Annotated in this window: 106 protein-coding genes, 6 tRNA genes and 2 pseudogenes (2 of these 114 running past the window's edge); 30 read left to right on the forward strand and 84 right to left on the reverse strand. The window is 36.9% G+C overall.

Features of this window, described 5'->3' with window-relative positions; genetic code table 11:
- Positions 1 to 115: the start of a hypothetical protein gene (locus ATCC51562_RS02220; RefSeq protein ID WP_021090464.1), read on the reverse strand. 632 nt of this gene lie to the left of the window's left edge; only the first 115 of its 747 coding nucleotides appear in the window; it begins with the start codon at positions 113 to 115; its stop codon lies beyond the left edge, outside the window.
- Between the two features lie 175 nt (positions 116 to 290).
- Here ATCC51562_RS02220 and rpmB point away from each other — a divergent pair, with 175 nt between their 5' ends.
- The 3 genes from rpmB to ATCC51562_RS02235 all read left to right on the forward strand — a co-directional run bounded on the left by rpmB (position 291) and on the right by ATCC51562_RS02235 (position 1,952).
- Positions 291 to 482 (forward strand): 50S ribosomal protein L28, encoded by a 192-nt coding sequence (gene rpmB, locus ATCC51562_RS02225; protein WP_021090707.1) that lies wholly within the window; start codon positions 291 to 293, stop codon positions 480 to 482.
- 23 nt (positions 483 to 505) lie between these two features.
- Positions 506 to 1,636: a potassium channel family protein gene (locus ATCC51562_RS02230; RefSeq protein WP_021090478.1), complete on the forward strand. Its 1,131-nt coding sequence runs from the start codon at positions 506 to 508 to the stop codon at positions 1,634 to 1,636.
- 115 nt (positions 1,637 to 1,751) lie between these two features.
- On the forward strand, positions 1,752 to 1,952 hold the full coding sequence (locus tag ATCC51562_RS02235; RefSeq protein ID WP_021091004.1) for a YdcH family protein: 201 nt from the start codon (positions 1,752 to 1,754) through the stop codon (positions 1,950 to 1,952).
- A 25-nt stretch (positions 1,953 to 1,977) separates the two neighbouring features.
- On the opposite strand, the gene epsC is transcribed toward ATCC51562_RS02235, so the two are convergent.
- The 13 genes from epsC to yajC all read right to left on the reverse strand — a co-directional run bounded on the left by epsC (position 1,978) and on the right by yajC (position 16,855).
- A complete protein-coding gene (gene epsC / locus ATCC51562_RS02240) occupies positions 1,978 to 2,529 on the reverse strand; it encodes a serine O-acetyltransferase EpsC (protein ID WP_021090453.1) in 552 nt (183 codons plus the stop codon).
- A 4-nt stretch (positions 2,530 to 2,533) separates the two neighbouring features.
- The gene (gene cysK / locus ATCC51562_RS02245) at positions 2,534 to 3,439 is read right to left on the reverse strand and encodes a cysteine synthase A (protein WP_021090878.1); all 906 of its coding nucleotides are present in this window, start codon (positions 3,437 to 3,439) and stop codon (positions 2,534 to 2,536) included.
- Between the two features lie 118 nt (positions 3,440 to 3,557).
- Positions 3,558 to 4,226, reverse strand: coding sequence for an endonuclease III domain-containing protein (locus ATCC51562_RS02250; protein ID WP_021091070.1), 669 nt, complete (start codon positions 4,224 to 4,226; stop codon positions 3,558 to 3,560).
- Positions 4,223 to 4,987 carry an ATP-binding protein gene (locus tag ATCC51562_RS02255; RefSeq protein WP_021090480.1) on the reverse strand — a complete coding sequence of 255 codons (765 nt, stop codon included), beginning with the start codon at positions 4,985 to 4,987 and terminating at the stop codon, positions 4,223 to 4,225. Before ATCC51562_RS02255 ends, ATCC51562_RS02250 begins: the two co-directional genes overlap by 4 nt.
- Positions 4,984 to 7,929 (reverse strand): transcription-repair coupling factor, encoded by a 2,946-nt coding sequence (gene mfd / locus ATCC51562_RS02260; RefSeq protein WP_021090907.1) that lies wholly within the window; start codon positions 7,927 to 7,929, stop codon positions 4,984 to 4,986. Before mfd ends, ATCC51562_RS02255 begins: the two co-directional genes overlap by 4 nt.
- The gene (locus ATCC51562_RS02265; protein ID WP_021090701.1) at positions 7,910 to 9,112 is read right to left on the reverse strand and encodes a Mur ligase family protein; all 1,203 of its coding nucleotides are present in this window, start codon (positions 9,110 to 9,112) and stop codon (positions 7,910 to 7,912) included. Before ATCC51562_RS02265 ends, mfd begins: the two co-directional genes overlap by 20 nt.
- Positions 9,109 to 10,683: a GGDEF domain-containing protein gene (locus tag ATCC51562_RS02270; RefSeq protein WP_021090996.1), complete on the reverse strand. Its 1,575-nt coding sequence runs from the start codon at positions 10,681 to 10,683 to the stop codon at positions 9,109 to 9,111. Before ATCC51562_RS02270 ends, ATCC51562_RS02265 begins: the two co-directional genes overlap by 4 nt.
- Complete coding sequence (lptE, locus tag ATCC51562_RS02275; protein ID WP_021090545.1) at positions 10,664 to 11,203, reverse strand: LPS assembly lipoprotein LptE; 540 nt, start codon at positions 11,201 to 11,203, stop codon at positions 10,664 to 10,666. The genes ATCC51562_RS02270 and lptE overlap by 20 nt, the downstream gene beginning before the upstream one ends.
- A gap of 3 nt (positions 11,204 to 11,206) precedes the next feature.
- A complete protein-coding gene (gene leuS, locus ATCC51562_RS02280) occupies positions 11,207 to 13,672 on the reverse strand; it encodes a leucine--tRNA ligase (protein WP_021090706.1) in 2,466 nt (821 codons plus the stop codon).
- Positions 13,673 to 13,680: 8 nt separating this feature from the next.
- On the reverse strand, positions 13,681 to 14,019 hold the full coding sequence (locus tag ATCC51562_RS02285; RefSeq protein WP_021090699.1) for a DUF6394 family protein: 339 nt from the start codon (positions 14,017 to 14,019) through the stop codon (positions 13,681 to 13,683).
- 9 nt (positions 14,020 to 14,028) lie between these two features.
- The gene (gene secF / locus ATCC51562_RS02290) at positions 14,029 to 15,000 is read right to left on the reverse strand and encodes a protein translocase subunit SecF (RefSeq protein ID WP_021090900.1); all 972 of its coding nucleotides are present in this window, start codon (positions 14,998 to 15,000) and stop codon (positions 14,029 to 14,031) included.
- Positions 15,001 to 15,002: 2 nt separating this feature from the next.
- A complete protein-coding gene (secD, locus tag ATCC51562_RS02295; RefSeq protein WP_021090931.1) occupies positions 15,003 to 16,583 on the reverse strand; it encodes a protein translocase subunit SecD in 1,581 nt (526 codons plus the stop codon).
- On the reverse strand, positions 16,583 to 16,855 hold the full coding sequence (gene yajC / locus ATCC51562_RS02300) for a preprotein translocase subunit YajC (protein WP_021090619.1): 273 nt from the start codon (positions 16,853 to 16,855) through the stop codon (positions 16,583 to 16,585). The genes secD and yajC overlap by 1 nt, the downstream gene beginning before the upstream one ends.
- Here yajC and ATCC51562_RS02305 point away from each other — a divergent pair.
- Entirely contained in the window at positions 16,831 to 18,123 is a 1,293-nt protein-coding gene (locus ATCC51562_RS02305; RefSeq protein ID WP_035167192.1) for an apolipoprotein N-acyltransferase, read from the forward strand. The two genes, yajC and ATCC51562_RS02305, sit on opposite strands and share 25 nt — an antisense overlap.
- 45 nt (positions 18,124 to 18,168) lie before the next feature.
- Here the strand turns inward: ATCC51562_RS02305 and metK are convergent, their stop codons facing one another.
- Positions 18,169 to 19,374, reverse strand: a complete 1,206-nt coding sequence (metK, locus tag ATCC51562_RS02310) for a methionine adenosyltransferase (protein WP_021090477.1) — start codon at positions 19,372 to 19,374, stop codon at positions 18,169 to 18,171.
- A 138-nt stretch (positions 19,375 to 19,512) separates the two neighbouring features.
- Here metK and sstT point away from each other — a divergent pair, with 138 nt between their 5' ends.
- The 13 genes from sstT to ATCC51562_RS02375 all read left to right on the forward strand — a co-directional run bounded on the left by sstT (position 19,513) and on the right by ATCC51562_RS02375 (position 31,255).
- Entirely contained in the window at positions 19,513 to 20,880 is a 1,368-nt protein-coding gene (gene sstT, locus ATCC51562_RS02315; RefSeq protein ID WP_021090611.1) for a serine/threonine transporter SstT, read from the forward strand.
- Positions 20,881 to 20,967: 87 nt separating this feature from the next.
- Entirely contained in the window at positions 20,968 to 22,689 is a 1,722-nt protein-coding gene (locus tag ATCC51562_RS02320; RefSeq protein ID WP_021090998.1) for a M3 family oligoendopeptidase, read from the forward strand.
- 1 nt (position 22,690) lies between these two features.
- Positions 22,691 to 23,140, forward strand: coding sequence for a hypothetical protein (locus ATCC51562_RS02325; RefSeq protein ID WP_021090587.1), 450 nt, complete (start codon positions 22,691 to 22,693; stop codon positions 23,138 to 23,140).
- A gap of 51 nt (positions 23,141 to 23,191) precedes the next feature.
- Complete coding sequence (locus ATCC51562_RS02330) at positions 23,192 to 25,261, forward strand: ATP-dependent helicase (protein WP_035167309.1); 2,070 nt, start codon at positions 23,192 to 23,194, stop codon at positions 25,259 to 25,261.
- A complete protein-coding gene (gene truB, locus ATCC51562_RS02335; RefSeq protein ID WP_021090849.1) occupies positions 25,258 to 26,079 on the forward strand; it encodes a tRNA pseudouridine(55) synthase TruB in 822 nt (273 codons plus the stop codon). The genes ATCC51562_RS02330 and truB overlap by 4 nt, the downstream gene beginning before the upstream one ends.
- Complete coding sequence (csrA, locus tag ATCC51562_RS02340; protein ID WP_021090864.1) at positions 26,073 to 26,303, forward strand: carbon storage regulator CsrA; 231 nt, start codon at positions 26,073 to 26,075, stop codon at positions 26,301 to 26,303. The genes truB and csrA overlap by 7 nt, the downstream gene beginning before the upstream one ends.
- Entirely contained in the window at positions 26,300 to 27,043 is a 744-nt protein-coding gene (locus tag ATCC51562_RS02345; RefSeq protein WP_021090490.1) for a 4-(cytidine 5'-diphospho)-2-C-methyl-D-erythritol kinase, read from the forward strand. Before csrA ends, ATCC51562_RS02345 begins: the two co-directional genes overlap by 4 nt.
- 14 nt (positions 27,044 to 27,057) lie before the next feature.
- On the forward strand, positions 27,058 to 27,510 hold the full coding sequence (gene smpB, locus ATCC51562_RS02350; protein WP_035167311.1) for an SsrA-binding protein SmpB: 453 nt from the start codon (positions 27,058 to 27,060) through the stop codon (positions 27,508 to 27,510).
- Between the two features lie 9 nt (positions 27,511 to 27,519).
- On the forward strand, positions 27,520 to 28,116 hold the full coding sequence (locus ATCC51562_RS02355) for a thioredoxin (protein WP_021090722.1): 597 nt from the start codon (positions 27,520 to 27,522) through the stop codon (positions 28,114 to 28,116).
- Between the two features lie 62 nt (positions 28,117 to 28,178).
- Entirely contained in the window at positions 28,179 to 28,613 is a 435-nt protein-coding gene (gene flgB, locus ATCC51562_RS02360) for a flagellar basal body rod protein FlgB (RefSeq protein WP_021090807.1), read from the forward strand.
- A gap of 8 nt (positions 28,614 to 28,621) precedes the next feature.
- Entirely contained in the window at positions 28,622 to 29,122 is a 501-nt protein-coding gene (gene flgC / locus ATCC51562_RS02365; protein ID WP_021090964.1) for a flagellar basal body rod protein FlgC, read from the forward strand.
- A complete protein-coding gene (fliE, locus tag ATCC51562_RS02370; protein WP_021090507.1) occupies positions 29,122 to 29,415 on the forward strand; it encodes a flagellar hook-basal body complex protein FliE in 294 nt (97 codons plus the stop codon). The genes flgC and fliE overlap by 1 nt, the downstream gene beginning before the upstream one ends.
- 7 nt (positions 29,416 to 29,422) lie before the next feature.
- A complete protein-coding gene (locus ATCC51562_RS02375; protein WP_021090774.1) occupies positions 29,423 to 31,255 on the forward strand; it encodes a peptidoglycan D,D-transpeptidase FtsI family protein in 1,833 nt (610 codons plus the stop codon).
- A 114-nt stretch (positions 31,256 to 31,369) separates the two neighbouring features.
- Here the strand turns inward: ATCC51562_RS02375 and ATCC51562_RS02380 are convergent, their stop codons facing one another.
- From ATCC51562_RS02380 to ATCC51562_RS02520, 29 genes are all read right to left on the reverse strand, one after another.
- Positions 31,370 to 31,870 carry a hypothetical protein gene (locus ATCC51562_RS02380; protein WP_021090649.1) on the reverse strand — a complete coding sequence of 167 codons (501 nt, stop codon included), beginning with the start codon at positions 31,868 to 31,870 and terminating at the stop codon, positions 31,370 to 31,372.
- 53 nt (positions 31,871 to 31,923) lie between these two features.
- Positions 31,924 to 32,355 carry a hypothetical protein gene (locus ATCC51562_RS02385; RefSeq protein ID WP_021090883.1) on the reverse strand — a complete coding sequence of 144 codons (432 nt, stop codon included), beginning with the start codon at positions 32,353 to 32,355 and terminating at the stop codon, positions 31,924 to 31,926.
- Positions 32,356 to 35,451, reverse strand: a complete 3,096-nt coding sequence (ccsA, locus tag ATCC51562_RS02390; RefSeq protein WP_021090522.1) for a cytochrome c biogenesis protein CcsA — start codon at positions 35,449 to 35,451, stop codon at positions 32,356 to 32,358.
- A 45-nt stretch (positions 35,452 to 35,496) separates the two neighbouring features.
- Positions 35,497 to 36,054, reverse strand: coding sequence for a c-type cytochrome (locus ATCC51562_RS02395; protein WP_021090538.1), 558 nt, complete (start codon positions 36,052 to 36,054; stop codon positions 35,497 to 35,499).
- 93 nt (positions 36,055 to 36,147) lie between these two features.
- Positions 36,148 to 37,437, reverse strand: coding sequence for an OprD family outer membrane porin (locus tag ATCC51562_RS02400; protein WP_021090830.1), 1,290 nt, complete (start codon positions 37,435 to 37,437; stop codon positions 36,148 to 36,150).
- A 255-nt stretch (positions 37,438 to 37,692) separates the two neighbouring features.
- Positions 37,693 to 38,130 (reverse strand): hypothetical protein, encoded by a 438-nt coding sequence (locus ATCC51562_RS02405; protein WP_021090479.1) that lies wholly within the window; start codon positions 38,128 to 38,130, stop codon positions 37,693 to 37,695.
- 133 nt (positions 38,131 to 38,263) lie between these two features.
- Complete coding sequence (locus tag ATCC51562_RS02410) at positions 38,264 to 38,851, reverse strand: hypothetical protein (RefSeq protein WP_021090452.1); 588 nt, start codon at positions 38,849 to 38,851, stop codon at positions 38,264 to 38,266.
- 82 nt (positions 38,852 to 38,933) lie between these two features.
- Complete coding sequence (locus tag ATCC51562_RS02415; protein ID WP_021090517.1) at positions 38,934 to 39,368, reverse strand: Dps family protein; 435 nt, start codon at positions 39,366 to 39,368, stop codon at positions 38,934 to 38,936.
- 150 nt (positions 39,369 to 39,518) lie between these two features.
- On the reverse strand, positions 39,519 to 39,896 hold the full coding sequence (locus tag ATCC51562_RS02420) for a rhodanese-like domain-containing protein (protein ID WP_021090898.1): 378 nt from the start codon (positions 39,894 to 39,896) through the stop codon (positions 39,519 to 39,521).
- A 372-nt stretch (positions 39,897 to 40,268) separates the two neighbouring features.
- Positions 40,269 to 40,345, reverse strand: a tRNA-Arg gene (locus ATCC51562_RS02425).
- Between the two features lie 78 nt (positions 40,346 to 40,423).
- The gene (gene fusA, locus ATCC51562_RS02430; RefSeq protein ID WP_021090828.1) at positions 40,424 to 42,502 is read right to left on the reverse strand and encodes an elongation factor G; all 2,079 of its coding nucleotides are present in this window, start codon (positions 42,500 to 42,502) and stop codon (positions 40,424 to 40,426) included.
- A gap of 12 nt (positions 42,503 to 42,514) precedes the next feature.
- On the reverse strand, positions 42,515 to 42,985 hold the full coding sequence (gene rpsG, locus ATCC51562_RS02435; protein WP_021090980.1) for a 30S ribosomal protein S7: 471 nt from the start codon (positions 42,983 to 42,985) through the stop codon (positions 42,515 to 42,517).
- Positions 42,986 to 43,063: 78 nt separating this feature from the next.
- Complete coding sequence (gene rpsL, locus ATCC51562_RS02440) at positions 43,064 to 43,462, reverse strand: 30S ribosomal protein S12 (protein WP_021090705.1); 399 nt, start codon at positions 43,460 to 43,462, stop codon at positions 43,064 to 43,066.
- 131 nt (positions 43,463 to 43,593) lie between these two features.
- On the reverse strand, positions 43,594 to 43,983 hold the full coding sequence (locus ATCC51562_RS02445; protein WP_021090500.1) for a DoxX family protein: 390 nt from the start codon (positions 43,981 to 43,983) through the stop codon (positions 43,594 to 43,596).
- Between the two features lie 121 nt (positions 43,984 to 44,104).
- Complete coding sequence (gene rpoC, locus ATCC51562_RS02450) at positions 44,105 to 48,619, reverse strand: DNA-directed RNA polymerase subunit beta' (protein WP_021091033.1); 4,515 nt, start codon at positions 48,617 to 48,619, stop codon at positions 44,105 to 44,107.
- Positions 48,606 to 52,751, reverse strand: a complete 4,146-nt coding sequence (rpoB, locus tag ATCC51562_RS02455) for a DNA-directed RNA polymerase subunit beta (protein WP_021090984.1) — start codon at positions 52,749 to 52,751, stop codon at positions 48,606 to 48,608. Before rpoB ends, rpoC begins: the two co-directional genes overlap by 14 nt.
- 118 nt (positions 52,752 to 52,869) lie before the next feature.
- Positions 52,870 to 53,250, reverse strand: a complete 381-nt coding sequence (rplL, locus tag ATCC51562_RS02460) for a 50S ribosomal protein L7/L12 (RefSeq protein WP_021090592.1) — start codon at positions 53,248 to 53,250, stop codon at positions 52,870 to 52,872.
- Between the two features lie 29 nt (positions 53,251 to 53,279).
- A complete protein-coding gene (gene rplJ / locus ATCC51562_RS02465; RefSeq protein ID WP_021090459.1) occupies positions 53,280 to 53,765 on the reverse strand; it encodes a 50S ribosomal protein L10 in 486 nt (161 codons plus the stop codon).
- 105 nt (positions 53,766 to 53,870) lie between these two features.
- A complete protein-coding gene (rplA, locus tag ATCC51562_RS02470) occupies positions 53,871 to 54,572 on the reverse strand; it encodes a 50S ribosomal protein L1 (RefSeq protein WP_021091006.1) in 702 nt (233 codons plus the stop codon).
- 59 nt (positions 54,573 to 54,631) lie between these two features.
- Positions 54,632 to 55,057, reverse strand: a complete 426-nt coding sequence (gene rplK, locus ATCC51562_RS02475; protein WP_021091067.1) for a 50S ribosomal protein L11 — start codon at positions 55,055 to 55,057, stop codon at positions 54,632 to 54,634.
- A gap of 10 nt (positions 55,058 to 55,067) precedes the next feature.
- A complete protein-coding gene (gene nusG, locus ATCC51562_RS02480; protein ID WP_021090793.1) occupies positions 55,068 to 55,598 on the reverse strand; it encodes a transcription termination/antitermination protein NusG in 531 nt (176 codons plus the stop codon).
- Between the two features lie 16 nt (positions 55,599 to 55,614).
- On the reverse strand, positions 55,615 to 55,794 hold the full coding sequence (gene secE, locus ATCC51562_RS02485; protein WP_035167317.1) for a preprotein translocase subunit SecE: 180 nt from the start codon (positions 55,792 to 55,794) through the stop codon (positions 55,615 to 55,617).
- A 17-nt stretch (positions 55,795 to 55,811) separates the two neighbouring features.
- Positions 55,812 to 55,887: transfer RNA gene (locus ATCC51562_RS02490), tRNA-Trp, on the reverse strand.
- A 13-nt stretch (positions 55,888 to 55,900) separates the two neighbouring features.
- Positions 55,901 to 56,059, reverse strand: a complete 159-nt coding sequence (gene rpmG, locus ATCC51562_RS02495) for a 50S ribosomal protein L33 (protein ID WP_035167196.1) — start codon at positions 56,057 to 56,059, stop codon at positions 55,901 to 55,903.
- 56 nt (positions 56,060 to 56,115) lie between these two features.
- Positions 56,116 to 57,315, reverse strand: a complete 1,200-nt coding sequence (gene tuf, locus ATCC51562_RS02500; RefSeq protein WP_021090663.1) for an elongation factor Tu — start codon at positions 57,313 to 57,315, stop codon at positions 56,116 to 56,118.
- 73 nt (positions 57,316 to 57,388) lie between these two features.
- Positions 57,389 to 57,463: transfer RNA gene (locus ATCC51562_RS02505), tRNA-Thr, on the reverse strand.
- Between the two features lie 126 nt (positions 57,464 to 57,589).
- Positions 57,590 to 57,666, reverse strand: a tRNA-Gly gene (locus ATCC51562_RS02510).
- Between the two features lie 7 nt (positions 57,667 to 57,673).
- Positions 57,674 to 57,758 (reverse strand) — tRNA-Tyr (locus ATCC51562_RS02515).
- 53 nt (positions 57,759 to 57,811) lie between these two features.
- Positions 57,812 to 57,887: transfer RNA gene (locus ATCC51562_RS02520), tRNA-Thr, on the reverse strand.
- Positions 57,888 to 58,124: 237 nt separating this feature from the next.
- On the opposite strand from ATCC51562_RS02520, the gene ATCC51562_RS02525 reads away from it, so the two are divergent.
- Positions 58,125 to 58,373 (forward strand): hypothetical protein, encoded by a 249-nt coding sequence (locus ATCC51562_RS02525; RefSeq protein WP_021090800.1) that lies wholly within the window; start codon positions 58,125 to 58,127, stop codon positions 58,371 to 58,373.
- Positions 58,374 to 58,580: 207 nt separating this feature from the next.
- Here the strand turns inward: ATCC51562_RS02525 and ATCC51562_RS02530 are convergent, their stop codons facing one another.
- The 11 genes from ATCC51562_RS02530 to hemB all read right to left on the reverse strand — a co-directional run bounded on the left by ATCC51562_RS02530 (position 58,581) and on the right by hemB (position 71,476).
- Positions 58,581 to 59,219, reverse strand: coding sequence for a response regulator transcription factor (locus ATCC51562_RS02530; RefSeq protein WP_021090841.1), 639 nt, complete (start codon positions 59,217 to 59,219; stop codon positions 58,581 to 58,583).
- An 18-nt stretch (positions 59,220 to 59,237) separates the two neighbouring features.
- Positions 59,238 to 59,729 carry a DUF5416 family protein gene (locus ATCC51562_RS02535; protein ID WP_021091023.1) on the reverse strand — a complete coding sequence of 164 codons (492 nt, stop codon included), beginning with the start codon at positions 59,727 to 59,729 and terminating at the stop codon, positions 59,238 to 59,240.
- Positions 59,729 to 61,195: an HlyD family type I secretion periplasmic adaptor subunit gene (locus ATCC51562_RS02540; protein WP_021090674.1), complete on the reverse strand. Its 1,467-nt coding sequence runs from the start codon at positions 61,193 to 61,195 to the stop codon at positions 59,729 to 59,731. Before ATCC51562_RS02540 ends, ATCC51562_RS02535 begins: the two co-directional genes overlap by 1 nt.
- Before the next feature lie 2 nt (positions 61,196 to 61,197).
- Complete coding sequence (locus ATCC51562_RS02545) at positions 61,198 to 63,336, reverse strand: type I secretion system permease/ATPase (RefSeq protein WP_021090643.1); 2,139 nt, start codon at positions 63,334 to 63,336, stop codon at positions 61,198 to 61,200.
- 3 nt (positions 63,337 to 63,339) lie between these two features.
- Positions 63,340 to 65,289, reverse strand: coding sequence for a LapD/MoxY N-terminal periplasmic domain-containing protein (locus tag ATCC51562_RS02550; RefSeq protein ID WP_021091069.1), 1,950 nt, complete (start codon positions 65,287 to 65,289; stop codon positions 63,340 to 63,342).
- Positions 65,286 to 65,942 (reverse strand): transglutaminase-like cysteine peptidase, encoded by a 657-nt coding sequence (locus tag ATCC51562_RS02555; protein WP_021090757.1) that lies wholly within the window; start codon positions 65,940 to 65,942, stop codon positions 65,286 to 65,288. The genes ATCC51562_RS02550 and ATCC51562_RS02555 overlap by 4 nt, the downstream gene beginning before the upstream one ends.
- 20 nt (positions 65,943 to 65,962) lie before the next feature.
- Positions 65,963 to 67,633 carry a TolC family outer membrane protein gene (locus ATCC51562_RS02560; protein ID WP_021090646.1) on the reverse strand — a complete coding sequence of 557 codons (1,671 nt, stop codon included), beginning with the start codon at positions 67,631 to 67,633 and terminating at the stop codon, positions 65,963 to 65,965.
- A gap of 116 nt (positions 67,634 to 67,749) precedes the next feature.
- Positions 67,750 to 69,111, reverse strand: coding sequence for an oxygen-independent coproporphyrinogen III oxidase (gene hemN, locus ATCC51562_RS02565; protein WP_021090639.1), 1,362 nt, complete (start codon positions 69,109 to 69,111; stop codon positions 67,750 to 67,752).
- Positions 69,104 to 69,589 carry a DUF2603 domain-containing protein gene (locus tag ATCC51562_RS02570; protein ID WP_021090862.1) on the reverse strand — a complete coding sequence of 162 codons (486 nt, stop codon included), beginning with the start codon at positions 69,587 to 69,589 and terminating at the stop codon, positions 69,104 to 69,106. The genes hemN and ATCC51562_RS02570 overlap by 8 nt, the downstream gene beginning before the upstream one ends.
- Positions 69,586 to 70,503, reverse strand: coding sequence for an ornithine carbamoyltransferase (gene argF, locus ATCC51562_RS02575; protein ID WP_021090647.1), 918 nt, complete (start codon positions 70,501 to 70,503; stop codon positions 69,586 to 69,588). The genes ATCC51562_RS02570 and argF overlap by 4 nt, the downstream gene beginning before the upstream one ends.
- A 1-nt stretch (position 70,504) precedes the next feature.
- Positions 70,505 to 71,476, reverse strand: a complete 972-nt coding sequence (gene hemB / locus ATCC51562_RS02580) for a porphobilinogen synthase (protein WP_021090677.1) — start codon at positions 71,474 to 71,476, stop codon at positions 70,505 to 70,507.
- Between the two features lie 68 nt (positions 71,477 to 71,544).
- Here hemB and ribA point away from each other — a divergent pair, with 68 nt between their 5' ends.
- Genes ribA through htpX form a run of 5 tightly spaced genes read left to right on the forward strand, consistent with a single transcriptional unit; the run spans position 71,545 to position 74,105 of the window.
- Positions 71,545 to 72,108 carry a GTP cyclohydrolase II gene (gene ribA / locus ATCC51562_RS02585; protein WP_021090465.1) on the forward strand — a complete coding sequence of 188 codons (564 nt, stop codon included), beginning with the start codon at positions 71,545 to 71,547 and terminating at the stop codon, positions 72,106 to 72,108.
- Positions 72,108 to 72,674 carry a 16S rRNA (guanine(527)-N(7))-methyltransferase RsmG gene (rsmG, locus tag ATCC51562_RS02590; protein ID WP_021090571.1) on the forward strand — a complete coding sequence of 189 codons (567 nt, stop codon included), beginning with the start codon at positions 72,108 to 72,110 and terminating at the stop codon, positions 72,672 to 72,674. The genes ribA and rsmG overlap by 1 nt, the downstream gene beginning before the upstream one ends.
- Entirely contained in the window at positions 72,671 to 72,865 is a 195-nt protein-coding gene (locus ATCC51562_RS02595) for a hypothetical protein (RefSeq protein WP_021090700.1), read from the forward strand. The genes rsmG and ATCC51562_RS02595 overlap by 4 nt, the downstream gene beginning before the upstream one ends.
- Entirely contained in the window at positions 72,862 to 73,227 is a 366-nt protein-coding gene (locus ATCC51562_RS02600) for a hypothetical protein (RefSeq protein ID WP_021090633.1), read from the forward strand. Before ATCC51562_RS02595 ends, ATCC51562_RS02600 begins: the two co-directional genes overlap by 4 nt.
- A gap of 8 nt (positions 73,228 to 73,235) precedes the next feature.
- Positions 73,236 to 74,105 (forward strand): zinc metalloprotease HtpX, encoded by an 870-nt coding sequence (gene htpX / locus ATCC51562_RS02605; protein ID WP_021090508.1) that lies wholly within the window; start codon positions 73,236 to 73,238, stop codon positions 74,103 to 74,105.
- A 237-nt stretch (positions 74,106 to 74,342) separates the two neighbouring features.
- On the opposite strand, the gene ATCC51562_RS02610 is transcribed toward htpX, so the two are convergent.
- Genes ATCC51562_RS02610 through ATCC51562_RS02630 form a run of 5 tightly spaced genes read right to left on the reverse strand, consistent with a single transcriptional unit; the run spans position 74,343 to position 77,389 of the window.
- Positions 74,343 to 74,744, reverse strand: coding sequence for a hypothetical protein (locus ATCC51562_RS02610; RefSeq protein WP_021090523.1), 402 nt, complete (start codon positions 74,742 to 74,744; stop codon positions 74,343 to 74,345).
- The gene (locus ATCC51562_RS02615) at positions 74,735 to 75,166 is read right to left on the reverse strand and encodes a hypothetical protein (protein WP_021090743.1); all 432 of its coding nucleotides are present in this window, start codon (positions 75,164 to 75,166) and stop codon (positions 74,735 to 74,737) included. Before ATCC51562_RS02615 ends, ATCC51562_RS02610 begins: the two co-directional genes overlap by 10 nt.
- A gap of 9 nt (positions 75,167 to 75,175) precedes the next feature.
- Positions 75,176 to 76,189, reverse strand: a complete 1,014-nt coding sequence (locus ATCC51562_RS02620) for an alanine racemase (RefSeq protein ID WP_021090618.1) — start codon at positions 76,187 to 76,189, stop codon at positions 75,176 to 75,178.
- Positions 76,182 to 76,421, reverse strand: a complete 240-nt coding sequence (cmeU, locus tag ATCC51562_RS02625) for a CmeU family protein (protein ID WP_021091016.1) — start codon at positions 76,419 to 76,421, stop codon at positions 76,182 to 76,184. Before cmeU ends, ATCC51562_RS02620 begins: the two co-directional genes overlap by 8 nt.
- Positions 76,422 to 76,423: 2 nt before the next feature.
- The gene (locus tag ATCC51562_RS02630; RefSeq protein WP_021090919.1) at positions 76,424 to 77,389 is read right to left on the reverse strand and encodes a L,D-transpeptidase family protein; all 966 of its coding nucleotides are present in this window, start codon (positions 77,387 to 77,389) and stop codon (positions 76,424 to 76,426) included.
- A 137-nt stretch (positions 77,390 to 77,526) separates the two neighbouring features.
- Between ATCC51562_RS02630 and ATCC51562_RS02635 the strand changes: the two genes are divergently transcribed.
- The 3 genes from ATCC51562_RS02635 (at position 77,527) to ATCC51562_RS02645 (ending at position 78,968) form a co-directional block, all read left to right on the forward strand.
- Entirely contained in the window at positions 77,527 to 77,949 is a 423-nt protein-coding gene (locus ATCC51562_RS02635; protein WP_021090827.1) for a copper chaperone PCu(A)C, read from the forward strand.
- A gap of 71 nt (positions 77,950 to 78,020) precedes the next feature.
- The gene (locus ATCC51562_RS02640; protein WP_021090968.1) at positions 78,021 to 78,416 is read left to right on the forward strand and encodes a hypothetical protein; all 396 of its coding nucleotides are present in this window, start codon (positions 78,021 to 78,023) and stop codon (positions 78,414 to 78,416) included.
- A 9-nt stretch (positions 78,417 to 78,425) separates the two neighbouring features.
- Complete coding sequence (locus tag ATCC51562_RS02645) at positions 78,426 to 78,968, forward strand: SCO family protein (RefSeq protein WP_021091054.1); 543 nt, start codon at positions 78,426 to 78,428, stop codon at positions 78,966 to 78,968.
- Positions 78,969 to 79,265: 297 nt separating this feature from the next.
- Here ATCC51562_RS02645 and ATCC51562_RS02650 read toward each other — a convergent pair whose 3' ends face one another.
- The 16 genes and pseudogenes from ATCC51562_RS02650 to ATCC51562_RS02715 form a co-directional block, all read right to left on the reverse strand.
- A complete protein-coding gene (locus ATCC51562_RS02650; protein ID WP_021090728.1) occupies positions 79,266 to 79,607 on the reverse strand; it encodes a chaperone NapD in 342 nt (113 codons plus the stop codon).
- Complete coding sequence (locus ATCC51562_RS02655; protein WP_021090566.1) at positions 79,604 to 80,539, reverse strand: WD40 repeat domain-containing protein; 936 nt, start codon at positions 80,537 to 80,539, stop codon at positions 79,604 to 79,606. Before ATCC51562_RS02655 ends, ATCC51562_RS02650 begins: the two co-directional genes overlap by 4 nt.
- Positions 80,536 to 81,003 (reverse strand): hypothetical protein, encoded by a 468-nt coding sequence (locus tag ATCC51562_RS02660; RefSeq protein WP_021090640.1) that lies wholly within the window; start codon positions 81,001 to 81,003, stop codon positions 80,536 to 80,538. Before ATCC51562_RS02660 ends, ATCC51562_RS02655 begins: the two co-directional genes overlap by 4 nt.
- Complete coding sequence (locus tag ATCC51562_RS02665; RefSeq protein ID WP_021090505.1) at positions 81,003 to 81,530, reverse strand: nitrate reductase cytochrome c-type subunit; 528 nt, start codon at positions 81,528 to 81,530, stop codon at positions 81,003 to 81,005. Before ATCC51562_RS02665 ends, ATCC51562_RS02660 begins: the two co-directional genes overlap by 1 nt.
- Positions 81,527 to 82,318: a quinol dehydrogenase ferredoxin subunit NapH gene (gene napH / locus ATCC51562_RS02670; protein ID WP_021090836.1), complete on the reverse strand. Its 792-nt coding sequence runs from the start codon at positions 82,316 to 82,318 to the stop codon at positions 81,527 to 81,529. Before napH ends, ATCC51562_RS02665 begins: the two co-directional genes overlap by 4 nt.
- Entirely contained in the window at positions 82,315 to 83,073 is a 759-nt protein-coding gene (gene napG / locus ATCC51562_RS02675) for a ferredoxin-type protein NapG (RefSeq protein ID WP_021090635.1), read from the reverse strand. The genes napH and napG overlap by 4 nt, the downstream gene beginning before the upstream one ends.
- 9 nt (positions 83,074 to 83,082) lie before the next feature.
- The gene (gene napA / locus ATCC51562_RS02680) at positions 83,083 to 85,863 is read right to left on the reverse strand and encodes a nitrate reductase catalytic subunit NapA (RefSeq protein ID WP_021090927.1); all 2,781 of its coding nucleotides are present in this window, start codon (positions 85,861 to 85,863) and stop codon (positions 83,083 to 83,085) included.
- 540 nt (positions 85,864 to 86,403) lie between these two features.
- Positions 86,404 to 87,603, reverse strand: a complete 1,200-nt coding sequence (locus ATCC51562_RS02685; RefSeq protein WP_414531037.1) for a methyl-accepting chemotaxis protein — start codon at positions 87,601 to 87,603, stop codon at positions 86,404 to 86,406.
- Positions 87,586 to 88,155 (reverse strand): annotated as a pseudogene (locus ATCC51562_RS09955) (cache domain-containing protein); the annotation flags it as partial. The pseudogene ATCC51562_RS09955 and the gene ATCC51562_RS02685, both read right to left, overlap by 18 nt.
- 398 nt (positions 88,156 to 88,553) lie before the next feature.
- Positions 88,554 to 89,486 (reverse strand): methyl-accepting chemotaxis protein, encoded by a 933-nt coding sequence (locus tag ATCC51562_RS09960; RefSeq protein WP_414531038.1) that lies wholly within the window; start codon positions 89,484 to 89,486, stop codon positions 88,554 to 88,556.
- 303 nt (positions 89,487 to 89,789) lie between these two features.
- Positions 89,790 to 90,521: pseudogene (locus ATCC51562_RS09965) on the reverse strand (cache domain-containing protein); the annotation flags it as partial.
- 390 nt (positions 90,522 to 90,911) lie between these two features.
- Entirely contained in the window at positions 90,912 to 93,479 is a 2,568-nt protein-coding gene (locus ATCC51562_RS02695; protein ID WP_021090474.1) for a molybdopterin-dependent oxidoreductase, read from the reverse strand.
- A gap of 84 nt (positions 93,480 to 93,563) precedes the next feature.
- Entirely contained in the window at positions 93,564 to 94,139 is a 576-nt protein-coding gene (locus ATCC51562_RS02700) for a cytochrome C heme-binding protein (protein ID WP_021090680.1), read from the reverse strand.
- A 98-nt stretch (positions 94,140 to 94,237) separates the two neighbouring features.
- Complete coding sequence (locus tag ATCC51562_RS02705; RefSeq protein ID WP_414531039.1) at positions 94,238 to 94,666, reverse strand: EamA family transporter; 429 nt, start codon at positions 94,664 to 94,666, stop codon at positions 94,238 to 94,240.
- 45 nt (positions 94,667 to 94,711) lie between these two features.
- A complete protein-coding gene (locus ATCC51562_RS02710; RefSeq protein ID WP_021090553.1) occupies positions 94,712 to 95,635 on the reverse strand; it encodes a Dyp-type peroxidase in 924 nt (307 codons plus the stop codon).
- 20 nt (positions 95,636 to 95,655) lie between these two features.
- Entirely contained in the window at positions 95,656 to 96,351 is a 696-nt protein-coding gene (locus ATCC51562_RS02715) for a DUF4230 domain-containing protein (RefSeq protein ID WP_021090543.1), read from the reverse strand.
- 279 nt (positions 96,352 to 96,630) lie between these two features.
- Between ATCC51562_RS02715 and ATCC51562_RS02720 the strand changes: the two genes are divergently transcribed.
- A complete protein-coding gene (locus tag ATCC51562_RS02720; RefSeq protein ID WP_021090630.1) occupies positions 96,631 to 99,822 on the forward strand; it encodes a S8 family serine peptidase in 3,192 nt (1,063 codons plus the stop codon).
- Positions 99,823 to 99,867: 45 nt separating this feature from the next.
- On the opposite strand, the gene ilvA is transcribed toward ATCC51562_RS02720, so the two are convergent.
- Genes ilvA through ATCC51562_RS02750 form a run of 6 tightly spaced genes read right to left on the reverse strand, consistent with a single transcriptional unit; the run spans position 99,868 to position 108,500 of the window.
- The gene (gene ilvA / locus ATCC51562_RS02725) at positions 99,868 to 101,079 is read right to left on the reverse strand and encodes a threonine ammonia-lyase (RefSeq protein ID WP_021090937.1); all 1,212 of its coding nucleotides are present in this window, start codon (positions 101,077 to 101,079) and stop codon (positions 99,868 to 99,870) included.
- A gap of 22 nt (positions 101,080 to 101,101) precedes the next feature.
- Positions 101,102 to 102,205 carry a tRNA (uridine(54)-C5)-methyltransferase TrmA gene (gene trmA, locus ATCC51562_RS02730; protein WP_021090777.1) on the reverse strand — a complete coding sequence of 368 codons (1,104 nt, stop codon included), beginning with the start codon at positions 102,203 to 102,205 and terminating at the stop codon, positions 101,102 to 101,104.
- A 2-nt stretch (positions 102,206 to 102,207) separates the two neighbouring features.
- Positions 102,208 to 103,902 (reverse strand): Na+/H+ antiporter NhaC family protein, encoded by a 1,695-nt coding sequence (locus ATCC51562_RS02735; protein ID WP_021090840.1) that lies wholly within the window; start codon positions 103,900 to 103,902, stop codon positions 102,208 to 102,210.
- 9 nt (positions 103,903 to 103,911) lie between these two features.
- A complete protein-coding gene (locus ATCC51562_RS02740; protein WP_021090887.1) occupies positions 103,912 to 104,658 on the reverse strand; it encodes an SDR family NAD(P)-dependent oxidoreductase in 747 nt (248 codons plus the stop codon).
- 8 nt (positions 104,659 to 104,666) lie between these two features.
- Complete coding sequence (locus tag ATCC51562_RS02745; protein ID WP_021090799.1) at positions 104,667 to 105,878, reverse strand: ankyrin repeat domain-containing protein; 1,212 nt, start codon at positions 105,876 to 105,878, stop codon at positions 104,667 to 104,669.
- Between the two features lie 36 nt (positions 105,879 to 105,914).
- Positions 105,915 to 108,500: a bifunctional aconitate hydratase 2/2-methylisocitrate dehydratase gene (locus tag ATCC51562_RS02750; protein ID WP_021090690.1), complete on the reverse strand. Its 2,586-nt coding sequence runs from the start codon at positions 108,498 to 108,500 to the stop codon at positions 105,915 to 105,917.
- Positions 108,501 to 108,627: 127 nt separating this feature from the next.
- On the opposite strand from ATCC51562_RS02750, the gene ATCC51562_RS02755 reads away from it, so the two are divergent.
- Positions 108,628 to 109,086, forward strand: coding sequence for a methylated-DNA--[protein]-cysteine S-methyltransferase (locus tag ATCC51562_RS02755; RefSeq protein WP_035167209.1), 459 nt, complete (start codon positions 108,628 to 108,630; stop codon positions 109,084 to 109,086).
- Between the two features lie 163 nt (positions 109,087 to 109,249).
- Here ATCC51562_RS02755 and lon read toward each other — a convergent pair whose 3' ends face one another.
- Both lon and ATCC51562_RS02765 read right to left on the reverse strand, forming a co-directional pair.
- Complete coding sequence (lon, locus tag ATCC51562_RS02760) at positions 109,250 to 111,667, reverse strand: endopeptidase La (protein WP_021090746.1); 2,418 nt, start codon at positions 111,665 to 111,667, stop codon at positions 109,250 to 109,252.
- Between the two features lie 8 nt (positions 111,668 to 111,675).
- A complete protein-coding gene (locus ATCC51562_RS02765) occupies positions 111,676 to 112,323 on the reverse strand; it encodes an outer membrane protein assembly factor BamD (RefSeq protein ID WP_021091013.1) in 648 nt (215 codons plus the stop codon).
- A 112-nt stretch (positions 112,324 to 112,435) separates the two neighbouring features.
- Here ATCC51562_RS02765 and fliW point away from each other — a divergent pair, with 112 nt between their 5' ends.
- Both fliW and ATCC51562_RS02775 read left to right on the forward strand, forming a co-directional pair.
- Positions 112,436 to 112,819: a flagellar assembly protein FliW gene (gene fliW, locus ATCC51562_RS02770; protein ID WP_021090460.1), complete on the forward strand. Its 384-nt coding sequence runs from the start codon at positions 112,436 to 112,438 to the stop codon at positions 112,817 to 112,819.
- Positions 112,820 to 112,878: 59 nt separating this feature from the next.
- Positions 112,879 to 115,343 carry the 5' portion of a hypothetical protein gene (locus ATCC51562_RS02775; protein WP_155242240.1) on the forward strand. The gene runs 1,753 nt beyond the window's last position, so 2,465 of the gene's 4,218 nt are visible here — the first part of the coding sequence; the start codon lies at positions 112,879 to 112,881; its stop codon lies beyond the right edge, outside the window.

Here is a 115,343-nt window from a genome sequence, read left to right on the forward strand (position 1 = left end):
TAGTAACTGCCTCAGTTACATTACCAGCTAACAAAAAGTGCTCGATCTTTTCAAAAAGAGTTGGCATCTGTAAAACAAAATCAACATTTTTTTCGATCAACTCTTTACTAAGCATTTTGCATCACTCAAGATTTCTAAATATTTTTGCTATTTATAATTTTATAGACAAAGGTGTTATTTTATCTAGATTATTAATAAAAATCAATTCTTTTAAAAAAGAATCTATTTAAGCATTACTTTTGTTTGTTTTAGATAAAATCAGCAGAAATTTTTGTTTATAAGGAAAAAAAATGTCAAAAAGATGTGCGATAACAGGCAAAGGACCGATGATAGGCAACAATGTGAGCCACGCTAACAATAAAACTAAAAGAAGATTCTTGCCAAATCTTAGAACGATTCGTGTTACACTAGAAGATGGTACTACAAGAAAGATAAAAGTTGCTGCTTCTACTCTAAGAACGATGAAAAAACAATCAAACTAAGAATATAAAATGAAGAGGAATTTATGTCTTTTCTCTCAAGACTTTTAAAATTCCTCAACTGGTCAAACTCTACAAAACCAGAAATAAGCCTAGATACTGAGCTTTATGAACAATTAAAACCTTTTAGATTTCCACTAATTTCAGTCGTATTACTGTTACTTTTTGGAACATTAGGTTATGTCTTAATAGATAATTTCTCGCTAATAGATGCCTTTTACCAAGCTGGCATGACTTTTACAACAGTTGGTTTTACCGAAGTTGCTCCAATAACTCCAAAGGGCAGAATTTTTACTATCACTTTTATACTTATTGGTTTTATTATATTTACACTATCGATTGGTATTGTGGTTGAGGTTTTAAAAAGAGGTACATTAATTAGCATTTTAAAGGAACGACGCATGCTTTATAGGATCGCAAGACTAAAGAATCACTTCGTTATTTGTTATCACAATCTATACACAATCGAACTTAGTGCTCAATTTCGCGAAAATCATATACCTTTTGTAGTGGTCGATGATAGAGAAGATATCGCAGAGCTAGCTCAAATTTATAAATATCCATATTTCATAAAGGCTCAGCCACATACACAAATTGCCTTTTTAAAAACACATCTATCAAGCGCAAAAGGACTTATAACTCTTAGCTCAAATATTGCTGATAATATCGCCCTTATAGCATCTGTAAGACTTTATGAAAAAGAGATAGGTCGCAGAAAGCCTTATCATATCATCACAAATGCAGAGACAGAAGACGATACGCAAAGATTAAAAAAATTAGGTGCTGACAATGTAGTAAGCCCATCTCGCTTAGTCGCGCAGCGGTTAAGTGCCATGAGCGTAAGGCCAGACATGGAAAATTTATTAGAGCAGTTTTTGTATACAAAAAATTCACCTATCGATATAGAAGAAATTCTTGTTCCTGATTACTCTTGGATAAGATTTAAAAGACTAAAAGAGACTCATCTACGAAATATCACTAATGCGGACATAGTAGGCATTAGAGATATAAATAATAATTTTGTGCCAATGCCAAATGGTGACACATTAGTGGGGACAGGATCAAAGCTTTTAGTTATCGGTACCGTTGATGGAATACGTCTAACCAAGCGTGTTGTAAAAAGCAAACACAAACCTGAAGAATTTAAATACGTATAAAATAAATTTTTCTACTCACTCTTTTTAAAAATTTAAGCAATAGCTTGGTACCTTTTTTATATCCAAGCATTTACAAAGTCTTGATAAAATTTCTCAAAATTTTATAGGAGACGATATGTTACATGAATATACAGACCTTATAAATGAGCTAAAGAAAACCGATGCTCGTTTTGCTGCTCTTTGCAAAAAACATGATGAGCTAAATAAAAAAATAGACGACAATCTAGCAAAACCATCTGAAATTGATAATTTAAAAAAAGAGAAGTTAAAACTAAAAGACGAAATTTATGCTCAAATTTTAAAGCATAAAAAGTAAGAATAAATTTATCTAATCTTTAAGGTTAGATAATAAACTCTGGTTCAAATTTTGTCCCATTTACTCGAACTATTCTTGCTGGTATACCAACGACTGTCGCGTTTGCTGGGACATTTTTTAGCACGACCGAGTTTGCGCCGATCTTGGCATTTTCACCGATCGTTATGGCACCTAGTATCTTTGAGCCAGCTGCGATAGTCACACCATTTTTTACAGTCGGATGTCTTTTGCCACACTCTTTTCCGGTGCCTCCAAGTGTTACTTGATGATACATCATTACATCATCGCCTATCTCAGCTGTCTCACCGATAACCACACCCATACCATGATCTATGAAAAATCTCTTGCCGATCTTTGCTCCAGGATGGATCTCGATGCCCGTTAAAAATCTTGCAATTTGCGAGATGAGCCTAGCTAGAAAAAAATGCCCTTTTTTATATAAAAAATGAGAAATTTTATGAAACAAAACCGCATGAATACCAGGAGTGTTTATAAGTATTGCCAAAAAGCAACACTTATGTACTGATGGGTCTTTTTCACGAACAGTTTGAACTAGCTCCTTCAGACTCTCCCACATATTTTTATGCTCCGTAAAGCTCTGTGCTTAAGTATCTTTCGCCATTATCTGGAGCTATGAAAAGTACTTTTTTGCCAGCACCAAGTCTTTTAGCTACTCTTTTTGCAGCAACGTAAGCAGCACCACCACTTATACCTATCATGAGTCCATCACTTTTAGCGATCGCTCTAGCTGCATTTAGTGCGTCATCGTTGCTTACTTTTTCTACCTCGCTAACTAAGCTCATATTCATAGTATTTGGTAAAAATCCGGCTCCAATGCCTTGAATTTTATGCGGTCCTGGGTTGCCACCACTTAAAACCGGCGATGCTTCAGGCTCAACTGCGATGATCTTAGTGTCATAGCCCTTTTCTTTTAAAATTTTTGCTACGCCACTTATTGTGCCACCTGTACCAACACCAGCTACAAATGCATCAAGCTTACTAAAATCAGCCACAATTTCAGCTGCTGTTGTTAGTTCGTGAGCTTGTGGGTTATACTTGTTTTCAAACTGGCTTAGCATTACGTGATTTGGTTGAGCTGATAGTTCTGTAGCTCTTGCGATCGCTGCTTTCATGCCACCAGACGCAGGAGTAAGCTCAAGCTGTGCACCATAAGCAGCTACGATCTTACGTCTTTCGATACTCATGCTCTCTGGCATGCAAAGTATCACTTTAAAACCAAGTGCAGCACCGCACATCGCTACACCAATGCCAGTATTTCCGCTCGTTGGCTCAACGATAGTATCACCATGTTTTAGCGTACCGTCAGCTAGCATCTTAGTTATCATATTAAATGCAATCCTATCTTTTACAGAGCCACCTGGGTTAAAAAACTCTAGTTTTACGTAAATTTCGGCTTCATCAGCACCTGTTTTTATCTTTACAATAGGTGTATTACCAATCGTTTTAACGATGTTATCGTAAATCATCACTCCTCCTAAACTAAATAAGATAAATTTTGTGTAAATTTAGCACAGAATTTTAAAATAGACTATAAAAAGCCCCGATATTTGGCAAATTTATAAATAGTTGTTACATATTAGTAGTTTAATTTTTAATGCTGCTTAATATTTTTTGACCATTTTGGCTTAAGATTTTACCTTTGAAATTTTCCTTGCAAAACTCCAAAATAAGAGCGTGATAGAGTTTTAAAATTTCAATCTCATCAAATTTCTCGCTATCAAGAATTTTATAAATTTCATCATAATCAAGCGAGCTAAACCACTCAACCGCCTCATCGTAGCTCTCAAAAATATAGTCAAAATATGCCATTATCCTAAGCGCATAAGCATCAACAACCATATATGGCTTACCGCAAGCATAAGCAAGTATTGCATCACAAGTCTCGGCTCCAACACCTTTTACGCTTATGAGCCACTCACGACTTACATTTTCTTTGAAATTTTCAAAGTCGTCAAACTCGTTTCTTATGGCTTGGCAAAGCGTCTTTAGCCGTTTAGCCTTTGTGTTATAAAAGCCACTTGGCTTTATAAGCGTGGCAAGCTCACTGTTTTCAAGAGAACAGATGCCATTTAGGCTATCTTTACCTGCATTTTTTAGATTATTTAGCGCTTTTTCTACGTTTTTCCAGTTGGTATTTTGCACTAAAATAGCACCCAAAACAACCTCAAAAGTGCCCTCACCTGGCCATTTTAGCTCATCAAAATTTTTGTTTTTGTGATTAAACAAGGTTAAAAATAGATCGGTTGAAGTCATTTTAAATTTTCTTTAAAAGTTAGATAAAACTGCTTTGCTGTCCTACCACTTCTGCTAGCTCTGAGTGTTGCGAAATTTTTAGCAAGCGTATGAAGCTCCTCTTTGTCGCCTGCGTAGTCTTTAAAGTAAAAATCAACCATTTTTAGATACTCATCGTAGTTGCCTTGATAAAAGCTGATCCAAAGACCAAAGCGATCGGATAGAGAAATTTTCTCCTGAGCTGCGTCGCTGTAGTGGATTTCGCCGTCAATTAGCTCTGAGTTTTCATTTTCACTTTTAAACTCGCTTATTAAATGTCTACGATTTGATGTAGCGTATAAAAGTACGTTTTTTGGCGGCTTTTGGATAGAGCCGTCCATTATAGGTTTTAGAAATTTATACTCATTGCTGCCATTTTCAAAGCTTAGATCATCACAAAAAATGATAAATTTAAACTCGCTTTTTCTGATCTCATCGATGATATCGCCAAGGTATTTTAGATCCTCGCAACCGATCTCAATGATGCGAAGCCCAGCTTTATAAAATTTAGTAAAAACAGCCCTTACAAGGCTTGACTTGCCACATCCTCTCTCACCCCAAAGAAGCACGTGATTTGCGTCTTTACCTTCTATAAAATTTAGAGTATTTTTTAGCAAAATTTCTTTTTGTTTCTCTAGCCCGTAAAGTGAGTCGATATCTACAAAATCAATATCATCAACTGGTTTTAGCATGCCTTTTGTGTTTCTATATATCGCTGCATACTTCACGCCCCAATCTATCATTTCTTATCCTTTCTTAGATAGACCAAAATTTCAGCCAAAACATCATCATCGTCCTTGCTACGTGACTTTAGCCTGATTTTCTCATCATCATTTTTTGTTATTAGTATATTTTGTTCGCTGTTTGAGATAGTCTTTATGCCAGCTTTTAGGGCTAAAATTTTGATGATGATAAGGTCTAAAAACTGCTTTGTAAATGTATCTATCTTGCCAAATCTATCCTCAAGCTCGCTTTGTATCTCATAGACTTCACTCACTTCTTTGCACTTGCTAAGGCGCCTGTAAATTTCAAGCCTTAGCCTATCTTCTCTTATAAATTCTTGATTTAAAAAGGCGCTCACACTAAGCTTTAGATCGATCTTGTCTAGCTTTGCTGAGTCTTGATTAAGAAGCTTGTTTATCTCATCTTCTAGCATCTTTAGATATAGCGAGTAGCCGATAGCCTCGATGTGGCCGCTTTGCGCCTCGCCGATGATGTTGCCACCACCTCTTATCTCAAGATCGTGATAAGCTAGCACTGAGCCAGCGCCTAAAAATGAGTTGCCTTCAAGTGCTACAAGGCGTTTTAGAGCGTCTTTACTAATAGCATCTTTATCTTCAACTAAAAAGTAGCAGTAGGCCTGCTTGTCGCTTCTACCCACGCGACCGCGCAGCTGATGCAGGTCAGCCATGCCAAATTTATTAGCATTTTCTACGATTATGGTGTTTGCATTTGGCAAGTGGATGCCGCTTTCAACGATGCTGGTGCAAAGTAGCAAGTCGTACTCGCCCCGCTCAAATTTCATCATCTCATCTTCAGCGACTTTTGCATTTATCTTTGAGTGAAGGATCAAAATTCTAAGCTTTGGCAAAATTTTTCTTAGCTCATTTGCTGTTTGTTCGATGTCTGCGATGTGATTGTGGATGTAAAAGGTCTGCCCTCCACGTCTTAGCTCACGCATGATCGCCTCTTTGACGACCTTTTCGTCCCACTCTCTAACACTTGTTCTCACATCTAGCCTCGAGCTTGGCGGGGTGGTCAAAATGCTATATGTTTTTATCTTGCTAAGCGCCATATTTAGGCTTCTTGGTATAGGAGTGGCACTCATGCTTAAGATGTGTGAATTTTGAGAAATTTCTTTTAACTGCTCTTTTTGTTTAACGCCAAATTTATGCTCTTCATCAACCACTATAAGCCCTAAATTCTCAGCCTTTACACCAAGAAGTGCATGCGTACCCACGCAAACTATAGGCTCATTTTCTTTTAGCGCCTTTTGCAGGCTTGATTTTTCTTTAGCGCTTGAGAAGCGATCCAGCCTAAAGACCTTTATGCCAAATTTGCTAAATCTTTGGCTTAGTGTCTTGTAGTGCTGCGAGCTAAGAAGTGTCGTTGGCACGAAGAAAAATGCGCTAAAGCCTGATTTTATGCAGGTAAATATAGCATTCATCGCAACTTCAGTCTTGCCAAAGCCAACATCACCGCTAAGCAGCCTATCCATCACCTTGCCGCTTTTTAGCTCATCTTTTATATCATTTACCGCTTTTTGCTGATCACTCGTATATGAAAAGCCAGCGTCTTGAACGAAATTTAGATAAGAGATATCCTCTTTTTGTAAAATTTTGCCTGCGATTAGCTCCCTTTTTGCAGCCATTGCTACGATCTTTGAGGCGATCGCGAAGAGTTTTTCTCTGACCTTTTCTTTTATCTTGGCAAAATTTGCCTTGCCTAAGCGATCAAGCACCGCCATAGAGCCATTTTGTGCGATGTAGCGGTCTATCAAATTTAGATGCTCGACTGGCAAAAGAAGCTTGTCGTCATTTTGGTAGGCGATAACCACAAATTCCTTTGTCGCGCCCAAAACTTTGATCTTTTCAAGCCCTAAAAATCTACCTATACCATAATCTTCATGCACGACATAGTCATTTACTTTTAGCTCATCGACCACGAGACTTGAGCGTTTAACTCGCCTTTTTTTCTCAAATTTATTTAGTGAAACGACTATATTGTCACTCGAAGTTATATTTACTACAAGAGGCGAAATTTCAAGCTTTACATTTGCAAAGCCATCAAGCTCATAGCCCTTAAAAAGTCCTTCATTTCTTGAAAGAACGGTTATATTTTTACTCTTATTTAGCTCAAAAAAGTCAAAATTTAAAGTGACTTCTAAGTCTTTATAGACCTTTGGCTCAGGCAAAATTTCAATGCCCTTAAATTTATCCTTGGGTGCATCATAAATTTCAAAATCGATCTTTTTAACAAGCTTTGAGTCAAATTCTTTCAAGTAGTCGCTAAAGCTATCTATCGCCCAAAATCCAAGTGAATTTAGATCACTCACCAAGGCGTCGCTTTGCATATCCTCGATCTTTTGGCTAACTTTTTCAAACTCATCTTTGCTTAAATTTGCGATAAATGGCACGATCTCAGCTTCGCTTAGCTCATTTTTGTTGCTAATTTGCGTGGCGGTATTATAATTTCTTATGCTTTCCACCTCATCGCCAAAGAGTAAAATTCTAACAGGATCGTCCATATTTACGCCGTAAATGTCAATGACTTCGCCACGAATGCTAAACTCGCCAACGCTCTCAACGATATCGACACACTCGTAACCAAAGCGTATGAGTAGGTCGGCAAATTCGCTTAAATTTAGATTATCTTTTAGCTTGATCGTTGAGCTTTCTAGGTTTTTTTGCGTTGGAAGTGGGTTTAAAAGCGTACTAAATGGGCTTATGATGATCTTTTTGCCATCAAATTTGTAGTATTTGCTAAGAACGGATGAAATTTCAAAAAGCTCTTCGTTAAAGCTTCTTAGATCATCGCCCTTTTTAGCTCTAAAATCAGGTAGTTTAAATGCGCTAAAGCCAGCAAAACTGGCCGCATCAGCGCAGAGTGCCGCCTCTTTGTCATCTTCGCAGATGAGAATTTGTGGGGCGTGTGTTAAAAGATACTCATAAACCTTTGCTTGCATAGTACTCTTTTAAAAAGGCTTCGGCCAAGTGAAACGAACCAAATGCTAGGTAAATTTTGCCGTTTTTTGCATCTTTTATATCGTTCATATCGCTTGACTCAAACTCTCTATGCGAAATTTTAAGCTCGTTTAACGCTTTATTTATGAGCTCTCCGCCAAGCTCCCTACCCTCGCAGTGATAGTGATAAAGCAGCACATCCTCAACGACTGGCTTTAAAGCTGCCAAAACCGCTTTGAAATCTTTATCCAAGAACGAATTATATACCAAGGTAAGCTTCTTGCCAACAAACTCACCTTGGCTAAATTTCTTAGCAACAGCCTTTGCGCCAAGCTCGTTGTGACCGACATCAACGTATAAATTTGAAGCGATCTTTTCGCATCTGCCTCGAAGCGTAAGAGCACCCAGCTTTTTGATATCTATGCTGCTATCTAAAATTTTAGCCGTAGCGTAGGCTAGAGTTAAATTTGATCGTAAAAACTCTGGTAGATTAAATTTATTTGCATAGTTTGCGATCTCGTTTAAATTTTCTTTGGTTAAAATTTCTCTTGGGAAGCTTAAAGTGGAGCCTTTTTCACTTGCGATCTCTTTTGCGATAGCGATACTTGTATCGTTCATTTCGTCATTTAAAATAGCTCTTGCGCCCATAGCCTCAAACTTCGTGCGTGAAATTTCTTCTAGGCTATTTCCAAGAACTGCCGTGTGATCAAGCCCAATAGGCGTAAAAATGCTTAACTCTTTTTCAAAAACATTTGTCGCATCAAGCACACCGCCCATACCAGCCTCGCAGACAAAGTAGTCGCAACCCTCAAAAAGTATAGCTGAAAGCAATGTCATATACTCAAAATAACTTGTTTTTATCTTGTATTCATCGCTTAGAAGTCCTTGCAGGCGCTCGTGAGCTGCTTCTAAAATTTCATCACTAGCGACTTCGCCATTTAACCAAAATCGCTCATTAAACTTAAATATATGAGGGCTCGTGTAGTGCCCTACTTTTGCGCCATTTTGGCTTAAAATTTGCGCTAAAAAGCGGCCAGTGCTGCCTTTGCCATTTGTGCCTATTATGTGAATAATCTTAAATGGCTTTATATGTTCTTTTATAGTCGCATACGCTCTAATAATCCTGCCGTAGTCAATCTCTTTATAGTAAAGTGGTTTGCCATCAAGAAATTTAGCTAGGCTCATTTTTCCTCGATTATCTTTGGCATTACTTGATTTCTACCATTTTCTTTTGAGAGATAAAGCATCTTGTCAGCAGCCTCAAGTGTCATCGTCTCGCTTAAATTTGCACTTCTTGTCGCTATACCAGAGCTTATAGTAACCTTAATACGCTCATTTTTATAGATAAATTTGAAATTTTCTATCATACTTCTTAGCTTATCTCCAAATTTAACACTATCTTTTAAGCCAGTACTTGGAAGCAAGATTACAAATTCTTCGCCACCATATCTACCAACGAAATCAACCTTTCTAGCGTTTTTCTTAAGTACTTGAGCCACTGCTGAAAGAATAACATCTCCAGCCTCATGCCCATAAGTATCATTTATGCTTTTGAAATGATCAATATCAACAAAGCAGATAGAATAGTCAGTCCCATAGCGTTTATATGCCTCTTCGATGCGTTGAATCTCGTTCATCAAAGCACGCTTAGTAGATACCTTTGTCAAAAAGTCTTCTTTGCTCTCCAGCTTAGCTTCCTCAAGCTCTTTTTCAAGGCTATTCACTCTATTTTGAAGCTCTAAGATAGTAGCTTGTCTATTGTGCATCTCGATACCAAGCTCTTTGCTCTCGATCTCCAAAGCACCAGCGATCTCAATAAGCATGCTTCTTACTTGATCAATGCTATTTGTATTTAAATTTACATTTTTTAGATCATTTTTAATGCTTTTTACTTTATCAGAACTACTTTGTGAACTAACTGCAATATCAGAAATTCTCTCACTTATATTTTGTAAGACATTATTTAGCGAACCAACTTTTTCTATGATCTCCGTTCTATCTTCTTCTATTCTTCGATCAACAAATGCCTTTACCTTTTCTTGAAATTCTTTGCTATTTAAGGTTTTAGGATTTTGCTTCAAAGTACTTCTTATCGTGCTAAGCTCTTCATCAAGATCCTTTGTAATAGAAGGCTCAAGAGTAAGGCTTAAAAGCTGAATCAAAACATCCTCTTCGCCATCTTCATCTTTTTGTGCAAGAAATTTCTCAAGTTCAGAACTCATTGTCTTTAAATCATCAAAATTTCTAACACCATAATATTTCAAAAATTCTAAAAATTCAGTGTCATACGAGCTAACAAAGTCAAACCATCTAAGGCACATCTCTTCAAGATTTTTCTCATCATATCTTCTAGCAAGTAACTGCATACTTTGCTCTGCTAAGCTTTTTGCATCTTTATTGTGAAGCATCGAAATAGCTTGGAGAATTCTTCTAGCAAATGCGTTTAGTGACTGTAACTTTTTATCATCAGCCACAAGACCTGCTCCTTGTTGAGTACCTCTAGAGAGCCTAGCAGTCATAAAAGCAACAAACTCATCGACCGTCTTTATATGAAGGCTCAAGGCTTGATTTTTATATTCATCACCAAGCCTTGAGATATATTTTTCTATCTTTTTACTCTCTTCTGTTGTAAAGCCATATTTTTTAGAAATTTCATTATAGACTTCAGTGTAATTCTCTGGCGTTAGCATCAAATGGCGATCTTTGATCTCATTTAAGGCTTCCTTGACTATTTGACTAACGGTTACTGCTGCCATTTCTATATCCTTTTACCGCTAAACTTGCGATATACTCATCAAAGGCCTCTTTTGATGCCTCTTTGATAGCTTCGTATTTTTGAGTATCACTAAGAATGCTGTCAGCAAATCTTACATCTTTTTGACGTCTTGCGACACTAAAGTCATACTCGCCAGTGGCTGGAATGTCAACCACGCTACCATCTTTAAATTTAGTCTTATAATTTAAGCTTAAATGTGCTTTATATGACGTAATGTAGCCAAATTCATCATAAATGATCGCTTCGTAATTTAAATCTTTTACCAAAATAATTATCGAAGTATCAGCACTCTCTTTACTTGATAGATTTTTATTTAGCCTTGCGACCATACCTTCTTTTACAGCATCCTTTATCCAAACACTATTTTTTGGCTCTTCTTTACTGATGATCACATCAACGTAAATTTTATCACCTACTAGATCATGTGTGATCTTTGAAACCGGCTTATAACCACACCCGCAGATAAATATCGCAATAAAAAACGCTAAAAAATATCTCAAAATTTATCCTTTAATGACAAAATTTACTAATTTGCCTTTTATATAAATCTCTTTTAAAATTTCTTTTCCTTCAAGCCATTTAGCCACATTTTGCTTAGCTAGCTTTAAAATTTCACCCTCACTCTCGCTTGCTGCCACTTCAAACTCGGCTCTTTTTTTACCATTTACTGTAACTGCAAGAGCGATGCTATCTTTTACAAAAACCTCTTCTTTTACGGCTATCTTTGTGAAATTTTTTCTACCAAAAAGCTCTTCACTAAGCTCATTTGCGATATGCGGCACGATAGGCTCTAGTAAATTTAAGATGATGAAAAAGCCCTCAGCATTTACATATTCGTTATCCTGCGCATTTATGGCATTTAGTGCCTCCATGCAAGCAGCGATTAGTGTATTAAAAGCAAATGTGTCTCCAAAAACTTCGGTTGATTTTTTAAGCGCTTCATAAATTTTTAGCCTTGCAAATTTCTCATCTTTGTTTAGACTTTCATGGTCTATCTGAGGCAGTTCGTCTATCTTTTTAATAGTCTGTGCCTTTTCCCAAAGTCTATTTAAAAACCTAAACGCACCCTCAACCGCACTGTCATTCCACTCAAGCTCTTTTTGAGGAGGAGCAGCAAACAAGATAAAGAGCCTTGCCGTATCGGCACCATATTTATTAATAATATCGTCAGGGTCTACGACATTGCCCTTACTTTTACTCATCTTTTTACCATCTTTTAAAACCATGCCTTGAGTTAGCAGATTTTCAAATGGTTCATCGCCCCTTAGATAGCCTAGATCTCTTAAGACCTTTTGGAAAAATCTAGCGTATAAAAGGTGCAAGATCGCATGCTCGATACCGCCGATATACTGATCTACATTCATCCAATAATTCACGCTCTTTTCATCAAGTGCTTTTTGCTCCCACGTCTTCTCATCGCTTGCAAATCTAGCAAAATACCAGCTACTCTCCACAAACGTATCCATCGTATCAGTCTCTCTGATCGCATCTTGTCCGCATTTTGGACACTTTGTAAATTTCCAAGCCGGATGTTTATCTAAAGGATTGCCCTCGCCTGTGATCTCGACATCTTCAGGTAGCGCGATAGGTAAATTTTCCTCTTTTTCAGGCACTACGCCGCAGCATTTGCAGTGCACTACTGGTATTGGCGCACCCCAGTATCTTTGGCGAGAAATTCCCCAGTCTCTTAGTTTATAGTTTGTGATCCTTTTGCCTAAACCATCTTTTTCAAATTTTTCTATTATGAAATTTTTAGCTTCTTCTGAAGCAAGTCCATTTATAAGCTCAGAATTTATAGCAACTCCATACTCAGAGTATGCTTTAGAACCGTCGCTCTCGCCCTCAAGCGGCTTTACGACTGGTTTTATAGGAAGATTAAATTTACTTGCAAACTCGAAGTCCCTTTGATCATGCGCAGGAACAGCCATGATAGCACCACTGCCGTAGTCAGCTAAGATAAAATTTGCAACCCAAACTGGGATTTTTTCATTGGTAAGTGGATGAACGACATAAATTCCTAAAAATTCTCCATCTTTTTCGCTCGCTTGACGCTCTCTTGGGCTTTGATTTAGGATTGTTTTTATCTTTGTCTTTTTGTTTTCATCAATTTTATCACTCTCAAGCAACACTTTTACAATAGGATGCTCAGGTGCAAGAGCAGTGTAGCTAACGCCGTAAATCGTATCAGCCCTTGTAGTAAACACCTCAAAGCCATCAAATTTACCACCTAAAGCCTCTTTTGAAGCCTCATCAAGATAAAATTTAAACTCCAAGCCGTAGCTTCTGCCGATCCAGTTTTCTTGCATTGTAATTACTTGATTTGGCCATTTGCCTTCAAGAAGTTTTAGATCATCAAGTAGCTCGCTAGCATATTTTGTGATGTTAAAGTAATATCCTGGAAGCTCTTTTTGCACCACTTCATTACCACATCTCCAGCATTTACCATCCTCTACCTGCTCATTTGCAAGCACAGTTTGATCGTATTCGCACCAATTTATAATTGCATTTTTTCTATAAACAAGCCCTTTTTCAAACATCTTTATAAAAAAGCTTTGCTCCCATTTTGTGTAAAGTGGATCAGACGTGGCTAAAATTCTCTTTTTAGAAAATGAAAAACCAAGGCTTGCAAGCTCTTTTTTCATATAGTCGATGTTTTCATAAGTCCAAATTTTAGGGTGAATTTTATGTTTTATGGCTGCGTTTTCAGCTGGCATGCCAAAGCTATCAAAGCCGATAGGATGAAGCACGTTGTAGCCGCTTTTTCTATATGACCTAGCCAGCGCATCACCGATAGAGTAGTTTCTTACATGCCCCATATGTATGCGTCCACTTGGATATGGAAACATGCTTAGGATATATTTTTTCGGCAAGCTTAGGTCATCTTTTGGTTCAAATTCTTCATTTTTATCCCAAATTTCTTGCCATTTTTTTTCTATCTTTAAAGGCTCATATTTTCTCTTTTCAGCCATTTTTTCTCCTAAAATTCTTCTTGAGCTTTACTTGATTCTATTAAAACCAAGGCTAGTGAAAATATATTTGCAATGACTGCGCCAATAGCTAGTGAATAGCTAAGTGTTATATTTTCAGAGACTTGCAAAATAACAAAAGCTGGTATAAGGTGCAAATCAGCAACCAGCGAGCTTGCAAAAAGCTCAGCTGAGAGTAAATTTTTAACACCGATCTTAAGTAGCGTTGAAACCAAATTTATACTAGCTGCCACAAAAAGTGCAATCTCGTTTTTATCATATAAAAATTCTGCCGTAGTCGTAAGACTCATCAATGCAAAAAATATGTAGATAACTTTTCCCCAGTTCATTATCCCTCCTTACACAACGCCTTTCTCAAACATGGCACGCTCTTTTTCGCGCTCTTTTTTTATCTTTTGTTTTTCAGTCTCTCTACTTCTAAAATGCTCGATGCTAAATTTAAACCAGATAAGAAACGGCGAAGAGATGTAGATCGAACTGATCGTTCCTATGACAATACCAACGATAAGAATAAATGAAAATCCATGTATCATATCTCCACCAAATAAAAATAACACAAGAACTGTCATCATCGTAGTTGCTGAAGTTAAGATAGTCCTTGAAAGTGTGGCTGAGACTGACTCGTTGATAACGCCTTCGATGTCAGTTCGCTTACTCTCTTTGATACCCTCTCTTATCCTGTCAAAAATGATGATCGTATCATTTAGAGAGTAGCCAAGCACCGTTAAAACAGCCGCTAGCGTGTCCAAATTTACATCAATATTAAATAGCGAAATAGCACCAACAGTTATAACTATATCGTGAATTTCAGTTGCGATCGCAGCAAGCGCAAAACGCCACTCAAATCTAAACGTGATGTAGATTAATATACCAATTAGTGAAATTCCAAGAGCCATCAAGCCTTTTTCTCTAAGCTCATCGCCAACCTTTGGTCCAACGATATCAACACGTCTTACCTCAAAATTTCCAGTATCTTTTAAAATTTGCTTTATCTCAGTACCGATGTCGCCAGTTAAATTTGAGCTTGAACCTGAAAATCTAATAACAGCCTCATCTTCGCTTCCAAACTCAGTAACAGAGGCGTTTTTAAGCACTTCATTTGTGCTAAAAGCGTCGCGGATTTTATCGAGTGGCGCTTTGGTGTCGTATTTTAGCTGAATAAGCGTACCGCCAGAGAAATCAATGCCGTAGTTTAACCCCTTTGTAGCAAGTAAAACGATAGAGCCAACAAATAAAAATATAGAAAATGCCAGTGAAGCAAATCTAAAACGCATAAAATCATAAACTTTTGCTTTAGTAAAAATTTGCATCCTTAGCTCCTTTTATAACCAAACCAAAGTCTGGTATTTCCACTTTTTTCTATCTTGTCCATAGCAGCATCAAACATGCCATGAGTACCAAGTATAGCTGTTAGCATCGAAGCCATGATACCTATTGCCATTGTTACTGCAAAGCCTTTAACTGGGCCAGTGCCATAAGCGTAAAGCACCGCAACTGTGATGATAGTAGTTAAATTTGAGTCGATAATCGCACTCATAGCGTGCTCATAGCCTTTTTGAACAGCTGTTCTTATCGCTACACCTTCACGCAAAAGCTCGCGAATACGTTCATTTATGATGACGTTTGCATCAACAGCCATACCGATCGTTAGCACGATACCAGCCATACCTGGCAAAGTAAGCGTCGCTCCAAAAAGTGCCATCACAGCGACTAATATAACAACGTCTGCAACTAGTGCAATATTTGCAAAAATTCCAGAAATTCCATAATAAACTAGCATAAATAACACGACTAAGATAGATCCAGCAGCAAGAGCCACCATACTTTGATTGATGCTCTCTTGTCCCAAAGATGGACCAACGCTTCTTTTTTCCAGCATCTTAACAGGGGCTAAAAGTGCGCCACTTCTAAGAGCGATCGCTACGTCGTGAGCCTCATCAAGAGTAAAGCCGCCACTAATCTGACCGCTGCCGCCACCTATTCTTTCATTTATAACAGGAGCTGAATAAACCTTGCCATCAAGCACAATAGCAAGCCTTTTGCCAACATTTGCACCAGTAAAATCGCCAAAAATTCTAGCACCCTCTGAATTTAGAGTGAAATTTATGATCGGTAGGTTATTTTGCTGAGAAAATGCAACCTTTGCGTCAGTTAGCATCGAGCCATCAAGCACTGGGATATTTTTAACGACATATTTTACACGGTCATTTTTAGCATCTTTAAAGATCACATCGCCGTAGCTCTCAGCTTCAGCCTCGCTCATTGTATTAGCCTGATCTTGTCTTTTATCATCAACTGCCATAAGCTGCAAGTGAGCAGCCTTTGCGATGAGATCTCTTGCTCTTTGTTCATCCTCTTCAGTCTTTATACCAGGAAGCTCAACTAGGATATTATCTTTGCCCTGTCTGGCAACAGTTGGCTCAGCTAGACCAAACTGATCGAGTCTGTTTCTAATAGTTTCAACAGCTTGCGAGATCGCATACTCAATCGTATCCGTTCTTTCTTGTTCGGTTAAAGATATGCTGTAATTTAAACCATCTTTTTTTATATCAAGCCCCTTTATCTCAGCTAGTGCTTTATCTACTTTTGGAGCTTCGTCGCCATCAAGGAGAGTAAAGTCAATGTTCTCTTCTTTAATCTTAAATTTATCAATTAACACATCTTCTTTTTTAGCATAATAATTTATACTTCCGGCTATTGATTTTATTTTTGAGTGAATAGCTTCGCTCGTTTCAACACCAAGCAGCATATGAAGGCCGCCTTGAAGATCAAGGCCAAGTGAAATTTTAGCCCCATTTTGAGTTTGAAAAAAAGATGGCACCGAAAAGCCAAAACCAAAAATCAAGGCTAATATTAAGATAATTAGCCTATATGTGACTCTTGCGTTACGCATTATTTATCTTCGATCTTTTTAGCTACAAACTCGCGTGCTATACGAACGATTACATCATCGTTAAGTTTAACTTTGATAAAATCATTTTCGGCTTTAATCACTTCGCAGATAAGTCCGCCATTAGTTATTATCTTATCACCTTTATCAAGAGCTGCGAGCATTGCTGCATGGGCTTTTTGTTGTTTTTGTTGAGGTCTAATAACCAAAAAGTAAAATATGGCGAAAAGCACAACAAGAGGTAGTAATGATGTTAAAAAATCAGCGTTTTGCATGGATTTCCTTATTTGTAAGATTTTTAAATGGGCATTTTAGCACTAAAATTATAATAAAAGCCTTTGTCGGTGCTTTTTTGCTCTCCAACTTTATTTTTTTAGGCCTCTTCGAGAATTTGCTCTTAAATTTCATCTCACCGTTTCTAACTTTGACTGGAATTTACATCATTATAAATTTAAGCAGAGCTGGCTTTTTTGCGGCTGGCTTTTTCACTGGAATTTTGTGGTTTTACTGGATCAGCTTTAGTTTTATCTACTACGAGCTAGTCTGGCTTATACCATTTGTCATCCTCTTTGTAGCCCTTGTTTATGGACTTTTATTTTGGATAGCCTCTTTTCCAAGCTTTGTGGTACTAAGAGCCGTTTTACTATTTTTAATAAGCTACGTTCATCCATTTGGCTTTAACTGGTTTAATCTTGAAGCAACGCTTGTTTTAGGCGCTTTTGAGCCAAGCACAAGAGGGCTTATATTTATATTTTTAGTAGCCATTTCTTTGAGTTTAAAAGGTAAAATTTTAAAATTTATCCTAGCTTTTATCTGCCTGATCGCCGCTTTGCAGTTTAAAAGTAGCGAGGCAAAGACTTTGCCATTTGACGTGGAGCTAATAAACACCGATGTCGCTCAAAGAGTGCGCTGGGATAAAAGTTTACGTATGAAATTTACAAATGAAAATTTAGACTTGATAAATAACGCCATAGCCGAGCAAAAACGCCTTATCGTACTACCAGAGAGCGCGTTTCCACTATTTATGACAAATGAGCCACTGCTTGTTGATGAGTTAAAAGAGCTTTCAAAAAAGATAACCATCGTAGCTGGTGCGCTTGCCTATGAAAATAAGCAAATTTATAACTCTGCATTTTTGTTTCAAGATGGCAATCTTAGGCGAATGGATAAGAAATTTTTAGTGCCATTTGGCGAAGAAATTCCTTTGCCAAAATTTATGCAAGATGCGGTTAATAAGCTATTTTTTGGCGGAGCTAGCGACTTTAAAAAGGCTGAAAATTTTAGCGACTATGAGATAGATGGAGTAAAAATCAGAAACGCTATCTGCTATGAAGCGACAAAAGAGGAGCTTTATAGGGGCGAATTTGACGTAGTTGTAGCTATCACAAACAATGGCTGGTTTGTGCCAAGTAGCGAGCCTGTACTTCAAAGGCTGCTTATAAAACACCTTGCCACGAAATACAATAAAACGGTCTATCACAGCGTAAATGGCTCAAAAAGTGAGATTATAAAGCCAAAAAAAGCGTTTTGGGATGAGTCTTAAATGTGAGATTTAAAGTGGCTTTTAGATAAAGCCACTTTGATATGATTATTTTTTCAGTAAAGCCTTGAAAGTATCGACAGCGTCAAGTTTTTCCCAAGGGTATTTTGCATTTCCCACTTGACCTTTTGCAGCTACTTTTGCATATAAAAACGTATCTTTGCTTGGCTTATCAAGACCAAATTTATTTGTTATCCAGCGAGGTGTTAGAGCAAAGTGCTCGCTTACAAAATTTGAAAGCATATCGTCATTTACGCCGTTTGCATGAGTTCCCATGGTATCAACGCTAACCGAAGTTGGCTTTGCAACGCCTATTGCGTAGCTTATCTGGACGATACATTTTTTAGCAAGACCAGCTGCGACTATATTTTTAGCTATCCAGCGAGCTGCGTAAAGTCCGCTTCTATCAACCTTTGTGTAGTCCTTGCTTGACTGAGCACCACCGCCTATTGGGCTATATCCGCCAAAGCTATCGACGATTAGTTTTCTGCCTGTTAGACCGCTATCGTGAAGTGAGCTATGATTTACATATCTACCTGTTGGGTTTATATAAATGATCGTTTTTTCTTTATTATATAGCTCTTTTGGAAGACCAGTTTCATCTATTAAATTTTGAATTAGTGCGCGAAGCTCTTCTATCTTCATGCTTTCCACGCAAGGTGCAGAGACGACGATAGTGTGGATGCTTTGAGGTTTGCAGTTTTCAAAGTTATCTTTACTGCCGTAATCAATAGTAACTTGCGTTTTTATATCAACACCAAGCTTATCAGGGTTTGCTTTGGCAAATTTATATACTTTTTCACAAAGCATTCTTGCATAAGTTATAGCTGCAGGCATAAATTCTTTTGCTTCGCAGCTTGCAAAACCAAACATAATGCCTTGATCGCCTGCTCCGATCTCGCCACTACTTTGATCAACACCTTGATTTATATCTGGACTTTGTTGATTTAAACAAACTTTGACCTCGATATCATCTGGGTGCAAACACTGCTCTTTTGTAAAATTACTCTTTCCGTCATATCCGATATGTGCAAGAGCATCTTTTACGATCTTTTCATAGTCTTTATAAGAGAGCTTTACCTTTGAGTTTATCTCTCCACCTATTACTATGTTTTTCCCAGCCACAAAGACTTCACTTGCAACACGACCATTTGGATCTTGTGTTAAAATAGTATCCACTATGCTATCAGCGATTATATCAGCACATTTATCTGGATGACCTGGACTTACAACTTCAGAGGTAAATAGATACATTTTCATCCTTTTTTCTTGACTAAATTTTGTGCAATTGTAACAAATCTATTTAAAAAGCTTATTAATCTTTATCAAATTCTTTATATTTAAAAATTGTTTAGCTAAAATCAACAAAAAACTAATTTATTAAGGTGTCAAATGAATATGCTTAAAAACATAGCAAGAAGATACGCCGATGGAAATTTGATAGTTCAAATTTTAGTTGGTATCATCCTAGGTGCCCTAGTTGGCTTTTACACACACTACGAAGCAGCTCCTTATAACAAGATCTCGGCTAAAATTCAAACTATTCAAAATGAGAGTGGTTTGAGCATAGATGAAGTTATAAAAACTCGCCTTAGTCAAGATGAAGCCACACAGCTAAACGAAGCCAAAGAAAAAGCTAGTTCAGCCGATTCTATTGCAGCTTCAGCTTCAGTTTTAGGCGATTTATTTAAAGGCGCTTTAAAAGCTATCGCACCAATTCTTGTCTTTGTTTTAGTGGCAACATCTATCATTTTAAGAGATTTTGGTCATACAAAAGGTATGCAAAAGATCATTACACTCTATCTAATTGGTACATTTTTAGCAGCCGTTGTTGCAGTTATTGCTAGTTTCTTATTCCCAGTGGAGCTTTCTTTAAAAGGTCTTGCAAGTGCTGATATGTCAGCGCCTCAGGGAATTACCAATGTTTTAAAAGATCTCATTTATAAAATGGTCGAAAATCCAATAAACGCCCTTGCAAATGGCAACTATATAGGCATCATTACCTGGGCAGTAGGCAGTGGTATAGCACTTAGAAATTCCACAGCTGAGACCAAAAAAGTATTTAAAGACATAAGCGATGGCGTGACTCATATCGTTAAATTTATCATTAGACTAGCTCCGTTTGGTATCTTTGGTATGGTAGCTATTAGCATTCATGAAACTGGATTTGAGGTACTTGCAGGATATCTAAAACTAATTTTAGTTCTTGTTGGGGCAATGCTTGTTGTCGCATTTATCATCTACCCAGCCATGGTTTTTGTATTAACTAGAAAAAATCCTTATCCACTTGTCATGATCTGCCTAAAAGAGAGCGCTATTTCAGCATTTTTTACAAGAAGCTCGGCCGCAAATATCCCTGTAAATATGGCACTTTGCAAAAAGCTTGGTTTAAAAGAGGAGCTTTACTCGATCTCGATCCCACTTGGAGCTACCATAAACATGGGCGGTGCGGCAGTTACCATTAGTATCCTAGCGCTTACTGCGGTAAATTCTATCCCATCTATCACAGTTACATTTGGCGATGCGCTACTTCTTTGTTTCATCTCAGCTCTTGGTGCATGCGGCGCATCTGGCGTGGCTGGTGGCTCTTTGCTTCTAGTGCCATTAGCGTGCGGTCTTTTTGGTATCAGCAATGACATAGCAATGCAGTTTGTAACAGTTGGCTTTACCATTGGCGTCATCCAAGACTCAGTTGAAACTGCGCTAAATAGCTCATCAGATGTACTTTTTACAGCAGTAGCTTCAGAAACTTCAAACTAATATTCATAAAATTTCAGCTAAATTTTGGCTGAAATTTTACTTTTATCCATTTTTTTGTAAAATATCCCAAAAATTTAAAGGATAAATATGCAAATTTGGGATCTAAAAGCACTTTTTGCAAACGAAAAAGAGTGCGAGCAAAACGCACTAAATTTACAAAAAGAGTGCGAGAAATTTAAAGATAAATACCTAGAAATTTATGAAAATTTAAAAACAGACGAGTTTTTAAAGGCATTTTGCGAATATGAAAACTTGATAGCTAAAATTTCAAAAGTAATGACCTATGCTTTTTTAAATTTTGCCAAAGATACAAGCAAAGGTGCATTTTATGCAAAGATCGACGAGATAGCGACAAAAGCAAATGAAAATTTGATATTTTTTGAGATCAAATTTAATGAGTTTAGCCCTAAAAAACAAAAAGAGATCATCAAAAGCTCTAAAAAATATGGCTACTATCTAAGCAATCTCGCTAAAGCAAAACCGCACCAACTAAGTGTTGCCGAAGAAAGAGTTTTGCTTCGCACCGCAAGCACTGGAGCTGAGGGCTTTTCAAGGCTTTTTGATGAGAGTATGAGCAAGATGAAGTTTAAATTTAAAGGCGAGCTTTTAAATGAAGAAGAGATTCTAGCCAAGCTTCATGAGAGTGACCAAAGCGTGCGAAAACTAGCCGCCAAAAGCCTTTCAAACGAGCTTAGCAAGCACCAGCACCTCCTTGGCTACATATATAATATGATAAAAACTGATCTAAAAACGAGCTGCGAGCTGCGAAATTTCAAGCTTCCTGAAGAGCCAAGACACCTTGAAAATCAAATCAGTAAAAAAAGCGTTGATTCGCTAATTGCTGTAACTGAGAAAAATTTCGATTTAGTTTCTAAATTTTACGAGCGCAAAAGAGAAATTTTAGGCCTTGAAAAGCTTTATGATTACGATAGATACGCGCCTCTTAGCAGCGAAGGTGAGTATAAATTTGATGAGTGCAAAAAGATAGTTTTAAAGGCGTTTGGGACATTTTCACCTAAATTTGGCGATATAGCCAAAAGCGCCTTTAGTGACGGCTGGATCGACGTTTATCCAGCGCCAAACAAGCGAGGTGGCGCGTTTTCTCACTCTGGATCAAGCGACACGCATCCTTATGTTTTGCTAAATCACACAAATCAGCGAAGAGACCTTTTCACGCTAGCTCACGAGCTTGGTCACGCTGTTCATCAAAAGCTCTCTTATAATGTAAGCTACCTAAACTCAGACACTCCGCTAACCACGGCTGAGACGGCTTCAGTCTTTTGCGAGATGCTAGTTTTTGACCACGTAAAAGAAAACCTTAGCAAAAAAGAGAAAATTTCACTACTCGCTGGCAAGATCGAGGATATATTTGCCACGCTTTACCGCCAGATAAATTTCACCACATTTGAGCGAGCCGTGCATGCACACGAGGGCGAGATCAGCCTAGATGAGTTAAATAAAATTTGGCTTAAAGAGAGCAAAAAGATGTTTGGCAAAAGCGTCACGCTAAATGACTACTACAAAATTTGGTGGAGCTATATCCCGCACTTCATCCACACACCATTTTATTGCTACGCCTACTCTTACGCGCAGCTTCTTGTGCTTGCACTTTTTGGACTTTACAAAAGTGGCAAATGCAAAAATTTTGTCGAAATTTACACCGAGTTTTTAAGCCTTGGCGGAAGTCTTAGCCCAAGGGAGCTTGTGGGTAAATTTGGCTTTGACATAGATGATAAAAATTTCTGGCAGATCGGTATAAACGAGGTTAAAAAGCTAGTAGATGAGTTTTTAGAAATTTCAAAGGATTAAGATGTTAGACGAAATTTTAGATGATGAGAAATTTTCGCTTTTGATGAAAATGCACGTCTATGAGTGCATTGATTTTTTGCTTGAAAAAGGGGTAAATTTCTCAGTTGTGGCAAATTTGCCGCTAGTTAGCTTTGAGCCTAGCTTGCCAGATGAGATAAGCAAGAGCTTTAGCATGCCAGTCATTATGTTCTCACTTGGTGGATATACGCTTGAGAGTACGAAACTAACACAAGATGAGCTTAGCTTTGAGGCTGGCTTTGGTAGTGAAAATTTCGCCTCTGTGGTCTCTTTTCCACTTGGTGCTATTGTTCAAATTTTGGTTGAAAATAGCCCAATCCTTGTAAATTTTTCTATTCATAAGCCAAAAGAGAAGCAAGCGGACCACACAAAAAAATCGGTTTCAGTCTTTTTACAAAATCCTAAAAATAAAGATATATTTAAGAAAAAATAGTAATTTTAAGCATTTTTGGCTAAAATCAAAAGAAAATTTAAAAAGCAAAAAATGGAAAAATTACTATCAAATTTAAACGAATCTCAGCGCGAAGCAGCTACTCATATAGATGGTCCGATGCTCATACTTGCAGGAGCTGGCAGCGGCAAGACAAAGACCATCACAACTAGGCTTGCCTACCTCATCGGCGAGGTCGGTATAGACGCGGCAAATACACTAACTCTTACTTTTACAAACAAAGCCGCCAACGAGATGCGTAGTAGAGCCATGACGATGCTAAGCCAAAGTGGCAAAAACTACTCGCCACTGCTTTGTACATTTCACAAATTTGGACTTTTGTTTTTAAAACTATATATTGAAAAGCTTGGTAGAAAAAATAACTTCGTCATAATAGACACAGACGATAAAAAACGTATCATCAAAAGCTTTGAAAGTCCAGTTGCCACGGCGATTTTGTCAAGCGAAATTTCAAACTACAAAAACTCACTTTTAAGCGTCGAAGAGGTCTATAAAAATGCAAATTTCTCGTCTTTTGATAAAAGCAAGGATAATTTTTACAAACAAGCAGCGCAAATTTATGAAAAATATGAAGACTATCTCAAAACAAATAACCTTGTTGATTTTGACGATCTGCTAGGGCTTACATATAAAATTTTAGACGAAAACGAAGAGCTAGCAAGAGAAATTTCAAACCGCTACAAATACATAATGGTCGATGAGTATCAAGATACAAACGACCTTCAGTATAAACTGCTAAAAAAGCTCTGTCTATGCCACGAAAACATCTGCGTCGTAGGCGACGATGACCAGAGTATCTACGGCTGGCGTGGCGCAAAAATAGATAATATCTTAAATTTTAAAGATCAGTTTAAAGATGTAAAGATCATTAGACTTGAGAAAAACTACCGCTCGAGCGAGGCGATACTAAAGGCTGCAAACGAGCTGATAGATCATAACCGCAACCGCCTTGGCAAGAAGCTTGTGGGCACAAAAGGCGAAGGCGAGGCTGTAAATTTGATAGAAAGCTTTGATGAGAGCGTTGAAGCTGGCAAGATCGCAAAGAACATAAAAGAGCTTTTAAGCAAAGGCGTGCAAGCAAAAGATATTGCGATCTTATACCGCATAAATGCGCTCTCTCGCTCGCTTGAAGATGGGCTAAATAAAGAGCAAATCGCTTATAAAATGGTGGGTGGCGTTAAATTTTACGAAAGGGCCGAGATCAAAGACATTATTAGCTATCTAAGGCTGATAAACAATCCAAACGATGATTTTTCAATAAGACGTATCATCAATCGTCCAAAGCGAGGACTAGGCAAAGTTAGTCTTGATAAGCTTGAAAAAATAGCATTTGATGGCAAAATTTCCATTTACGAGGCAATCTCAAACATCTCTGATAACGACGAAGCTTTTAGCAAAAAGGTAAAATCAGCTCTTCTTGAGTTTGCAAACAACCTAAAAGAGCTTCAAGAAAGCAGCTCTGTTTTTGATCTAATAGATAAATTTGAAGCAAAATTTGGCGTAAAAAAATACTATGAGAGCTTGCCAGATGGCTCTGAAAGAGCGGCAAACATCGATGAGTTTTACGCTGTTTTAAAAGATCAGATAAAGCAAAATCCAAGTTTTGATCTAGAGGAATTTCTAAATGAGATCACTCTAACAAGCGAGCAAGACGGTATCAGCGACGAGGCAATCAGCATCATGAGTGTACATGCAAGCAAGGGACTTGAGTTTGAGCACCTTTTTGTGATCGGCCTTGAAGAGGGATTTTTCCCGCTCATTGGTGACGGCAGCGATATCGAAGAAGAACGCAGGCTTGCATACGTGGCGATCACAAGAGCCAAAAAAACACTTAGCCTAAGCTTTGCAAATTCACGCTTTTACAAGGGTCAGCGCACAAGGCTAAATAAGAGTAGATTTTTAAGCGAGAGCGGTATCACGCATGGCTCGCTAGTCATCGAACAGAGTAATGAATTTAAAAAAGGCGACTTGGTTAAGCATAAAATTTTTGGTATCGGCAGGGTGAGCGCGGTTAGTAAGATCAAAAAAGAGTTTAAACTTACTATAAATTTTGGTGGCAATATAAGAGAGATAATGTCAAGCTTCGTGGAAAAGGCCGTATGAACGCCATTTTCGTGGCAAACAAGCCTGCTGGTATGAGCTCAAACCACTTTTTAGGGCGACTAAAGAGAAAATACGGCGTTAAAAAGGCTGGATTTTCAGGCACACTTGATCCATTCGCTAGCGGCTGCTTAATAGTCGCTTTTGGTTCATATACGAAATTTTTTAGATTTTTAGATAAAAGTCCAAAAGTCTATGAAGCTACGATCTGGCTAGGGGCTAGCAGTCCTAGCATGGATAATGAAAATATCACTGAAATTTCAAATGTAAAAGAGCTAAATTTAGAAAAACTTGAAATCATAAGAGGTGAGCTAACTGGTAAGATAAGCTACATCCCGCCAAAATTTAGCGCCAAGCACGTAAATGGCACAAGAGCCTATAAGCTAGCTAGAAATGGCGAAGAATTTGAGCTAAAGACAGAAACGATGGAAATTTTTGATAGTCAAATTTTAAACTATTCGCACCCATTTTTAACTATCCGTCTAAGCGTAAGCGAAGGAAGTTATATCCGTTCGTATGCAGAAATTTTTGGAAAAAAGTTTGGTTATAATGTAACTTTAAGCTCATTAAAAAGGATAAGTGAAGGCAAATTTTGCTACGAAAATGAAAAATTTTTGAATATTTGCGATTTTTTAAACATTCAGAAGAATACATACTTTGGGGAAATAAATGATATTCTTGATGGTAAGAAATTAAAAATTAACGATTTTGAAACACAAAAGCAAGGAATTTATTTGCTAAATTATGATAAATTTATGAGCGTAATCCAAATCACGGATGATACTATAAATTACACTCTAAATAAGGTTGAAAAATGTTAATCCTAGCAAGAAAAGAAAATGAAGAAATTTTAATAGGAAATGACATAAAAGTTGTCATAGTAAATATTTCAAAAAATACCGTTAAACTCGGTATCGAAGCGCCACGAAATACAATGATACTAAGAAGCGAACTAGCAAATGATATCAAAAACGAAAATATCCATGCCACAAAAACTGCAAGTGAAGCCGATATTCATGAGCTAGCTAAAAAAATTGAGAAATGAAAAGCTTTGCAAAGATCAATGTCTTTTTGAAGGTAGTTGGCACCAGAGGCAACTACCACGAAATTTTATCGCGCTTTATCCTCTGTGAGCAGCTTTTTGACGAAATTTATTTTAAAAAGTCAGATTCATTTGCCATAGAATGCAACAACCACGATATAAAAGACAATATCATTCAAAAAGCAATAGATGAGCTAAAAAGAGCTGGCTTTTCAAACGAGTTAGATAAGTTTTTTAGCTCCCATAAAATCATCATCAACAAAAATATCCCAATTGGTGCGGGCCTTGGTGGAGGCAGTTCAAATGCCGCCACCTTTTTACTAATGGTAAATGATGAGCTAAATTTAAATATAAAACGCGAAAATTTGATGCAAATAGCGTCTAAAATCGGCGCAGATGTAGCTTTTTTCGTAAGTGGCTACAAGGCAGCAAATGTAAGAGGTATAGGTGAGATCATAGAAGAATTTGACGATGAGGTGCCGGGTTTAAATATCTTCACGCCAAATGTTTTTTGCTCCACGCCGGCGGTTTATCAAGAATTTAGAAGCAATTTCTTACAATACATAGACGTTAATACTGCAAAAAAGATGCGAAATTTAAAGAGCAAAGAGCTACTTGAAATTTATAAAAACGGGGAGTTAAACGATCTTTTTGCCCCATGTTTCAATCTCTATCCACAGATGAATGAGTTTAAAGATAAATTTCTAAGTGGTAGCGGCAGTAGCGTATTTAGCGTAAAATAAAAGGTAAAATTTTGATAAAAGATCTAGCAAAAAACAAAAAAGCTTTGCATGACTTTAGCATACTTGAAACCTTCGAGGCTGGCATTGTTTTAAAAGGTAGCGAGGTCAAGGCTCTAAGGGCTGGCAGAGCAAATTTAAAAGATAGCTTTGTGCGCGTCATAAAGGGTGAGCTTTTCTTACTAAACGCCCATATCAGCTATCTTGAGACTACACACAGCGCATTTCGTCCAAATGAGCGAGCAGCCAGAAAACTTTTGATGCACAGAAAGCAGATCGATAAAATTTTCGGTCAAGTCTCACAAGATGGGCTGACACTAGTTGTCCTAGCACTTTACCTAAGCGAAAAAAACATCGTAAAAGCAAGACTAGCCCTTGCAAAAGGTAAAAATTTACACGATAAACGTGAGACTCTAAAAAGACGCGAGGCAGACAAAGAGGCAAGAGCTGCCATAAAAAGATATGTTTAAGGGATTAAGATGAAGAAATTAATTGTTTTAATAATCGCTTTATTTACTTTTTTTGGTTGCGGTGAGGACGAGAGCAGCAGTACAAATTTTAAAGAATTTAGCCCAAATGAAGAGGTTAAGCTTATAGACGTAAGCGGCAAGGAGCTTACTTTAGTTAGAAAAGATCACGGCTTTGCTATCAAAAATGATGAAAATAAGGTTTTAATGATCGACATTTTTGGCACATTTTGCCCGCCTTGCCAAAAAGAGGCAGCTGAACTTACAAAATATCAGCTTGAAAACAAAGATAAATTTACACTAATTGGACTAACTCACTTTGAAAATGTCACAAATGAGTATGTTTTGCATGAATTTATGCAAAAATTTAATGCCTACTATTTCATAACAAACGATCAAAAGATAAATGACAGACTTGCCGAACAGATCGTAAGAGACATCGAATATAAACACGAGATCGCACTACCTTTTAAAGTAGTGATAAAAAATGGCGAATATCAAATTTTAACAGACGTAGATAGCGGACAATACGGGGTAAAATACTATCTTGGCGGCATAAAAGTCACAAAAATGAAAGAAGATCTGGCAAAAATTTATGAGACAAAATAAATTTGCCCTATATTTGGAACATCGTTTGCTTATAAAAATGTGAAATTTCATAAGGATTTTAAATGTTTGTTTTAGATAAATCAAAATCTAGCCCACTTGTTGAATCAGCCCTTGCAGGTAGAGAGTTACGTCAAAAACTAATCTCTGGCAATCTTGCAAACGTTGATACACCATTTTATAAAGCTAGGGATATAAGATTTGAAGATGTCTTAAAAGAAAAAGCAAATGAAATTTATAACACTTCAAGCCAAAAAAAGCTACATCTTGCTAAGACAAACGAAGCGCATATGGCTGCGGTTGATTTTCCAAAAAGCGACACAGCTCAAATTTTCTTGCGTGACGGTCACATGGCTAGAAACGACGCAAACACAGTCGATCTTGATGTTGAGACAACAGAAATGGGTAAAAACACAGTTATGATAAACGCCCTTGATAACGCCTACAAGGCTCAAAGCAATATCTTTAAAAGCGTAATAGACGCAAGTGCTAAGAACTAGGAGAGACGATGTCATACTTAAATGATTTTGATATTAGCGGATACGGACTAAGCGCGCAACGCTTCAGGATGAACGTCATCAGCTCAAACATAGCAAACGCTCAAACCACAAGAACTACTGAAGGTGGTCCATATAGAAGGCAAGAGGTCATCTTTAAAGAGATGAACTTTGATAAAATTTTAAACGATCAGCTTAAAAACTCACAAAGTCTACTCGAGTATGAAAATCCACTCGACGACCCAAGCTCGCCTAAGAACGCTCACCCTGCCCTAACTAGCGTGATCGTGGATAAAGTGGTGCGTGACGATAAGGACTTTCAGCTAAAATATGACCCGAGCCATCCAGACGCAAATGCAAATGGCTACGTCGCATTTCCAAATATAAATCCGGTTATTGAGATGTCTGACCTACTTGAAGCAACAAGAGCATATCAAGCAAACGTGGCAGCCTTTCAAAACGCAAAAACAATAGCACAAAGTGCGATATCACTTATTTCAGGACAAGCATAATGATAAATAGTATAAATTTAGACAAAATAAATAAAAATGAAAATTCAAATAAAATAGCGAAAGCAGGCGAAGAAGGCGGCTTTGAAAATGCTCTAAACGACTCTTTAAAAGAGCTAAATAAAGTCCAAATCAATGCAGATAAAGCCATAGCTGACCTTGCAACTGGCGAGGTAAAAGATCTTCACCAAGCTGCTATTGCGATAGGCAAAGCAGAGACCAGCATGAAGCTTATGCTAGAAATTCGCAACAAAGCACTAAGTGCTTATAAAGAAATTTCTAGAACACAAATTTAAGTCATTAATGAATTCCAGAAAATCAAAAATAACCATACTTTTTTTATTAATTACTTTTGGAATTTCAATATTTGTACTTGTCATATTTTATAGAGCAAGTATCGAGCGAAAGCTTCCTAGGCTTCAAACAAGCGATATAAATACGGCAATTCGTGGCAATATAATCACAAAAGATGGCTTTAGCATCTCTTCAAGCCAAAAACTCTACAAAGTGATGCTTGATACTAGGAACATCGATCCTAATAAAAAAGAGATGTTTATCAAACTATATTCGCTTTACAGCGGCGACGATCCAAATAAAGTAAGAAAGATTATAAATGGCACAAAAGGTATCGTTACGCTCTCATATAGTATTGATGCAAAGGGCGCTACCTACCTTCAAGAGCTCTCAAGAAAGCTAAATCGCAAGAGTATTTTGGTTTCATACCTTGATCCAAAAACAGGCCTTGCTTCATTTCAGGGCATGAGAGTAATGGAGAGTGGCCAAAATCGTAAATTTATGTCAAAAGATGCCCTCACACCAGCTATTGGCTACGTGAGCAAAACTGAAAGTGACACGCTTACAAAAAGCAAAGGTGTAAAAGGTCTTGAGAGATATTATGAAGATTATTTAGCTCCTATACAAAATGCAAAAATTTTAGGGCCTCGCGATATTGGAAATAATATTATTTTAACAAGTGACTCAAATTTAGCAACAAGAGTAGATGGCTACAATGCGGTGCTTTCTATACCATTAAAATTTCAAACTAAACTAGAGCAAATTTTAGATGAAAAGCGTGAATTTTTAGATGCAAAAGAGTTAGTTATATGCATAATGAATAGCAAAAATGGAGAAATTTTAGCCCTAGCTTCTAGCTCAAGATATGATCCTTCAAACATAAGAAAGCAAGATTATAGCGCTCTAAATTCGACCGTTAGCGAATATGCTTATGAAGTCGGCTCAGTTTTTAAACCATTTATATTTTCCATCTTACTTCAAGAGAAGAAAGTAAACCCGTTCGAGCTTGTAAATACCTATAATGGCCGATATCAACTTGGCAAAAGGATAATCAAAGATACCCATCCAGAGCCTTTTATGAGTGCTGAAGATATAATCGTGCACAGTTCAAACATTGGCATGATTCAGCTTGTTGAGCGACTAAATGGGCCACAAATTTATCAAGGACTTTTAAATTTTGGCTTTTCAAGAAAAACAGGCATAGATCTACCTTACGAGCAAGTAGGTATGATGCCAACAGTTACAAAGCTAAACTCATCAACATACAAGGCAACTGTGAGCTACGGATACGGCTTGCAAGCTACATTTATGCAGCTTTTAAAAGCCTATAATACATTTAACAATAAAGGCATTGAAGTTACTCCTCACATGGTTGCCTACTTAGAGAGAAATGGAAAAAGATACGATTTGCCAAAGTCCGAGCCAGCTCAAGTTATATCACAAGAAACCGCAAAGATAATGAAGAGAATTTTAATAAAAACGGTTGAAAAAGGTACTGGACTAAAAGCCTTTACGCCAGGGCTTGAGATAGGTGGCAAGACTGGAACTGCACACATTGCCTCAGGTAGTGGTGGATACAGCAATACCTACAATGGCTCATTTTTTGGCTTTGTAAATGACACAAGAGGTAATAGCTACACAATAGGCGTTTTAGCAAGGGATCCTAAAAGACCTTACTACTACTTCGGCGCTCAAAGTGCCTTGCCTATGTTTAAAAAGGCAGTTGATTTGATGGTTGAGGATGGATATTTATTTCCTGATGCAAATGTAATAGCTGAGTTTGAAGCCAAAAAAGATAAGCTTAAAAACGATAAGACAAAACAAAAGCCTGCTTTGGACTAAAATTTTAAAAACAAAAAAAGACCTAAAAACTAAGCAAAAACTAAATGTAAAAATTTATCTTGCTTTTTGGCGTTTTCTCTAATTGCAAAAACCTTTAATGCTCTTAAAATACTTTTAGTTTCTAATAGCAATTAAATTATAAATAGAAAATCTAAACTGATCGAAAAGATTTAAGTCTTTAATATTTTTAGAGGTTATCTCTTTGTCATCTTTGTAGTTTTTTCCGCCTAAAAAGATTAGATAAATAAGTGGTGTAACATAATTAAATCTTAAGAATAGCGCTACGATACAATGAAAAAAGCCGTAGTTATATCTGATACAAACATAAAAACCATAAATTATATAAGCTATCATTAGAATCAAAAAAGCATAGAATATAAAGCCTAAACCAGCATAATCTGAAATATTTAAAAAGCTGCAAACAAAAATAAAAGCACTTACCAAAGCAGGCAATATAATGACTGGAAAAATTAGATGAAGCCCAATTAGGTCAAATTTACTCGTATAAACTTTTATATTATATCTACTTGCAGGGATTATCAAAAATATAGGCAATACGATTGAAAATAAAATAAGAAATATCACGTACATAGAATCAAAATCATAAGAACTCATTTTTATACCAAAATTAATTTTAAGATATTTTAACTACACTTTTTTGAATAAATTTATCTACGATTTTTGCGATTTTCTATGCCAATTTTCTCACTCTCTTCTATTTCGACAATGTAGCTTGGGTTTTTCTTTTTAGCCTCTTTGTCTAAAAAACTGATGAGCTTTGCATCAGAATTTTTATGAGAGCAGATTAAAATTATGAAATTTATATAGCTATTTGCCTCTTTTGGCATGACTTGGTTATTTTTAGCTGGTATACTAAAATTTCCTACAAAAATTTGAATAAGTTCGAAAAGCTCATTTTTACTTAGGCTATTATCACCGGCAAGTTTTTCAAGCTTTTCGATCGTTATCTCTTCTTTTTCTAATACAAGCTCCTTTGTTTCGGTGCTATAATCCCTATTTCTTAAAAGTAAATAGATTAGCGCACAAATTGCAATTAATAGCAATACAATAAAGAAAACTATTAGACCTTTTATTAGCATCTAAAGCCTTGAGCAAAGTGAGCGCTTTGTAAATGCTAAAACACTCATAAGCACCATTATTACGATACTAATCCAGACAAAATCAGGCACTGGCAATGGATCTCCTGCTGCATATGAGTGCATGCCAGCTAAATAAAAATTTACACCAAAATAAGTCATAATAATCGACCAATAAGCAAAGAACGAAGCAACTGCAAACACATATTGATTGTTTAGCTTTGGAATAAATCTTATATGAAGAACTGCGGCATAAACAAGTATCGAAACTAATGCCCAAGTCTCCTTGCTGTCCCAGCCCCAATATCTGCCCCAACTCTCGTTCGCCCAGACACCGCCTAGGAAATTTCCAAGAGTAAGCAAGCTAAGTCCTAGTATCATAGCCATCTCATTTATACGAGTAGCTTCAAGAATATTACGAGAAATTTCTGGATTTGGCTTTTTCTTATTTTGCAAAATGATAAGCAATAGTGTAAAGCCACCAAGTAACGCGCAAAGCCCTAAAAATCCATAACTTGCAGTAATGACAGAGACATGTATTGTTAGCCAGTAGCTTTGAAGTACAGGCACAAGTGTAGTGATCTGTGGATCCATCCAGCTAAGATGCGCAACAAATAATGTAACGCCAGCCAATATAGACGTAAGAGCAAGAGCGATAGGGCTACGTTTTGCAAAGACGATACCAGAAAATCCTAAAGCCCAAGCAATATAGACCATCGATTCATAAGCGTTACTCCAAGGCGCATGCTCAGCAATGTACCAACGAAGCCCAAGCCCAATAGTATGAGCAAGAAAAGCCAGCAAATTTACAATGTATACAACTCTTACAATGCCATTTATCTGAACCTTTGGAGCTAGCATTTTAACAAAAACAAAAAATAAAAGCGCAAGTCCAGCCAAAAGATAAACCGGCGTCAATCGCTCAAAAATTTGAATTTTATTAAACAAAATTTCTATATTTATCTTTTTTTCACTTGGCATTACAGCAGAGCCGTACTTTTGCTGATAGGCTGAAATTTTATCAAGTGTGGCATCAGCCTTACTCCAATCATTATCTTTTGTTGCTGCATCAACTGCTGCAAAATACTCTCTCATCATATTGATGACCAGATCAGCCTCTTTAGGCGGAAAGTACATCATTGCACTAGCAGGCGAATACCAAGAGTTTGATGGGTCATCTTGTTTTGGAAAAATTTTAAAAATTTCACCAATAAATATCATATAAAAAACATTCAATCTCTCATCGATCTTGATTACGTCTTTATCAAATGTATTGCGTGATCCAGGATGCTTACGATTAGCAATTTCGGCAAATTTTGTGAGTTTATATTCACTTCCACCATCTTTTGTGGCTCTAAAAAAATCATTAAAACTTGCATACTTTGCATTTTCATCTATGCCAAGCTCTTTTTTTAGCTCCTTACTTTGTCCAAGTGAGATAATTTTTTCACTTCGCCAAAAATCAGGCATTACCATTATTGAAAGCATAGCTTGATTCGAGTTTAGGCTATTTATATTCTCGCTTCTATGTATTTTATTTAAAATTTCTTTGCTAAGAGTGTCAAATGGCTTCATTCTACCATCTGAGCTTTGCACAATAAGTCTAGAAAGCTTTTGTGTGTGCTCTTTGCTGATATTAGGCAAAAAGTCTTCAGCCTTTAATGAGCTAAAATTTAAACTTAAAAGCATAATGGCAATGATAGCAACAACCTTTTTACCACCCTTTGTTGATTCATTGTCTATTAACTTAGCTAGTTTTCTAAAACGGCTACCAGGATTTACAACATTTAACACAAAGCCAAGCCCAAGTAAAAAGTACCCGATATAAGTTGGTATCTTGCCTGGATCTTTATTGACAGAGAGAATGGTTCCTTTTTCATCTGTATCGTATGAACTTTGGAAAAATCTATAGCCATCATAGTCAAGCACGTGATTCATATAAATTTTATAGTCAAGCCCCGACATGTTTGTATCATCTTTTACAATAACTTCACTTGAATAGCTCATAGGCGAATTTGAGCCAGGATATCTTTTAAGCTCAAAGTCTTTTAAGTATAAGCTAAACGGAAGTTTAACTTGCTGTGCACCCCATGAAGCATTAAATTTTTGTCCAGCCACAGCCAAGCGTGAAGGCTCTGTTAGGTTATAAAAAATATGCATCTCTTTACTCTCGCCTTTATAATTTAATTCAGCTATCAAGGCGTTAAATTCGCTATCTTTTGTGCTAACTAGCTTCCTTGAGGCATGAACTGAAACTAATCTTGGAGCAAAATTTATATTTGAAATAGTGTAAAGACTACCCATGCCAAATTCATTTACGCTACCAGCTTTTAACTCAGTTTTTGAGCTATCACTCATTGTAAATTTTGAAAGATCAGTATTTGAAGTAACTGTAAAATTTCCATCCAGTAATTTAAAAAGCACATATTTTTTGCTTTCGTCTGGCTTAGCATTAAAGATAAAACTAATATCTGCAACCCTTGCCTCCTCCTCTTCTAATAAGAAAATTTCTTCACTTTCACTCTCGTTTGAAACCACAAATTCCACTACTGGTTGCCCATTTTTATCATCCACAAACTTATAACTTGCATTTGGCACAAATTCTTTAAATTTTAAATTAGCTTCATTATCTGCTATTTTTAGCTTTAGATCAAAACCTTTTTTTGCGTCAGAAAGTCCTAACGGCAAAGCAGCGTTTATCTCTTCTCCATTATCGTTTAATGCGGTTAAATTTAAATAGGATATTTTTGTCGTAACGATATTTGACTGAGTTTTTTCTCTTATATGCATATCAGCCTCAAAGCCAAGGTATCTTGTTATGCCAGCACCGATTAAGATAACGATAAAACCAAGGTGAAAGATAAGCGAAGGGAGTTTTTTAGGATCTATTAAGTTATATCTAAAGATATTATAGGTCAAATTTATGCCAAGAAGTAGTTGAATGAGCGCAAACCAGCTGGCACCATAAACATAGTACCAGGCAGCTTCTGTGCTAGTTTTACTTTCTATTATCGTAGCGGCTCCGCTAGCTATGGCAAAGATTATCATCAAAATGATAGCTGAGCCCATACTTAAAAATAATGATTTTGGATTTAACATCTGCTTCCTTTTATTTATATTATGACAAAGCTATCAAAGTAAAACTTATCTTAAATAACTGCCTTGCTTTGTTTGAGTAGAGACCGGTTTGTTTTCATTTGCATCTTGTTCAGCAAATGCATCTTTACCTTTTAGATAGGCGAGAATCGCGCCAAGATCATTATTTGAAAGAATTTTAGCTTGGTTTTGCATTACATTTTTACCGCTTCCGCCAAAACTTGAGTCACTTCTATAAGAGATGATGCTATCTTCAATATCTTTAGCATCCATATTTTTTAGAGGTGTTGAACCAAATGGCCTTTTATCAGCATTCTCGCCATGACAGCTAGCACATTGCTTTTCATAAAGCTCCTTACCTAAAGAAACACTATATCTACCCTTTCTATCAACGCCCAATTTTAAAATTCTATTATCTTTATAGCGTCTTGGATCTTCATCAACATAGACATTTACTTTTTCATTTCTATCATTAGCCTGCTTTTTTGCCATTTCAGCAAGTTCTTTACCAAACTCACCACGAGCTTCTATATAGTAGACTTGTGAAGCTGCAAAGGCATTTGCCACCAAAAAACACGCCAAAAAAGAAATTTTAATACTTTTCATAACTTTCCTTGAAATTTTGCTCTAAATTTAAAAATCCCGGGTCAGATTGCTTCCGACCCGGGATTATATCATAAGTTGATTAATTAGCTACGATTAGAATGAGTATTTAGCTTCAAATCTGAATTGATCTTCTTTGTTTTTAGCCTCATCAGCAAATTTTGAAGTTTTGAATGCATAGTATGAGCTAAATGTTAGCTTTTTGCTATACTCATATGCAAATCTTGGAGTAATCTCTTCAACTTTTTCTTTGCCATTTTCGCCAGCAGCTGCAGCGTGTTTAATGTGGCCTTTTATGTAATCAACACCAACTTTAAATTTATCAAATGTATATCCAGCTGTTCCATATACTAGGTTTGCTTTTCCATCAGCCCAAGTTGGATCAAGTGTAAGCTCACCAACATCTATTAGACTACCTTTATCTTCAAGAGCAAATGATGTTACGCCTTTATTATCAACTTTCCAACCCATATAACCAGCTCTTAAATCAAAGCCAAATAATGAAGCTGTAAGTTCGCCAGCATAGAAGTTACCATCATTATAGTTTGCAACGCCATTAGATTCATCTATATCTTTATAAAGATGTGCTTTTGCACTTTTATCTACAGTAGTATTTATATAGTTAACTCTACCACCTAAGCTAACATCATCATTAATAGCAAAATTTGCTGAAACATCAGCTGCAAGTAGGTCAGCTAGATTTGTTAGGCTAGCATACCATAGTTGGAAATTGATAGGGTCATATGAACCAGCGATGCCAGCTGCATATAGATTACCAACGTCGTATTTATTTATTCCTTTATCTTTATCTTTACCTATAGCATCATATAAATCACCATCGCTCTCAATATTATTACCCTCAATCGCATCAAAAGCTAAAGCTGTTAGAGTAAGACCTTCGATATCTTCATTTACTACTCTTACACCAGTACCGATAGCATCATCTGTAAAGAACGAGCCAATTTCTTGTTTACCAGCTGTTATAGTAGTGTTTCCAGCTTTATAACCAAGATAGAACTGATGAACTTTAAATGGATCAGTTGTATTAGTTTTATCTGTGCCGCTTCCTTGAGTACCTTGATCTTCTTGAGTATTGTCACCAGAGTTATCAGTAGCGTTATATCTTAAACCAATAACGCCGAAGAAGTTATCATCAATGGCGGCTTTAAAATTTGCTACTGCTTTAAATTGATGACTAGCTTTTGAGCCAGACTCTGATTTTGTATTAGAAAACTCACCGTGTTTTTTATCGTTTGTATATCTATATCTTGCAAATCCTGAAAGATCTACATTTTTTATAGCTTCTTCAAGTGGAGTAGCACTTGCTACGCTTGAAAATGCACCTAAAGCAACCAAAGTGGCTAAACTAATTTTTGTTAGTTTCATTTTTTCTCCTTTTAAGGTTTTGTGCTGACGATTATAATCAATAAAATTTAACATGAAGCTTAAAATTTTTAATTTCAGTTACCGATCGTTTACCGTAATTAATCAAAAATAGGCAAAAGTTGATAATTTTAAATAAAGCAAGGACAAAATTTTAAAGGAGTAAAAAGAAAAAGGGGCTGTTGCTTTGCCCCTTAAAAGGAGTTCTAGTTTTGATTGCTGTTGAAATTATATAAGCAAGCAGTAAATCAACGGTAATTAAAAAGAAATTTTTTCCTCTTTTGGTACTTCGATATTTGTTTTTACATTTTTTCTTTTAATAATCACTTCATTTTGCGGCTTTTTTATACCATTATATAAGCCACGAGAGCCACCCTCTTTTATAAGAAGCATATCTATAAGTTTATCTGCATAAAAAGTCGCATAGACTAAGTCGCCTTTATCATAATAGTATCTATTTGCACAAAAATTTGCTTTATTGAGTTTATGGTTTTTTGTATCGCTCGCCACTATTTCATAGCAGTATTTTGAATCTTTATAAGTAACCTCTTTTATAAAACCTTTAATCGAGCTTTTTGCTGGTGTATTTTGCATGACCTGTCTTGGCTGTTTTCGCACTGGTGGGTTATCCTCAAAAAATGAGCAACCCAAAAACATGATAGCAGTTGCCAGTGGAAGTAAAATTTTAGCTTTCATCTCTTCTCCTTAGTGTAAAATGGCGAAGTATAACTTTTAAGATTAAATAAATTTTGTGGAAAATTAAAGGCTCGTATCTAAATTTATATACACGATCATACAAATTTATCTTAGGCGAGCCTGCCTAAGATAGTTAAGCTGAAACATTTAAAACGTTACCGCTAAGCTCGGCGATCTTTTTATCAAGTGTCTCAAGGGTCTTTTCAATAGTCTTTTGTGAAATTTCAGGAAGTTCACCTCCCCAAATTTTCTTCGCATCCTCAAAACTATTTGCCACACCCTCTCTACCAGCTTTTAGTTTTTCCACGTCATCGCCTGCACCATTTAGCACAAAGCTAGCTATCCTATCAGCCGTATTTGCGATACCAAAAAATCCATTCTCGCTAATAAGATCATTTGCCTCGTCACTACTTAGCTCGTTTAAAGATTTACCGTTATAGCCGATATTTGCAAGATCAAGGCCTGATAAAATTTCTGATAAATTTTTAGGCGCATTAAAGCTTAAGCCGCCTTGGGCTAATAAATTTGAACTACTACTTTTAACGATCTCTTTTTGATACTGTAAAAAGTAGCTATTTGAAATGTCTTTGGCTGTTAAATTTATAATTTCAGACTCTTTTTTAGAGATATCCTTTTCATCTTTATGAAGTGAAATTTCTAATTTTACATTTTCTTTTAGGCTTGAACTATTATATGAGTTTGCGATTTGAGAAATTTTCATTTTGGCTCCTTAAAATTTATAAAATCAATATCGCCAAAAAGTAGAATTTATTTAGATAGAGCGGGAAAACTCCCGCTAGTAGTTATTTGCTAAGTGTTGCGTTTAGCATCCAGATCGCTTTTTCAAATTTTGCGATTTGATCTTGTGCATACATTTGAGTTGTTGTATCGCCTTCTGCAAGTTCGTCAAGCTTTTTAAACTCGCCCAAAAGGTGTTTATAATCAGCCAAGACAATCTCTAAAACCTCAGTTGGAGTGTAAATTTCTTTTGGCTCGTGTTTGATATGAGTAACTTTTGCTAGCTCCTCAGCCTTGACGATAGGTCTGCCACCAAGCATAAGAGCCCTTTCTGCTGCATCGTCAAATATCTCACTCATATCTTCGTAAGCTTTTTCTGTGTATTCATGAACGCTAAAAAATTGAATACCTTTTACATTCCAGTGAAGATCGTGAAATTTAATATAAAGTGCATTTGCATCAGCCTGAATAACATTTAATTGTAAAATAACTTTTGACATTTTGTCTCCTTCTTTATTATAAATATGATAAAATTATATATAGTTAGAGTTAATCAGTGGTTAATCGAATAATAAATTTTATTATTTGATATAAAATTTGACTACAAAATAAATTTATTTTATAGTCAAATGTAGGATTACAAAATTTGTTTATTTTTTATAAGGCGTAGTTTTATAGCCTTGCTCGATCAAGCTACTCATACCTCCATCTAAATTTATTATCTTAAGATCTGAGCTATCTATCGCTGCGGCTGCTGCCGTACTTCTTCTGCCGCTTCTGCAAACAAGAGCAATAGGTTTTTTGATATCAACTGCCTTTGAAAGCTCCTCCAAAAATGCACTCTTATCGTTTGGATTAAAAGTTATAGTCTTTGCACCTGCGATAACACCAGTCTCTTGCCACTCAGATGGAGTTCTTATATCGATAATCTGATCATATTTTTTGATCTCATCTGGGCTTATGTTAACGGTTTTAACATCAGCTGACAACATGCAACAAACGGCTCCTAAAAGTAAAATTTTTTTCATCTATTCTCCTTAAATAAATTTTTGAAATGTTAGCACGGATTATTAAATATATAAAAATTTTTGTTGATAAAATTTATTAGTTTAGATAAAAATTAATAATATAACGTATTGATAAAAAAGCTAAACCCACTACGAATGCATATATAGATAAACCGACTAGATTGATGGAAATATAGTCATTTACCATTATGTTTTTATAAAATTTCTCTTTGATATTAGTGATCTTATTTTTAAAAGTTTATTCTTTATTTTTTATCTTACTCTATTTGCCGATATTCATAAGAATATTTTTTATAAATTGCTATATCTTAATTGTATGTTTTGGTATATACCTGTTTGAGTATTTTGTATTTTATAAAGATGATTATATGATGGTGTCCCCAACAGGGTTCGAACCTGTGGCCTTAGAATTAGGAATTCTACGCTCTATCCAGCTGAGCTATGAGGACAATTCATATTTTTGTAGATAGATTTTATCAGAATAAATAATTTTTGAAGGACAGATTACTCTGCCCTTCTTTGGTTAATTAGCCATTTCTCTTTTTAATGATTTCATCACTTACGTTTTTAGGAACTTCTTCGTAGTGATCAAATTCCATTGAATAAGTTGCACGACCTTGAGTCATTGAGCGAAGATCTGTTGAATAGCCAAACATTTGAGCTAATGGACAATAAGCTGCAATGATCTTTACGCCATTTCTATCATCCATTGAATTTACTTGGCCACGGCGTTTGTTAAGGTCGCCTATAACATCACCCATATACTCTTCTGGAGTTTCAACTTCAACCTTCATCATAGGCTCAAGAATAACAGCACCTGCCTTTCTAGCACCTTCCTTGAATCCCATTGAAGCAGCAAGTTTAAATGCCATTTCAGATGAGTCAACTTCATGGTAGCTACCATCAAATAGTGTAACTTTAACGTCTTCAACTGGGTAACCAGCAAGAACACCGCTTTGAAGTGCCTCTTTGCAACCTTTTTCAACAGCTGGAATATATTCTTTTGGAACAACACCACCTTTGATATCATTAACAAATTCAAATCCACTAGCAGCTGGAAGCGGCTCAATACGTAAAAATACGTGACCATATTGGCCACGACCGCCTGATTGTTTAGCATATTTATACTCTTGCTCAACTGTTTTGCGGATAGTTTCGCGGTAAGCAACTTGTGGTTGACCAACTTCAGCATCAACTTTAAATTCACGAAGCATACGATCAACTATGATCTCCAAGTGAAGCTCACCCATACCGCTAATAATAGTTTGACCACTCTCTTCGTCTGTACTAACTCTAAAACTTGGATCTTCTTGAGCTAGTTTTTGAAGAGCGATCGCCATTTTTTCTTGATCTGCTTTTGTTTTTGGCTCAACTGCAACACTGATAACTGGCTCTGGGAAGTCCATTCTCTCAAGGATAACTTTATCTTTCTCGCTAGCTAGAGTGTCACCTGTTAGAGTATTTTTTAGACCAACAACAGCACCGATCTCACCAGCAAAAAGCTCAGTAATCTCTTCACGTTTATTTGAGTGCATTTTTAGTAAGCGGCCGATTCTCTCTTTGCAGTCTTGAACTGTATTGTAAGCATAGCTACCACTTTCAAGGCTTCCTCTATAAACACGGATAAATGTTAGCTGTCCAACAAATGGGTCAGTCATAATCTTAAACGCAAGAGCGGCAAATTCGCCATCATCTGTACTTTCAACAGTCACTTCAGCGCCATCTTCATAAACACCATTTATCGCTGCGATCTCATCTGGAGCTGGTAAATAATCAACAACAGCATCAAGTAGAGGTTGGATACCTTTGTTCTTAAACGCAGTTCCGCAAAGCATAGGCGTGATAGTCATTCTCAAGCAGCCTGCTTTTATGCCTTTTTTAATCTCTTCTTCACTTAGCTCTTCACCAGCAAAAAATTTCTCCATCAAGCTATCATCTGTCTCTGAAACTGCTTCGATTAGTTTTGCACGGTATTCCTCTGCTTTATCTTTAACTTCAGCTGGAATTTCTTCTTCAACATAGTCAGTTGGTTTTTTCTCATCATTCCAAACATAAGCTTTCATTCTTACAAGGTCAACCACACCTCTAAAGTTATCCTCGGCACCTATAGGAATTTGAATAGGAATTGGGTTTGCTTTTAGTCTTTCCCTGATCTGCTCTTCAACTCTAAAGAAATTTGCACCAATTCTATCCATTTTATTAACAAAAACAATTCTTGGTACGTGATATTTATTTGCTTGTCTCCAAACAGTTTCTGATTGTGGTTGAACACCACCAACAGAACAAAATACTGAAACAGCACCGTCAAGAACACGCATAGAACGCTCAACTTCGATAGTAAAGTCAACGTGTCCCGGAGTGTCGATTAGGTTTATTTGATAACCCTTCCAAAATGCCGTAGTTGCAGCTGAAGTAATAGTAATACCACGCTCTTTTTCTTGTTCCATCCAGTCCATGGTAGCAGCACCATCATGAACCTCACCTATTTTATGGCTCATGCCAGTAAAGAATAAAATTCTCTCACTAGTAGTTGTCTTTCCAGCATCAATGTGAGCCGCAATACCAATATTTCTTACCTTATGTAAAGGCGTTTTTCTCTCTGCCATATTAATTCTTTCTTACCAGCGGTAGTGAGCAAATGCTTTATTAGCTTCTGCCATCTTGTAAGTATCTTCCTTCTTCTTGAAAGATGCACCTTTTGAGTTTGCCGCATCTAAGAGCTCATTCGCTAGTTTATCTATCATAGTTCTTTCGCTTCTCTTTCTAGCATAAGTTATAAGCCAGCGGATAGCAAGAGCTTGTTGGCGAGCTGGGCGAACCTCAACTGGTACTTGATAAGTAGCACCACCAACACGGCGTGATTTAACTTCTAAAATAGGTTTTACATTTTCAATAGCATCGTTAAAAACGTCGATGCCTTTAACCTCAGCATTTTTCTTTTCTATGGCTTTAATAGCACCATACATTATCTCAGTAGCGACGCTTTTTTTGCCATCATACATAAGAGAATTAATAAATTTAGTGATTATTTTATTTCCGTAAATCGGATCAGGTAAGACTTCCCTTACAGGGGCTTTTCTTCTTCTCATTTTGATCTTTCCTTCAAATTTTTATGAAATTTTACTCAAACGTTTGCAAATTTTAGCAACGTCTGCGAACCTAAATTTTTACTTTTTTGTTGCAGCTGCAGCGCCAGCTTTAGGGCGTTTCGCACCATATTTAGAACGAGAAACTGTTCTTTTTGCAACACCAGCAGTATCAAGTGCACCACGAACGATGTGATATTTAACACCTGGTAAGTCTTTAACCCTACCGCCGCGAACTAAAACAATACTGTGTTCTTGTAGGTTGTGACCTTCACCGCCGATATAGCTGATGACTTCAAAACCGCTTGTTAGCCTGACTTTGGCAACTTTCCTCAAAGCTGAGTTTGGTTTTTTAGGAGTTGTAGTATAAACCCTAGTGCAAACTCCTCTTCTTTGAGGGCACTCTTTTAACGCTGGAGATTTTGACTTAACAGTCACTTTCTTGCGTTCTTTTCTGACCAATTGATTTATGGTTGGCACAATAATTCCTTTCAACTAAATTTATTAAAAAGACCTAATTTTATTTAAAATAAACTTAAATAACGGTTAATAAGTTAGACTTACTCATCTAATTCTTGATTTTATAAAAACTCTGCTGTCTTTATTTTGTATTAGTCTTGTTTGATAGCATATTTGCCACTACCTATCAAAAGAATACAAAGTGAAATAGCAATATAAAGGTAAATAAGTTCTGATTTAAAACCATTAACTTCATTTAATGCAAATAAATTTGTAAATCCATAGTACGAGTATAAAATAGTAATACTAGTACCTAAAACTAGGATAGCACCCACTCTTGAATAAAAACCAATAATTAACATAATGGGTGCTAAGACCTCTCCAAGGTAAGAAAAATATGCCAAAAATCCAGGTAAACCAGCATTTACTAATACACCTTTTACTCCACTAAGTCCATGTAAAATTTTACCAAAACCATGCATAAAAAGGCAGATACCAAGTCCTAAACGTATAAATAAAAGTCCAAGATCAACGTTTTTCATAAATTCTCCATGATGTGATTTAAAGATAAGGATTTTATTAGGTGACAGTTAATAGCTTGTAAATTTTTAATTGATTTAATTCTATAAAGAGATTAAGCCCCAAAAATAGGGGCTTAAAGGACTAGTTTTCTTTGATTTTTACTTTTTTATCCTTATAAAAACCAGTTCCAACTGGGATCATACGTCCGAGGATAACGTTCTCTTTTAGATCCTCAAGATAGTCAAATTTAGCAGCAATCGATGCTTCTGTTAAGACTTTAGTTGTCTCTTGGAACGATGCAGCAGAGATCACACTATCACTTCCGATAGCTGCTCTTGTAACGCCTAATAAGATCGGCTCAGCAATAGCTGGCTCACCGCCCATGTTCATAATGCGCTCATTCTCTTCTTTAAATTTATTTCTTGAAACCATATCGCCAACTATGAAATTTGTATTTCCGCTATCAACGATTTTAACTTGGCGAAGCATTTGTGATACGATGATCTCGATGTGCTTATCAGCGATCGCAACACCTTGGCGGCGATAAACTTGTTGAATCTCGCTAATCAAATAGTAGTGAAGCGCTTTTTCGCCAAGAATTCTTAAAATATCGTGGCTTGAGATTAGCCCATCAGTTAGTTTCTCGCCAGCATGGACAAATTCCCCATCTCTTACTTGTATCTGACGACTTTTCTCGATCAAATACTCAGCAGTTGTGCCATCTTCAGCTTGGATGATTATGCGCTCTTTTGAGCGAAGTGGCTTGTCAAATCTAACCACACCATCAATCTCTGCAACGATAGCTGTATTTTTAGGGCGTCTTGCTTCAAATAGCTCACTAACTCTTGGAAGACCGCCGGTAATATCTTTTGACTTAGCAACAGCTTTTGGGGTCTTGGCCAAAATATCAGCCTGAGCTACTTCATCACCACTTGAGACAAAGATCGCAGTTTTTGGATCAAGCGGATACTTAATTAAATTTCCTTTTTTAGTAGCGATAATAATCGCAGGTTTTACACCGCTTGGCAAATACTCATTGATAACAAGACGTCTTTGTCCAGTCGCCTCATCTGCTTGCTCAGTCGCACTATATCCTGGCTCAATATCCTCAAAGCTAACCACACCAGCTTCTTCAGCAATAGTTGGAGTTGAGTATGGGTCCCACTCAGCAATAATCAACTTATCATCTTTTTCAGGTAACGAAACTACTGTCGCTCTCTCAACTGCATCATTATCAGAAACTTGGATGATAGAATTTCTTGGGATATAATGGCGAACCGCCTCACGTCCATCTTTATCAGAAACAACTACAAAGAAACCTTTTTCAGTTACTTTGTGACCTTTTTTGATATCTTTAACCCTATCAAGATAATCACCTTTTAATATGAAAAATTTAACTACACCATTTGCGTCAGCTAAAATTTTACGAGTTACCGGATCTCCGTCTGAAATTTTAAGTTCACTAGCGTATGGGATACGGTTTGGAATATTCCAACCCTCTTTTATGATCTCAACGATACTTTCGTTCTCTTTTACCTTATCGCCACTTACATAAGGTATATACATCTTTCCTTCGATCTTTCCGCTAACACCAGCTAATTCATTTGGCTTAGCAAGATCATTTCTTCTAATTGTATATTTAACCTCTTCTTTTTTACCTTTTATCACGATATTTACATCTTCGTGGGCATATTCGATCTCTATTTTGCCGTCAATCGTTGATTTAATCTTTGGCTCAACAAGTAGTACAGCCGCGCTTCTTCTATTTGCAACGATCTTCTTATCGCCGTTATCATAAGTATTAAGGTTGTAATATCTGATAAAACCTTCTTTTTGGGCGATTACTTGACGATCTTGTTGCTCAGTAGAAGCCGTACCACCAATGTGGAATGTTCTTAGTGTTAGCTGTGTACCTGGCTCACCGATAGATTGGGCTGAAATGATACCAACTGCTTCACCTGGTTTTACAAGTTTACCTTCACCCAAATTTAAGCCGTAGCATTTTGCACAAACACCTTTAGGTGCTTTGCAAGTAATAGGCGTTCTAATACTCACTGATTTTATACCAGCCTCAGTTATAGCTCTAGCTTTTTCTTCATCAAGTAATGTGCCTTCGCTAAATAAAATTTCATTAGTTATAGGATCGATCACATCATCTGCTAAAACACGGCCTAAAACTCTCTCTTCAAGGCTCTCTATTAGCTCGCCACTCTCTGTAATATCTGTGATTTCAACGCCCTCGTGCGTACCGCAGTCATGCATTGTTACTTTAACGTTTTGAGCTACGTCGATTAGCTTTCTTGTTAAGTAACCAGCGTTAGCAGTTTTTAGCGCGGTATCCGCAAGACCTTTTCTAGCTCCGTGGGTTGAGTTAAAGTACTCCATTATATTTAGACCTTCACGGAAGTTTGAAATAATTGGCGTTTCAATGATCGAACCATCAGGTTTTGCCATAAGACCACGCATACCAGCTAGCTGGCGAATCTGCGCTGCACTACCTCTCGCACCCGAGTCTGCCATCATATAAATAGAGTTAAATCCGCCCTTATCATTTTGGATAAGCTTCATCATCTCGCTTGCAACGCTGTTGTTTGTATCTGTCCAGATATCAATGATCTTGTTGTATCTCTCACTATCTGTTAAAAGACCAGCGCCATATTGCTTTTGAATTTCACGAACTTTTTTCTTAGCTTCGTCGATATATTTTTGCTTGCTATCTGGCACGATGATATCTGCGATAGAGATAGAAATTCCTGCTTTTGTAGCATATCTAAAGCCTAAATTTTTAAGCTTATCAAGGAAATCAGCCGTTACTTCAAGGCCGCCATTTCTATAAACGTAATCAACCAAATTTGCAATATCTTTTTTCTTCATGATCTTATTCCACATATTTTCAGGAACAAAATCAGGAAGTATTGCTCTTAAGATCAAGCGACCAGCTGTTGTAAAGATGATCTTGTTATCAACCATAGTCTTGATTTTAGCGTGAAGACCAAGGGTATTAGCCTCTTCAGCGATCATTACTTCATCAACGCTTGAGAAAATTTTATTTGCACCTTTTTCATCATTTCTCTCTAGGCTTAAATAATAAATTCCTAAAACCATATCTTGTGAAGGAACTGTGATAGCCTTACCACTTGCAGGAAGCAAAATATTCATTGAACTAAGCATCAAAATTTTGCACTCAGCGATAGCCTCTTGAGATAGTGGTACGTGAACAGCCATTTGGTCGCCGTCGAAGTCCGCGTTGAACGCCGCACAAACTAGTGGGTGAAGCTGAATCGCCTTGCCCTCAACAAGCACTGGGTGAAACGCCTGGATAGAAAGTTTGTGAAGTGTTGGAGCACGGTTTAGCATAACTGGATAGTCTTTAACGACCTCTTCTAGGCACTCCCAAACCTCATTTGTCTTATCTTCTATCATCTTTTTAGCTTGCTTAACAGTTGTTGCATAGCCTTTTTCTTCAAGGCGAGCAAGCAAATGTGGCTTAAATAGCTCTAGAGCCATCTTCTTTGGAAGACCACACTGATCCATCTTTAGCTTTGGACCAACGACGATAACAGAACGTCCAGAGAAGTCAACACGCTTACCTAGCAAATTCTGACGGAAGCGGCCTTGCTTACCTTTGATAATCTCGCTTAGTGATTTTAGTGGGCGCTTATTTGCACCTTTTACTGCATTTGCTCTGCGGCCATTATCAAATAGCGCATCAACAGCTTCTTGAAGCATTCTCTTTTCATTTCTAATAATGATCTCAGGTGCATCAAGCTCAAGTAGACGTTTTAGACGGCTATTTCTGTTTATTACGCGGCGATATAGGTCATTTACGTCTGAAACAGCAAATTTACCACCATCAAGGCTGACTAGCGGTCTAAGATCAGGTGGAAGAACTGGTAAATTTGTTATCATCATCCACTCTGGGCGGTTACCTGAATTTAAAAAGCTCTCGATAACTTTTAGGCGTTTTACGATAGTCTTTTTCTTGGCCTCAGAATTTGTAGACTCCATCTCTTCTTTTAGCTGATTTAAAATCTCCATCAAATCAAGCTCAGCTAGCATATCATAGATGACCTCGCCACCCATTCTAGCCGTAAAACCAGTCTCTTCATATCTTGAAGCTAGGCTTTGATATTGTTCTTCATTTAAAACGTCGTATTTTTCAACTTTCTTAGAATTTTCATTGTCGTAATAAGCCTCACCAGCATTATCAACAATATATGCCTCATAGTAAAGTACGCGCTCAAGATCCTTCATCTTAATACCAAGAAGTGCACCAATACGGCTTGGTAAGAAATTTACATACCAGATGTGAGCCACTGGAGTTACAAGCTCAATGTGACCCATGCGAGAGCGGCGAACCTTAGATGTTGTTACTTCAACGCCGCACTTTTCGCACTTGATGCCTTTATAACGCATCTTTTTATATTTGCCACAAAGGCACTCGTAATCACGGATCGGTCCAAAAATTTTCGCACAAAACAAGCCGTCACGCTCAGGTTTTAGCGTGCGGTAGTTGATAGTTTCTGGTTTTTTAACTTCGCCATAACTCCAAGATTTTATCTTCTCAGGACTTGCTAAACGAAGTTGAAAAGCTTCAAAATCACGAGGTCTATGCTCTTCTTTTATCTCAACTGGTTTTAAATTAGTTAGTTTCATTTGTCTCATCCTCATCATATACTTCTACATCAAGAGCTAGTGATTTTAGCTCGTTTGTTAGAACAAAGAACGTCTCAGGGATACCAGTCTCAGGAACGTTTTCACCTCTTGTTAAAGCTTTGTAAGCAGAAAGTCTTCCCTCAACATCATCTGATTTTACAGTTAGCATCTCTCTTAGTGTATGAGCAGCACCATAAGCCTCAAGTGCCCAAACCTCCATCTCACCAAACCTTTGACCACCAAATAGCGCCTTACCGCCGACAGGTTGCTGTGTAACAAGGCTATATGGTCCAGTGCTTCTTGCGTGAACTTTTTCATCAACCAAGTGGTGAAGTTTTAGCATATACATACAACCAACATTAACACGTTCTCTTATCTTTGAGCCTGTGCGTCCGTCATATAGTTCAGTTTTGCCGTCGCTATCTATCTTTGCCATCTCAAATAATTTTGCAAATTCGTCAGCTTTAACGCCTTCAAAAATCGGAGTTGCAAATCTTACGCCATTACTCCAATCTTTTGCGTGCTCAAGAAGCTTCTCATCGCTCATCTTACCAAGAGCTTTTTTAGCATCCATTAGCTTAGCAACGCCTGCTATCTCTATCATCTTAGCTCTTAGCTCTTTTATCCACTCGCCTTTTTTTGTTTCAAAAATTTCATTGATCTGCTCACCTAATCGGTAACCAACAAGACCAAGGTGGCTCTCTAAAATTTGACCAATGTTCATACGGCTTGGAACGCCAAGTGGGTTTAGCACAATGTCTACGATCTGACCGCTTGGAAGATACGGCATATCGACTTCTCTTACTATATTCGAAACGATACCTTTGTTTCCGTGACGTCCAGCCATCTTATCGCCAACTTTTAGTTTACGTTTTGTAGCTATATAAACTTTTACAAGTTTTACAACGCCGCTAGGTAAAATATCATCTTTTTCTAAAATTTCTATCTTAGCATCGTGCTCTTCTTTGAGCTTTTTCTTCTCATTTTGGAAGTAATTTTTTAGCTCGTCATATTTCTTTTGGATATCTTTTGAAAAGCTTTTAACGATAGCATTTAGGGTAAATCTATTTATATTTTCAAGATCAGCCTTATTGATCTTTGAGCCTTTCTTATACTCTTTTTTATTTACCTCTTGATCGCTCGCTAGTGGATTTTTAGAAAGAAGTGCTGTAACTTTTAGCATCTCTTCGCGGTCTAGCATAAGTAGTCTATCATGATGTTCTTTTTCTAAAAGAGTCTTCTCCTCTTCGTAAGCTTTATTTGTTCTGCTATCTTTTTCATAACCTTTTTTGGTGAAAATTTTAACATCAACAACCACGCCTTCCATCGAAGCTGAAGCGTAGAGCGATTTATTTACAACGTGACCAGCCTTTTCACCAAAAATCGCACGTAGCAATCTTTCTTCTGGAGTTGGCTTAACTTCGCCTTTTGGAGATACTTTACCAACAAGGATCATGCCAGGCTTGATCTCTGTACCAATTTTGACAATACCGCTTTCGTCAAGGTGCATAAGCTCCTCTTCTTTGACGTTTGGTATATCTTTTGTTATCTCCTCAACCCCGTCTTTTAACTCACGAGCCTCGATCTCTTTTTCATAGATATGAACACTCGTAAAAGCATCTTCACGTATCATTTTTTCGCTAATGACGATCGCGTCCTCGTAGTTGTAGCCATTCCAAGGCATAAATGCAATTAGTGCATTTTTACCGATAGCTAGCTCGCCTTTTTCCATGCTTGGGCCGTCAGCGATTATTTGACCAGCAACGATCTCATCGCCTTTTTTAACTATCGGATGTTGAGAAAAAGTCGTATTTTGGTTTGTTCTTAAATTTTTCTCCAAAGAGTAGTGATCAATGTATGGACCAGCTTCGTCTTCGCCTAAAATGAATATATTTTTATTATCAACCTTTTCAACAACACCACTACGTTTTGCTTTTACGCTTTCCCATGCATCTCTTGCAATAACGCTCTCCATACCTGTTCCAACAATAGGAGCAGTTGAGCGAAGTAGTGGCACTGCCTGACGTTGCATGTTTGAACCCATGAGAGCACGGTTAGCATCATCATGCTCTAGGAATGGAATAAGTGAAGCCGCAACACCAGCTATCATACCAGAACAAAGGTCGATCAAAGCAACATCTTCTCTACGGGCAAGCATCATCTCGCCATCTTTTCTAACTTCAATCAAGTCCTCAACGATGTGTCCATTTTCATCAAGTTTAGTTGATGCTGGAGCTATAACATTGCCCTCTTCTTGAGTTGCGGTTAAATAAACTATCTCATCAGTCACTTTGCCATCTATAACTTTTTTGTAAGGAGCTTCAACAAAGCCAAGATCATTCACTTTTGCATAGGTTGAAAGTGTATTGATAAGACCAATATTTTGACCTTCTGGAGTCTCAACTGGACAAATTCTACCGTAATGAGTTGGGTGAACGTCACGCACCTCAAATCCAGCACGTTCTTTTACTAAGCCACCCTCGCCAAGTGCAGATAGACGGCGCTTGTGAGTAACTTCACTAAGTGGGTTTGTCTGATCCATAAACTGGCTTAATTGACCGCCTGTGAAAAATTCCATAATTGTGGCTGTAATCATTTTTGGATTAATGAGGTCGTATGGCATAATCTCTTCAGTATTATTACTTAAGCTTGTAAATTTATCGCGGATAGCCTTTTGCATCTTTACAAAACCGAGGTGAAGTTCGCTAGCAAGTAGCTCACCGATTGACCTTATACGGCGATTACCAAGGTGGTCGCGATCATCAATGTGACCTTGTCCATTTTTAACTTTTATAAGATATTTTGCAGTTTTTATGATATCTTCACTTGTTAGTAAGGTAACGTATTCTGGTACATCAAGTGAGAGCTTATGATTCATCTTCATACGACCAACTTTTGTTAAATCATATCTCTCAGGGTTAAATAGCATATCATTTACAAAACTCTTTGCGGCCTCTTTTACAACTGGTTCTCCTGGTCTCATAACCTTATAAATTCTAATAGCCGCAAGATCGTTTTCGTCATCCACGCCCTCAGTTTGTTTTAAAACCTTAAGCATATCGTTGTCAGCTATGAAAGAATTTATAATTGCATCATCAACACCAGCAGCAGAGTTATTTATAATCTCAATACTTTCATGCTCAGCTAAAATTTTTGCAAGTTTATTCTCGTCAAGAGCAGATAGTGTATCATATAAAATTTCTCCACTCTCTGTATTTATTACAGGATTTGCCAAATATCTACCAATAAGTGCTTCAACTGGGTATTCAACAAATTTTACGCCATCTTCAATCAACTTATCAGCTTTTTTCTTAGTTAGACGTTTGCCTGCTTGGTGAAGAATTTCTCCATCTTCGTTTTTTATATCATATTCAACTCTTCCCAAATAATCTTCAGGATTAAAAAGAGTTAAAAATTTGTTATTTTTAATAATTAAATTTTGTATTGGATAAAACAACTTAATAATGTCTTGTTTTTTATATCCAAGCGCCCTAAATAATATAGTTACTGGCACTTTTCTACGTTTATTTATCCTAACATATAAAATATCTTTTGTATCATATTCAAAGTGTAGCCAAGAGCCACGGTCTGGTATTATTTGAGCTGTATAAATTAATTTATTTGCAACAGTCGCGCTCTCTTCTTGTTTAAAAATAACACCTGGACTTCTATGGAGTTGATTTACAACAACACGCTCAACACCATTTATAATAAATGAAATTCTATCAGTCATTAGTGGAATTTCACGTATAAAAATTTCTTGTTCTTTTATATCTTTAACACCGACTTTATCACCTGTCTTATCATCTTTCTCATGAACGATAAGACGTATTTTCATCTTTAAATTTACAGAGTATGTAAGACCTCTTTCTATACACTCTCTGATCGTATATTTTGGTTTTCCAATTTCTGAGCCAACATATTCTAAAGTCAAACGATTTTGCGGATCATGTATTGGAAAGATTGATTTGAAAACTTTTTCTATACCGCTTTCTATTTGATTGTTATTTAGATTTAAAAAATTATCAAAGCTCTTTTTTTGTAGTTGTAGTAGGTTCGGAACGTCTATCTCCTTAACGACATTAGAGAAGTCAACCCTAAGACGATTTCCTGAGTATAAGCTATTTAACATTGCATCTACCTCGTGGTAATTTTGAAAGAAAAGTATAGCCTTTTAACAAGGCATCTAAAATTTAAAAAAGAGAGAGCCTGTGCCCTCTCTTGAAATATTAAGCTCAAATAATAAAAAATTATTTAAGTTCAACCTTAGCACCAGCTTCTTCAAGCTCTTTTTTAGCTGCCTCAGCCTCATCTTTGCTAACACCTTCTTTAAGAACAGATGGTGTTCCCTCAACTGCGTCTTTAGCTTCTTTAAGACCAAGACCAGTAAGCGCTCTAACAACTTTAATAACGTTGATTTTCTTATCACCAGAATCAACCAAAACAATGTTAAATTCTGTTTTTTCCTCTGCTGCAGCTGCTGCACCACCTGCTGCAACAGCACCACCTGCTACCATTACAGGAGCAGCGCTAACACCAAATTTCTCTTCGAACTCTTTTACAAGTTCACTAAGCTCAAGTACAGAAAGATTAGATATAAACTCTAATACATCTTCTTTAGTAATTGCCATTTTTAATCCTTATTATTTTTTAATTTTAATTAAGCTGATTGTTCTTTTTTCTCTTTAAGCGCATTCAAACCAATTGTGAAATTTTGAATTGGCGCATTCCAAACTTGTAAAAGCATCGCAATAAGCTCATCACGGCTAGGCATTTTAGATAGAGCTTTAACTTTATCAACGCTAGCAACTTCGCCATCAATATAAGCTGTTTTTATTTTGAAAAGATCAGCATTAGACTCTTCAAATTTTGCGGCTACTTTAGTTACTGCTAATTGATCTTCACTCCAAAGATAGATATTTGTATCTTTGAGTTCCATTCCAACTTTATCAGAATTTTTAAGAGCAATATTTGCAAGAGTATTTTTAATAACCTGAACTTTTACATTTTGTTCTTTAGCAGAATTTCTTAAAACTTCAAGTTTCTTTACTGAAAGGCCACGATAGTCACAAACTACAATAGCTTCAGCAGTTTTAAATTCACTCTCTAATTTTGCAACAACTTCAGTTTTTTCGTTACGTGTCACTTTTTCTCCTTTCTGACCGGTAATTTCAAGCAGAGCGGGTCGAATCAATTAAGCCCAATGGCCTCGGCTATCTCCAATCTAAGATATAAATTTTAATTTTTAGTTTTATTTTAAGTCCATAACTTCTTGAGTATCAAGAGCTATAGATGGGCTCATTGTCAAAGACAACGAAGCATTTTTAACATATCTACCCTTTGCAGTTGCAGGTTTATGTTTATTAATCGCTTTAATAAATGTTGAAATATTTTCATTTAATTGTTCTTTAGTAAAATTAACTTTACCAAGGCCTGCATGTATATTTCCTTGCTTATCAACACGGAAATTTACTTGACCACTTTTTGCATTATTAACAGCTTGTGCAACATCCATTGTGACTGTACCAGTTTTTGGATTTGGCATTAATCCTTTTGGTCCTAAAATTCTACCGACCTTACCTACAAGACCCATTAAATTTGGAGTAGCTATAAGAACATCAAAATTCATTATACCTTTTTGAATATCTTCGACCAAATCATCTGCGCCAACAATATCAGCACCAGCTGCTTTTGCCTCATCAGCTTTAGCATCTTTAGCAATAACAGCAACTCTTACAGTTTTACCTGTACCGGCCGGCAAAACGACTGAGCCACGAACCATTTGATCAGCATGTCTTGGATCAACATTTAATTTTAATGCAATCTCAACCGTTTCATTAAATTTAGCAGAAGCCAGAGTTTTAACTGTATCAATAGCCTCGCTAAGGTTATAAATTTTATCTTGCTCTACTTTTTTGAGCAATTCTTGAAATCTCTTGCTAGTTTTTCCCATAAATTTCTCCGCATATATATTGCTTCCGTCTTTTGCTAATCAACCTGACGGTAAAGGCTTTAGTCTACTACTTCGACACCCATTGAGCGAGCTGAGCCAGCAATAATCTTAGCTGCTTGCTCTTTATCATTTGTATTCAAATCAACAAGTTTTTTCTCAACTATTTCTAGAACTTGAGCTTTTGTTAATTTGCCTACTTTATTTTTTAAAGGATTATCAGTTCCTTTTGTTATACCTGCAGCCTTTTTAATAAGATCTGTAGCAGGAGGCTGTTTTGTGATAAATGTAAAACTTTTATCAGCATAAACAGTTATAACAACTGGAATATTAAACCCAACCATATCTTTTGTTCTTTCATTAAAGGCTTTACAAAATTCCATAATATTAACACCTTTTTGTCCAAGAGCTGGACCAACTGGTGGACTAGGATTTGCTTTTGTTGCAGCAATTTGTAATTTTATTTCACCTATAACTTTTTTAGCCATTTCTTGCTCCTTAAATTATCTTCTCAACTTGTGAATACAAAATATCAACAGGGGTACTTCTACCAAAAATAGAAACATTAAGTCTAAGTTTGCCATGTATCATGTCATATTCTTCAACAATACCTGTAAAGTTAGCAAAAGGACCTTCTGTTATACGAACACTCTCACCATCCTCAAAGAATATCTTAGGTTTTGGTGCAGCCCTTTTTTGAACTTTTTCCAAAATAGTATTTATATCTTTTTCAGATAATGGCGTAGGTTTTTTAGCCTCACCAATAAAACGTCCAACTTTTGGTAAAGATTGAATCCTGTGCCAAAGAGCCGTATCAAGATCTAAGCACGCAAAAGCATAACCTGGGTAAAGAGTTCTTTCGTTGATTTTTTGCTTACCATTTTTTATTTCTATTACGTCTTCTGTAGGAACTATAATTTCTTTTAGTTGATCTTCTATTCCATGATCTTTTACTAAGTTTTCAATTCCTCTTTTTACTGCCATTTCGCTTCCAGCGTAAGTCTGTATAGCATACCATTTATGTGACATTACTTCTTCCCTTATATCATATAACTTTAGATAAAACAAAGGACATAATAACATCAACAAGAGCTAAAAAAAGTGATACAACAGCAACTACGATAAAAACTGCAAAAAAAGCATTTCTAATTTGTTCTTTTGTAGGATAGATAACCTTCATTATTTCCAATTTAGAAAGCCTAATATAATTTATAATTTTTTCCATAATCTTAACCTTAGTCGTGGCAGGGCAAGAGGGATTCGAACCCCCAACCATTGGATTTGGAATCCAGCGCTCTACCGTTGGAGCTATTGCCCTAATAGCTTCTTAATTAACTTTTTAATTTAACTTCTTTATGAATAGTATGTTTTTTTAATCTTGGGCAATACTTTTTAAGTTCAACTTTATCCGTAGTAGTTTTACTATTTTTAGTTGTTGTATAATTTATATCACCACTTTCGGAGCATTTTAAACCAATTTTAATTCTCATATAAGTCCTTATTAAGATATCAAAGGGATATCCTCCCTTTGATAAAATTTTATAAATTAACCAAGTATTTTTGAAACAACACCTGAACCAACAGTCCTACCACCTTCACGGATAGCGAAACGAGTGCCTTCCTCAAGTGCTACTGGAGCAATCAATTCAACAGAAATTCTTACATTATCACCTGGCATAACCATCTCAGTTCCTTCTGGAAGTGTAATTGAACCAGTAACATCAGTTGTTCTTACATAGAATTGTGGTCTATAGTTATTAAAGAAAGGAGTATGGCGACCACCTTCTTCTTTTGTCAAGATATAGACTTCGCCTTCAAATTTTGTATGAGGGGTAATTGATTTAGGTTTGCAAAGAACCATACCACGCTCAACATCCTCTTTCTTAGTACCACGGAGAAGAACGCCAACATTATCACCAGCTTCGCCTTGATCCATCTCTTTTCTAAACATTTCAACACCAGTAACTGTTGTTGTTTGAGTTGGCTTAATACCAACAATCTCAATTGTGTCACCAACTTTTATAACACCTTTTTCGATTCTACCAGTTACAACCGTACCACGACCTGAAATCGAAAAAACATCTTCAATTGGCATAAGAAGGTCTTTATCTGTTGCACGAACTGGAGTTGGAATATAGCTATCAACTGCATCCATTAATTCCATAATTTTTGCTGACCATTCGCCATCTTGACCAGCTTTTGCCTCTTCAAGAGCTTTAAGTGCTGAACCAGAAACAATAGGTGTATCATCGCCTGGGAAATTATACTCATTAAGTAATTCACGGATTTCCATTTCAACCAATTCAAGTAGCTCTGCATCATCAACCATATCAGCTTTGTTCATGAAAACAACAATGTATGGAACACCAACTTGGCGTGATAATAAAATATGCTCTCTAGTTTGTGGCATTGGACCATCAGCTGCAGAAACAACCAGAATAGCTCCATCCATTTGTGCAGCACCTGTAATCATATTTTTTACATAGTCGGCGTGACCAGGGCAGTCAACGTGGGCATAGTGGCGTTTCTCTGTCTCGTACTCAATATGTGAAGTAGCAATTGTAATACCACGCTCTTTTTCTTCTGGAGCATTATCAATATTATCATAATCTTTTAGCTCAGCAAGTCCTTTGCGTGAAAGAACAGCAGATATTGCAGCTGTTAATGTAGTTTTACCATGATCTACGTGACCAATAGTACCTATGTTTACGTGCGGCTTGTTACGTGAAAATTTTTCTTTAGCCATCTTTTCCTCCGTATGTGATATATGTCTTTTTCTTACCAAATTTGTATAATTATAATAAAATCATATTAACCAGTGGAGCTCATAGCGGGACTTGAACCCGCGACCTCTTCCTTACCAAGGAAGTGCTCTACCTCTGAGCCATATGAGCGAAAAACGCTTGGCAGAGATGATTCCAATTAAATAATACAAACAACTAAAAATTTTGAAAATAAAGTAAGGAATAACTGTGTTTAGCAAAATCTAGATACAGCTCCCAGTTTATTTTCCCAAATTTTGGAGCGGGAAACGGGGCTCGAACCCGCGACCCTCAGCTTGGAAGGCTGATGCTCTAGCCAACTGAGCTACTCCCGCATAACAATGGTGGTGAGACGTGGATTCGAACCACGGAAGACATAGTCAGCAGATTTACAGTCTGCCCTCGTTGGCCGCTTGAGTATCTCACCCTAAACATTAATAAACTATTTTGGTATTTTCTGGTCAAACACTGTTACAAAAATGGAGCTGGTGAACGGACTTGAACCGCCGACCCACTGCTTACAAGGCAGTAGCTCTACCAACTGAGCTACACCAGCACCTATTTTGTGAAGTGGTAATTATATATCAAAACAAGGTAAAAGTCAAGGGAAATTTAAAAAATTTTCATAAAAATTAAAATCATAAAATACAGCCATTTAAGAATACAAATTTTTATTAGATTTAAATCCATAATACATCATTAAGCTTTTATGAAATATGTATAATTTTTATGGTTTTATTTTTTTTAAAAGCTAAAATTTCTATAATTACAAAAAAATATATAAGGATTTATTATGCAATTTTTACCTTGGGCGATAATTTTATTACTAATTTATGTAATTTATTTTCTAATGATACGTTACGAGAAAAGAATATCAACCCTTAGCAAATTAATTGAACAAAATAGTGATGGTATTAAAGAAAATAGGGATTTGATTGGACAAAATAGATCACTTATTGAAAAAAACAAACACGATATCGAAAAAAATACAAAAGACATCATAACAAATGTTGAAAAAGTAGATATCGATTTGGAAGACTAAAGTTTCTAATTTCTTATCTCGGCTATTAATAAATTTGCTAGAATTTTTTATTTAAGATTTTAGCAAATCATTTTTTATTTGAAAATTTTATATTTATTGTATTCTTCAGCTAGTAAAAGTTGTGTACGTATTTCTTGTGGGCGTATATATAAAAAATTTATAGTTTTTGAAGAAGAATCTTAATTTTTCAAAAAATAAGTCAAGATTTTATGCGTCAAGCTGCTTCATTAAAAGCACAAGCCCTATTCTATCCTTTACATTTAACTTACTATAAATCGAGCTTGTATGTGCTTTGACCGTCCTTAGTGTAATACCTGTTTTTTCTGAAATTTCATTATTTGTTAGACCCTGATAGATTAAATCTGCAATTTCTCTTTCCCTTGAACTAAGCTCAGAGAGGTCGGTCTTTTTGTCTACCTTTTCACTTTCGCTATTAATATATGAGCCGGTTAGCTCACTAATCATTGCCTGAACAAATTCTTGGTAAAGCCATATATTTCCATTAAAAATGGTTTCAAAAGCATCTTCAAAGTGTGTCTTTCTCATGTGAGAATTTGCATAGCCCTTGATTCCAAGCGTAAGCAGGTGCTTGCCTTCGTTTATCGTTGGCCTATTTGAGAGTATGAGTATTTTTATATTTGGTGATTTTTCAATTATATTTTTTATAACATCATCAATATTATCTTTAAAAACATCAATATCAATGCCTATAATATCAATATCATCATTTATATGAGAAAAAAACTCTTTTCTATTATGTATAAATTTCACATCGCTATTGCCAGTAAAATAGCTTCTCCAAATATTGTTTAATGCACTATTTTGTGTAAATAAAATAACTTGCATTACCTTTCCTTGGATTATTTATATGATTCTTTCATAAATTTTTTTACTATTTATAAAAAATTCTACGTGACGACTTTCGCCGTTTTTGCGTATCTTGTAATCTATTGATGAAAAAAATTTAGTAACTACTGAGGATTTTTCTTCTAAAAAAATAGTCATTTCAAAAAAATCTTGTGATATAGCATATTTATAAGGGGTATTTAAATTTAAAATTCCAGGATCAAAGTCAAATTTATCCAAACTCTGGTCATAGCCTTTTATTAAAATTTTAATACTTCTTACTATATCATCTTGAATTTTTATATTTTCAAATAGCTTTTTATGCCTACTAGCAACATCTACTAATTGTAAAAATTCTATTTCACAATCACTAAATTTAAATCGTTCAATTTCATCATTAACTATATCGCAGCAATGATTATCTTTTATGAGATAGAAATTTTGTAAACTTTGAAATTTTTCAATCTCATATTCACCAAATTTCTTATCATAAAAAGCGATCTTACCCATTACCTCTCCGTTAAGGCATTTTGTTTTGCCTTTAAAATAGGCTTTAATAAATAATCAAGTATTGTCTTTTTACCGGTAATGATATCAGCTGAAACTATCATACCAACTTTTATCCTAAGTGGCTTTTCTTCGCTACCAAGATAATTTTTTTCAGTTTCTATCCTGACCAAATAATAGCTCTCGCCAGTTTTTTCATTAGTCTCCGTATCGGCACTAATCTGCGTTACTTTGCCTTTTAAACCACCGTAAATACTAAAATCATAGGCCGTAAATTTAACCATCGTATCAAGCCCAGGCCTCAAAAATGCAACATCAGCTGGCTTTACTTTTACTTCAGCAACCAATTTATCCTCAAGAGGAACGATCTCGGCAATATTTTCACCAGGCTTGATAACTCCTGATACTGTATGAACCATCATTTTGCTGACAATACCATTTACTGGAGATCTTACATATGTTCTTTCTACTCTATCGCTTAGACTGATTTGTGATTCATTTATCCTTGCGATCTCTGCTGAAACTTCATTTAGCTCTTTTTTTGCATTATTTTTAAATGCCAGCTTTGCCTCTTCTATCTTATTTTTTGCCTCTTTTATGGTCGATTCGACCCTTGGCACGGCAAGCACAGATGCGTCAAGCTCGCCTTTTAGGTCATTTACGCGTCTTTGAAGCTGGATATACTCGACCTCGCTAACAAGACCTTTTTTAAAGATAGGCTCCATGATAGCTTTTTCTTTTAAAACAAGGTTGTAGCTATTTTGAGTTTGAGAAATTTTATTTCTAAGCTCATTTAGCTCACTTTGGCGTTGATGGATCTGCTCTGTTAGAATTCCTATTTGCTCATTTAAGTGATCAATATTTGAATTATGCAGACTTAGCTCGTATCTTATGGCTTTACTATTGTTCGCATCTCTAGCTTCGTCGTAGTCGAATTCCTTATCATTTGCCTCAGCATCAAGTCTCATAAATTTTGCTTGAAGTTCATCAAGTCTTAGTTTTGACTCGCCATAACTACTCGTAAAATTTTTATTATCTAGCCTTATTAGAATTTGATCTTTCTTGACTTCATCACCCTCTTTTACAAAAATTTGATCGACTATACCGCCTTCGAGATTTTGTATCGCTTGGTTTTTTCCAGACGGGATGATTTTACCACTACCTCTTGTGATCTCATCTATTTGTGCCCAAGAAGCCCAAACAAGAAGCCAAAACATAGTTATAGCAACCGTATAGAGTATCTTTTTAGATGTAGATGGGGCTTTAGCCAAAACAGCCTCAGAAAGACTTGACATAAATTTCAAATCATAAGCATCATAATTTTTTGTTTGAAGATTAGATTTTATATCATCCACACTATTTAAAATTTTATTACTAGCTTCCTCTTGTTCTTTTATGTTATTTTCAGAAATTAATCTTTTTTCAGTTTTTGGATTTTCATTTTGTTTATTCTTGATATCTTCTTGCATGATCACTTCCCACTAAGTCTTGCTAAAACTTCATCTCTTGGTCCGTCCAATAAAATTTTGCCATTATCCATAACTATAAGTCTATCAACAAGATCTAGCATCGACGTCCTATGTGTAACAAGCAGCATCGTTTTATTTGCTGTATTTGTCTTTAAATTTATTTTTAACTTATTTTCAACTGTATTATCAAGAGAATTTGTTGGCTCATCAAGCAAAATAATAGGACTATCTAGCAAAAATGCCCTAGCCACAGCTATACTTTGACGCTGTCCGCCACTTATGCCGTCACCTCTTTCAAAGACTGGCATGTCAAATCCAAGTGGATGGGCATTTACATATTCATCAACTCCGCTTACTTTAGCTGCTTTTATAATCTGAATATCATCAACATATGGCGCTTTTTGAACAATATTTTCTCTAACCGTTCCTTTAAAAAGCACAACATCTTGTGGAACGTAGCCGATGTTTCGCCTAAGATCGGCTGGATCGATTTGATTAATATCTATTCCATCAATCAAAACCGAGCCTTCAGTTGGTGAGTAAAGTCCCAAAATGAGCTTTTGTAAAGTAGTTTTTCCAGAGCCATTTTTGCCTATAATGCCAACTTTTTCACCTGGCTGAATAACAAAATTTATCCTATCAAGCGAACCCTTTGTGGTATCTGGATATGTAAAGCTTACATTTTTAAACTCAATCTTTCCATCAAAAGAATTTCTTCTAACAAATTTTTTACCCTCTGGCCTTTCAACAGGCATTTGCATAATCTTACTAAGACTTTGATATGCTGTTTTTGTCTGCTCAAAATTTGCAGCAAGTGAAGCCACCTGCCCCATAGGAGCGATAGCGCGAGAGCTAAGCATAACCGCAGCGATAAGACCACCCATTGTAAGATGTGTATCTTGTATCATGTAGACGCCAAGAACGATGATGGCAATAGTATTTAATTGCACTAAAAAAGATGTAACAGTCGTTATCGAAGTTGTAATAATTTTTGATTTAATGCTTCTATTTGCTATCTCACCAGTTGCCTCTTCCCAGTTCCATTGTATATGGCCACTAGCACCAAGAGTTTTGATAGTCTCAAGACTACTAAGGCTCTCTATTAAAATTCCATTTTTTATAGCCGAAGCCTCAAATGTACTTTTAATGGCATTTTGAAGTGGATCTTTTATAAAAAATGTATAGCATAAAATAGCTATCATGATAACAATTGGCACGAGTACGATATAGCTTCCTATAAAATAAGTAACTATCAAGAAAATGATCGCAAATGGAAGATCGACAATGGCTGCCAATGAGGCTGATGAGAAGAAATTTCTAACCGTATCAAACTCTTTTAGATTACTAGCAAATGAACCAACAGATTTTGGTTTATTGCTAAATTTCATATCCATAACGCGCTCAAATAAAATAGAGCTCATTATGATATCGCTCTTTTTACCAGCAATCTCAAGAAAATATGATCTTACAAATTTTAAAAAAAGATCTATGCCATAAACTACACTTACACCAAGTGCCAAGACCCAAAGCGTTTCAACCGCATTATTTGGCACAACACGGTCATATACGTTCATCGTAAAAAGCGGACTAGCAAGAACAAATAAATTTATAATAAAACTTGCAAGAACAACATCAAAATAAATCTTTTTTGAACGTTTTAGAGTTCCCCAAAACCAGTGGTCGTTGCCCGCATCAATTAGCTTTGTTGAGCTAGTATCCTCTGGAACAAACTCGCGCTTTAGATAGTATGCATAGCCTAAATATTCTTCTTTTAACTTACTTATTTCTATCGCGCTAGTACCAGTTGAAAGTTCTGGCGTTATGATATTTGCTATCTTTTTATCTTTACTAAAAGATTGTAAAATACAAGCTTTTTTGCCTCTAAGCATTAAAATGCAAGGTAAAACTAAAGGAGAGATTTGTTCAAGATCTTTTCTTACAAGAGTAGAAGCAAAACCAGCACGAGAAGCAGCACGAGAAAATAAAGACCTTGAGCTTTTAAGTGAAAAAAGCTCAATCTCATCGCCATCTTTTACTGGTAAGCCAATAGTTAAAGCATCAGCACTGTATGGATTATTATGAAGCTTGGTAAAAATAACCAAACATTGAAGCAGTTCATCTTTTATCTTATCACTATGCATCTATCATCCAATGTTCTTAATTTCATCTATATAAATTCCTTGCATATTTTTAATGCCAAGATCGATTAACTTTTTCTTCTGCTCTTCGCCTTCAACACCAATTGCGATCAAAATAATGTCTTTTGAGCTTAAAACAACGTCAAGCGATTGTTTTGTATTTACTCCTGACTTATCACTTAAGAAGTCGATTAAGACATTTGATTGAATTTTTACATAATCAGGGTTAAATTCTTTTAGCTTCTCAATACCTTTTGCATTAAGCTCGAAGTGGTCAAAACCAAATCCAAAGCCAAGTTCTTTTAATTTTTTAGTAAGCTTAACTATACTTTCTATGCTAATATCGTCTTTATTTGGAATTTCTATATAGTTTTTATATTTTGAAATTTGACTTATCCTTTTAAGTGTAGCTTCAAGTTTAGAAAAATTTTCATCTGAATTTAATATCTCTTTTCCCAAATTTATAGCCAAATTGCCACTTGGTAAGATATTCTCCGGTAAAATTCTAGCTACCCTATTTAAGATATGAAGATCAAGCATTGCACCTAAATTTAACTCATTTACCATCGGCATGAAATATGAGGCCATACGCCATACGCCATCTTTATCAACAAGCCTCAAATAAAGCTCATACTGCTCAAAATTTGAATTAAGATCGATCACTTTTTGAGCTGCAAATTTAAATTCATCTTCTTTTATTGAGTCAAAAATAAGCTCTTTATACTTCTCTTTACCAATCACTAAAGTATTTTGATTTTCATTAAATACCTTATATGTAAAGCTACCGGCAAGTCTTGAGCTAGCCAATGTAACGTCAGCTGAAGTAAGAAGTGTCTTGATATCAGTATTTGGTGAATACTCTACTATCGCAGCATTTACTGGATACTCGCTATCATTTAGCGCAAAATTTGCATAAAGCTTTTTAAACTCATTCATAATTTCATCACATAGAGCCAAGAAATTTGACGAATTTCTACCATACGAAAGTACGATGAAATCATTATCGTTAAGCCTTGCAACAATTGCATTTTTATCATTATGAATTGATTTTTCTTGTAAAATTTGAGCTATTTTCATTACAACGCTTTGCCATTTTTCAAAACCAAGCGTACTTTTTAAATTTATTAGATCTTTAAAACTAACAAGTAGAGTAACGCCACTTGAATATTCTTCACTTGCTAGATACTCACTAAATTTAGTTTGAAAAAATCTTCTGTTATTAGCACCACTCATTGTATCTTTATATAAAAGCTCTTGATACTTACTAAGTGTGGCTGCCTCTCTCTCAAAAATGTCTTTTACTTTACTAACCATAGAGTTCATAGCTAGAACCATTTTTTTAAGATCAGCTGTAAATGGAATTCTTTTCTGAATAATAAATTTATTATCAAGTATGGCCTCAGCCTGATCTTGAACCTTCATAAGCGGTCTAAAAATAGCTTTTAGAGCGAAATATGCCACCACGAGAGTGACAATTATCATTAGAAGAAGAAAATTAAAAATATTTTTTGAGTTAGTATAAAGCTCATTGTAGGCAAGTGCGGTGCTACCTTGAACATAAAGCGTGCCAAATTTTGCCCAGCCAGTCATAATCTCGCTATCTGCTATTGGCGCTTCAAACTTAGCTATTTTGTAAAACCACTCGGGAATATCTTTAACAACAGTTTGTTGAGAATTTTCAATAAGAACCTTGCCATCAACATCTTCAAGCTTGATAAGCTTGTATCTACCGCTGTCAAACATAGAATTTATCATTGTTTGAGCCAAGGACATGTCATCTGGATCGATAATAGGCTTTAAAGCAAGTCCAAGCGAATTTGCTGTATGTCTTGCGTTTTCACCAAGCTGGTCATTAATATATCCATTTAGGCTCTTAAAATTTAAGTAGCCAACAGCCATAAAAATCATGATACCAAAAGTTATCACGGCGATCATAATTTGTTTAAATAGCGTCATAAATCCTCTTTTCCTATCCTATCTATTAGTTCCATCCACTTAGGATTTTGTTTTTTATTTCCACCTGGTATTGCTTGACCAAGACCTTCTTGTTTTGCCAAGTATAGCGAATCACCATTAAAACTATAAACCGGAACAAGGTCTGTTCTTTGAGTTGCGATTTTTATTTTACCATTTATGTTATCTAAAATTAATGGAATAGATTTTGGTGTATCGTAGTATGCTAAAACCATATGAGCTTGATTGTATCTTAAGGCTTTAACATATGTGAAGTATAATTTTTGAGTTGGAATTCCTAGCTGCTTTAGTGTAAAATATTTTGCGATAACGTAGTCTTCGCAGTCACCAGCACCTTTTCCTATAAATTCCATTCTAGTAGCCCAATAATCCTTTTTATGCCAAAGCTGCATATCATCAACCCATCTAAAAGAGTTAAAAAAGTCATTTACTTTTATTAATTTCTCTTGTTCAGTTGCATCTTGCAATGAAGCCATTAAAGAATTTAGAGCAGAAGCCCTTCTTCTTGCATCTTCTCCATAAATTTTAGCTACCTTTGCTATAGTTGTTGATTTTATAAAATCTCCAATAGCACTTGCTAATAATAAAAAAAGGACGCTTACTATAAGCGTCCAAAAATTTGTCTTGACCCTCATGGTCATTACTTTTTACATTTTTATCTTAAATCGTTTTGAATGCTGCAAGCACCTTGAATGTATCTCTTTGCAAAACCTGGTTCAAAGCTATCTGAGATCATTCCCATATTATCTAATAGTCTGTATTTTGCATAAGATAGTGCTGTCTCAGTTGTAGCGATCTCTTTTAATGCAGAGTTATATTCATTTTCAGCATCAAGCAAGTTTATAAGATCACGACGACCGATTCTAAACTCATCCTGATAAGCATCAAGTGTAGCTTTAGCATATTCAACGTGTTGATTTAAGTATCCCATTTTTTCTTGGTTAAGAACATAATTTTGCCATGAAAATTCCAAAGATTCTTTAAGCTCTCTTACAAGATTGTCCAAAGTTTGTTGCTCTTGTTGAACAGCAAGTTGGCTTTTTTCTTTATCTAGTTTATCATTACCTTTATTGTAAAGGTTATAGTTTAGTCTTAAAAGTGCGTCGAATGTTTGTTCTTCATAATTATCATATAAAACATTTGAATGATCATACGCACCAGATACAACAAGATCTAGTTTTGGTAAGAATGGCGCATTTTTCTCTTTTACAACTGACTCCGCCATAGCAATATTTGATTTTTGAACCAAAAGTGACGGATTGCAAAGAATAGCTTTGTTGTAAACAGCTTCTTTCGTGCTAGGCAAAGGAAGACTAAACTCAGGCATTACTAAATTTTTAGCTGCAACTTTTTTTCCGTATAATTTCTCAAATGTAGAAAGTGCATCTTCATAGTTATTTTTAGCAGCTGTATAGTTTGATTGAGCTAGAGTATAGCGCGATCCAGCTTGTCTCTCTTCAGAAGCAACGCCATAACCTGATCTTGCTCTATCTTTAATTTGGCTATAAATTTCCTCATGGCTCTTTACGTTTTCTTCTTCAATGTCTAAAATTCTTTTAGTTTGAAGAACTTGCAAGTAAGCATTTGCAGCATTTAATGTAAGTCTATCTGCAGCTTGTGCTACCGAATAAGCAGCTGAATCAAGCCTTGCGCTTTGAGAATTTATTCTATTTTTATCAGCACCACCATTGTATAAATTTTCAACCAAGGTTAGAGATGTGCCAGAAATTCTTCCATCTCCTCTTCTTGTAGAAACTCCATCATCAAGGCGTTTTTTCTCATATCCCACTCTAGCAGCAGCGTCAAGTGTTGGATAATAGGCATTTTTTGCTATTTTTAGATCTTTGCCAACTTGTAGATAGTTAAATTCTGTAGCTTTTAAACTTGGATTTTCATTTAAAATAGTCTTTATAACTTGATCTAAAGTCAAAACTCCATCATCAACTTGTGCTACTGGTTTTACTTCAGTTGATATAGCTTGTTCTATATTAGATTTTTTTGTTGTTTGAGTATCAGCTACAGGTGCTTTTGGTCTCATTAAAGCATCCTTATAGCCTGATTCGTTTTGAACTTTAACTAATAGACTATTAGCTTCATCCTCAGAGACTGGAGTTGTGTCAACATATAAAAATTTTCGTCCACCAACCTCATAGATGCCTGTGGTCAGCCTACTGTCAGAAATTTTACTATTAACTTTATTAATAGCACTGTCGATTCTAGCCTGATTATCATCTTGTGCAAATGAAGCTAGAAAAATCCTATAAGGAACATCTTGAGCTGACAGCACAGTTACTGCCAAAGCACTAATTGCTAACATCTTTTTCATAACTAAGATCCTTTTACCTTTATTTATTATTAAGTCTATGCTTAAAATTTTAATGCGAATTATACATCAAGAAATATTAAACGTATTTTAAATATCTTATGACAAAAAAATAATTTTTATATAGTTTTAGAAAAACGCCTTAAATTCTCGGGAATTTTCTTTAGATATTCATCAAAACACATTGCAATATTTCGTATTATCAGTGTTCCAGTTTCATTTACGCTGATTTTATCTGCTGTAACATTGACAAATTCGCTTAAATTTTTAAGCTCCTCAAGCTCTTCATTAAAGTGTTCAAAGAAATTTATATGGAATTCATTCTCGATAGCTTTGATATCAAGCCCAAAATTACTCATTAAGTTCATAATCACACTCTTTCTAAGCAAATCTTCATCACTTAGATAAATTCCCTTTGCATATGGCAACTTTCCACTATCGATCGCCTTTTCATACTCATCCATGTCTTTATGATTTTGCGCGTAGTGTCTTTTGCACTCACCGATACTTGTCACGCCTATACCAATAAGATCAGCGCCACCCTTTGTCGTATAACCCTGAAAATTTCTATGCAAAGTGCCATTTGCCAAAGCGCCAAAAAGCTCATCATTTGGCTTTGCAAAGTGATCCATCCCTATCATTTTATAGCCATTTTTGGTTAAAAACTCAGCTGTAAATTTTAAAATTTCAAGCTTCACTTCAGGATTTGGCAATGTGGTTTCATCAAATTTACGCATTGATTTTTTTATCCAAGGTACATGAGCATAGTTAAAGACTGCAAGCCTATCTGGATCAAGTGTGAGCGCTAATTCAAGCGTCTTTTTAAAACTCTCTAGACTTTGATAAGGTAGTCCATAGATCAGATCCATATTGATTGATTTTATGCCCTTTTGCCTAGCCATTTTTACAGCATTTTGGGTGATCTCATAGGGCTGAATTCTATGAATTTCTTTTTGCACCTTTTCATCAAAGTCTTGCACGCCGTAGCTTATGCGATTAAAACCATGAGATATAAGCACGTCAAGCTGCTCATTTGTCAAAAATCTCGGATCTATCTCACAACTTATCTCAGCCTCTTTTGAGAAATTTTTAAATTTAGCTTTGATAAGCTTGATGATCTCATCAAGCTGAGCAGCATTATAAAATGTTGGTGTACCACCACCAAAGTGCATTTGTAAGACCTCAGCACTGGTGTCCAGGTGGCGAGCTAAAATTTCAAGCTCTTTTTCTATATATCTTATATATTTCTCTTTGCGGTCCTCTTTGCTCGTGTAAATGACATTACAGCCACAAAAATAACAAGCACTTCTGCAAAATGGCAAGTGCAAATAAAGCGAAAGCGGCCTTTTTTTATCGCGGTTTTCAAGCTCTTTTATATAAGCTTCATAGCTAAATTTATCACTAAACTCTGGTGCTGTCGGATAGCTCGTATATCTTGGCCCCGGCCTTGAATACTTCACATAAGCACTAAAATCAATCATCTGCCCTACTCCTTGCCATTTGAATCACCTCTTTTATGTCTACAAATAAATTTGGGTGCTCTTTTTTGATATTTTTTACCAGTTTATCAAGATCAATATTAAATTGTCTGCTTTTTTTATCGCTTGCGATCTTTTTTATCTCATCCATAGCAACCACCCAAACATCGCTAAAATCAACTGGAATGTTTTGCCAGATCGTCTTTTCAAGCCTTAGGTCAAAATTTTCTTTTTGCGACTCTTTTAAGGCCTCGATCAAAGCAGAAAGCGATTTTACAGAGATTACCGTGTGTAAATTTTGATTTTCATCAATGCCAAACCATGGCTCTTTTGAGTCCCAAGAGCCACTTTTTAAATTTAAAATATGCTCATTTGGATTTTTTGTTGAAACTATCTCAAAGATCGTCTTTTCAGGGCTATTCAGCCCAAGGTTATTGCCGATCTCATCTATCTCATCATATATATTTTTCTCTTTGCTCATATTCTTCTCTCATCCAGCCAGACCATCACGCCTTTTTGGGCATGAAGTCTGTTTTCAGCCTCACTAAAAATTTCATCTGCGTGCTTCTCAAAAACTGTCTCGCTCACCTCATAGCCTCTATAAGCTGGCAAGCAGTGCAAAAATATCGCATCTTTTTTAGCTAAGCTCATCAAATTTTCATCCACGCAGTATCCAGCAAAGTCTTTTAGTCTCTTTTCTTTCTCGACCTCTTGCCCCATCGATATCCAAGTGTCCGTAGTCACTACATCGGCACCATTTACTGCTTCTTTTATATCATTTGTGATAAAAATTTTCGCACCTGAAATTTTTGCGTTTTCATTAGCTATCTTTAAAATTTCAGCGTCCACCTCGTAGCCTTTTGGCGTGGCGACTCTTAGCTCAAGACCTAGCTTGCTTGCTAGCATGAGCCACGAGTGAGTCATGTTGTTGCCATCACCTACGTACGCGACCTTCTCGCCTGCACTAAATTCAAGCATGGTAAGATAATCCGCCATGAGCTGCACTGGGTGAAATTTATCACTTAGGCCGTTTATCACTGGCACGCTTGAAAATTTAGCAAATTCTTCTAGCGTCTCATGCTTATCAACCCTTAGCATAGCCATATCGCACATCCTGCTTATCACTCTGGCAGTGTCACGTATAGGCTCGCCGCGGCCTATTTGTATATCGTTTTTGCTTAAAAATAGCGCATATCCACCAAGTTCATGCATGCCTACATCAAAGCTCACTCTAGTTCTAGTCGAGCTTTTTTCAAATATCATCGCAAGCTTTTGATCTTTAAGATATGGCTTAAATTCTCTAACCTTCGCCTCTTTTTTGATCTTGCGGGCTAAATTTATAATCTGCTCGATTTCATCTTTGCTAAAGTCATTTAACGTCAAAAAATGCCTCATCTTAGCCCCTTAAAATTTTGGCTGCTTCTTTTGCATGATATGTGATGATCAAATTTGCCCCTGCTCTTTTAAAGCCGATCAAGGTCTCCATCATAACGCGATCATAGTCGATGATGCCAGCTTTTGCGCCAGCTTTTAGCAGTGCGTACTCGCCGCTTACGTTATAGACACAAAGTGGTAGAAGTGTTAAATTTCTTAGCTCTCTAACGATGTCAAGATAAGCAAGCGCTGGCTTTACCATCAAGATATCAGCGCCTTGCGCCTCGTCTTGCAAGCTCTCGTTGATCGCCTCCAAGCGGTTTGCGCTGTCCATTTGGTAGCTCTTTCTATCGCCAAAGCTTGGTGCACTTTGCGCTACGTCACGAAATGGCCCGTAGTAGGCTGAGGCAAATTTAGTTGAATAAGCCATCACTGGTAAATTCTCAAAGCCATTGCTATCAAGCGTCTCTCTTAGCGTTGCGATGATGCCGTCCATCATACCGCTTGGTGCGATCATATCAGAGCCATTTTGAGCGTGTATTAAGGCTTGTTTGGCTGAAATTTCAAGCGTTGCGTCGTTGTCGATAGTGTTATGCACATGGTCGATTATGCCGCAGTGGCCGTGATCTGTATATTCGCAAAAGCAAAGATCAGTGACGACTACCAAATTTGGGAATTTATCTTTTATGGCTCTAAGTGCAGTTGCGATGATGCCGTCATTACTTAGTGCGTCGCTGCCAACGCTATCTTTTAGGCTTGGTATGCCAAATAAAATGATCGATTTTATGCCTAAATTTACTATCTCTTCGCACTCTTTTAAAATTTCATCGATACTCATTTGATAAACGCCCGGCATCGAAGCAATCTCGTTTTTAACGCCTTTGCCCTCGACTACAAAGAGCGGATAGATGAAGTCATTTACGCTAAGGCTAGTCTCTCTTACCATGTCTCTTAGGGCTGGATTTATTCTTAATCTTCTAAAACGTTTAAACATATTTTTGCCTTTTCTTTGTTAAAATGCGTGATTTTTAGCTAGTTTAGCACAGTTGGAGTAAATTTAAAATGAAAATAGAAATTTCAAACGCTGCAAATCTACCATCAAGATTTGGCACTTATAAGGTTCAAGCCTTCAAAGAAGGGGCAAAAGAGCACCTTGTGATCTACAAAGAGCCTTTGAGCGAAGTTGTAAATCTTAGAATTCACTCCGAATGCCTAACTGGCGATGCGATCGGGAGCCTAAAGTGCGACTGTCGCGACCAGCTTGAAGCGAGCCTAAAATATATCGAAGAAAATGGCGGCATGGTCATCTATCTGCGTCAAGAGGGCAGAAATATCGGGCTTTTAAACAAGATAAATGCCTACAGCCTGCAAGATAAGGGCTTTGACACGATAGAAGCCAATCACCAGCTAGGTTTTAAGGCTGATGAGAGGACGTATGAAGTGGTTGATTTTATCCTAAATCACTACGGCATAAAAGAGGTAAATTTACTCACAAATAACCCTTTAAAACTTCACGGGCTAAGCTCAGTAAAGATCGTAAAACGCGTGCCTATCGTCATCAAACCAAATAAATTTAACGAAGACTACCTGAAAGTAAAAAAAGAGCAAATGGGGCACATCCTGTGATGAAAAATGAGCTTTGTTTGCCAGCTAAATTTGACGAAAAAGTAAAGGCTTACGCTCAAATTTTTGCTAAATTTAACAAAGTTCATAGCTTAAGCAATTATAAAGACATAAGCGAGCAGGTGCTTGATAGCATAAAACCGCTTGAGATTTTTGACCTAAGCGCCAAAACGGCGATCGATGTTGGCAGTGGGGCTGGCTTTCCAGCGATATTTTTAGCGCTTGCGATGCCGCACACTAAGTGGCATCTTTTTGAGCCGATAGCCAAAAAGTCATCATTTCTAAGCTACGCTAAGATCGAGCTTGACTTACAAAATTTAGAAGTTCATAGCCAAAAGATAGAGCTTACAGATAAATTTACGGCTGATCTCATCACCTCAAGGGCGCTTAGTAAGACAAAAGAGCTTATAAGAATTTGCGAGGGATTTTATGATGAGAGCACTAAATTTCTCATCTACAAGGGCTCTAGCGTCATGGATGAAATTTCAGGCATCAACGCGCAAATTTATAATGAAAAAAATAGAAACTACATATATTTTAATCTCAAAAATCAAGGGGAGAAACGTTGAAATACTTGCTTTTTGTAGCGATTTTGGTTGCGATTTACATCATATTTTTTAAAAATAGAAAAAATAGCGACAAGGTAAGCACCAGCAACTTCGAAGAGTGCAGCAAATGTGGCGTCTTTAGCGATATTGATCAAATGGTGCTAAGAGACGGAAAATACATCTGTAAAGAGTGCATAAAGGGCGAGAGATGAAAATTTTGGGTGATGAGCTGATCAAATTTGAGCCATTATATCTTTGCAAAAGTGAAGATGAAATTTCAAACAGCAGGCAAAATCTCTTTAAATTTGATAGAAATTTTATAAAAAGAGCGTTAGAGGCTGGAGTAAGCTTTAGCATCATCGCAAATGGCATAAATGAAGCTATCGTTGCAAACGCGGCTGGAGCAAAATTTATTATCGCAGATATTGACATTGCAAAAGATCTAGCAAAGATTGCTGAGAATTATCTATTTGACGCGCTTATAGCTGTTTTGATAAAAGATGAAAGCGAGCTAGCACAGCTTGCAAAATTTAACGTCGATGCTGCGATCTTGCCAAACGCTATAAAAGAATAAGGACAAAAATGGAAATTTTTAAAACTGCTTTTTTAATGGTTACTTTAATGCTGATTTTTATCGCTGTTGGCGGATATATTGGAGGCGAGCATGGCATGATGATCGCCTTTTTGATAGCGGCTGGCACAAATATCTTTTCATATTTTTTTAGTGATACCATAGTGCTTAAAAGATATAACGCTATCCCGGTTGATGAGAGTAACGCTCACGGGCTTTATGAGATCATATCTCGCCTCACACAAAAGGCGAATTTGCCTATGCCAAAAATTTACATCATCCCAGAAGAAGTACCAAACGCCTTTGCCACAGGCCGCAATCCAAGCCACGCAGCTGTCGCGGTAACCGAGGGGCTTTTAAAAATTTTAAATGAAAACGAGATCGAGGGCGTGCTAGCTCACGAGCTAAGCCACGTAAGGCACTACGACATCCTAACTGGCTCAATCGCTGCCATACTAGCTGGTGCTATCGCAATGCTTGCAAATTTTGTTAAGGTTGGTGGTATTGCTGGGCAAAGCAACGGTTCAAGAAGAGGTGGCGGTAATGCCATCGTTATGCTAGCACTTGCTATACTCATGCCAATAGCTGCCACAATCATACAAATGGCGATCTCAAGGGAGCGCGAGTATAAGGCAGACAAGGGCGCAGCTTATCTAACAGGACACCCAGAGTGGCTGGCTAGTGCTTTAAGAAAGCTTGAGAGCTACTCAAATTCTTACGTTATGCAAAACGCGAGCGAACAAAGTGCTCATATGTTTATCGTAAATCCATTTGGCTCGCTAACTAACAAGCTTGGCGTACTTTTTAGAACGCATCCAAGCACTAGCGATAGGATCGCTGAGCTTCAAAGGCTTGAGCAAGAAATAAAAAGAAGTATGTAAAAATTTAGCCTTTAGTAAAATTTGGGCTGATTTTCTTCTTTTTACCATCTTTTTTGGCTTTAAATTTATAAATTTACAAAAATTTTAAATTTTATGAGTGAGTAATTTTGGATTTGATTTTAGTGGCAGGCTTTGCGAGGCTTAAAATCAGTAGTAGATTCTTGTGAGTAAATAAAATTTTAAAATTTACAAAAATATCAAATTTACAACCAAAAAACCAAAATTTAGCCCCAAATTTCACTGCAATTTCTTGCAGTCGCGATCTTCTATAGTGTACTCAAAAATAAGCTCACCATTTTCTGAATAAAAAAGCTCATCCAAGGTGACACCGATGCTTAGCATATTTAAGATCTCTTTATCTTTGCAAGCAGTTCGCAAATTCTCTTTTTTAATAGCTTCGATAAATTCTAAAAGCTCTTTCCCTTCAAGCCTTTTGATCTCTTGCTTTCTTGCGTGTTTGACAGCATATCTATAAATGAGCGTATCACCGACATTTAAGATATCATTAAGCGTAAGTGTTGGCGTGCAGATGAATGGGAGCTTTTTTTTGTAGTAAGTTGCATGATTTTTCGCTGCCATATCTGGCGTAAGAGCCAGGGCAAGCGAGCAAAAAAATAGTAAAAAAAGTGTTACTCGCAACTACTTTTATCCAAATTTATATCAAAAAAATGCCTACCTTCAAAGCCGTAACTACCACTTAGAGTGATGCCACGATTTAGCACAGCTCTAGCCATACCTGAGTTGCAAAGTGCATCTTTTCCATTTTTATAAAACTCATCTTTTAAAGCTAAAATTTGAGCTTTGTTGTAGCCTTTTATCTTCTTTGCCTTGGTCTCGTTTAAAACAAACTCACCATGTATGTCTAGCCCGCTGCTACTCACATCTTTTAGCGTAATCATCTCATCGACTCTGCTTGGTAAATTTGGCTTTGCGGTTTGGACGACAAAAGCTGGGATCTGCTTAGTGTCAAGCTGATTTAGTATCTGCTCATAAATCTTAAACTCGCTCTCTTGCACACCAAAAGCAAGGCTAGCAAGAGCTAATAAAACGATCTTTTTCACATATTTCCTTTATATAAATTTTCTGATGATGTTTGGAGAGAGTTTTACTAAGATGTCATAACTTATCGTATCAAAAAATTTCGCCCAAATATTTGCATCCTCAAAGACACAGACCCACTCGCCACTATCTTTACAGCTAAAGCTATCCATTGAAATTTTGCCTAGTATTGGCTCGTTATTGGCAAGTCTTAGCTCACCACAGCCATTGTATCTTAGTAATCCATCACCATATCCAAGATCATAAGTGGCTACATTTATATCTTCTTTTGCACTAAATTTAGCACCATATCCAACACCTTGACCACTTTTTAAAATACGCCTACTAACTCTTTTTGCCCATAGTGAAAGTACTGGCTTTAATCCCAAACTATCACCAAACTGAGCGTATCCATACTGAGCGATACCAACACGCACCATATCATCATCGATTTCACTTGCTCTTTCAAGCGCAGCTGAGTTGTGAGAGTGAAAGATCGGTTTTTTGATGCCAAACTCATCACAAAGAGCTAAAATTTTCTCTTTTGCAGCCCTAAAATTTTCTCTTTGCACGAAATAATCAGCATTTAGCTCATCGCTTGCACGAAAATGAGTATAAGCTCCAAGAAGCTCTAAATTCTTTCTTGTTAAAATTTCAAACGCGTAATCAAGCTCGCTTATATCAAGCCCATTTCTATGCATACCAGTGTCGATTGCAAGGTTGATTTTTGTATTTTCTTTTATCTTTAAAAGTGCGTCTATGTCGTTTATCGCATAGATAAATTTACTACTTTCATTTCCGGTTGGGATATGTGAGAGAATGAGAATATTTTCAAATATGTCAGAAATTTCATTTGCCTCAAACTCGCTTTTTACAGCACAAATTTCTATTCCAAATTTTTTAGCCTCACTAGCAATAAGCCTTGCGCCATGGCCATAAGCATTGTCTTTTAACACAACTATTACTTTCTCTTTGCCACCAGTTTTAGCACAAATTTGAGTGAGGTTATGAATATATGAAGCTTTATTCAGGCGTATTTCAGACATTAAAATTCACATTAAAGGCAGTATAAACATCCGGTAAAAGTTTTCTTACGTTGTAGTCAAATGCATAAAATTTAGCGTAAATTTCTTTCAGATCAGCCTCTTTTACTTTGCTAAAATCAAAAACATCAGTACCATCTTTCTTTGGAACTTGGCGGTCAAGCTCAGCAAAAAAAGCAGCTCTTGCCTCTAAAATTTTTTCGATTTTTTCTTTTACTTCTTGAGATTTTTCCACTTTTACTCCTCTATAAAAATTTTCATATCATCGTTATAAAGCTTCACATAAAGCGTCTTTTGCCCAGCAAATTTGTGCGTATCTGAAACATAATCCTCATAAAAACTCACACGAAAAAGCCTATCATTTTTAAGATTTGGATAAGGCGTGATGAGAAAATTTGAAAAACTAATGCGTTTTTTCTCTTTTTTAGAAAAAATAGCCCGCTTCATACTTTTAAATTTTTCCAAGCTCATACCATCGTATCGCTCAAAGTTTTTATCATAAAATTTAAGATAGTTTTCAATGTCGCTCTCGCTCCATGTCTTTTTCCAGCCCAAAAGTCCAGAAATGATCACTGCAATATCTTTTGCACTAGCTTCTGGGCGCTTATCTTCATAGATAAATGCAAGTGTTTTTTTGTGATCCACTACATCATCGAATTTCATCAAAGTATCATTTTGCATAGCCACGCAGCCTTTTGTTTTTAGCTCATCTGTCCTTTGCCCATCAAGCGGATAGCCATGTATCCAAATACCACCACCATTTCGTTTTGCAAGCTTATCAAGCAAATTTGGGTATGAAAGCGAAAATGCAAGTGGGCCAAGATATCTATCATTTGGCGTAAATCTACGTGTAAGCTGATACACTCCAACCGGTGTTTTTAGATCGCCTTCAAGAAGTTTATCGCCATTTTTGCCAACTATAACGCTTGAGCTAAAAAGCTTTTTTGTAATGCCGCCATTATAAGAGATCACTTCAAGCTTCTTTTTAGTTTTATCAACTACACTTAGAAGTATCTCATTGTCATAATATCCATATCTTACATCCTTGCCCTCAAGCTTTTTTAGCCAGTAATCCTTACTTAAAATATTTTTTTCGATGGCATCAATAACAGCAGCTGAGCCATTTTTTAAGTAAATTTCTTCGTAATTTTGGGCAAAAAGACAAGGCGATAACGCGATGAAGAAAAATATAATTTTTTTCAAGTGAAATATCCCAAAAAGTAAAATTTAGTCCGTAATTATATCCTAAAAAATTTATATTTTTAGATTTTAAAGGTAAATTAAGTAGTTCTAAATGTATAATGTGAAAACCATTATTAATTTTATCACAAAGGAAAAATATGAAAAAAATCGTTTTTGGTGCGATACTTGCAGCTTCTGCTCTTATGGCGGCTGATATCAGCCTAGAAAATGTTAGAGCTAGAGATACAAAACCTGGCACAAACAATAGTGCAATTTTTATGGATATAAAAAATGCTTCAAATTCTGATGTAAAGCTTATTGGTGCTCACTCAAGCGTTTGCAAAAGTACAGAAATTCATACTCACAAAATGAATGATGGTATGATGGCTATGGTTCAAATCGAAGATGCAGTGATCCCAAAAAATGGTGAAACAAAACTAGCTCCTGGCGGTTTACACATTATGCTTATGGATCTAAACAAACCATTAAAAGATGGTGATAAAGTTGATTTAGAGCTAAAATTTAGCAATGGCGAGAGCATAAAGCTTGATAATATCGGAGTAACTAAAAACTTTAAATAATGAAAAAAATCATAATTATTTTTTCATTTATCTTTATTGTTCTAGGTGCTTTTTCGATAGGCTATAAGCTTATGACAACAAGCAAGGAAGATCCACCTGAATTTGCCGATGTAAACACATCGCTAGATCCTTTAAAATGTGATCTAAACAATAAATCTTGCGAGATGGAATTTAAAGGCGTAAAGCTAAAAATAGACATCTCGCCAAGACCTATTTATGCCATGAGACCTTTTAGCTTTAAAATCATTAATGGTAAAAATTTAGGGCTAAAAAATCCTAGTCTTGAGATAGACGGCATAAATATGAATATGGGATCAATCAAAGCAAGACTTGAGCCAAGAGGCGATAACTTAACTGCTCAAGTAGTGCTAAGTGCTTGCGTTGTCGAGCTTATGAGATATCGATTTAAAGTGCTTGATGACGAAAAAGAAACTGGTTTTTTTGTAGATCTTGATCTAAAATTATAGAGGGTAACGATGAAAAAGGCATTTTGGGGCTTAATAATAATCTTAATTTGTATAGGTGTTGCACTTTTGCCAATAAAGCCAAACAAGTATGATTTTAAGGCACTTTCACAAAATGGTGAAGTAAGTCTTAAAAATTACGACGGAAAGTACAAAGTTATATATTTTGGTTATCTTTTTTGCCCTGATGTCTGCCCTACTGCGCTCTCTTTGATTGGCGATGAGCTAAATAAACTAAAAAGAGATGACTTTGAGCTACTTTTTATTACGCTTGATCCTGAACGCGATACTCCTGAAAATTTAACTCTAATGGCAAAAAATTTCTACAAAGATGCCGATGGATTAAAACTAAACGCCTTAAAAGAAGTGGCAAAAACCTATGGTGTAAAATTTCAAAAAGTCCGTCTTGAAAACTCAGCCATGGGCTACTCTGTTGCTCATAGCTCTTCAATATATTTAATAGACAAAAAAGGAAATTTTTATAAAGAAATTTCAAATCTAACAAATGAAAACATTGGAGAAAATTTATTAAATTTGATCAAAGATAGACCTTAGGCTAGAAAATTTAGTAAGCCAAAACTGACCTACTAAAATTCTTTATGCAAATATCATCTCAAGATCTTCTAAACTAAAATTAATTCACTTGTTATGTTTTTGATTTTAATGCTCGCTGAGTGATTTTTTCACCCAAAATCTATTAACCCTTGAACATAAATTTAATCTACAAGCCAAACAAAATTAATTAAATATAAGCAGTACTAGCAATGAATTTATTAAGAAGATCTGTACGAAAAGTAGGCTTTTGCACTATAAATTTTAATGATAATGCAAAAGCTAAAAATTTAAGTTTTACTATTTCACTCTATGATGCACGCTGCCGCTATAAGTAATATCCTCAGCTTTTACCTCATCACTTGTTAAAATTTCACTTATCTTGCCATTTTCTTCTAGTTTTTTCCTATTTTCTTCGGCATCTTCTTGATAGCTGTAAACCATCGCAACACTCACTACTCCGCTGATAGCTTCTATCTTTTTAAAATTTTTTATTTCATCTTCAATACTATCTGAGCTAACTACCACTACGATTCTATCGTCTGCATCGGTTATTATTTCACATTCTTTTAGCTTTTTTATCTCATTTTTTACACTTTCATTTTTATTATCCGTATAAACTATCAAACTTGAAATATTCATTTAATTCTCCAAAACAAAATTTTATTCTCATAGGCTGAAGTTACGACTTCATTGTCACTTATAAAAACTATGCTATTTATCGTACTTTGCCCAGTTTTTAGCATTGCGATATTTTCTAAGCTTTTGCTATCAACTAAATTTACATCGCTCATCTCATCGCTCATATAGGCCGCTACTCTACCATCATCGCTAAGGCCGACGCCATAGACTAAAAAGCCAGTATTTATCTTTTTTAGACTTCCAGCTGAAAATATCCCCACGATCCTATCGGTGCCTCCACTGATCATGACTCCATTTTTATATGAGATGTCGTAGATATTATCTGTATGAATATCTAAAATTTGATCCATTTTTTTAGCTTTTATGTTATAAAAGTAGACCTTCCCACTCTCGCAAGCGATAGCTAGTGTGCTTCTATCTTCGCTTATCTCCATATCTGAAAGCATCGCGATTGAAATTTTAAAGCTATCATAAATTTCGCCACTTTTTAGGTTTAAAAAATAAATTTCATTGCTAATTGAAGCAAGTGCAACATGCTCATCATCTAAAAACAATGCCTTTTTTATCGCTTGATTATCCATTTTTATGCTTCTCATCTGTCCATTTTCTCTTAGATGAAGCACCTTTGTAGCGTAATCACCTTCGCTAAGTATAAGAGTTTTGCCATCAATTTCATCAATACTTAAAATTTTTGGTCTTTCGTGATCACTAACGTAGGTTTTTATATCATCCATTTTGATGATCTCTTCAAATTTAGACTCTTTAGGATCATAAATTTCAACCGTCCCTCCATCAGTCGCGATAAAGAGTTTGCCATTTATTAGCGTTGTGCTTAGCACATTTGCACTAGCCTCTATTTGCTTATATGGAGTGGTGATCTCGCTTGCAAAGATAAAATTTAATAGACAAAAAATAAAAAACAAAGCTCTCATAAAGCCTCCATTTGAAGTGAATTTTTAAAGCAAACATCAAAGCACTCGCCGCAACTTACGCAGTTTTGATTAACAATAGGACGAAAAACGCCAAGAAATTCGACTGCTTTAAATTTGCAAGCATCAAGGCAGTTGTAGCAGATCGTATCGTTCCACGCTAGACAGCTAGAAACATCGATGCTAACTTTTGCATTTATACTCTTTGGTGAGCTTAGGCTTAATGTCTTCTTACCAAGACTCTCACAAGCCTTTGCGCACTCTTCGCAAAAGTCACAGCCCAGCTTTTTAACTTTAAAAATTACTCTTTCATTTTCAAAGCTAAGAAGCTCTTTTTCACAAGCATTTACGCAGATAGCATCGCATCTATCGCAGTCAAACTCTCCGCTAAAAAAAGGCGGAGTTATAAATTTGGGAGCAGATTTTGCCCCCAAAATTTTACTAAAAAGCTCTCGCCTGCTTTGCATTATTTAACACCATCGTTTAAAACATCTAGCAAGTTTGACTTATGAGTACCGTTTTTATCTCTAAAGTCAGGCTTAAATTTATTACCGACTAGCTGAGTTAAGCCAGTTTGTTGCTCAACGTGGCATGTTGTGCAGTTATATCTTTCATCATCAAGCTTGCCTGCAAGATCTTTTTTATTTCTGATGTCATAAAGGTGAGATGATGGTATCGGTGTTGCTCCACTATCTTTTGCAAACTCAGGCATATGGCAGGTTACGCACATATTCATATCCTTTGTGATAGGCACTAAACCCTCAGTATCGTGTGGGATAAATGGCGGTGCATTTTCAAAAGACCTATCAAATTTCTTTGACATACCAGCTGGCTCTTTTGTATAGTTCACATCTTTTAATACAACGTCTTTATCGTCTAGCAAATCGATATTTCTAAAGCCGATTTGCGAATCACTAATGCTTGGATTATTAAAAGCACATGCCGCAAAAAACGCAGCGCACAATCCTCCAAGCATCATTATTTTTATTTTCATTTTTCTCTCCTTAAATTTCTAATACTAAATTTCAAAGCCCCGTCTCCACAAACATCAATGCACCTGCCACAGCTTATGCACTCGCTTGAGCTTACCGAGCGGCTCTCTTTACCGATCATATCAAGCACTTGCATCTCTGGACAAATAAGCTTACATTTCATACATTTTGTACAAGCCTGGGCATCATGTTTTACTCTAATTAGGGCGAATTTTGAGATGATGGCATAAAAGGCACCAAGCGGACAAACGTGCGAACAAATGCCACGCTTTAACACAAACATATCAAAAGCAATGATCGCAACCGCTATGCCTAACGCACTAGCTGAGCCGTAAATAATGCCACGCTGAATAATGCCAATATAACTAACGCTCTCAAATACTGGATAAGATAAAGCAAGGCTTAATATAAGAGCAAGAGCCAGCAAGTAATAACGTAAATTTTTACTCACATTTAAGACTTTTTCGCCCTTAAAGCCAAATTTCTCTCTTAGTTTAAAAGCGATATCGGTTAGTAAATTTACCGGGCATATCCACGAACAAAATACTCTTGGAGCAACCAGTGCGTAAAATGCAAAGATAATGCCAGCTCCAATAATTGCATTTATGCCGGCACTAAAGCTTGCAAGTAAAATTTGAACCAAAGCAAATGGATCGCTTAGTGGAATTTTTCCAAAAAGCAAAGATGAGCTTAAATTTCCGCTAAGTATCTTAACTCCATAAAAATTTCCTAGGACAAATAGTGCTAGGATAGAAATTTGAGTTATTCGTCTTAAGATTAAAAATTTCATAGCTCACCACCATTTAGATAATCAGTCGCTTTTTTAATGTCAAGCTTTATTTTGCTGTCTGCATCGTCTATGCGTCTTTCATCTTCTTTGACCCAGCCTTTGACGTAGTTATCGCCTACTTTGCCAAGCACCGCGTCACGATTTAGCACGGTAATGGCCGCTTTTTTAGTGATACAGGCTCGCTCGCATAGGCCACATCCGGTGCAGATGTCGCTATCGACCACTGGAAGTAAAAAGGCATGCTTTTGCGTCCTTTCGTTGCGGCGATACTCAAGATACAAGGCCTTATCTATGAGCGGACAGGATCTGTAGCAAGCATCGCACTGTATGCCCCAGTATGCCACGCAGTTTTTCATATCAACCACCGCAACACCCATTTTGGCCTTATTTATGTCAAGCTTGCCTTTTGTGCTTACTAAATTTACGTCCAAAGCTCCAGTTGGACAGGCTGGCACACAAGGGATATTTTCACACATATAGCAAGGAATTTTTCTAGGCTCAAAATAAGGCGTTCCAATGCTTATGCCATCCTCTAGCGATGAGAGCTTTAGCGTGTCAAATGGACAAGCCTCTACGCAAAGCCCACACCTAATGCAGCTTTGTAAAAATTGCTTCTCTTCTTTTGCACCAGGAGGCCTAAGAAGCATAAGTGGCGAAGCCTTGGCACTAAGCGACCAAACAAAGCCTCCGCCAAGAGCTAAAAGCGCTACTTTTGCTCCAAATTTTAAAGCCTCTCGCCTACTTGAAAATCCCATATCGCTCACCTATGCTTTGTAAATTTTAACCGCACACTTTTTATAATCAGTCTCTTTTGAGATTGGGCAAGTAGCGTCAAGACATACTTTGTTTATATAGACGTTTTCATCAAAGAAAGGCACATAAACAAGACCTACTGGTGGCTTATTTCTACCTTTTAGATCTACTCTTGCTTTTACCTTGCCACGGCGTGATTCGACCCAAACGATCTCATTTTGCATTACGCCAAGATTTTTAGCATCATCTTCATGCATGTAGCAAAGCGCCTCTGGGACCGCCCTATAAAGCTCAGGAACACGCATAGTCATCGTGCCTGTATGCCAGTGCTCTAGAACACGGCCAGTACATAGCCAGAACGGATACTCTTTGCTTGGCATCTCGCATGGATCCATGTAAGGGCGGAAGAAAATTTTTGCTTTATTTGCAAGAGATGTTTTCTCTTTATTTTGTACACCTTTTAGATCGCCTGTTGGAAGGGCTGCGTTTTTGTTGCCGTAGAATGCAAATTTATCATTTGGAGCAGCTTTTTTAGCATATGGATCGAATTTAGTGTTAAATCTCCACTGAGTCTCTTTGCCATCAACTACTGGCCATCTTAGACCTCTTACTCTGTGGTAGGTGTCAAAGTCAGCTAGGTCGTGGCCGTGTCCAACGCCAAATTTTCTATACTCTTCCCAAAGATATTTGTGGATGAAAAATCCATATCCTTTAAATTCTTTGCCATCTGAGCCGATCACTTTTCTGCTATCGCCAAATACTTCTGTATTGTCGTAGTTTTCCATGATTGGATCGTTTGCGCTAAATTTCTTAGCCTCTTCGTTAGCAAAAAGTACGTCAAACAGCGTATCTTCTTCGCTATATCCCATAGCTTTTGCCTCTTCAAGCACGCTTGGAAGTGTCACTTTATCGTTTAGTTTTTTCTCACCCCAAACATCTTTTAGCTTAAAGCGCTTACTAAACTCCATCATTTGCCAAATATCAGGCATCGCTTCGCCAACAGGGAGTACTTGCTGTCTCCAGTGTTGCGTTCTTCTCTCAGCATTACCGTAAGCACCCCATTTTTCATAGATCATCGCAGTTGGAAGAATAAGGTCAGCCACTTTTGCAGAAATTCCTGGATAAGGATCGCTTACAACGATGAAGTTATCCATCTCACGAGCCGCTTTTATCCAGTGGTTTGCGTTTGCAGTATTTTGCCATGGATTATTCACTTGAACCCATATAAATTTAACCTTACCGTCTTCAAGATCACGCATCATTTTTACGTAGTGAGAAGCGAGCACGCCACTTAGTGTTCCAGCAGGAAGTTTCCAAATTTTTTCAGTTATCTCTCTATGTTTTGGATTCTCAATAACCATGTCAGCTGGCAAGCGGTGAACAAATGTTCCAACCTCTCTTGCAGTTCCACACGCACTTGGTTGGCCAGTTAGAGAAAATGCTCCTGAGCCTGGAAGTGCTTGTTTGCCGAGCAAAAAGTGAACCATATAAGCTTGCTCATTTACCCATGTACCACGTTGGTGTTGATTAAAGCCCATCGTCCAAAAACTTACGACTTTGCGGTTTTTCTCAATGTAAAGATCGGCAAGTGCTTTTAGTTTTTTCTTAAATTCTTCTATATCTTCGTTAGGATCGCCCTTTGCCACCTTTGCTGTAAAGTCAAGTGTGTAAGGTGCAAGAGCTTTTTTAAACTCTTCAAATGTTATTTGCCAATGTGCGCCAGATTTTGCAGCATTTTTATTTTCTAGCGTATCGCCAGCTTTTAGTCCAAGATATGCAAGCGTAACACCCTCAGCCTCGCTTAGCACCTTTGACTTCTCAGTAGCAGCAGTGTCTAGCTCGCTTGGAGCATATTTTTTATGATTAATGTCTGGACGAAGACCATATCCGATATCGGCTGGACCAGTTGTAAATACACAGTGTTTTTTAACAAATTCTTCATCGATCATCTCTGGGTGGTTATAAACTATCTCACGAGCGATGTAGTTCCAGATAGCAAGGTCAGATGACGGAGCAAAGATAATCTCTATATCGGCTAAATTTGATGTTCTAGTTGAGTAAGTGCTTAAATTTACAACCTTTACTCTATCAGGATCGCTAAGCTTTCTATCGCTTACGCGTGCCCAAAGGATCGGGTGCATCTCAGCCATATTTGCGCCCCATGCCACGATAGTATCAGTTAGTTCGATATCATCAAAACAGCCTGATGGCTCGTCTATACCAAAAACTTGCATAAAGCCAACAACCGCGCTTGCCATGCAGTGTCTTGCGTTTGGATCGATACTATTGCTTCTAAAGCCACCTTTTATAAGTTTAACAGCAGCGTAACCTTCTGGAATTGTATATTGACCAGAGCCTAAAACTCCGATACCATGAGGTCCTAGCTCATCATATGCTTTTCTAAACTGAGCCTCCATAACATCAAATGCTTGCTTCCAGCTTACTTGCTTAAATTTACCCTTTTTATCAAATTCGCCTTTTTCATTTACACGTAAAAGCGGATGAGTGATCCTGTCCTCGCCGTACATGATCTTAGCATTAAAATAGCCTTTAATGCAGTTTAGACCACGATTTACTGGTGCTTCTGGATCTCCTTTTACAGCTACTATCTTGCCTTCTTTTGTAGCGACCATGATACCACAGCCTGTTCCACAAAATCTGCAAGCGGCCTTATCCCAGCGCCAGCCTTTTTCAGCTTCGTTTGCTGCACTTAGCGAGCTTGGTACGGCTATACCAGCACTAGCACAAGCAGCACTGGCTGCAGCACTTTTTATGAATTCTCGTCGATTCATTCTTTCTCCTTTAAAGATTTAAAACAAATTGAGTTGATATTAACCTTGTAAAACTTATTTACAACTTATTTACATTTACAAAAATTTCAAAAAACTTAAGCCAAAAATGTAAATATTTTTCTACATAAAAATATTAATTTTCTCGCAAAGCACGATTTTGAAAGAAAATACTATTTAATAAAATTTAAAAATTTTAGAGCTGTTATCAAAAAAGCTAAAGAAAGCAAAGTAAAATTATTTTTAAATATTTGAGTAAAAAAGTAACATAAAATATCATTAAAAATTTTTATATCTTTACCGAAATGGCAATAATTATAAGGATAAATTCTAATAGATTTCACTACTTGAAAGCAAACATAATCTATAAAAATTTAACTAGAAATATCACTATAAAGCTATAAATATTAGATTATTTTTAAAAATTTTATTATATTTATAAAACAAAAAATAATTTTAAGATTAGAGATAAAAAGGAGTTATTTTCATCCTCAAATTTTGAGGATGAAATATTAATAAAATTTTAGGTGTTAAGCTATAAGGTTAAAATTTATTCTTTTTAACATCAGCCACTATTGTCTTAGCCATTTCATCGATTTGAGCAGTGATTTCATTTGTTGAACTCACGATATCAACATTTTGCTTTGTAATGCTATCAATCTGGCTTACACTTTGATTTATCATGTTTATGCCTTCGCTTTGCTCTCTGATGCTCTCACTCATCTCATTGATACTTTGAGTAAGTATATTTGCGTTAGTTTCGATCTCACCAAGTGATTTTTGAGTTCGCTCAGCTAGTTTTCTAACCTCATCCGCAACTACAGCAAATCCTCGTCCATGCTCACCAGCACGTGCTGCCTCGATAGCCGCGTTTAGAGCAAGTAGGTTAGTTTGATCTGCAATATCTCTAATAATAACGATGATGTTTTTAATCTCTTCAGATTGTTTTATAACATCTACAGCCTTTTGACTAATTGCGCTCATCGAGCTACTCATTTGTTCGATCGCAGCAGCACTTTCTTGGAGAGAATTTGCTTGTGTGCTAGCACCTTGAGTTACTTGTTTCATTGATGCATCTAAATTTTTGGCTTTTTCTTCTAAGAATTGTGCTTGTTTTAAGTTAAACGCAAGCATATTAGCTATCTCTTCGCCAAGCTCATTTGTTACTAGCTCAACATTGCCTTTGGCATCCAAAATTCTTGAAGTAAAATCAGAATTTCTAAAATCATTAAAAGTTTTTTGGATCATATTTAAATCACTACCGACTCTTTTCTCCAAAACATCTAGCATTTTATTTAAGACATCTTTTAATTCGATTAGTTTTGGATTAGCCGGAACATCTACTATCCTTGCTTTTAGATTTCCATTTTCTATCGCCTTTGCAGTCTCAACAGATTGAGATACCACCCTAGAGTCTTGATCGGCATTGTCAAAAATTTTAGCAATATTATCATTTATTAGTTTGCTCATTACGCCAAATTCATCTTTTGTTGCTACCTTTGAAACAACTGGCTCTTTTATCTCAAAATTTAAAAATCTAAAGAAACTAACCAAAGCATCTGTAATAGTTTTAATAGGATTAAGCGATCTTTTTAGCAAGAAATATACGATCAAAGATAAAACAACTATAAATATAAAGGCTAAAATAATCTGAACTTTTAAAATAGGCAAAGTATGCGAGCTAAAGATATTTTGATCCATTGCTGTTATTGCCAACCAACCTTTGTCATTTATCTCTAACATATAAGCATAGACATCTTCGCCTTTTGTATTTTTATATGCTATTAATCCATTTTCATCAAATTTCTTTTCATTATATTGTTTTATTAGACTCTTTGCGATCTCATGAGGTTTGCCAACTAATTCTTTATTTGGGTGCATTATAACGTTGCCATTTTGATCTGTAACAAAAGCATAGCTGTATTCAGTTTTACTAATTTGCGATATATTATTGCTCAACTCCTCAATAGACGCATCTATACCCGTAACTCCAATATTTTTAATAGGTGCAGCAAAAGTTATAACCATCGCATTTAATGAAGCTGCCATATATGGATCAGTATATATTGGTTTATTCTCGGCTTTAGCTTGTTTATACCATACTCTAACTCTTGGATCATATCCAGCTTTATTTTGCCCATTTGATCTAAACATAGCCCCATCCTCATATCCAGCATAAACAAGAGTGATCTCTTTTCCAGATATAGCTTTTGCTTGAGATAAAGCTAAATTTATACCATCAGCATTCATCGAGCCACCACTTTTCTCGCTTATCTTACTAAGAGTCTCAGCCATTTTTTCTATAGCATACTGATTATTGGTAAAAAAGCTATTTAGTGCGATTTTCACATCTTTTAAAATTTACTTTTGAGTTTGTATTACTAACTCAATGGCTTTATCATGAGCTGTGTTATAGCTAGCTAAAGATATTAGCGAGAATGATATGAATAATGCCAGTATGAGCATTAAAGATATTTTGTTTGCAATTGATCGCATTTACTTTCCTTTTACAAAAAATTTTAAGATGCGATTGTATATTTTTTTATATTAAATGGTATTTAATAATATTAATTACAAAATAGTGATGTATACATTAAATAATAATTTTGAATTATTTTTTCATTTTAGATAGTTAAAGTAAGTGAGATAAAATTAGAATTTAGGGGAGACAAACCCCTAAATTCGGTCTAAGATTAAAATTTATTCTTTCTAACGTCAGCTACTATCGTCTTAGCCATGTCATCTATTTGGTCAGTAATTTCATTTGTTGTACCAACAATATTAATATTTTGTTTTGTAATACTGTCGATCTGACTCACACTTTGATTTATCATATTTATGCCTTCGCTTTGCTCTCTGATGCTCTCGCTCATCTCGTTAATGCTTTGAGCTAGAACATTTGCATTAGCTTCAATCTCACCAAGTGACTTTTGAGTTCGCTCTGCTAGTTTTCTAACCTCGTCGGCAACTACGGCAAAGCCTCTGCCGTGCTCGCCGGCGCGTGCCGCTTCGATAGCGGCGTTTAGAGCAAGTAAATTTGTTTGATCGGCTATATCTCTAATAATAACGATGATATTTTTAATCTCTTCGCTTTGTCTCGTTACGTCGCTAGCTTTTTGACTAATGGCGTTCATAGAACTGCTCATCTCTTCTATAGCAGCCGCGCTTTCTTGGATAGAGTCTGCTTGCTTATGGGCTCCGTCGGTTAGGGTTCTCATAGATTCTGCTAGGATTTTAGCTTTTTCTTCTAGAACCTGAGCTTCTTTTAAATTTTCCCTTAGCATATTGCTTACGGCGTCGCCCGCGCTTTGAAGGCCTACTATCATATCTCTTAGATCGCTTTCAAGCTCGGGTTTTAGCTCTAATCTAGGAGTATAGTCGTTTTTGTTATAAGAAGCTAAAACTACCGCTATTCCTTTTAAATTTTCAGAAATTGACGTAAAGAATTTATTTAGCAGATCTTTTAACTGAACTAAAGCCGGATTATTAGGGACGGAGTTAATCTTAGCCCCCATGTGGCCTTTTATCATGAGATTTGCTATACCGTTCATCTCGTCTATTAAGGCGCTGTCTTTTTTAACGCCGTTAAGGACTTTTTCTATATTTTCGTTAATAGATTCGCTCATTCTGCCGAATTCGTCTTGCGTAGTTACTACTAGCTTTTCCGGAGCGTTAGGGGTTTCGTAGGTGATAAATTTGAACGCGTCTTCAAGCTTGGTTTGGATAGTTCTAATAGGACTAAGGGATTTTTTAAGAAGAGTAAATACGATAGCCGAAAGTATGACTATAAAAGCTACGGCAAGGATTATTTGAGCTTTTAATAAAGGCAAGGTGTTAGACGAAAAAGTATCCGCTCCGATAGCAGCTACGGCTAGCCAACCTTGATCATTTATAGGAAGAATTTTGGCAGTTACGTTTTCGCCTTTATAGTTAGTGTAAGGGATAAGTCCATTTTCGTCATATTTCTTTTCTGCATATTGTTTTGAGAGATATAGTGTAGACTCGACTGCTTTGCCAACATTATCTGGATTTGAGTGCATTAGCATTACACCATCTTTATTCATAACATAGACATAGCCGTATTTTGTTTTACCCATTTCGAGAATTTTTTTACTTAAAGCATCTATATTTAAATCAAGCCCCAAAACACCATCAAAATTTCCATTTTTATTTACTGGAGCGGCAAAACTAATTACTAAAGCGTTAAACATAGCAGCTTTATAAGGTTCGGTATAGATAGCACCATTTGCACTCTTTGCTGCTTTATACCAGCCTCTAGTTCTAGGATCGTAATTATCGGCTGGAGTTGTTTTAGTTCCATCTGATTGGAAAAAATGTCCATCACTCTCGCGACCATAAAAAATATTAGAAACTAGATGACTAACATTTTCTTTTTGCATTTTTGTTTTTTCCATGTACGAGTCATCATTATTTGGTGTTTGTGCTATATCTGAAGCATACTTTTTGGCAACTTCTAAATATTCTTCAAAAAAAGAATCCGTAGTAGCTTTGATGTCACTTAGAATCTGATCCTGGGTCTGGCTGACCAACTCTACTACCTTACTTTCCGCTGTATAGTAGCTGACTGCCGAAATAGCAGCAAACGAAATAACTAGCAATGAGATGATGATCATCGCTATCTTTGAAGTTATGGACTTCATCTTTCCTCCTTTAAAAAGTTAAAATCACTTTAATTTATCGAAAAAGAATTAAAACTAAAATTAATTTTATACTACATTTAACGCCTTTTAAACAATTAATCAAAAATCGATCTATTAAGGTAAAAAAGTGAGTTTTTTTTAGTGATTATTTTATCTTTAAAAGTCTGGTAGCTTGGCTTTAAAAAGACTTTATAAAAATTTAATATAACTATTCAAATCTAGAAATTTTTATTTAACAATCAACAAAAATATACCTATCATCTCAATATCCATTGTGAAATAAAATTTTATAGAGCTATAGGCTTTAATATAAATTTAAGCTTTTGTGAGTAGTAGATTTATTTTAAATTTTAAGTTCAAAGGCAGGAGAAAGTTCCCCTGCTTTTAATGTTATTTAGAAATTTTTGGCTCAGCAAAAGCTGTAAGCTTTAACGCCTCGTCGCCTTTATATTTCTCGATATTTACAAGAGCTGTGTGGCTGATATTGCCATTTGCTAGCTTGCTTGTTGGGATATCTATGGTTAGCACGTTTGCAGAGCCGTTTTTGCAAATTCCACTATCAAAGCCGTCATACCAAGCGCCCTCAGCTAGTTTTACAACGCCCTCTTTGATATTTTTAGTGACATGAGCACCTGCTAGCACCTCGCCACGTGCGTTAAACACACGCACCAAATCACCACTTTGTACACCAAGCTCTTTTGCGTCTTTTTCGTTGATCCAGATAGGCTCGCGGTTTGCGATCGCATAGTTGTCACGAAGTGAAGTTTGGCTTAGCTGTGAATGCAAGCGGTCAGTTGGGTGAGCGCTTATCATGTGGAATTTAGCTGGCTTATCTTTCATGCCTAGCCACTCAATCGGCTCAAACCACATTGGGTGCGCCTTGCAGTCGTCATAGCCCATTTTCTCGATAGTCTCTGAGTAAATTTCTATAAGACCGCTTGGAGTTCCAAGAGCATTTAGCACAGGATCTTCTCTAAATTCGCCAAATCTCACCCAGCTATCGCTATCTTGAGATGAGGCAAATGTAACTGGCTTATTCTCGTTCCAAAACTCTTCAAATGGTTTCATATCAGTTGTGAGCTCTGGCACAGCCTTGACCTGAGCGTACGCTGCGTCATAGTACTCTTTGATCCAGTCAAACTCATCCTTACCGTTATCTGTGTAGGCAACGACTAAATTTTTAGCATAAGCTTTGCAAAGATCAATAAAAATTTGATAGTCGTCTCTTGCCTCGTGGTATTTTTCAACGACTTGTTTCATCGGTACGATGTTCATATTTGAGTAGTCACCAGTCATGGTAATGTCGTTTCTCTCGTACTCTGTGGTGACTGGGAATACGATATCAGCCATTTTTGCTGTCGGTGTCCAGTATGATTCATGTACGACAACTGTTCTTGGCTTTCTCCACGCTTTTAAATTTGTATTTGTATCTTGGTGATGCACAAGTGGGTTACCGCCGACCCAGTAGATAAAATCGATGTCTGGGTAGGTGATCTTTTTGCCATTATGATCTATCACTTTGCCAGGGTGCAATAACGCATCAGCGATCCTTGCTACCGGGAAGGCATAGCTGGTTGCTTTTTGTAGCCAGCTTTGGCCTGTACCTGCTGCTGCAGCAGCCTTTGCGACGAAGCGACCTCGTTTATCGAACTCACCTGTATCTGTACCTATAAACTCGCCTTTATCGTTAAATTTACCCACACTTGCGCTATTCATGCCACCGATAGCTGCGCCCTTGCATGTTGGTGCGCCGCCGTTTGAGTAATGGTAGCTAAGGCCAAATCCCCCACCAGGAAGGCCGATCTGTCCTAGCATCGCCGCCAAAGTCACCATCGCCCAGTGCGGCTGCTCACCGTGGTGAGCGCGCTGCATACCCCAACCACTCATTATCATAGTGCGGTTTGCGACAAATGTATCAGCTAGCTCTTTTAAAGTATCTTTATCAATGCCACAAATTTTGCTCGCCCACTTTAAATTTTTAGGAGTATTGTCTGTCTTACCAAGTAGATATGGGAGAAATTTATCAAAGCCTGTTGTGTAGGTTTCAATGAAATTTTTATCATACTTGCCGCTTTCATATAGGTAGTGCATCATACCAAGCATCATCGCTGTGTCGGTGTTTGGCACAGGAGCTATCCACTGAGCGTTATCAAAGTATTGCGCTGTGTCACTCTTGATAGGATCGATGATGATCACTTTGATATCTTTTTTATTTTTGAGCTCTTCAAAGTATTTAAAGCCCTGCTCGTCGGTGCTAGTCCAAGCTATGCGAAGTGTCGCAAGTGGGTTTGCACCCCAGATGACTACGACTTTTGAGTTCTCAAGTACGACTGGCCAGCTGGTTTGCTGCTCATAGACCTCGATACTACCCACGACGTGAGGCATGATAATTTGGCTAGCACCTGTTGAGTAATCTCCTAGTGAGCCAACAAAGCCACCACTAAGGTTCATAAATCTATGAAGTAAAATTCTTGAGTTATGTACGTTACCGCTTGATTTCCAGCCATAGCTGCCCGCAAATACACTTTGTAAGCCTTTTTGTGCTCTTGTCTTTTTAAGCTCTCTTGCAACTAGCTTGATCGCCTCTTCGTAAGGCACCTCAACCCACTCATCCTTACCGCGAAGCTCTGGCTTTGGACTATCTGGATTTTCAAGGTAGCTCTTTCTAACTGCTGGACGCTTGATACGACATTTGTAGATCATATCTGGTGTGTAGTGCTGAAGCGGGTTGTAAATTTCACTTGTTTTTTGGATAGGCTCTGACTTTACTGCTACGCCGTTTTTGGTTGTCACTTTTAACATACCCCAGTGGGCAGCTGTGATGACCTCGCTATCTCTTAAAACACTCTTTTTTACGCCATCAGCAAATAAATTTGATGCTGTTACGCTTGAAAGCAAAGGTGTCGCTGCAATTGCTGTAGCACCTTTTTTTAGAAATTCTCGTCTGTTCTCGTTCATCTTATCTCCCTTTCATTTTTAAGTTTTCTTTTGAATAAGCTAAACTTTAATATTTGTTTTTACTCGCCGCTACAAAAGTTTTGCTTATTTACCTAGGTTTACGTCAGATGAGTGTTTTTGAAGGTATTCAACAACCAACCACTCGTCTTTTTTCTCTATTGCGGTTCTGCCGATCATTGATTTTAGAAGTGACGGCCATTGGTTTGCGTTGAAATGTGTGGTTTGAGGTAACGCATGGCAAACACCACAACTCTCTTTATACATCTTGTCAGCTTTTGCAAACATCGCGTTTACGTCAGTGCTAAAGCCATCTTTTTGAACAAAAACTGTTGTTTCTACCTCATTCCATTTGCCGTTTTTGCCCTCTTTGATCACTTTAATATCAAAAGGTGCAGTTTTTGCAAATGCCACCGAGATAATCCTCGCGCCATCAGCAAAATAAACTACGTTGCTAACAGCTGGGTTTTGATAGCCTTTTACTTTAATTTGCGCTCTGTCACCGCTTGTTTGTAAAATTTCAACTGCGTTGGTTGGTAGCAGTCTGCCTATACTTTTTGTTGAGCTAGCATCACCGTAAACATCTTTTACAACATCTGTGTAGTTTACACTAGCACCAAATGCCGCACAAGCCACGATGGCTGAAAAAATGATTTTTTTCATATTTCTCCCTTCAAAATGAAATCGTTCAAATTTTAGGAGCTTTTTAATTAATTACAAATTAAAATTAAAAATATGATTTAAGAATAATGCAGAAAAATTTATTTAAAAATGAGTAAAAATACGCCAGATACGATAAGACATACGGCTAAAATTTCTTTTAAATTTAACCTCTCACCAAGAAAGATGACAGCCAAAATGATAGCCAGCACAACGCTAAATTTATCAACCAGCGCCACTTGATAGACCTTACCAACTTGCATCGCTTTAAAATACATGAGCCACGAAAGCCCAGTTGCTATGCCACTTAATATGAGAAAGAGCCAGTTTTTGGGGCTTAATGAGCTTAATGGCTGCCATTTTTTAGCCACGCTTAAAAGCAAAACAAGCATCAAAATGACGACGATCGTTCTTATAAAAGTCGCAAAATCGCTGTCGATGTCCTTTACACCAAGCTTTGCAAAGATCGCTGTAAGTGCAGCAAAAACAGCTGAAAGAGCTGCGTAGATAAACCACTCTGGCATTTTTATCCTTATAAATTTAAAGGGACAAATTTGCTTCGCCCCAAGCTAAATTTATCCCTCATAATCGCTTAGCATATCAACTGTTGGCACAAAGTATAGAGCTCCAGTTACTGGCGTACTAAAGTCAAGCAGCCTATCTGAGTTGCCCTTTGGCTCGCCGATAAACATCTTTTTAAGCATAAGCTCAACCGTTGAAAATGTGCTCGCATAAGCGATGAAGTAAGTGCCTGTTTTGCTACCTTCAGTAAAAGGCATATTGCCACGCACGACTTTTTTATCGTCTCCTACGTTTGCAGCAGCTGAGTGTGAATTTGTAGGTTTTACATCCTCGCTCATCTCGATGTCAAGCTCTTTTGAACGGCCTATTACCTTTTCTTGTTCACTTACGCTTGTAGCGTTCCACTCTTTCATATTGTGGAAATATTTTTGTACAAAAACGTAGCTACCGCCTTTAAATTTAGCGTCCTCATCGCCAACTTTAGCAAAGAAATCTCTCTCCTCGCCCTCAGGATTTTCAGTGCCATCAACAAAGCCTATTATTGCCCTACCGTCATGATACTTAAAGCCTTGCGTCTCGTCTGTAAGCTCTGCAAATTTAAAAAGCACAGCCTTTATTGCTTGAGCCATATCGAAGCAATCAGGTGCATTTAAAGCGCGAATATGGATGTGGATATCGCCCTTTGTGCTAACAGCTTCGTGCTTATCGCCTTTTATCGCTTTAAAATTTACAAGCTCTTTTGGCAGATTTTTTGAAATTTCAAGCTTTTTCCAAGCATCATGACCCACGCCAAGGACGCAGTTTACATTTTCATTTGCACCAAATCTAATCTTGGCAGTTTTATTTAAATTTACAACCAAGGCGCAAAGCTCGGCAAACCCATCTTTACAAGCCTTTTTATCAGCTGTTAAAACCCATGTTTGAAAGACCGTGTTGTTACCTGGTGTCTGCGTGACTTCTTGTGAATTTACGCTCATTTTTTCTCCTTTTTAAAATTTTATGCAATATTTTCCAAATTTAGTTGTGAGCTGATCTGCTCATCATTATCGTCAAAAATAAACTCAACTTTGTTTGCCCCAAAGCTCTTTGCGATCGCTTCAAGCGTATCGCGAGCTGATTTATGAATTTTGCTTTGAAGCTGTAAGATAAGGCGAACGCTCATCTTTTTGACTTCGTTTCTAGCTTCTTCAATTAGTCTATTTTTATCTTCTTCTGTAAAAGTGCTACCAAAAAAGCCATTTAGCGAGTCAGGCAGCAAAAATGGTATAAATTTGCCGTTTTTCTCATCGTAAAATTTCATATCGGCGATCGAAAATTTATACTTGCAAGGAGGCATTTTTATCTTATAGCTAGAGTTTGCGATCTGCATAATCTCGAGCTTTGGGCTAGTTAGATCGTAAATGAAATTTATCTCAAACTCAAATATCATCGAAAGCTTCTTCTCGCTTATAAGCCATCTTAGATACTCTTTGCCAAAATTTCCAAACGCATGATCGGTTTTTGTGACGATCTCTTTGCTATAAACTTGAAAAACAGATAGCTCGCCGATGCTTTTTAGCTGCGAAATTTCAGTGCTGACTGAGAGATTTTCGCTATCATCTTTTGCCTTTTTTAACGCCTTATTTGACCTATAAAATGCAAATGCCAAAACAGCTAGTAAGATAGCTAATATCAAATTTGCATATTCGCTCATTTTTTCTCCTTTAAAGCTTGCTATTTTAGCTTAAATTTGTAAAGCAGAGATGAAATTCTACTTTTATTAAAAATTATATTTAAATAATTGTTTTAAAATAAAATCGTAATTAATAATATTTGTGTGATACTATTTTAATCATTTTTTCATATCTTATAGTAAAAATAGCGTAAAAATGGGATTATTAAAGTAAATTTTTATCATAAATTTTAATATTTTAATTAATAATTTATTTTAAGGATATTACAATCCTTTTAAATTTTATGCAAAGGATAAGATGTGAAAAGATCCATTTTAAACAAAAAATGTATTTTGATAAGCGCGGCTTGTTGTACTCTTTTGTTTGCAAATTCACTAAATGCTAACGATCAAGAAAGTGGCAAATTTGGTGACATAAGTAGCTGGGAGAGCACTGAGTATAAAGCATACTGGGGACTAAAGCGTATCAATGCAGCTATCGCGTATGCTCTTGGAGTGACAGGCAAAGGTGTGACTCTTGGCGTTATGGACTCTGGTGCATTACTTAGCCACCCTGAACTTAGCGACGGCAGGATAAGCGCACTAAAAATTTCTGGCAGCTACTACAAAGATGGACAAAAATATCCAGATACTGAGCACGGCAACTCTCCTTTTTTAAAAAAAGGAAGCACTGATAAAAACAGAGCTGACTTTGGCGACTTTAAAAAAGGTGAAAAATTTGAAGCTGATGGCAACTGGATCGCTGGTGTAAACGACTCACACGGCACGCACGTAGCTGGTACGATTGCTGGCTCAAGAGATGGCAAAGGGATGCATGGTGTAGCATTTGACTCAAAACTTATAGTAGGAAATACTGGTGGAACCGACGGTATGACATATGGTCCAAACCAAGACTACAACTTCTTTTTAGCATCTTATGAGGGACTAGCCAAAGGTGGTGCAAGAGCCATAAACAATAGTTGGGGTTCAAACCGCAAATTTTATAAAGCTTATGAGGGAGCAACTGGATTTGATGGCGGCAATAGCTTAGATATAAAAGATCTTGACGCAGCCTATAAAAGCTACTATCCATTTGTCACAGATGGTAAAAATTTCATAGATGCTGCTTATGAAGTCGCCAAAAAATACGGCATCATTCAAGTCTTTACTGCCGGAAATAGAAATGGCATGAAAGAGTCATACACAAGAGCAATGCTTCCATATTTTCGTCCAGATGCTGAAAAATACTGGATAAACGTTACTGGAATGGCGGATAGCAATACACAATACTTTAACACCGCAGGACACTCAAAATGGTGGAGTATCGCAGCACCTGGTAAAAGTATAAAATCAAGCACAGTTGATCCTAAAAATGGAAACGCTGGTTACGATAGCTGGGATGGTACATCAATGGCAGCTCCACATGTCACTGGCGCACTTGGTCTTGTCATGCAAAGATATCCGTATATGAGCAACTCTCAAGCAAGAGATGTTTTGCTAACTACCGCAAGACAAGTCAAAGATGAGTTTAAAAAGCCAACCGATACAAAAAGAATTTCTGGTTTTACTGCCCCACTTGGCGTACCTGATGAGCGCTGGGGCTGGGGAGCACTTGATATGTCAAAGGCTATGTTTGGGCCAGGACAGCTACTAGGCGTATTTGATGTAAGTCTAGACACGGACGATCTTTACTCAAATAATATCAGCGATGTAGCTATAAAATACAGAAAGACTGAAGATGAGGCAGAGGCAAAAATTTGGGCTAATCGCAAGGCTGAGCTTGAGAAAATGTCAAATTTAACAGCCGAGCAAAAGGCTGAACTTGATATAGGTAATGCTAGAGAAAAAGCAAGAGAACAAAGAGCTAGCGAAGGCTATGAAGGAACTCTTATTAAGAGAGGTCTAGGCACTCTAAAACTAGCAGGCACCAACTCATACACTGGCAAAACCATAATAAAAAGTGGCAAGATTACAGCACTAAATCAGTCACTAAAATCAAGCGAAGTAGTAGTCGAAAATGGGGGTGCACTTGAGATTGTTAAAGAGATGAGTGTTAGAGAGATTGATAGAAATAAATTTTCTCAAAAGCTATCTTTTAAAGACGTAACTAGAAAAAGTACAAATGACGCAGTAAAAGCTACTATAAAAACAGGTGGTAGTTATATCATCTCAAATAACGCAGCAAATTTAAATCTAAAATTTGAAAAGAACTCTATTATAGATATAAGTAAGCCAAATGTAGATGTCATGAAAAGACTATATGACGATAGTTCAAAGGCAAAAACTTATACCGTAACTGGAAATTTTAGTGGCTACAACGACACCATCTCAAAAAAATACGCATTTTTTGACCTTACTAGAAATTATAGTGACAACAAGCTAGAGCTAACACTTAAAAAATCAAAAAACACGATAACAAGTATTGCAGCTAGCGATAACCAAAAAAGAGTAGCGCAACTCATAGAGAGTACAGCTAGCAGACCAGCACTCCTTGCTTCACCGTTTAGAAGTAGACCAGCAGTCATTACGAGTGATCTGTATAGACACTTCATCTACGCTACGCCAAAAGAAGCAAGCGATACGCTAAAAACATTTGCAAATAATGCAAATTTAGCTCAACATAATGCATTTTTACTAGAAAATATCTTGCTCAAAAATGCAATCATTAATCATGAATTTGATCCATTCAGCGAAAAAGCAATCGATGCGAGTGGCATGAAATTTTGGTCAAATACCATGGCTAATGCTATGAAATTTGATGATGTAAAAGCAAACTCATTCACTCAGCTTTTTGGATTTGACGGCAATGTAAATGATGCTTTCACACTTGGTGGCGTGCTTGGTGCTAGCAGTGAAAAAGTAAAAGAAGATGGTGATGATGCTTATAAAACAAAAGGTACAAGTATCGGCATCTACGGAAAAAGCCAGATCGCTAGCACAAAACTAGACCTTGGTCTCATATATACAAATTCTAAACGAAAAACGCAAAATGGTGCTACGATCGTTAGTTTCTACTCAGATGAGCATGTAAAAAGCAAGGAAAAAGCACTTACTGCTTACGCAAATTTGGCACTAACAGCATTTAATAGTGCGAATTTCTCACTAAATCCTTATGTGGGCGCAAGCTATCTACGCATGAAAACTGATAGTACTAGCCAAAATATAGGAATTTTCAGAATGGATGTTGATGAAAAAACTAGGGATTTGGGTGTATTTAGCATAGGTCTAAACCCTAGTGTGCCATTTAGTCTTGGTAGTACAAAGATGAAATTTGAAGCTGATCTAGCCTACAATAGACTAGTTGGCGATACAAGACCAAATATCGGCGTAAATATCGCAAATGCTGGGTACTTGGAACTTGAAGGTAAAGAGGTACGCGATCTTGGCACAGCTAGCCTTGGTGTAAAAGCTAATGTTTATAAAAATATAAATTTAGGTCTATCTTACACAGGTGCTTTTGCTAAAGACGTGAAGTCAAACAGCGTAAATGCAAAATTTGAAATTTTGTTTTAATAGGTAAATCATGCTCGCTACTTTAAATAGTAGCGAGCCATTAAATTAAAATAGTTGAGTGAAAGAAAAACCGTTTTTAGTAAGCACTTCTTTGATCTTTTCTTGATGCTCAAGACCCTTTGTCTCAAGTGTGATAGTAATACTTGCATCGCCATAGTCAAGCCTTGTTGAGAAGCGGTCGTAGTCGATTTTTACAATGTTTGCGTTTGCTGATTTGAGACTATCTGTTAGGCTCATGAGCGCTCCTGGCTTATCCACAAGCGTTATTTGCAAAGTCATCTTGCGGTGAGACTTGATAAGACCCTTTTCAATGATGATAGAAAGTACCTGTACGTCGATATTTCCACCACTTAACACCACGCCTATCTTTGCGCCTTTTTTAAATTTGATTTTATCATGCATAAGTGCTGCCACGCCAGCTGCGCCAGCTCCCTCAACTACGATCTTTTGCGTCTCTAGCAAAAACAAAATCGCAGTTGCAATCTCCTCATCATCAACTTGCACAAACTCATCAACACACTCAATAATATTTGCTAGCGTGATCTCACTCGCATCACGCACAGCGATACCATCTGCTATGGTGCGGACTGATTTTGAATTTATGCTCTTTTTAGCGCCGTAGCTATTAAACATCGCTGGAGCGCCTTTTGCACCGACACAGATTACTTTTGTCTTTGGATTGACCTGCTTTATACAACTTGCCACACCGCTAGCTAGCCCACCACCGCCAACTGGGACGATGACTATATCAAGATCGCTTATCTCATCAAGCATCTCAAGCCCAACAGTACCCTGACCTGCCATAACGTACTCGTCGTTAAATGGATGAACAAAGGTCATACCCTTATCTTTGGCGTAATTAACCGCAAAAGCGTACGCCTCATCGAAATTATCACCCTTTAAAATAACCTCTGCACCAAGGTCCTTTGTGCCAGCGACCTTTAAAAGTGGGGTTGATTCTGGCATTATGATGCAAGCATGCACGCCAAATTCTTTTGCGCTTATCGCTACGCCTTGAGCGTGATTACCGGCGCTTGCAGCGACAACGCCACGCTTTCTCTCTTCATCGCTTAGGCTAGCTATTTTATTGTAAGCACCCCTTATCTTATATGCGCCGGTTCGCTGTAAATTTTCCTCTTTTAGATAGATACTTGCTCCCAAATTTTTACTAAGCTTCGCACTCAGAGCAAATGGAGTTTTATTTACAAAATGACCGATCGTGATCTTTGCTTGGATGATTTTATTTAGTGAAACCATTTTTTATTTTTCCTTTTTTAAATTATTCTTTTGCCCTTAGTAGCACGCCACACTCGATGTGATGAGTGTTTGCAAACTGATCAAAAATGGCAAATTTTATCACTTTATGGCTTTTACAAAGCTCTTTTAAATTTTCTTTTAGAGTCTCTGGATTGCACGAGATATAGATGATATTTTTAAAATTTTTGATGAAATTTACGACACTTTCGCTTAGTCCTGCACGTGGTGGATCAACAAGGACATGAGAGAAGTTAAAGTCGCTTAAATTTATATCCTTTAGTCTATTAAATTCCCTAACGCCAGCAAATGCACTCATAAGCTCATCAGCGTCCATTCGTAAAAATTTGATGTTATTAGCCTTGTTTAACTCGCAGTTTTTAAGGGCATTTGCGATCGAGCTCTTTGAAATTTCAGTAGCAAGAACGTTTTTAAATTTAAACGAAAGCGGGATAGTAAAATTTCCATGTCCACAGTAGAGCTCAAGAAGGTCAGCACCGCCTTGCACACACTCTTTTGCCCAAGCTATCATCTTTTCATTTACGGCTCTATTTGGCTGGATAAAGGCATTTTCAGATAGGCTAAATTTATAAATTTCACCGCCAACGTCTAGCTCATCAATCAAATTTAGCTCACCACTTAGCAACTTTTGCCCACGAGATCTAGCAAGTATGGTGACATTAAGCTTGTTAGCTAAAATTTTCATAGCCGCCTCAAACTCGCCATCAAGCCTTTTATGATAAAGAAGTGTGATCAAAATACCACTTTTACAAGAGATAAATTCCACTCCAAAAAGCTTTGTGCGTAAATTTTCACCACTTTGTAAATTTTCAAGTAGCCTTGGCATGAGATGTGAAATTTCCTCGCAGACCTTTGGGCACTCATCTATAAAAATTCTCTTGCCCTTTTCTTTTGCGTGCATAGTGTAGCAAAGCTCGCTGCCCTCGTGCCAGATTCCAAACTCGGCTCTCGTGCGGTAGTGTTTTGGACTGGAACTAAACACATCAAATTCGCCATCATAAAACTCTAAAAAATTTTGTTTTACAAGATCAGTTTTAAATGAAATTTGCTCATCATAAGGAGTAAAAAGAGTGCAAGAGCCGCACTCTTTTAAATAATTGCAATCCAAATTTATGCTTCTACTTTCTTTCCAACAAATCTAACTAGTGCCCAAATCGCTAAAAATCCGCAAGGAAGCGCGATCCAAACACTAAGACCAAGAGCAACTGGCAAGTAACCAACTAGCACACAAACCGCACAAACGCTAAGCGCATATACCATTTGAGTTGAGACGTGATCGATATGATTACATCCTGCGCCCATTGATGAAAGGATCGTAGTATCCGATATCGGTGAGCAGTGATCTCCAAAGATCGCGCCTGTAAGCACGCCTGAAATATTTACGATCATATAAGCGTGCATCGCATCGCCCTCTAGGCCGTAGTTTTTGCCGACCGCATAAGCTAGTGGGATAGCTAGAGGCATTAAAATTCCCATCGTGCCGTAGCTTGTTCCAGTTGAGAAGCTAATAAACGAACCAAGGATAAAAACAGCAACTGGCAATATAAATTTAGGTGTTGAAGAGCTTAATAGATCAACCAAATATCTTGATGTGCCAAGCTCTTTGATAACAGTACTAAGACTCCATGCAAGAAGCAAAATCACAACCGTAATTATCATAGTCTTCCAGCCCTTTACCCATGTACTGATAGCCTCTTTTACGTCAAAAATTTTACGCCAAACGCCCATTGTGATAGCTACGATACTAGCAAGTAATGCTGCTTGAAATAGTGATGTAGCTGAGTCTGCTGCGCCAAAAGTATCTTTAAATGTAGAAAATGAAAGTGGATTAGCGAGTGCATTTTTAAGAGCATCGCCCTCAAGTGCAGCAAGACCACTAAAGTAAAAACTAGTAAATGCGCCAATGACCAGCACAAGAAGTGGCACAACAGCATTTGCAGCGCTTAATTTTACGCCCTCTTTTGGCTCAAGTGTTTTATCTTCAAGATCTTGGATTTGAGTTTTACCTGAGTGAAGCTCGCCTCTTCTAGCACGTCTTTCAGCTAATAGCATTGGTCCGTATTCACGCTGCATCAAGGCTGTACAAACTATAAAAAATAGTATAAAAAGGTTATAAAATCTATATGGAATTGTCTCGATAAATATAGAATAAGCGTTAATACCAGTCTCTCCAACTAACTCATAGCCCTTTTCGATGAGTGAAACCTCAAGCCCAACCCATGTCGAAATGATAGCAATACCAGCGATCGGTGCTGCGGTAGCATCAATGATAAAAGCTAGCTTTTCGCGGCTTATTTTAAATTTATCGCTTATTGGTCTCATGATTGGACCTACTATTAGGGCATTTGCATAGTCATCAAAAAATACAAAAATTCCCATGAGCCATGTTGAAATTTGAGCTGAAATGCCGCTTTTTGCCTTTTTGCTAAGCCAAAGAGCAACCGCCTTTGTACCACCCATCTTTGTGATGAGTGCAACCACACCACCGATACAAAGCACTTGAAGTAAAATTCCTGAATCAGTCTTATCAGCCATTGATTCAACGACTCTTGAAACGATGCCGGTAAAGCCTTTTACGATACCCATAAAGATGTTTTCATTGATGATATTTATGAGAAATGTTCCACTAAAAACACCTATAAATAGCGACAAGATGACGTCTTTTGTGATAAAAGCAAGTGCTATTGCCACAACAGGCGGTATAAGCGTAAATACGCCATAAATTTCAGCGTTTCTCTTTGCCACTTCTGGATCGACACCAAAAAGCGCAACGCTAAAAAAAAGTAATAATAAAATTTGTCTCACAAGAACTCCTTAAAATTTTTCTATCGCAAGCCCAGCCCAAGTCTGCGTATTTGCCATGACTTCGACCCTATTTATATTAACACTTCCGGGCATATTTAGACAATTTACCAAAATAGTCGCGATATCCTCAGATGTGATGAAATTTGTATTTTCATAAAGACTATCAGCCTTTGCTTTATCTCCTCTAAACCTAACCTCGCTAAATTCAGTCTTACAAAGCCCCGGCTCGATGTTTGTGACTCTAATATTTGTACCGACTAGGTCGTTTCTTAAATTTAAGCTAAACTGCTTCACAAAGGCCTTTGTAGCACCATAAACGTTACTTCCAGGATATGGCCATGAGCCAGCTGTCGAGCCAATATTAAAGATATAGCCCTTTTCTTGCTTATAAAGTAGTGGCAAAACTGCCTTTGTCGAGTAGATAAGACCCTTGACGTTGGTGTCTATCATCGTCTCAAAGTCCTCCACCTTCGCATCTATCGTTTTTTCAAGTCCAAGCGCCATGCCAGCGTTATTTACAAGCACTTCTATATCCTTAAATTTATCAGGCAGGCTCTCAACCGCTTTAAAAACAGCCTCTTTGTCGCGTATGTCAGCTACGATGATATGCGTATCGCCAAGCTCTGCTGCAAGCTTTTTTAGCCTATCTTCGCGCCTTGCAAGAGCGACTATCTTGTAGCCCTCTTTTGAGAGTCTTCTGGCAATCGCCTCGCCAAATCCAGATGTTGCACCAGTTACAAAAGCTGTCTTTTTCATGGTTTTTCCTAATTGAAATTTGGCTTTAAACCCAAATTTTCTAAAAATTTGATCGTCTTTTCATTTTGTTCTTTCATGGCATAGTCAAGCGCATTAAACCCAGCGTCATCAGTGGCATTAATATCAGCACCATTATCCATCAAAAGCTTTAAAATTTCTGGCGTTGCATGAGCTGCTGCATGCATAAAAACGCTTCTATTTGTGTGTTCTAGACCGCATGTATCTTCAACTTGCGTCATACCCAAATTTATCATATTCATCTTGGCATTTTCATCTATGTAGCTCTCGTTGGCATTGGCACCATTTTTTAGCAAAAGCTCACAAAGTGGCTTATCGCTAAACTGCACAGCATAAAAAAGTACACTTTTCCCAAAGAAATTTTTGTGATTTACATCGGCTTTGTTTGCAAGTAAAATTTTTACGTTTTCTATATTTTTTAAAGCAAAAAATAGCGGCGTCTCATCGCCCAAATTCACATCGGCCCCACGCCTTATGATCTCTTTTATCATGTCGCTACTTTTTTCGTTTAAAAGTGCGATATTAAGCAAATTTGTAAGCTCAGCGGTACTAAAATTTTTTGAGTAAAGCAAATTTGCCAGCTCATCGGAATTTATCCTTTGAGCCATTATATTTTGCTCAGGTGTTAAAATTTTAGCTTTATTTACACTTTTACCGACACCAAAAGTCAAAAACTCATTTACTACGCTGGTTGCATAGTAGGCTGCACTTGCAGTATCAAGTCCCAGGCTTTCATAAAATTTTACAAGCGGAGTTTGAGCATTTTTGTAAGCTTCGATAAATTTTTTATATTTTAAAAAATTAAACAAGCTCTCGTTTGCCCAGTATCTAAGATACTCCATTCTAGCGTCTTTTTCGCTCTCAGCAACCTCTGGTTTTGCAAGCTCTTTTGCGTAAAATTCAGGTGCGAATGACGCTTTTAGTAAAAGCCATCTAAACTTGTTTAAATTTTCTTTATAAACTCTATCACCAACGCAACTTTGAGACTCACTTCTCACAGCCACACTCGCATCAAAAAGCTCTTTCACCTCTTTTAAATTTAAAAGCGAACCATCACAGTAAAATAGCCCCTCATTCGCATAAGCAAGATCGTTTGGAGTAGTTTTAAAGCTCTCTTTTTTGGCAAGATCACTGCACTCTAAAGCGTGTAAATTTATCAAAGAACAAACGCTAAAAAAGAGAAAAAAAACTACTTTTTTCATCAAAGCTCCTTAAAATTTCGCGATATTGTAACAAATTTATATACTAAACTCGCTTATTTCATTAAAATTTAGATATTTATAAATTTCATCTTTATTTAAGCCAAGACTATCTTTTACTATTTTTTTATATTCATCTACACTTGGTAAACGTCCAAGTAGCGCACAAACAGCAGCTAGCTCGGCACTTCCTAGATAGACCTTCGCGCCCATACCCATTCTGTTATCAAAATTTCTAGTTGAAGTAGAAAATACCACTGCATTGTCGTTTACTCTTGCTTGATTGCCCATGCAAAGCGAACAGCCTGGCACCTCTGTCCTTGCATTTAATCTTTTAAAAATTTCATAAACACCCTCATTTTCAAGTGTGCTTTTATCCATCTTTGTCGGCGGTGCGATCCAAAGCCTAGTTGTAAGCTTGCTCTCATGCTCCAAAATTCTAGCAAGCGCCCTATAATGGCCTATATTTGTCATACAGCTCCCTACAAAAACTTCATCGATTTTATGCACTCTTTTGTCATCAGCTAAAATTTCACTTAGCGTTGCCACATCATCTGGGTCATTTGGACACGCCAAAATCGGCTCATCTATCTGAGCTAGATCGATCTCCAAAATTTCAGCGTATTTTGCATCTTTATCGGCTCTTAAAAGCGTTGGATTTTCAAGCCATTTTTGCATTTTTTCTTTTCGTCTAAGCAGAGTCTCACGGCTCTCATAACCAGCTTTTATCATCGCATCAATTAACGCAACATTTGAGCGAACATACTCCACGACACTATCAACGCTTAAATTTACCACGCAAGCAGCCGCTGAGCGTTCAGCCGAAGCGTCACTTAGTTCAAATGCCTGCTCTACTTTTAGATTCTCAAGCCCTTCTATCTCTAAAATTTTACCCGCAAAAACATTCTTTTTATCTTTCTTTTCAACGCTTAAAAGCCCTTTTTTAATCGCAAAATAAGGTATCGCATTGACAAGATCGCGAAGTGTCACGCCCTCTTTTAGCTCGCCTTTAAATTTGATCAAAACTGACTCTGGCATATTTAGCGGCATCATGCCAAGCACCGCTGCAAACGCCACTAGGCCGCTGCCCGCTGGAAAGCTGATACCAATAGGAAATCTCGTGTGACTATCGCCACCAGTGCCCACCGTGTCAGGCAAGACCATGCGGTTTAGCCAAGAGTGGATGACGCCATCGCCTGGCTTTAGACTCACACCGCCACGTAAATTTATAAATTTTGGCAAGCTCTCATGCATCACAAGATCACTTGGTTTTGGGTAAGCGGCCGTGTGGCAAAAACTTTGCAAAACAAAATCCGCGCCAAAACTAAGGCTAGCAAGCTCTTTAACCTCGTCTCTAGTCATCGGCCCAGTGGTGTCTTGCGAGCCAACAGTTAAAATTTCAGGCTCCACATAAGCTCCAGCTCTAATGCCAGGTACGCCGCAAGCCTTGCCGACCATCTTTTGAGCCAGCGTATATCCACCACCCTGCTCTTTTGGCTGATCTGGCTTTATAAAAATTTGCTCCTCGCCAAGCCCTAGAGCCTCTCTAGCCTTTTTGGTCACTTGGCGTCCTATCATAAGTGGTATCCTGCCACCTGCTCTTATCTCGTCGCTTAGAGTATTTGGGCTTAATTTAAAATTTGCCACGAGCTTTTTCTCAGTATCTGTAGGTTTATAAATTTCGCCTTTAAATGGATAAATTTCTATCTCATCGCCCATTTCTAGCTCATTTACGTTTGCAACTATCGGCAGTGCGCCACTATCTTCAGCGGTATTAAAAAATATCGGAGCTATGGTCGTGCCTATCACGATACCGCCAGTTTTTTTGTTTGGCACGCCTTCTATCTCATCGCCTAAATGCCACTGGATCGAGTTTATACCACTCTTTCTGCTGCTGCCAGTGCCAACCACATCGCCAACATACGCAACTTTCTTACCACGAGTTTTGAGCTCTTTTAAAATTTCTAGACCCTCAGGCATCTTTTTAACAAGCATTGCTTTTGCGTGAAGTGGTATGTCGGCCCTTGTATAGGCCTCACTCGCTGGACTTAGATCATCAGTATTTGTCTCACCAGGTACTTTAAAAACGACTGCGTTTATACAGGTTTCAATTGGCTTTTTATGTGTAAACCACTCCGCATTTGCCCAAGAAACAAGCACCTCTTTTGCAAATTTATTGTTGCTACTTAGCTTTGCGATCTCGTCAAAATATTCATGCACCAGGATAATATTTTTTAGCTCATTTGCTGCAGCACGAGCGATATTTTCATTGCTATTTTTTAGAGCTCGCACCAAAATTTCCACGTTATATCCACCAAGCATCTTGCCTAAAATTTTAATAGCACGCATAGCGTCAAGACCACCAACAGAAAGCCCGTCTATTACTTCACCAAGAAATTCTGCCTTTATCTTCGCTGCATCATCAACGCCAGGATTGATACGAGTTTCAAGCAAATTTATAAGAAATTTTAGCTCGCTTTGTGCCTTTTCGTCGCAACTAGACTTGTTGGCAAGTTTTATTAGCTCGCAAATTTCGCTTGTTTGCTTGGCATTTAGCGCAAGCGGTGGCACGCCCTCTTTTTCTCGCTCGCTTGCGTGTTTTTCGTAGTCGGTAAAAAAGCTCATGAAATTCCTTTATGGTTTTTGCTCGTTATTTTTAGTCTAAAAATCGCTAGTTTTGCTTGCATTTTATCAAAAAGCAAAACAAACTAAAGTAAAATTTACCCAAAATTTCAAATTTCAAGGAGCAAATGTGTCAAAAGCTTACCTAAAATCGCCTATCGGAATTTTGGAGATCATTGCTAGCGAAAATGGAATTTGTGAGATAAATTTTGTAGATAAATTTGAAAAAATTGCAGTAAAAGATGAAAATTTAAAGCTTTGCCTTGATGAGCTAAAAGCATATTTCGAAGGCAGGCTTAAAAAATTTAGCGTAAGGCTTGATATAAAAACGACTAATTTTAGAGCAAAAATTTACGAGGCTTTACAAAAAGTACCATACGGAGAAACGACTACATACGCAGCCCTTGCACTTGCCGTAGGTCATAAAAATGCCTACCGAGCAGCAGGATCAGCCAATGCTAAAAATCCAGTGCCTATCATCATCCCTTGCCACAGAGTGCTAGCTAGTAACGGGCTTGGCGGCTATTCTGGCGGAGATGGTCTACCAACTAAAATTTGGCTTTTAGAGCATGAAGCAAAGCATAAATAGCTAAAAATTTACAGCAAAATAAAAGTCCGGCAAATTTTAAAATTTACAAACGAGCATATCACGGCTCTAAATAGAGTAAACAAGCTAGCCTAAATTTTTACTTCGTAGTAATTTATGAAAATTTCCTAGCCCAAAGTGAGGCCAAATGGGGCTAGGTTTTGGATTATTTTTTAGCTACAAGAGCATTTTTTAGCACATCATCGATCGTATCTACGGCGATGATCTTCATGTCAGCTTTTACTTCGGCTGGGATATCTACTAGGTCGCGGTCGTAGTTCTTGCGAGGTATCAGGGCTGTTTTGATGCCAGCTTTGTGTGCGGCGATTAGCTTCTCTTTTAGACCACCGATAGGTAGCACTCTACCAGTTAGCGTGATCTCACCAGTCATTGCTATGTCGTGTCTTACCTTTGTATCGGTTAGTATCGATGCGATCGCAGTTGCCATCGTGATGCCAGCACTTGGTCCATCTTTTGGCACCGCGCCCTCTGGCACGTGCAAGTGAAGATCATAGCGTCTATAAACATCGCTGGCTTCAAGCTTATGCTTATCGTCATCTAGTTTTGGTACGATAGTCATCGGTACTTTTATTTTTTTGTTATCGATCAGCACTTTTACCACGCTAAATGCTATTTGAGCGCTCTCTTTCATCACGTCACCTAGCTGACCGGTGATCTGCATACTGCCTTTACCCTGGATCCTTATAGCCTCGATCCTTAGCACGTCACCACCGACACTAGTCCACGCAAGGCCATTTACTAGACCTATCTGATCTTTTTTGTCCGCTGGCTCGATTTCATAGACCTTTTTCTCTAAAAATTCTTTCAAATTTTTAGCTGTGACACTGATCTTGCCCTCATTTTTTTTAGTGAGGATATTTTTGGCGACTTTTCTTAATATATCAGCGATCCTGCGGCGTAAATTTCGCACGCCACTCTCTCTTGTATAGTCGCTGATAATTAGCTCAAGTGCCTCTTTGCTGATACTCACATCACTTGGTTTTAGGCCGTGCTTTTTAAGCTCTTGAGGCAATAGATACTTTTTAGCGATCTCAAATTTCTCTTGTGGGGTGTATGAGCTAAGCTCGATAAACTCCATCCTGTCGCGAAGTGCGGCTGGGATCATGCTCACATCATTTGCTGTAGCGATGAAGATAATCTTGCTAAGATCGATGTTAAAATTTAGATAGTAGTCTCTAAATTTATTATTTTGCTCTGGGTCCAAAATCTCAAGTAAAACAGCGGTCGGATCACCTCTGTAGCTTCTACCAACCTTGTCGATCTCATCTAAAACAACCACTGGATTCATCTGCTTAGCTTCTATGAGCCCTTGCACAATGCGACCTGGCATAGCGCCTATGTAGGTGCGGCGGTGACCTCTTAGCTCATTTACGTCCTCAAGTCCACCAAGTGCGATCCTGACTAGCTCTCGCTTTAGTGCCTTTGCGATCGAGTTTGCAAGGCTGGTTTTTCCCACGCCTGGAGGGCCTGCAAAGCATAAAATAGCGCCATTATTTACCTTTTCGCCAACGCCTCTAAGCTCCAAAAGCTCACGCAAAGCAAAATACTCTTCGATGCGCTCTTTTGGCTTCTCTAAGCTGTAATGATCGGCATTTAGGTGCTTGCTCACTTCAGTGATGGATGATTTTTTCTTAGCTACATTTTCAAATGGAATTTCAAGTACCCAGTCAAGGTAGCTTTGCAAGGTATTTGCGTCAGCTGAGTCTGGGTGCATGCGTGAAAGCTTATCTATTTGTTTTTTGATCTCTTTGTAGGCGTCCTCAGCCATAAATTTCTTCTTCGCATCAAGCTTTTTGCGGTACTCTTCAAGCTCCTCTTCACGGCTTGTATCCGCTCCAAGCTCGGCTTGAATTTGCTTTAGCTGCTCTTTTAAAAAGTACTCTTTATTTGTCTTGTCGATCTTTGAATGGACTTTATTTTTTATCTCTTTTTGAAGCTTATTTGCCTCGATCTCTTCGATGACGTAGTCGATTAGTTTTAGTAGGCGTTGCTCTAAATTTTCCTCGACAAAAAAACTATAAGCGATCTGTTTTTTTAAGCGAAGTGCACTTGAAACTAGGTCACAAACCCTGATCGCTTCAGCGCTCTCTTCGATCGTCTTTAAAAGATCAGGTGGAAAAAAATGGCTAAACTGCGAAAGCTCTCTTACTTTTTCTCTTAAAACTACGATAAGAGCGTCAGTTTTGACCTGTGATGGACGTTTGACATGAAGCATATCGACGATGCCACGGAGTGGGTTTATACCTGATTGTTTTAAAATTTTACCTTTGTCTATGCCTTGAAATAGAACTTTTACACGTCCATCGGGTAGTGGCACACGGCGCATTATCGTGCCGATCACACCAGCATCATAGATACCATCAAAATCTCTAGCGCCGTCTTGCTGAGGCTTTGTGGGTACCACAAGGATCGGAGTCTCTTCTTGTATGGCGAGTTCAAGTGCCTTTAAATTTTCATCGTCGCTTAAAAAAAGCGGAGTTATCATAAATGGATATAAAAATAGCTCGTCCTCAACGATAATAGGAATTTCAGTTGGGAAGCCTTTATTTTCGTTTATTTGCAAAATTTCTCCTATTCAAACAGTTTTCTATACCATGCCACGTCAGGTTTGATAAGATCTGAGTTTTTAAACGGCGACTCTTCAAGCTTTTGCTCGTAAATTTTAGCCGAAACATCACGACCAGTCCTATTGTAAAGATCTGCTATTTGCATATCTAGGAAGTAAAGCGCGAGTTTGAATTTAATAAGCATAGTCTCAATAAGTGGCTTATATTCAGTATTTGGATACATATAAAGAAATTTCTCGATCTCTGTTACGCTATCTTCCATAAGCTTTTGGTTACGGTTTGGCTGAGTAAATGAGTCAAAATTTGCTTTTATCTTTAGATACTGAGCAAACTCTGTTTTTGGGCCGTTGTCGCCATATCTTTTGATATACTCGTCAAGATAGTGATTTGCCATTAGATACTCTTCATCATTTGCGTGAGCTTGGGCAAGGATAAGTAAAATTTGCTCCAAAAGTGGGCTTGCTACGTGTTCGCTTGCCATTGAAACATAGTGTTTATCGGCCGCTTCAAGATCACCGTCTTTTATATCAGCGATAACCTGAGCATACCACTCATCAGGAGTTAGATTGTAAAGCTCGGTATATTTTTCAGCACAACCACTAAAAAGCCCCAAAAGAGCTACAACTGCTAGAAATTTAGAAAATCTTTTCATGCTTTTCCTTAAAAAGTTTAAATCCTCGTATTCTACATTTTTTGCTATTATTTTTGTATAAATTTTTTAAAACTATGATAAAATACGGCAACTTTACAAAATAGGAGTTAGTATGATTTTTAGTGTTAAAAGCCCTATTTTAGGCTTTGAGCATATCAAGACGATGGAGTTAATTGAACTTGATAAATTTTTTGTTAAGCTAGCAAGCAAAGATGATGAGACATCTTTTACAATGATAAATCCTTTTGCATTAAGAAGCTACGAATTCGATATTCCAAGCTATTATGAAGATCTTATGGAGATTAAAGAAAGCTCTCAACTTAGAATTTATAACATTATCGTTGTTGCACTCCCGCTTGAAAAATCAACTGTAAATTTTGTAGCTCCTATCGTTTGCAATATGGACAATATGACCTTATCTCAAGTCGTTTTAGACATTGCCAAATATCCTCAGTACGGGCAAGCTGAAATGATAGAAAATTTTATACAAAAATAGTAGCTAAAAGTTTTTAAAAATCTAAGGATAGATTTTTGTTGTTATTTAGAGGATTTGTTGTGAAGGTAGTATACTTACTCTGTTTTATTGCCACGTTTGGTTTTTGTTCACCAAGAGCTTGTACGACAGCAGAAGCAGTATCTATTGGTTGTAGTGGAGCAAATTATTCTTGCTTTATAGACGCCGAAGAGTACCAAGACAACTCTTCTAAAAATATCCCACATTGCATAAGAAAATCTGATAGAACCTGGACGATAGACACCAATAGCTTTTCTTCAGGCTTAGCACAAGATCACTATCATATTTACGTTGAGCAATTTTCTCCATGGAATCAACGATCATTAATAGGTATGTGGGATGATCACTCTAAAGGCTTAAGACAGAGATCAATAAATGGAAATCTAAATACCAGAGTAAATGGAGATATAGCTACCATTGGTGCTACTATTATGATTCCACAATACGCTGGATATAATTTTGTTCCAGATCCATCTAACGTAACAAGAACATCATCTACAGCCGATAGAATATTTTTAGATACTGGTAATTTTTCGCCTAGCAATTACACACTTTGTCAAACAACATATATTTATAATCCTAGCAAGTATCCTTATTGTCAAAATTCATCCTCTTCCACATTTGATTTTAGTGAGAAAAATACCTTTATACAAAATAATTTAAAAGGTAAAAACGTAGTCTATGCCAGGCTTTACTGGGGTGGCTCTCTTTATCAAAACTGGGCAATAAAAAATCTTGGGTCAAATTTATATGTAAGTGCTTTAAATTACATAAAAGGATATAGCAGGATTGATTTTAAAGCTCCTGGAAAAAATGTAATTACAATAGATGCTGATCCAAAAGATGTCTTTTGGTTTGGTTCATTTAGTGAGTATAAACCAAAATCAATGACTCTTGAATCATATAATCAAAACGAGTCTAATAGCTACTATGTAAAGGCTGGAATAAACTACCAATATGTAGCAAGTGCTGATGTAACAGATATAGTTAGAGATTCTCTTGGTACTGGTGAGTCAGATAGGACATTTTATGCTGGCAATATCAGATCCACTACGATTCCCTTTAGTGATGAATTTATAGACCCAAATGATGGCATATATAAGGTAAACAACTCTACTAATAGAAAACTAAAAAAAACATACGGCACGCTACTGTTTTCACCAGTTCAAGGGCAAAATGGCTACTGGATACAATCCATCGCACCACAATTTGCGGCTTGGAGTTTGGTCATAATTTATGACTTTGATGATAAAACCGCTGCAGCAAACAATATAGAGCCAAAGCTTGTTAGTATATTTGATGGACTAGAAAGACTTGCGGCGGACTGGATGAAGTCAAGCGATCCATTTGGTACTGTAAAGAGCTCAACCATAGATGTAAAATTTGAAAATATCTACACACCAAAAGCAGGAAATATAGATGCTTCGCTCACAATGTTTTCATTTGGCGGCAAGCCAGAAACAAAGGGTGAAGATATTAAGATAAAAAAAGGTGGCAGCTATCAGAGTATCACCAGCGGATATAACGCACAAGGCGATCAGTTTAACTCAACTATGACAAAATTTGGACAACTTATAAATCCAGGTAAAAAATTTCACTCTCAAGCAGACTTAGATATATTTGATATATCGGACAAAATGTCATATGCTCAAAAAGAAGCGGATATAAAATTTACAGTTACAACGATTAAAAGCTCAGGCGGTGCTAATGTTGTAAGTGCTGACCGTATAAATTTAGCTCTAGTTGGCTTTTCTTCTCGTATATATAAACCAGATGTTTGCTACATGGAATATATTTATGCAAAAAAACCTAGCGATAGTACTTTTACAAAGGTGCAAGAAAATACTCCAACAGTAGTGCCAGCAAATACTATTTTAAAAACTTTCGTTGAAGTTACAAATAATACTAATGAAGCTGCCCAAGACTTTGCGCTAAAAGCCACAATAGATCCAAGCCAAATTTATAATCCAAACTCAACTTACATTTACGCAGATAAAGCATCGCAAGGACCTAGTGATCTACTTACTATGTCAGGACAGGTACACTATAACGACAACACAGGCCTGCAGCAATTAAGCGGAAATGACTTAACTTTTTATTTAGGACAAGGTGCTGCTGCAAATAAGGGTGGAGAAATGCTAATTCATCAAGGTAACTACGCTTATGCCATATATGAAACTACCCTTAAGTCTAAATTTGAGCCAAATAGTTACAAAGCCACGGTTGCAAATGCTGATATAAATTTACAGCCCTATGATACATATATAAGAAGATGTAGCAATCAAAATTACAACATTACTTTAGGCGTTAGTGCCAGTCCAAATAATTTCATCGCAAGTAATAGACAAGACGATGGCTCAGCGGCTTTTAAAACTAAATTTAAAAATAGACTTCTAACAAAAATCGTTTCTACGCCATTTAATGTCTATATCACAAACTATGATACAGATGGCAATAAAAAAGTACCAGATGCTCCAGTAGATGTAAAAGTAGAGTTGGTTGAGTC

This window comes from Campylobacter concisus ATCC 51562 (genome assembly GCF_000466745.1).
Lineage (GTDB): Bacteria > Campylobacterota > Campylobacteria > Campylobacterales > Campylobacteraceae > Campylobacter_A > Campylobacter_A concisus_B.

Excerpts from the sequence above, each read along its gene's own strand:
- rpmB (WP_021090707.1), top strand. The coding sequence starts at position 291 with ATGTCAAAAAGATGTGCGATAACAGGCAAAGGACCGATGATAGGCAAC.
- ATCC51562_RS02230 (WP_021090478.1), top strand. The coding sequence starts at position 506 with ATGTCTTTTCTCTCAAGACTTTTAAAATTCCTCAACTGGTCAAACTCT.
- ATCC51562_RS02235 (WP_021091004.1), top strand. The coding sequence starts at position 1,752 with ATGTTACATGAATATACAGACCTTATAAATGAGCTAAAGAAAACCGAT.
- epsC (WP_021090453.1), bottom strand. The coding sequence starts at position 2,529 with ATGTGGGAGAGTCTGAAGGAGCTAGTTCAAACTGTTCGTGAAAAAGAC.
- cysK (WP_021090878.1), bottom strand. The coding sequence starts at position 3,439 with ATGATTTACGATAACATCGTTAAAACGATTGGTAATACACCTATTGTA.
- ATCC51562_RS02250 (WP_021091070.1), bottom strand. The coding sequence starts at position 4,226 with ATGACTTCAACCGATCTATTTTTAACCTTGTTTAATCACAAAAACAAA.
- ATCC51562_RS02255 (WP_021090480.1), bottom strand. The coding sequence starts at position 4,987 with ATGATAGATTGGGGCGTGAAGTATGCAGCGATATATAGAAACACAAAA.
- mfd (WP_021090907.1), bottom strand. The coding sequence starts at position 7,929 with ATGCAAGCAAAGGTTTATGAGTATCTTTTAACACACGCCCCACAAATT.
- ATCC51562_RS02265 (WP_021090701.1), bottom strand. The coding sequence starts at position 9,112 with ATGAGCCTAGCTAAATTTCTTGATGGCAAACCACTTTACTATAAAGAG.
- ATCC51562_RS02270 (WP_021090996.1), bottom strand. The coding sequence starts at position 10,683 with ATGGCAGCAGTAACCGTTAGTCAAATAGTCAAGGAAGCCTTAAATGAG.
- leuS (WP_021090706.1), bottom strand. The coding sequence starts at position 13,672 with ATGGCTGAAAAGAGAAAATATGAGCCTTTAAAGATAGAAAAAAAATGG.
- ATCC51562_RS02285 (WP_021090699.1), bottom strand. The coding sequence starts at position 14,019 with ATGAACTGGGGAAAAGTTATCTACATATTTTTTGCATTGATGAGTCTT.
- secF (WP_021090900.1), bottom strand. The coding sequence starts at position 15,000 with ATGCAAATTTTTACTAAAGCAAAAGTTTATGATTTTATGCGTTTTAGA.
- secD (WP_021090931.1), bottom strand. The coding sequence starts at position 16,583 with ATGCGTAACGCAAGAGTCACATATAGGCTAATTATCTTAATATTAGCC.
- ATCC51562_RS02305 (WP_035167192.1), top strand. The coding sequence starts at position 16,831 with ATGTTAAAAAATCAGCGTTTTGCATGGATTTCCTTATTTGTAAGATTT.
- yajC (WP_021090619.1), bottom strand. The coding sequence starts at position 16,855 with ATGCAAAACGCTGATTTTTTAACATCATTACTACCTCTTGTTGTGCTT.
- metK (WP_021090477.1), bottom strand. The coding sequence starts at position 19,374 with ATGTATCTATTTACCTCTGAAGTTGTAAGTCCAGGTCATCCAGATAAA.
- sstT (WP_021090611.1), top strand. The coding sequence starts at position 19,513 with ATGAATATGCTTAAAAACATAGCAAGAAGATACGCCGATGGAAATTTG.
- ATCC51562_RS02320 (WP_021090998.1), top strand. The coding sequence starts at position 20,968 with ATGCAAATTTGGGATCTAAAAGCACTTTTTGCAAACGAAAAAGAGTGC.
- ATCC51562_RS02325 (WP_021090587.1), top strand. The coding sequence starts at position 22,691 with ATGTTAGACGAAATTTTAGATGATGAGAAATTTTCGCTTTTGATGAAA.
- ATCC51562_RS02330 (WP_035167309.1), top strand. The coding sequence starts at position 23,192 with ATGGAAAAATTACTATCAAATTTAAACGAATCTCAGCGCGAAGCAGCT.
- truB (WP_021090849.1), top strand. The coding sequence starts at position 25,258 with ATGAACGCCATTTTCGTGGCAAACAAGCCTGCTGGTATGAGCTCAAAC.
- csrA (WP_021090864.1), top strand. The coding sequence starts at position 26,073 with ATGTTAATCCTAGCAAGAAAAGAAAATGAAGAAATTTTAATAGGAAAT.
- ATCC51562_RS02345 (WP_021090490.1), top strand. The coding sequence starts at position 26,300 with ATGAAAAGCTTTGCAAAGATCAATGTCTTTTTGAAGGTAGTTGGCACC.
- ATCC51562_RS02355 (WP_021090722.1), top strand. The coding sequence starts at position 27,520 with ATGAAGAAATTAATTGTTTTAATAATCGCTTTATTTACTTTTTTTGGT.
- flgB (WP_021090807.1), top strand. The coding sequence starts at position 28,179 with ATGTTTGTTTTAGATAAATCAAAATCTAGCCCACTTGTTGAATCAGCC.
- flgC (WP_021090964.1), top strand. The coding sequence starts at position 28,622 with ATGTCATACTTAAATGATTTTGATATTAGCGGATACGGACTAAGCGCG.
- fliE (WP_021090507.1), top strand. The coding sequence starts at position 29,122 with ATGATAAATAGTATAAATTTAGACAAAATAAATAAAAATGAAAATTCA.
- ATCC51562_RS02375 (WP_021090774.1), top strand. The coding sequence starts at position 29,423 with ATGAATTCCAGAAAATCAAAAATAACCATACTTTTTTTATTAATTACT.
- ATCC51562_RS02380 (WP_021090649.1), bottom strand. The coding sequence starts at position 31,870 with ATGAGTTCTTATGATTTTGATTCTATGTACGTGATATTTCTTATTTTA.
- ATCC51562_RS02385 (WP_021090883.1), bottom strand. The coding sequence starts at position 32,355 with ATGCTAATAAAAGGTCTAATAGTTTTCTTTATTGTATTGCTATTAATT.
- ccsA (WP_021090522.1), bottom strand. The coding sequence starts at position 35,451 with ATGTTAAATCCAAAATCATTATTTTTAAGTATGGGCTCAGCTATCATT.
- ATCC51562_RS02395 (WP_021090538.1), bottom strand. The coding sequence starts at position 36,054 with ATGAAAAGTATTAAAATTTCTTTTTTGGCGTGTTTTTTGGTGGCAAAT.
- ATCC51562_RS02400 (WP_021090830.1), bottom strand. The coding sequence starts at position 37,437 with ATGAAACTAACAAAAATTAGTTTAGCCACTTTGGTTGCTTTAGGTGCA.
- ATCC51562_RS02405 (WP_021090479.1), bottom strand. The coding sequence starts at position 38,130 with ATGAAAGCTAAAATTTTACTTCCACTGGCAACTGCTATCATGTTTTTG.
- ATCC51562_RS02410 (WP_021090452.1), bottom strand. The coding sequence starts at position 38,851 with ATGAAAATTTCTCAAATCGCAAACTCATATAATAGTTCAAGCCTAAAA.
- ATCC51562_RS02415 (WP_021090517.1), bottom strand. The coding sequence starts at position 39,368 with ATGTCAAAAGTTATTTTACAATTAAATGTTATTCAGGCTGATGCAAAT.
- ATCC51562_RS02420 (WP_021090898.1), bottom strand. The coding sequence starts at position 39,896 with ATGAAAAAAATTTTACTTTTAGGAGCCGTTTGTTGCATGTTGTCAGCT.
- fusA (WP_021090828.1), bottom strand. The coding sequence starts at position 42,502 with ATGGCAGAGAGAAAAACGCCTTTACATAAGGTAAGAAATATTGGTATT.
- rpsG (WP_021090980.1), bottom strand. The coding sequence starts at position 42,985 with ATGAGAAGAAGAAAAGCCCCTGTAAGGGAAGTCTTACCTGATCCGATT.
- ATCC51562_RS02445 (WP_021090500.1), bottom strand. The coding sequence starts at position 43,983 with ATGAAAAACGTTGATCTTGGACTTTTATTTATACGTTTAGGACTTGGT.
- rpoC (WP_021091033.1), bottom strand. The coding sequence starts at position 48,619 with ATGAAACTAACTAATTTAAAACCAGTTGAGATAAAAGAAGAGCATAGA.
- rpoB (WP_021090984.1), bottom strand. The coding sequence starts at position 52,751 with ATGTTAAATAGCTTATACTCAGGAAATCGTCTTAGGGTTGACTTCTCT.
- rplL (WP_021090592.1), bottom strand. The coding sequence starts at position 53,250 with ATGGCAATTACTAAAGAAGATGTATTAGAGTTTATATCTAATCTTTCT.
- rplA (WP_021091006.1), bottom strand. The coding sequence starts at position 54,572 with ATGGGAAAAACTAGCAAGAGATTTCAAGAATTGCTCAAAAAAGTAGAG.
- rplK (WP_021091067.1), bottom strand. The coding sequence starts at position 55,057 with ATGGCTAAAAAAGTTATAGGTGAAATAAAATTACAAATTGCTGCAACA.
- nusG (WP_021090793.1), bottom strand. The coding sequence starts at position 55,598 with ATGTCACATAAATGGTATGCTATACAGACTTACGCTGGAAGCGAAATG.
- secE (WP_035167317.1), bottom strand. The coding sequence starts at position 55,794 with ATGGAAAAAATTATAAATTATATTAGGCTTTCTAAATTGGAAATAATG.
- rpmG (WP_035167196.1), bottom strand. The coding sequence starts at position 56,059 with ATGAGAATTAAAATTGGTTTAAAATGCTCCGAAAGTGGTGATATAAAT.
- tuf (WP_021090663.1), bottom strand. The coding sequence starts at position 57,315 with ATGGCTAAAGAAAAATTTTCACGTAACAAGCCGCACGTAAACATAGGT.
- ATCC51562_RS02525 (WP_021090800.1), top strand. The coding sequence starts at position 58,125 with ATGCAATTTTTACCTTGGGCGATAATTTTATTACTAATTTATGTAATT.
- ATCC51562_RS02530 (WP_021090841.1), bottom strand. The coding sequence starts at position 59,219 with ATGCAAGTTATTTTATTTACACAAAATAGTGCATTAAACAATATTTGG.
- ATCC51562_RS02535 (WP_021091023.1), bottom strand. The coding sequence starts at position 59,729 with ATGGGTAAGATCGCTTTTTATGATAAGAAATTTGGTGAATATGAGATT.
- ATCC51562_RS02540 (WP_021090674.1), bottom strand. The coding sequence starts at position 61,195 with ATGCAAGAAGATATCAAGAATAAACAAAATGAAAATCCAAAAACTGAA.
- ATCC51562_RS02545 (WP_021090643.1), bottom strand. The coding sequence starts at position 63,336 with ATGCATAGTGATAAGATAAAAGATGAACTGCTTCAATGTTTGGTTATT.
- ATCC51562_RS02550 (WP_021091069.1), bottom strand. The coding sequence starts at position 65,289 with ATGACGCTATTTAAACAAATTATGATCGCCGTGATAACTTTTGGTATC.
- ATCC51562_RS02555 (WP_021090757.1), bottom strand. The coding sequence starts at position 65,942 with ATGAGGGTCAAGACAAATTTTTGGACGCTTATAGTAAGCGTCCTTTTT.
- ATCC51562_RS02560 (WP_021090646.1), bottom strand. The coding sequence starts at position 67,633 with ATGAAAAAGATGTTAGCAATTAGTGCTTTGGCAGTAACTGTGCTGTCA.
- hemN (WP_021090639.1), bottom strand. The coding sequence starts at position 69,111 with ATGATTGATTTTAGTGCTTATGTGAAGTATTCAAGGCCGGGGCCAAGA.
- ATCC51562_RS02570 (WP_021090862.1), bottom strand. The coding sequence starts at position 69,589 with ATGAGCAAAGAGAAAAATATATATGATGAGATAGATGAGATCGGCAAT.
- argF (WP_021090647.1), bottom strand. The coding sequence starts at position 70,503 with ATGAGGCATTTTTTGACGTTAAATGACTTTAGCAAAGATGAAATCGAG.
- hemB (WP_021090677.1), bottom strand. The coding sequence starts at position 71,476 with ATGTTTAAACGTTTTAGAAGATTAAGAATAAATCCAGCCCTAAGAGAC.
- ribA (WP_021090465.1), top strand. The coding sequence starts at position 71,545 with ATGAAAATAGAAATTTCAAACGCTGCAAATCTACCATCAAGATTTGGC.
- rsmG (WP_021090571.1), top strand. The coding sequence starts at position 72,108 with ATGAAAAATGAGCTTTGTTTGCCAGCTAAATTTGACGAAAAAGTAAAG.
- ATCC51562_RS02600 (WP_021090633.1), top strand. The coding sequence starts at position 72,862 with ATGAAAATTTTGGGTGATGAGCTGATCAAATTTGAGCCATTATATCTT.
- htpX (WP_021090508.1), top strand. The coding sequence starts at position 73,236 with ATGGAAATTTTTAAAACTGCTTTTTTAATGGTTACTTTAATGCTGATT.
- ATCC51562_RS02620 (WP_021090618.1), bottom strand. The coding sequence starts at position 76,189 with ATGTCTGAAATACGCCTGAATAAAGCTTCATATATTCATAACCTCACT.
- ATCC51562_RS02635 (WP_021090827.1), top strand. The coding sequence starts at position 77,527 with ATGAAAAAAATCGTTTTTGGTGCGATACTTGCAGCTTCTGCTCTTATG.
- ATCC51562_RS02640 (WP_021090968.1), top strand. The coding sequence starts at position 78,021 with ATGACAACAAGCAAGGAAGATCCACCTGAATTTGCCGATGTAAACACA.
- ATCC51562_RS02645 (WP_021091054.1), top strand. The coding sequence starts at position 78,426 with ATGAAAAAGGCATTTTGGGGCTTAATAATAATCTTAATTTGTATAGGT.
- ATCC51562_RS02650 (WP_021090728.1), bottom strand. The coding sequence starts at position 79,607 with ATGAATATTTCAAGTTTGATAGTTTATACGGATAATAAAAATGAAAGT.
- ATCC51562_RS02655 (WP_021090566.1), bottom strand. The coding sequence starts at position 80,539 with ATGAGAGCTTTGTTTTTTATTTTTTGTCTATTAAATTTTATCTTTGCA.
- ATCC51562_RS02660 (WP_021090640.1), bottom strand. The coding sequence starts at position 81,003 with ATGCAAAGCAGGCGAGAGCTTTTTAGTAAAATTTTGGGGGCAAAATCT.
- ATCC51562_RS02665 (WP_021090505.1), bottom strand. The coding sequence starts at position 81,530 with ATGAAAATAAAAATAATGATGCTTGGAGGATTGTGCGCTGCGTTTTTT.
- napH (WP_021090836.1), bottom strand. The coding sequence starts at position 82,318 with ATGAAATTTTTAATCTTAAGACGAATAACTCAAATTTCTATCCTAGCA.
- napG (WP_021090635.1), bottom strand. The coding sequence starts at position 83,073 with ATGGGATTTTCAAGTAGGCGAGAGGCTTTAAAATTTGGAGCAAAAGTA.
- napA (WP_021090927.1), bottom strand. The coding sequence starts at position 85,863 with ATGAATCGACGAGAATTCATAAAAAGTGCTGCAGCCAGTGCTGCTTGT.
- ATCC51562_RS02685 (WP_414531037.1), bottom strand. The coding sequence starts at position 87,603 with ATGTTAGAGATAAATGACAAAGGTTGGTTGGCAATAACAGCAATGGAT.
- ATCC51562_RS09960 (WP_414531038.1), bottom strand. The coding sequence starts at position 89,486 with ATGAGCGAATCTATTAACGAAAATATAGAAAAAGTCCTTAACGGCGTT.
- ATCC51562_RS02695 (WP_021090474.1), bottom strand. The coding sequence starts at position 93,479 with ATGAACGAGAACAGACGAGAATTTCTAAAAAAAGGTGCTACAGCAATT.
- ATCC51562_RS02700 (WP_021090680.1), bottom strand. The coding sequence starts at position 94,139 with ATGAAAAAAATCATTTTTTCAGCCATCGTGGCTTGTGCGGCATTTGGT.
- ATCC51562_RS02710 (WP_021090553.1), bottom strand. The coding sequence starts at position 95,635 with ATGAGCGTAAATTCACAAGAAGTCACGCAGACACCAGGTAACAACACG.
- ATCC51562_RS02715 (WP_021090543.1), bottom strand. The coding sequence starts at position 96,351 with ATGAGCGAATATGCAAATTTGATATTAGCTATCTTACTAGCTGTTTTG.
- ilvA (WP_021090937.1), bottom strand. The coding sequence starts at position 101,079 with ATGGTTTCACTAAATAAAATCATCCAAGCAAAGATCACGATCGGTCAT.
- ATCC51562_RS02740 (WP_021090887.1), bottom strand. The coding sequence starts at position 104,658 with ATGAAAAAGACAGCTTTTGTAACTGGTGCAACATCTGGATTTGGCGAG.
- ATCC51562_RS02745 (WP_021090799.1), bottom strand. The coding sequence starts at position 105,878 with ATGAAAAAAGTAGTTTTTTTTCTCTTTTTTAGCGTTTGTTCTTTGATA.
- ATCC51562_RS02750 (WP_021090690.1), bottom strand. The coding sequence starts at position 108,500 with ATGAGCTTTTTTACCGACTACGAAAAACACGCAAGCGAGCGAGAAAAA.
- ATCC51562_RS02765 (WP_021091013.1), bottom strand. The coding sequence starts at position 112,323 with ATGAAAAGATTTTCTAAATTTCTAGCAGTTGTAGCTCTTTTGGGGCTT.
- fliW (WP_021090460.1), top strand. The coding sequence starts at position 112,436 with ATGATTTTTAGTGTTAAAAGCCCTATTTTAGGCTTTGAGCATATCAAG.